This is a genomic window from Kineothrix sp. MSJ-39, assembly GCF_018917935.1.
In the GTDB taxonomy this organism is placed as follows: Bacteria; Bacillota; Clostridia; order Lachnospirales; family Lachnospiraceae; genus CAG-194.
Window position 1 is genome coordinate 115,344 of record NZ_JAHLPN010000001.1, and the last position, 115,343, is coordinate 230,686.

112 protein-coding genes, 1 other RNA gene and 1 other annotated feature (2 of these 114 cut by a window edge) are annotated in these 115,343 nt (G+C 45.1%); of the genes, 10 read left to right on the plus strand and 103 right to left on the minus strand.

What is annotated here, in order from left to right:
* The 7 genes from KQI22_RS00520 to KQI22_RS00550 form a co-directional block, all read right to left on the minus strand.
* On the minus strand, positions 1-140 hold the 5' end (the start) of the coding sequence (locus KQI22_RS00520; protein ID WP_216550134.1) for an ABC transporter ATP-binding protein. It extends 550 nt beyond the left edge of the window; only the first 140 of its 690 coding nucleotides appear in the window; the start codon lies at positions 138-140; its stop codon lies beyond the left edge, outside the window.
* A 1-nt stretch (position 141) separates the two neighbouring features.
* Positions 142-2,982, minus strand: coding sequence for an ABC transporter permease (locus KQI22_RS00525; RefSeq protein ID WP_216550135.1), 2,841 nt, complete (start codon positions 2,980-2,982; stop codon positions 142-144).
* Between the two features lie 30 nt (positions 2,983-3,012).
* The gene (locus tag KQI22_RS00530) at positions 3,013-5,352 is read right to left on the minus strand and encodes a hypothetical protein (protein ID WP_216550136.1); all 2,340 of its coding nucleotides are present in this window, start codon (positions 5,350-5,352) and stop codon (positions 3,013-3,015) included.
* Positions 5,343-6,350 carry an efflux RND transporter periplasmic adaptor subunit gene (locus KQI22_RS00535; RefSeq protein ID WP_216550137.1) on the minus strand — a complete coding sequence of 336 codons (1,008 nt, stop codon included), beginning with the start codon at positions 6,348-6,350 and terminating at the stop codon, positions 5,343-5,345. The genes KQI22_RS00530 and KQI22_RS00535 overlap by 10 nt, the downstream gene beginning before the upstream one ends.
* Positions 6,351-6,440: 90 nt before the next feature.
* Positions 6,441-7,709: a sensor histidine kinase gene (locus tag KQI22_RS00540; protein ID WP_216550138.1), complete on the minus strand. Its 1,269-nt coding sequence runs from the start codon at positions 7,707-7,709 to the stop codon at positions 6,441-6,443.
* Positions 7,706-8,386, minus strand: a complete 681-nt coding sequence (locus KQI22_RS00545) for a response regulator transcription factor (RefSeq protein WP_216550139.1) — start codon at positions 8,384-8,386, stop codon at positions 7,706-7,708. Before KQI22_RS00545 ends, KQI22_RS00540 begins: the two co-directional genes overlap by 4 nt.
* Positions 8,367-9,476: a hypothetical protein gene (locus tag KQI22_RS00550; RefSeq protein WP_216550140.1), complete on the minus strand. Its 1,110-nt coding sequence runs from the start codon at positions 9,474-9,476 to the stop codon at positions 8,367-8,369. Before KQI22_RS00550 ends, KQI22_RS00545 begins: the two co-directional genes overlap by 20 nt.
* A gap of 154 nt (positions 9,477-9,630) precedes the next feature.
* Here KQI22_RS00550 and KQI22_RS00555 point away from each other — a divergent pair, with 154 nt between their 5' ends.
* Complete coding sequence (locus KQI22_RS00555) at positions 9,631-10,680, plus strand: tyrosine-type recombinase/integrase (RefSeq protein WP_216550141.1); 1,050 nt, start codon at positions 9,631-9,633, stop codon at positions 10,678-10,680.
* Positions 10,681-10,688: 8 nt separating this feature from the next.
* Here the strand turns inward: KQI22_RS00555 and KQI22_RS00560 are convergent, their stop codons facing one another.
* Positions 10,689-11,126 carry a LysM peptidoglycan-binding domain-containing protein gene (locus KQI22_RS00560; RefSeq protein WP_216550142.1) on the minus strand — a complete coding sequence of 146 codons (438 nt, stop codon included), beginning with the start codon at positions 11,124-11,126 and terminating at the stop codon, positions 10,689-10,691.
* A 196-nt stretch (positions 11,127-11,322) separates the two neighbouring features.
* Between KQI22_RS00560 and lexA the strand changes: the two genes are divergently transcribed.
* The gene (gene lexA / locus KQI22_RS00565; protein ID WP_216550143.1) at positions 11,323-11,940 is read left to right on the plus strand and encodes a transcriptional repressor LexA; all 618 of its coding nucleotides are present in this window, start codon (positions 11,323-11,325) and stop codon (positions 11,938-11,940) included.
* Between the two features lie 50 nt (positions 11,941-11,990).
* Here lexA and rsfS read toward each other — a convergent pair whose 3' ends face one another.
* The 24 genes from rsfS to KQI22_RS00685 all read right to left on the minus strand — a co-directional run bounded on the left by rsfS (position 11,991) and on the right by KQI22_RS00685 (position 31,760).
* Positions 11,991-12,359 (minus strand): ribosome silencing factor, encoded by a 369-nt coding sequence (gene rsfS / locus KQI22_RS00570; protein WP_216550144.1) that lies wholly within the window; start codon positions 12,357-12,359, stop codon positions 11,991-11,993.
* Positions 12,349-12,960, minus strand: coding sequence for a bis(5'-nucleosyl)-tetraphosphatase (symmetrical) YqeK (gene yqeK, locus KQI22_RS00575; RefSeq protein WP_216550145.1), 612 nt, complete (start codon positions 12,958-12,960; stop codon positions 12,349-12,351). Before yqeK ends, rsfS begins: the two co-directional genes overlap by 11 nt.
* Before the next feature lie 38 nt (positions 12,961-12,998).
* Positions 12,999-13,634, minus strand: coding sequence for a nicotinate-nucleotide adenylyltransferase (gene nadD / locus KQI22_RS00580; RefSeq protein ID WP_253293447.1), 636 nt, complete (start codon positions 13,632-13,634; stop codon positions 12,999-13,001).
* Entirely contained in the window at positions 13,618-13,908 is a 291-nt protein-coding gene (gene yhbY / locus KQI22_RS00585; RefSeq protein ID WP_216550146.1) for a ribosome assembly RNA-binding protein YhbY, read from the minus strand. Before yhbY ends, nadD begins: the two co-directional genes overlap by 17 nt.
* Positions 13,909-13,921: 13 nt before the next feature.
* Positions 13,922-15,214: a GTPase ObgE gene (gene obgE, locus KQI22_RS00590; protein ID WP_216550348.1), complete on the minus strand. Its 1,293-nt coding sequence runs from the start codon at positions 15,212-15,214 to the stop codon at positions 13,922-13,924.
* Between the two features lie 93 nt (positions 15,215-15,307).
* Complete coding sequence (rpmA, locus tag KQI22_RS00595) at positions 15,308-15,592, minus strand: 50S ribosomal protein L27 (RefSeq protein WP_022004424.1); 285 nt, start codon at positions 15,590-15,592, stop codon at positions 15,308-15,310.
* Between the two features lie 3 nt (positions 15,593-15,595).
* Positions 15,596-15,922, minus strand: coding sequence for a ribosomal-processing cysteine protease Prp (locus KQI22_RS00600; protein WP_216550147.1), 327 nt, complete (start codon positions 15,920-15,922; stop codon positions 15,596-15,598).
* 16 nt (positions 15,923-15,938) lie between these two features.
* Positions 15,939-16,244 (minus strand): 50S ribosomal protein L21, encoded by a 306-nt coding sequence (gene rplU, locus KQI22_RS00605; RefSeq protein ID WP_022004422.1) that lies wholly within the window; start codon positions 16,242-16,244, stop codon positions 15,939-15,941.
* A 117-nt stretch (positions 16,245-16,361) separates the two neighbouring features.
* Positions 16,362-16,913 (minus strand): NUDIX hydrolase, encoded by a 552-nt coding sequence (locus KQI22_RS00610; protein WP_216550148.1) that lies wholly within the window; start codon positions 16,911-16,913, stop codon positions 16,362-16,364.
* On the minus strand, positions 16,913-18,121 hold the full coding sequence (locus KQI22_RS00615; protein WP_216550149.1) for a ribonuclease E/G: 1,209 nt from the start codon (positions 18,119-18,121) through the stop codon (positions 16,913-16,915). The genes KQI22_RS00610 and KQI22_RS00615 overlap by 1 nt, the downstream gene beginning before the upstream one ends.
* Positions 18,122-18,135: 14 nt before the next feature.
* Positions 18,136-18,828 (minus strand): TIGR03936 family radical SAM-associated protein, encoded by a 693-nt coding sequence (locus KQI22_RS00620; RefSeq protein WP_216550150.1) that lies wholly within the window; start codon positions 18,826-18,828, stop codon positions 18,136-18,138.
* Entirely contained in the window at positions 18,825-20,717 is a 1,893-nt protein-coding gene (locus KQI22_RS00625; RefSeq protein WP_216550151.1) for a TIGR03960 family B12-binding radical SAM protein, read from the minus strand. The genes KQI22_RS00620 and KQI22_RS00625 overlap by 4 nt, the downstream gene beginning before the upstream one ends.
* Positions 20,692-21,111, minus strand: coding sequence for a hypothetical protein (locus KQI22_RS00630; protein WP_216550152.1), 420 nt, complete (start codon positions 21,109-21,111; stop codon positions 20,692-20,694). The genes KQI22_RS00625 and KQI22_RS00630 overlap by 26 nt, the downstream gene beginning before the upstream one ends.
* A gap of 68 nt (positions 21,112-21,179) precedes the next feature.
* Positions 21,180-22,169, minus strand: a complete 990-nt coding sequence (gene hisI / locus KQI22_RS00635) for a phosphoribosyl-AMP cyclohydrolase (RefSeq protein WP_216550153.1) — start codon at positions 22,167-22,169, stop codon at positions 21,180-21,182.
* Positions 22,170-22,181: 12 nt separating this feature from the next.
* Positions 22,182-22,769, minus strand: a complete 588-nt coding sequence (hisB, locus tag KQI22_RS00640; RefSeq protein ID WP_216550154.1) for an imidazoleglycerol-phosphate dehydratase HisB — start codon at positions 22,767-22,769, stop codon at positions 22,182-22,184.
* Positions 22,770-22,821: 52 nt separating this feature from the next.
* Positions 22,822-24,111, minus strand: a complete 1,290-nt coding sequence (gene hisD / locus KQI22_RS00645; protein ID WP_216550155.1) for a histidinol dehydrogenase — start codon at positions 24,109-24,111, stop codon at positions 22,822-22,824.
* Positions 24,108-24,758 carry an ATP phosphoribosyltransferase gene (gene hisG / locus KQI22_RS00650; RefSeq protein ID WP_216550156.1) on the minus strand — a complete coding sequence of 217 codons (651 nt, stop codon included), beginning with the start codon at positions 24,756-24,758 and terminating at the stop codon, positions 24,108-24,110. Before hisG ends, hisD begins: the two co-directional genes overlap by 4 nt.
* Positions 24,755-26,053, minus strand: a complete 1,299-nt coding sequence (gene hisZ, locus KQI22_RS00655) for an ATP phosphoribosyltransferase regulatory subunit (protein WP_216550157.1) — start codon at positions 26,051-26,053, stop codon at positions 24,755-24,757. Before hisZ ends, hisG begins: the two co-directional genes overlap by 4 nt.
* Positions 26,054-26,155: 102 nt before the next feature.
* Positions 26,156-26,698, minus strand: a complete 543-nt coding sequence (locus KQI22_RS00660; RefSeq protein WP_216550349.1) for a Holliday junction resolvase RecU — start codon at positions 26,696-26,698, stop codon at positions 26,156-26,158.
* 67 nt (positions 26,699-26,765) lie between these two features.
* A complete protein-coding gene (locus KQI22_RS00665; protein ID WP_216550158.1) occupies positions 26,766-27,746 on the minus strand; it encodes an RluA family pseudouridine synthase in 981 nt (326 codons plus the stop codon).
* 15 nt (positions 27,747-27,761) lie between these two features.
* Positions 27,762-28,331 carry a hypothetical protein gene (locus KQI22_RS00670; protein ID WP_216550159.1) on the minus strand — a complete coding sequence of 190 codons (570 nt, stop codon included), beginning with the start codon at positions 28,329-28,331 and terminating at the stop codon, positions 27,762-27,764.
* Positions 28,332-29,105 carry an SDR family NAD(P)-dependent oxidoreductase gene (locus tag KQI22_RS00675; RefSeq protein WP_216550160.1) on the minus strand — a complete coding sequence of 258 codons (774 nt, stop codon included), beginning with the start codon at positions 29,103-29,105 and terminating at the stop codon, positions 28,332-28,334.
* A complete protein-coding gene (locus tag KQI22_RS00680; RefSeq protein ID WP_216550161.1) occupies positions 29,102-31,045 on the minus strand; it encodes a YgiQ family radical SAM protein in 1,944 nt (647 codons plus the stop codon). The genes KQI22_RS00675 and KQI22_RS00680 overlap by 4 nt, the downstream gene beginning before the upstream one ends.
* Positions 31,038-31,760, minus strand: coding sequence for a pseudouridine synthase (locus KQI22_RS00685; RefSeq protein WP_216550162.1), 723 nt, complete (start codon positions 31,758-31,760; stop codon positions 31,038-31,040). Before KQI22_RS00685 ends, KQI22_RS00680 begins: the two co-directional genes overlap by 8 nt.
* Before the next feature lie 82 nt (positions 31,761-31,842).
* Between KQI22_RS00685 and KQI22_RS00690 the strand changes: the two genes are divergently transcribed.
* The gene (locus KQI22_RS00690) at positions 31,843-32,778 is read left to right on the plus strand and encodes a nucleoside recognition domain-containing protein (RefSeq protein WP_216550163.1); all 936 of its coding nucleotides are present in this window, start codon (positions 31,843-31,845) and stop codon (positions 32,776-32,778) included.
* On the opposite strand, the gene KQI22_RS00695 is transcribed toward KQI22_RS00690, so the two are convergent.
* The 9 genes from KQI22_RS00695 to KQI22_RS00735 are packed head-to-tail and all read right to left on the minus strand — an operon-like array spanning position 32,779 to position 43,726.
* Positions 32,779-33,393, minus strand: coding sequence for a vacuolar family H+-ATPase subunit H (locus KQI22_RS00695; RefSeq protein ID WP_216550164.1), 615 nt, complete (start codon positions 33,391-33,393; stop codon positions 32,779-32,781).
* Between the two features lie 21 nt (positions 33,394-33,414).
* Complete coding sequence (coaD, locus tag KQI22_RS00700) at positions 33,415-33,906, minus strand: pantetheine-phosphate adenylyltransferase (RefSeq protein ID WP_216550165.1); 492 nt, start codon at positions 33,904-33,906, stop codon at positions 33,415-33,417.
* Positions 33,903-34,460 (minus strand): 16S rRNA (guanine(966)-N(2))-methyltransferase RsmD, encoded by a 558-nt coding sequence (gene rsmD, locus KQI22_RS00705; protein ID WP_216550166.1) that lies wholly within the window; start codon positions 34,458-34,460, stop codon positions 33,903-33,905. Before rsmD ends, coaD begins: the two co-directional genes overlap by 4 nt.
* Before the next feature lie 11 nt (positions 34,461-34,471).
* Positions 34,472-36,709: a DNA gyrase/topoisomerase IV subunit A gene (locus KQI22_RS00710; RefSeq protein ID WP_216550167.1), complete on the minus strand. Its 2,238-nt coding sequence runs from the start codon at positions 36,707-36,709 to the stop codon at positions 34,472-34,474.
* Between the two features lie 18 nt (positions 36,710-36,727).
* Positions 36,728-38,647 (minus strand): DNA gyrase/topoisomerase IV subunit B, encoded by a 1,920-nt coding sequence (locus KQI22_RS00715; RefSeq protein WP_216550168.1) that lies wholly within the window; start codon positions 38,645-38,647, stop codon positions 36,728-36,730.
* Positions 38,648-38,695: 48 nt separating this feature from the next.
* Positions 38,696-39,580, minus strand: a complete 885-nt coding sequence (locus tag KQI22_RS00720) for a DegV family protein (protein WP_216550169.1) — start codon at positions 39,578-39,580, stop codon at positions 38,696-38,698.
* A gap of 36 nt (positions 39,581-39,616) precedes the next feature.
* Positions 39,617-41,680 (minus strand): ATP-dependent DNA helicase RecG, encoded by a 2,064-nt coding sequence (recG, locus tag KQI22_RS00725; RefSeq protein ID WP_216550170.1) that lies wholly within the window; start codon positions 41,678-41,680, stop codon positions 39,617-39,619.
* Positions 41,681-41,689: 9 nt separating this feature from the next.
* Positions 41,690-43,354 (minus strand): DAK2 domain-containing protein, encoded by a 1,665-nt coding sequence (locus tag KQI22_RS00730; RefSeq protein WP_330623183.1) that lies wholly within the window; start codon positions 43,352-43,354, stop codon positions 41,690-41,692.
* Between the two features lie 15 nt (positions 43,355-43,369).
* Positions 43,370-43,726 (minus strand): Asp23/Gls24 family envelope stress response protein, encoded by a 357-nt coding sequence (locus KQI22_RS00735; RefSeq protein ID WP_022004396.1) that lies wholly within the window; start codon positions 43,724-43,726, stop codon positions 43,370-43,372.
* Between the two features lie 242 nt (positions 43,727-43,968).
* On the opposite strand from KQI22_RS00735, the gene rpmB reads away from it, so the two are divergent.
* Complete coding sequence (gene rpmB, locus KQI22_RS00740; RefSeq protein ID WP_022004395.1) at positions 43,969-44,154, plus strand: 50S ribosomal protein L28; 186 nt, start codon at positions 43,969-43,971, stop codon at positions 44,152-44,154.
* Between the two features lie 39 nt (positions 44,155-44,193).
* Here rpmB and KQI22_RS00745 read toward each other — a convergent pair whose 3' ends face one another.
* The 16 genes from KQI22_RS00745 to KQI22_RS00820 all read right to left on the minus strand — a co-directional run bounded on the left by KQI22_RS00745 (position 44,194) and on the right by KQI22_RS00820 (position 59,734).
* Entirely contained in the window at positions 44,194-44,676 is a 483-nt protein-coding gene (locus KQI22_RS00745; protein WP_216550171.1) for a molecular chaperone DnaJ, read from the minus strand.
* 38 nt (positions 44,677-44,714) lie between these two features.
* Positions 44,715-44,858 (minus strand): hypothetical protein, encoded by a 144-nt coding sequence (locus KQI22_RS00750; RefSeq protein WP_216550172.1) that lies wholly within the window; start codon positions 44,856-44,858, stop codon positions 44,715-44,717.
* A gap of 80 nt (positions 44,859-44,938) precedes the next feature.
* On the minus strand, positions 44,939-45,337 hold the full coding sequence (locus tag KQI22_RS00755) for a GerW family sporulation protein (protein ID WP_216550173.1): 399 nt from the start codon (positions 45,335-45,337) through the stop codon (positions 44,939-44,941).
* 2 nt (positions 45,338-45,339) lie between these two features.
* Positions 45,340-46,410: a hypothetical protein gene (locus tag KQI22_RS00760; RefSeq protein ID WP_216550174.1), complete on the minus strand. Its 1,071-nt coding sequence runs from the start codon at positions 46,408-46,410 to the stop codon at positions 45,340-45,342.
* Positions 46,410-46,742 carry a hypothetical protein gene (locus KQI22_RS00765; protein ID WP_216550175.1) on the minus strand — a complete coding sequence of 111 codons (333 nt, stop codon included), beginning with the start codon at positions 46,740-46,742 and terminating at the stop codon, positions 46,410-46,412. The genes KQI22_RS00760 and KQI22_RS00765 overlap by 1 nt, the downstream gene beginning before the upstream one ends.
* Positions 46,743-46,789: 47 nt before the next feature.
* Positions 46,790-47,242, minus strand: a complete 453-nt coding sequence (locus tag KQI22_RS00770) for an NUDIX hydrolase (RefSeq protein ID WP_022004389.1) — start codon at positions 47,240-47,242, stop codon at positions 46,790-46,792.
* A 90-nt stretch (positions 47,243-47,332) separates the two neighbouring features.
* Positions 47,333-47,692 (minus strand): response regulator, encoded by a 360-nt coding sequence (locus KQI22_RS00775; RefSeq protein ID WP_216550176.1) that lies wholly within the window; start codon positions 47,690-47,692, stop codon positions 47,333-47,335.
* 13 nt (positions 47,693-47,705) lie between these two features.
* Positions 47,706-48,593 (minus strand): chemotaxis protein CheX, encoded by an 888-nt coding sequence (locus tag KQI22_RS00780; protein ID WP_216550177.1) that lies wholly within the window; start codon positions 48,591-48,593, stop codon positions 47,706-47,708.
* Positions 48,594-48,735: 142 nt separating this feature from the next.
* Positions 48,736-50,214 carry a peptidoglycan D,D-transpeptidase FtsI family protein gene (locus tag KQI22_RS00785; RefSeq protein WP_216550178.1) on the minus strand — a complete coding sequence of 493 codons (1,479 nt, stop codon included), beginning with the start codon at positions 50,212-50,214 and terminating at the stop codon, positions 48,736-48,738.
* Entirely contained in the window at positions 50,162-51,523 is a 1,362-nt protein-coding gene (locus KQI22_RS00790) for an FtsW/RodA/SpoVE family cell cycle protein (protein ID WP_216550179.1), read from the minus strand. Before KQI22_RS00790 ends, KQI22_RS00785 begins: the two co-directional genes overlap by 53 nt.
* A 7-nt stretch (positions 51,524-51,530) precedes the next feature.
* The gene (locus KQI22_RS00795; protein ID WP_216550180.1) at positions 51,531-53,774 is read right to left on the minus strand and encodes a peptidase U32 family protein; all 2,244 of its coding nucleotides are present in this window, start codon (positions 53,772-53,774) and stop codon (positions 51,531-51,533) included.
* Positions 53,775-53,812: 38 nt separating this feature from the next.
* Positions 53,813-54,181 carry a cell division protein ZapA gene (locus KQI22_RS00800; RefSeq protein WP_022004383.1) on the minus strand — a complete coding sequence of 123 codons (369 nt, stop codon included), beginning with the start codon at positions 54,179-54,181 and terminating at the stop codon, positions 53,813-53,815.
* A gap of 71 nt (positions 54,182-54,252) precedes the next feature.
* On the minus strand, positions 54,253-55,131 hold the full coding sequence (locus KQI22_RS00805) for a hypothetical protein (RefSeq protein ID WP_216550181.1): 879 nt from the start codon (positions 55,129-55,131) through the stop codon (positions 54,253-54,255).
* A gap of 20 nt (positions 55,132-55,151) precedes the next feature.
* Positions 55,152-55,859: a LytR/AlgR family response regulator transcription factor gene (locus KQI22_RS00810; protein WP_216550182.1), complete on the minus strand. Its 708-nt coding sequence runs from the start codon at positions 55,857-55,859 to the stop codon at positions 55,152-55,154.
* Between the two features lie 102 nt (positions 55,860-55,961).
* Positions 55,962-57,596, minus strand: coding sequence for a CvpA family protein (locus KQI22_RS00815; protein WP_216550183.1), 1,635 nt, complete (start codon positions 57,594-57,596; stop codon positions 55,962-55,964).
* A 50-nt stretch (positions 57,597-57,646) separates the two neighbouring features.
* The gene (locus tag KQI22_RS00820) at positions 57,647-59,734 is read right to left on the minus strand and encodes an elongation factor G (RefSeq protein ID WP_216550184.1); all 2,088 of its coding nucleotides are present in this window, start codon (positions 59,732-59,734) and stop codon (positions 57,647-57,649) included.
* Positions 59,735-59,935: 201 nt separating this feature from the next.
* Between KQI22_RS00820 and KQI22_RS00825 the strand changes: the two genes are divergently transcribed.
* The gene (locus KQI22_RS00825) at positions 59,936-61,039 is read left to right on the plus strand and encodes a prephenate dehydrogenase (protein ID WP_216550185.1); all 1,104 of its coding nucleotides are present in this window, start codon (positions 59,936-59,938) and stop codon (positions 61,037-61,039) included.
* A gap of 26 nt (positions 61,040-61,065) precedes the next feature.
* Positions 61,066-62,337 carry a 3-phosphoshikimate 1-carboxyvinyltransferase gene (gene aroA, locus KQI22_RS00830; RefSeq protein WP_216550186.1) on the plus strand — a complete coding sequence of 424 codons (1,272 nt, stop codon included), beginning with the start codon at positions 61,066-61,068 and terminating at the stop codon, positions 62,335-62,337.
* Here aroA and KQI22_RS00835 read toward each other — a convergent pair.
* The 11 genes from KQI22_RS00835 to deoC all read right to left on the minus strand — a co-directional run bounded on the left by KQI22_RS00835 (position 62,326) and on the right by deoC (position 74,647).
* Positions 62,326-63,306, minus strand: coding sequence for an acyltransferase family protein (locus KQI22_RS00835; RefSeq protein ID WP_216550187.1), 981 nt, complete (start codon positions 63,304-63,306; stop codon positions 62,326-62,328). The two genes, aroA and KQI22_RS00835, sit on opposite strands and share 12 nt — an antisense overlap.
* A gap of 6 nt (positions 63,307-63,312) precedes the next feature.
* A complete protein-coding gene (locus tag KQI22_RS00840) occupies positions 63,313-63,852 on the minus strand; it encodes an SHOCT domain-containing protein (protein WP_216550188.1) in 540 nt (179 codons plus the stop codon).
* A 24-nt stretch (positions 63,853-63,876) separates the two neighbouring features.
* A complete protein-coding gene (locus tag KQI22_RS00845) occupies positions 63,877-64,221 on the minus strand; it encodes a PilZ domain-containing protein (RefSeq protein ID WP_216550189.1) in 345 nt (114 codons plus the stop codon).
* A gap of 109 nt (positions 64,222-64,330) precedes the next feature.
* Positions 64,331-65,365: a tRNA preQ1(34) S-adenosylmethionine ribosyltransferase-isomerase QueA gene (queA, locus tag KQI22_RS00850; protein ID WP_216550190.1), complete on the minus strand. Its 1,035-nt coding sequence runs from the start codon at positions 65,363-65,365 to the stop codon at positions 64,331-64,333.
* A gap of 32 nt (positions 65,366-65,397) precedes the next feature.
* The gene (gene pheT / locus KQI22_RS00855; RefSeq protein ID WP_022004372.1) at positions 65,398-67,818 is read right to left on the minus strand and encodes a phenylalanine--tRNA ligase subunit beta; all 2,421 of its coding nucleotides are present in this window, start codon (positions 67,816-67,818) and stop codon (positions 65,398-65,400) included.
* Positions 67,819-67,892: 74 nt separating this feature from the next.
* The gene (gene pheS / locus KQI22_RS00860; protein ID WP_022004371.1) at positions 67,893-68,912 is read right to left on the minus strand and encodes a phenylalanine--tRNA ligase subunit alpha; all 1,020 of its coding nucleotides are present in this window, start codon (positions 68,910-68,912) and stop codon (positions 67,893-67,895) included.
* A gap of 311 nt (positions 68,913-69,223) precedes the next feature.
* Positions 69,224-69,455: a binding site (T-box leader), on the minus strand.
* A 34-nt stretch (positions 69,456-69,489) separates the two neighbouring features.
* Positions 69,490-70,362, minus strand: coding sequence for a YihY/virulence factor BrkB family protein (locus KQI22_RS00865; protein ID WP_216550191.1), 873 nt, complete (start codon positions 70,360-70,362; stop codon positions 69,490-69,492).
* A complete protein-coding gene (locus KQI22_RS00870) occupies positions 70,359-72,335 on the minus strand; it encodes a SpoIID/LytB domain-containing protein (protein WP_216550192.1) in 1,977 nt (658 codons plus the stop codon). Before KQI22_RS00870 ends, KQI22_RS00865 begins: the two co-directional genes overlap by 4 nt.
* A gap of 65 nt (positions 72,336-72,400) precedes the next feature.
* A non-coding RNA gene (gene ssrS, locus KQI22_RS00875) (6S RNA) lies at positions 72,401-72,587 on the minus strand.
* A 32-nt stretch (positions 72,588-72,619) separates the two neighbouring features.
* Positions 72,620-73,693, minus strand: coding sequence for a DUF2974 domain-containing protein (locus tag KQI22_RS00880; RefSeq protein WP_216550193.1), 1,074 nt, complete (start codon positions 73,691-73,693; stop codon positions 72,620-72,622).
* Between the two features lie 300 nt (positions 73,694-73,993).
* Complete coding sequence (gene deoC / locus KQI22_RS00885) at positions 73,994-74,647, minus strand: deoxyribose-phosphate aldolase (protein WP_216550194.1); 654 nt, start codon at positions 74,645-74,647, stop codon at positions 73,994-73,996.
* A 250-nt stretch (positions 74,648-74,897) separates the two neighbouring features.
* Between deoC and KQI22_RS00890 the strand changes: the two genes are divergently transcribed.
* On the plus strand, positions 74,898-76,265 hold the full coding sequence (locus tag KQI22_RS00890) for a citrate/2-methylcitrate synthase (RefSeq protein WP_216550195.1): 1,368 nt from the start codon (positions 74,898-74,900) through the stop codon (positions 76,263-76,265).
* 90 nt (positions 76,266-76,355) lie between these two features.
* Here KQI22_RS00890 and thrC read toward each other — a convergent pair whose 3' ends face one another.
* Together thrC and KQI22_RS00900 are read right to left on the minus strand one after the other, a co-directional pair.
* Positions 76,356-77,843: a threonine synthase gene (gene thrC, locus KQI22_RS00895; protein WP_216550196.1), complete on the minus strand. Its 1,488-nt coding sequence runs from the start codon at positions 77,841-77,843 to the stop codon at positions 76,356-76,358.
* Between the two features lie 89 nt (positions 77,844-77,932).
* Positions 77,933-78,532: a cell wall hydrolase gene (locus KQI22_RS00900; RefSeq protein ID WP_216550197.1), complete on the minus strand. Its 600-nt coding sequence runs from the start codon at positions 78,530-78,532 to the stop codon at positions 77,933-77,935.
* 140 nt (positions 78,533-78,672) lie between these two features.
* On the opposite strand from KQI22_RS00900, the gene KQI22_RS00905 reads away from it, so the two are divergent.
* Positions 78,673-79,542, plus strand: a complete 870-nt coding sequence (locus KQI22_RS00905; protein WP_216550198.1) for a hypothetical protein — start codon at positions 78,673-78,675, stop codon at positions 79,540-79,542.
* Here the strand turns inward: KQI22_RS00905 and KQI22_RS00910 are convergent.
* The gene (locus KQI22_RS00910) at positions 79,514-80,665 is read right to left on the minus strand and encodes a GH25 family lysozyme (RefSeq protein WP_216550199.1); all 1,152 of its coding nucleotides are present in this window, start codon (positions 80,663-80,665) and stop codon (positions 79,514-79,516) included. The genes KQI22_RS00905 and KQI22_RS00910 overlap by 29 nt on opposite strands.
* Before the next feature lie 164 nt (positions 80,666-80,829).
* Here KQI22_RS00910 and KQI22_RS00915 point away from each other — a divergent pair, with 164 nt between their 5' ends.
* Positions 80,830-81,852 (plus strand): FAD:protein FMN transferase, encoded by a 1,023-nt coding sequence (locus KQI22_RS00915; RefSeq protein ID WP_216550200.1) that lies wholly within the window; start codon positions 80,830-80,832, stop codon positions 81,850-81,852.
* Here the strand turns inward: KQI22_RS00915 and KQI22_RS00920 are convergent.
* From KQI22_RS00920 to rsxC, 7 genes are all read right to left on the minus strand, one after another.
* On the minus strand, positions 81,849-83,240 hold the full coding sequence (locus KQI22_RS00920; protein ID WP_216550201.1) for an aminopeptidase: 1,392 nt from the start codon (positions 83,238-83,240) through the stop codon (positions 81,849-81,851). The genes KQI22_RS00915 and KQI22_RS00920 overlap by 4 nt on opposite strands.
* Positions 83,241-83,331: 91 nt before the next feature.
* Positions 83,332-84,129 carry an RnfABCDGE type electron transport complex subunit B gene (locus KQI22_RS00925; RefSeq protein WP_216550202.1) on the minus strand — a complete coding sequence of 266 codons (798 nt, stop codon included), beginning with the start codon at positions 84,127-84,129 and terminating at the stop codon, positions 83,332-83,334.
* 12 nt (positions 84,130-84,141) lie between these two features.
* Complete coding sequence (gene rsxA / locus KQI22_RS00930; protein WP_216550203.1) at positions 84,142-84,717, minus strand: electron transport complex subunit RsxA; 576 nt, start codon at positions 84,715-84,717, stop codon at positions 84,142-84,144.
* A complete protein-coding gene (rsxE, locus tag KQI22_RS00935) occupies positions 84,710-85,435 on the minus strand; it encodes an electron transport complex subunit RsxE (RefSeq protein WP_216550204.1) in 726 nt (241 codons plus the stop codon). Before rsxE ends, rsxA begins: the two co-directional genes overlap by 8 nt.
* Positions 85,428-86,054 (minus strand): RnfABCDGE type electron transport complex subunit G, encoded by a 627-nt coding sequence (locus KQI22_RS00940; RefSeq protein ID WP_216550205.1) that lies wholly within the window; start codon positions 86,052-86,054, stop codon positions 85,428-85,430. Before KQI22_RS00940 ends, rsxE begins: the two co-directional genes overlap by 8 nt.
* Positions 86,051-86,983 carry an RnfABCDGE type electron transport complex subunit D gene (locus KQI22_RS00945; protein WP_216550206.1) on the minus strand — a complete coding sequence of 311 codons (933 nt, stop codon included), beginning with the start codon at positions 86,981-86,983 and terminating at the stop codon, positions 86,051-86,053. Before KQI22_RS00945 ends, KQI22_RS00940 begins: the two co-directional genes overlap by 4 nt.
* Before the next feature lie 12 nt (positions 86,984-86,995).
* Positions 86,996-88,318, minus strand: coding sequence for an electron transport complex subunit RsxC (rsxC, locus tag KQI22_RS00950; RefSeq protein WP_216550351.1), 1,323 nt, complete (start codon positions 88,316-88,318; stop codon positions 86,996-86,998).
* Between the two features lie 165 nt (positions 88,319-88,483).
* Between rsxC and KQI22_RS00955 the strand changes: the two genes are divergently transcribed.
* Positions 88,484-89,593: a ribonuclease H-like domain-containing protein gene (locus tag KQI22_RS00955; protein WP_216550207.1), complete on the plus strand. Its 1,110-nt coding sequence runs from the start codon at positions 88,484-88,486 to the stop codon at positions 89,591-89,593.
* 15 nt (positions 89,594-89,608) lie between these two features.
* On the opposite strand, the gene KQI22_RS00960 is transcribed toward KQI22_RS00955, so the two are convergent.
* The 25 genes from KQI22_RS00960 to KQI22_RS01080 all read right to left on the minus strand — a co-directional run.
* Positions 89,609-90,388: a CheR family methyltransferase gene (locus KQI22_RS00960; RefSeq protein ID WP_216550208.1), complete on the minus strand. Its 780-nt coding sequence runs from the start codon at positions 90,386-90,388 to the stop codon at positions 89,609-89,611.
* 83 nt (positions 90,389-90,471) lie between these two features.
* Complete coding sequence (gene rpsA, locus KQI22_RS00965) at positions 90,472-91,620, minus strand: 30S ribosomal protein S1 (protein WP_216550209.1); 1,149 nt, start codon at positions 91,618-91,620, stop codon at positions 90,472-90,474.
* Positions 91,601-92,449 carry a 4-hydroxy-3-methylbut-2-enyl diphosphate reductase gene (gene ispH, locus KQI22_RS00970; protein WP_216550210.1) on the minus strand — a complete coding sequence of 283 codons (849 nt, stop codon included), beginning with the start codon at positions 92,447-92,449 and terminating at the stop codon, positions 91,601-91,603. The genes rpsA and ispH overlap by 20 nt, the downstream gene beginning before the upstream one ends.
* A 73-nt stretch (positions 92,450-92,522) precedes the next feature.
* On the minus strand, positions 92,523-93,185 hold the full coding sequence (gene cmk / locus KQI22_RS00975; RefSeq protein WP_216550211.1) for a (d)CMP kinase: 663 nt from the start codon (positions 93,183-93,185) through the stop codon (positions 92,523-92,525).
* Between the two features lie 15 nt (positions 93,186-93,200).
* The gene (locus KQI22_RS00980; RefSeq protein WP_216550212.1) at positions 93,201-94,481 is read right to left on the minus strand and encodes an NAD(P)/FAD-dependent oxidoreductase; all 1,281 of its coding nucleotides are present in this window, start codon (positions 94,479-94,481) and stop codon (positions 93,201-93,203) included.
* Positions 94,474-95,400 (minus strand): MurR/RpiR family transcriptional regulator, encoded by a 927-nt coding sequence (locus KQI22_RS00985; protein WP_216550213.1) that lies wholly within the window; start codon positions 95,398-95,400, stop codon positions 94,474-94,476. Before KQI22_RS00985 ends, KQI22_RS00980 begins: the two co-directional genes overlap by 8 nt.
* Positions 95,401-95,439: 39 nt before the next feature.
* The gene (locus tag KQI22_RS00990; RefSeq protein WP_216550214.1) at positions 95,440-95,991 is read right to left on the minus strand and encodes a TetR/AcrR family transcriptional regulator; all 552 of its coding nucleotides are present in this window, start codon (positions 95,989-95,991) and stop codon (positions 95,440-95,442) included.
* A 284-nt stretch (positions 95,992-96,275) separates the two neighbouring features.
* A complete protein-coding gene (eno, locus tag KQI22_RS00995; RefSeq protein ID WP_216550215.1) occupies positions 96,276-97,577 on the minus strand; it encodes a phosphopyruvate hydratase in 1,302 nt (433 codons plus the stop codon).
* A gap of 186 nt (positions 97,578-97,763) precedes the next feature.
* Positions 97,764-98,192, minus strand: a complete 429-nt coding sequence (locus KQI22_RS01000) for a flavodoxin (protein ID WP_022004468.1) — start codon at positions 98,190-98,192, stop codon at positions 97,764-97,766.
* A gap of 39 nt (positions 98,193-98,231) precedes the next feature.
* Positions 98,232-98,834, minus strand: a complete 603-nt coding sequence (locus KQI22_RS01005; RefSeq protein ID WP_216550216.1) for a DUF3793 family protein — start codon at positions 98,832-98,834, stop codon at positions 98,232-98,234.
* Positions 98,835-99,245: 411 nt separating this feature from the next.
* Entirely contained in the window at positions 99,246-99,755 is a 510-nt protein-coding gene (nrdG, locus tag KQI22_RS01010) for an anaerobic ribonucleoside-triphosphate reductase activating protein (RefSeq protein WP_216550217.1), read from the minus strand.
* Positions 99,755-101,929: an anaerobic ribonucleoside-triphosphate reductase gene (gene nrdD, locus KQI22_RS01015; protein ID WP_216550218.1), complete on the minus strand. Its 2,175-nt coding sequence runs from the start codon at positions 101,927-101,929 to the stop codon at positions 99,755-99,757. Before nrdD ends, nrdG begins: the two co-directional genes overlap by 1 nt.
* Positions 101,930-102,192: 263 nt before the next feature.
* Positions 102,193-103,185: a helix-turn-helix transcriptional regulator gene (locus tag KQI22_RS01020; RefSeq protein ID WP_216550219.1), complete on the minus strand. Its 993-nt coding sequence runs from the start codon at positions 103,183-103,185 to the stop codon at positions 102,193-102,195.
* A complete protein-coding gene (locus KQI22_RS01025) occupies positions 103,158-103,928 on the minus strand; it encodes an HAD-IA family hydrolase (protein WP_216550220.1) in 771 nt (256 codons plus the stop codon). The genes KQI22_RS01020 and KQI22_RS01025 overlap by 28 nt, the downstream gene beginning before the upstream one ends.
* 53 nt (positions 103,929-103,981) lie before the next feature.
* On the minus strand, positions 103,982-104,158 hold the full coding sequence (locus tag KQI22_RS01030; protein ID WP_216550221.1) for a hypothetical protein: 177 nt from the start codon (positions 104,156-104,158) through the stop codon (positions 103,982-103,984).
* 46 nt (positions 104,159-104,204) lie between these two features.
* Positions 104,205-104,678, minus strand: coding sequence for a ribonuclease HI (rnhA, locus tag KQI22_RS01035; protein ID WP_216550222.1), 474 nt, complete (start codon positions 104,676-104,678; stop codon positions 104,205-104,207).
* Positions 104,675-106,345, minus strand: a complete 1,671-nt coding sequence (locus KQI22_RS01040; RefSeq protein WP_216550223.1) for a MutS-related protein — start codon at positions 106,343-106,345, stop codon at positions 104,675-104,677. Before KQI22_RS01040 ends, rnhA begins: the two co-directional genes overlap by 4 nt.
* Before the next feature lie 11 nt (positions 106,346-106,356).
* Complete coding sequence (locus KQI22_RS01045; RefSeq protein WP_216550224.1) at positions 106,357-107,661, minus strand: amidohydrolase family protein; 1,305 nt, start codon at positions 107,659-107,661, stop codon at positions 106,357-106,359.
* Between the two features lie 25 nt (positions 107,662-107,686).
* The gene (cdd, locus tag KQI22_RS01050) at positions 107,687-108,103 is read right to left on the minus strand and encodes a cytidine deaminase (protein WP_216550225.1); all 417 of its coding nucleotides are present in this window, start codon (positions 108,101-108,103) and stop codon (positions 107,687-107,689) included.
* A 1-nt stretch (position 108,104) separates the two neighbouring features.
* Positions 108,105-108,935 carry a purine-nucleoside phosphorylase gene (locus KQI22_RS01055; RefSeq protein ID WP_216550226.1) on the minus strand — a complete coding sequence of 277 codons (831 nt, stop codon included), beginning with the start codon at positions 108,933-108,935 and terminating at the stop codon, positions 108,105-108,107.
* A complete protein-coding gene (locus tag KQI22_RS01060; protein WP_216550227.1) occupies positions 108,925-110,358 on the minus strand; it encodes a DUF512 domain-containing protein in 1,434 nt (477 codons plus the stop codon). Before KQI22_RS01060 ends, KQI22_RS01055 begins: the two co-directional genes overlap by 11 nt.
* A gap of 124 nt (positions 110,359-110,482) precedes the next feature.
* On the minus strand, positions 110,483-111,961 hold the full coding sequence (gene spoIVA / locus KQI22_RS01065; RefSeq protein WP_216550228.1) for a stage IV sporulation protein A: 1,479 nt from the start codon (positions 111,959-111,961) through the stop codon (positions 110,483-110,485).
* An 86-nt stretch (positions 111,962-112,047) separates the two neighbouring features.
* Positions 112,048-114,375: an ABC transporter permease gene (locus KQI22_RS01070; protein ID WP_216550229.1), complete on the minus strand. Its 2,328-nt coding sequence runs from the start codon at positions 114,373-114,375 to the stop codon at positions 112,048-112,050.
* Complete coding sequence (locus KQI22_RS01075; RefSeq protein ID WP_216550230.1) at positions 114,372-115,055, minus strand: ABC transporter ATP-binding protein; 684 nt, start codon at positions 115,053-115,055, stop codon at positions 114,372-114,374. The genes KQI22_RS01070 and KQI22_RS01075 overlap by 4 nt, the downstream gene beginning before the upstream one ends.
* A 94-nt stretch (positions 115,056-115,149) precedes the next feature.
* A protein-coding gene (locus KQI22_RS01080; RefSeq protein ID WP_216550231.1) for a sensor histidine kinase crosses the window boundary here: on the minus strand, positions 115,150-115,343 show its 3' end. Its footprint extends 844 nt past the window's final position; 194 of the gene's 1,038 nt are visible here — the last part of the coding sequence; its start codon lies beyond the right edge, outside the window; its stop codon occupies positions 115,150-115,152.

Consider the following 115,343-nt stretch of genomic DNA (forward strand, 5'->3'; position numbering starts at 1 on the left):
CCGGAACCGGAACGGCCGCGTAAGATTGTAAGACTCTTTCTGCCAATTTCCATCGATACGTGATTCAACGCATAAAATTCTTCTCCCGCCAGGTTTTTATATATTTTTTCAACATCCTTTGCCACTAATATAGGTTCCATATTATTCCTCCCCAAGCTTTAATGCCTGTGCAATCTGCATATGACCGATGATCCTTGAAATGATATACATACAAAGTGCAAATGCCAATACAAGGATCATGCCAAGCTGCAGCATATCCATGGAAGAAATTAAAATCTTAGCCGGTAAGGATTTTGCTGTCCCGGATGCATAGGTCACATCTATCAGCGGAATATAGAGCTTTGTTGCGATAAATCCTGTGAATGCGCCGCCTATCGCTGCAGGAAAGGTCGTAAATAATTGTTCCAGTAAAAGCATTTTTTTCAGTTCTTTTGTCGTAAGTCCCATTGCTCTGTAAACGCCAAAATTAAGTTCCCGTTCCTTCATGCCCATGATCTGGAAGATCAAAAAGCCAATAGAACAGATCAATAAGGATACCAAAAATCCGATCGTTAACAGTCCGTTCGTTTCCTGGAATACAGGATCATTTTTCATGCGGACAACGTCATTGTCTGCATCGACAAACTTTTCCAGGGAAATCGGCGTTGTTTCCAGAAAATCGTAAATATAAGCGTTATCTCCTGCATTTTTATACCATCTTTCATAAGGCTGTATCCCAATGACACTCGTGATCATATCGTAATTTGAAACGATCAGGTATTTATCCTGCAGTTGATAGCTGCCATCAGCCATCTGGACATAATCTTTATTGATAAAACCCGGAAAATAGTCAACAAATCCGACAATCACACCTTTTGCAAAGCCGGCATCTCGTCCGAGCACATCATAGATATCGTAGAGAATGCAGTCACCTTCCTGCAGACCAAACTGCTTCTGCATATTGGTAGAAACAAGAACCGCATATGGATCCGGTGCCATTTTATTCAGCTCGTTATACCAGTGGTTCTTTGTGACATCTGCCGGCATATAGGCTGTTTCTCCAAAGTCCTTTGTAGAAATACCAAGCAGCATTGTCTGCCCACGCTCCAAAGTAAGGGATGGTGTGGTCCGATTACCGTTTCCGGTAAAATCGGATGTTCCTTTCACAGTGATATCTTCCATACGATATATTTTTGCTTCTCCCTGTACAGAGTCTGCAAGCGGTTGATATTTTGTGGCATCAGGCTCTGTATAAACGATCGGCCCTGCAGTATCTCCTTTCGATAAAGCATATTTGATACCTGCAATATTACTGGAAAAGGTTTCCTTTATTATAATATCTGCGCCATCTTCATATCTTAGATTCTTCTCTTCATTGGCATTGATCGTCCGCGCTGTATTGGAATTGAAGATACCAAGTGCCACAGTCGCAACCAGAAAGATCATCAGGAAGCTCTGCTTATCCTTATTTCTGGTGCTCTGCAGAAAAGCAGCATATGCAGAAACGCTCCATTTCTTTCTTCCTGCCTTGTAAATAAGCGAGATGATAAAAGGGATTACTCTTGTCAGAAATAAACTGGCACTGAAGATAAATAAAGATGATCCCAGAAACAAGGTAGGTTCTACACTTTCTCCCATTCGGATCCGCTGTCTGATCTGTTCCAGCTGGTGGCTGAAATTATAGTAAACATATCCGGCGATCACAAATCCGATCACATCCAGATACATGCGTTTCCAGAACACTTTTTTCTTTTTATTTCTTCTCTTTTGCTCTACGATCGTTATTTTACATTTCGGAATGACAGGCAGTGTCATAACCAGAATACAGAACAGGAAAGCAAACAGCCACCAACCCCATACTCTGACGGTCAATGCGATCGGAAGACTCTTTCTCATGACAAATTCCATAAAGGAATTGGACAGACCGATCAGTTTTGCCAGCAGACAGGCATTGATCAGACCGATCACTGCAGCGGCGAAGGAAATAACAGCGGACTGCAGCAGGTAAATCCCTAATATCTGATAAGAATAAACACCTCTTGATTTCAATACTGCAATTTCATTCTGCTCCATAGAAAGCATTTTTGCCGAAACCATATAGATAAAAAGTAAAAGCAATAAAATTGTTGGAAGCTGTAAAATATACATCGTCGTTTCGACTTTATGACTGTCATGGATATACGTCTCAATGACGTCCAGGAAGGAAAAACTTAATGTATCGCTGCTGAGTTTCTTACATTGCTTATAGATTGCTCCGCTTTCCTCATATTTTAATTTTTCATAATCATATAAACGCCATGCTTTATAATCAATTCCTGCGTTTTCGCTATCTCCGAGCAGTGTGCAGATTTTATAGAAAACATCTTCTGATACAAAGCAGTATTTCGAGTAGCTGTCCGGCAAGTCACACCAGAATATATCTTCCGGGTCTTTTGCTTCAAAAACACCGGCAATTTCAAATGTAATACGTTCCTTTTTGCTGTTCACCAGCTTTTCAAAGGTCAGATGTTCCCCTAATACCAGCTTACTTTTCTGGAAGGCACTTTGGGAAACAAGTACTTTTATCGTATCTTCATCCTGATAAGATGCTGTCATGTTTTCGCCATCCACAAGCTTTATGTGATCTTCCATCCCCGGCAGATAAGTAAATCCCAGCTGAAACAGTTCGTGCGAAGAACTCTTTGTGTCAGAGGAATAGGTTTGTGGTGCGACGGAGCAGACACTGACATCTTTGACTATTTTTGCATCAATCTTTTCTAATTTCTTTTGCAGTTGTTTTTCTTTCTTTTCTACAATCGATGCAGGATCCTTTTTATAGTATTTCAGATTATCTGTATAAACTGCCTGCATTGGATATGATTCTGTTTCCAGACTGTTCGATTTGAGCCTGTCAGTCAGCATTTTTTGGAGTGCGCCATGCATATAAACAGGGCTTAAGGTCACGATCGATATAAATAAAATGCAGCCTGCAAATAAGCTTAGTACCATCCATTTTTTTTGCATTAGTTTTTCAAGCATAAAATGAAGCATATCTTATTCTCTCTCCCTTTCCAGTACAACGCAGTCTTCTGAAATGCCGTCCAGTACAACACTGACTCCTTCATGTGCTTTCGCAAGCGTTACATACTTTTTTGTTCTTTTTCCGTTCTCCAGGATATAGACATAATTGCCGTATTCATCTTCATATTTCATTTTTGCGGTGATCTGATAACAGTTTTTATATACCTTTGCGGTAGCAACAATATTGGAAATACTTCGATAGGCTGCTTCATCCAGCTCCTGATCCGGCATGATAAAGGTAATAAAGCCATCCGGGTTTAAGAGCCATGGTGGTGTGACATTCATAGCTTTGATAACCGTTCCGCTTACCGTTGCTTCTTTCCCGTTTACGACAGTCGTAAATTCTGCTTTTGCTCCAAATGGAATGGCATTTGCTTCATCATTGATGCAGAGTGTTGTCCGGCCATATGGTACAACTTCCACGATAGAATCAACGGGTGTTACGATTTTACCGATCTTTGTTTTATCAATATTGTATACATATCCATCGGAAGCAGCCCTGATCACTGCATTTTCTTCCTCTTTTTTCAGATTTGCAAGTTCTGTCTCTACATTCAGGCGTTCATATTTATATTTACTGTGTGTCAGCGCTTTCAATGTTTCGAAATAATCTGTCTGGGATTTTAAAACGCTTCTTTCCGCATCATCCGGTGATAAAGAAAGCATATTGCCGTTGGTCTGATTCTGCTGCTTATTGATCTGTGCGATCTCTTTTTCTTCATCCTGCGTCAGTGTCTTTAGCTTGTAGGTAAGCTTTGTGAGCTGTGATTTATGGGAATAAAGAGTCAGTTTTACAAGGACATCGCCCTTTTTTACATCCTGCATTTCTTTCACGCAGATTTCCGCAACTCTGGCTTTCTCCACATCCGGACTTGCCAGCTGGGAATAGGGATTACTTAAATACATTCCGCGGATTCTGTCTTTCCAGACAAAATCTGATTTTGTAAGCTGTACCTCATGGGAATCCTCTGTTTCAAAAAATACTTTTTTGGATAACAGGACATCGCCTTCGGAAACGCCCGATCTGATCTCTGTTTCATAAGATGTTTTCAGACCGGTTTCCACATATATTTTTTCTTCCTTTCCGTCGGTACATTTGATCACATAATATTTACCGTTTTCTCTGTAAAGGGTGTCATTTGGAGCAGCGCAGACATCCTTTGATACCTTTTCCTGAATATAGATGCTGATAAAGTCTCCGGTAGACAGGCTGTTCGCGAGTGCGGGAGGACAGGCAAATCGTACAGGCAGATCGATCAGATCACTGCCGGCTCCGGCCTGTTTTTTCACATTCCAGCTTTTTAGTGTGCTATCCTGCTTCACCTGTGTTAATGGGTATTCTTTGTCTCCGATTTTTGCGTATGCATAATAGGCACCTTTTAAATCTGATTCTGTAAGATCAGGGATCTGCAAATATTTCGTATCACTTTTTCCTACTATAACAAGTGGTGTATTGGCAGGAAGATAACGTGGATTGCTCGCATGATATTCTGTGTTAAAATAATAGGTAGATACAATAACGCCATCACATGGAGCTTTTAACTGAAAATTTTCTTTTTTCTCTTTCAGCTGTGCGAGCGTTTCCTGACAGCTTTTTCGCTCTGTCAGATAAAGCTGCGTATCCATATTCTGATTGATCACGCCCGATTCTTTCTGATGTATATAATCATTCAGATCTTCCTGTGTATATGCTTTTTGTTCTTTATATTGCTGCAGTTCTTCCTTTTTCTGCGACAGTATTTTTTCCTCATCTTTTATCGCTTTTTTATAAGCTGTAGCATCCGTTGAATTTTGGGAAATGCTCCGTTTCAACTGCTTTTGGCTGGTTTTCAGTTCCTCTTTATTTTGCCCGATGCTGTTTTGCAATGCATTTATATCATTCTGAATCTGCTCTATTTTTGTGGACGAAGCTGACTGTCCAACCTGATTGACATGAATATCTTTTTGACTGAGCTGATTATTTAAAGTATATATCTCATCAAGAGCAGTTAGTTTATTTGTATAAAGCTGTATCTGTTGGTCAAGATCCTCTGTTTCCATTTCCAGAAGGACATCTCCTTCTTTTACCGTATCTCCGATCTGTTTGAAATTGTTCTGCATAAGACCATCTACCTGGGAAGCCACACAAACAAGCTCCGGTGTTACATATGCATCATAAAATTTCTTTTCTCCCAGGCTTCCACGTCTGACAACTCCATATTCCTTTTGTGCGCTGACTGGTGTAACAAGCTCCGGCTGCGCCGTAGTATGACCGCAACCGGTCAGAAATAAAGACATGCAGCATATGAAAGCAGTTATTTTATTTAATCGCATATCAATTCTTCTCCTTCCTTTACACCATCTGTGATCACATAATATCCATTCAGATTTGGCCCTGTCTGCACCTGTTTGGCTTTTCTGGTACCATCTTTTTCATAATAAACGTAACTCGTTTCGCCGACATTTGTGACTGCCTGCTGATCTACATAACAGACATCAGTCAGCTCATGTGTGACATATGTGATCGTCCCGGATGTGATCACACCGGAATCAACGGAAGGAGTGTCCGGCACAAAAACAAGCTGATAAACGCCGCCGTCCTGATCAGCTGATTTTAATGTTACAAGGATCGATTGCTCCTCTGCGGCCATTTCATATTCTCCACCGATTTCAAGTCCCGCCATATCCGGTACAGAAGCCGTATATTCCATTTCCCCACCATTTAAGGAAATCATTTCCCTGCCTTCTTCTGAGGTCTGTGATAAATCGACATTTGTTACGCTTTTTACATAGCCATCCATATCTGCATAAATGGTCCGCTCATCGATCAGCACATTGTACTCTGCAATTTCCTGCTGGCAGACTTCAATCTCATTTTGCAGATCCGCAACAGCTCTTTCATACTCCGTCTTACTCATAGCATATTGGTCAAATAATCCTTTTTGCATGGAAAGCTGGATTTTGGCCTCTTCCAGGGCAAGTGATGCCTCCTGCTTTTGCATGAGCAGGTCTTCACAGTCTAATCTGGCTAATACCTGCCCCTTTTTCACCTGATCACCGGCGGTAACATAAAAGGCATCATATCCAATATCGGAAATCCGGAAACTTAAGGAGGATTTTTGCCCGGCTTTTGCTGAAAGCTTCATTGCCTTTTCCTCTTTCAGATCTCCACGCATGACTGTGGCGAAAATGGTTTCACTCTGTTTTTGTTTGTTCATGACAGGCATCTGATGATATACCTCAGCAGCCCCCCGGCCACTGCAGCCCGTAAAGGCGGCTGTCATACAGCCAAGTGTCAGGATCAGTGCCAGTTTTTTGTAATTTACTCTCATAAAACACCTTCTTATAAAAAAATAGAAATCTCTGCTTTCCATTAAGATAACAGAGATTTCTTTAATAAATCTTTAAAATATCAAGGAATTTTATGATTGTATATGAAAACTGATTTCAAATAGGGCACCACTATTGCATTTTGCCAGGGTCAGCTTCCCGTTCATGGATTCGATCAGCTGTCTTGCAATGGAAAGACCAAGTCCAAAATGCATTTTATCACTTCTGTCTTTGCTGCTTCGGTAAAACCGTTCAAATATGTGCGCAGCATCTTCCGCGCTTATACCTGCCCCATAATCACGAACCGCAAATATGACAGTTTTCTTATTTTTCAGAAGCTGAAGTAATATTCCATTCTCCGATTTCCCGTAAGCGATCGCATTACTGAGCAATATTTGCAAAACCTGCATAAGTCTGTCTTCGTCTACCAGAATTTCGCCATAATCAATATCCGCGATTTCAATGTTGAGATTCATGCCGGCATCCCGTACAAGCGGCTCCATTTTTTCATAACATTGAATCAGAATGGTATCCGGCTGCTTTTTGCTTAAATTGACCGAAAAGGAATTTGTGCTGCTGGATGCAACCAATAACAGATCCTGCACAAGTGTTGTCATTCTTTCGCATTCTTTTCCGATCACACTTCTGTATTTTTCGAGATGCTGCGGATCTACAATGCTGGCAGAATTGTTGGCCGTAATGACAGCTATCGGTGATTTCAGTTCATGGGAAGCAGCATGGAAAAATGCATTCTGCTCCTGCAGGTTATTTTTAATTGGCTGCATTGCCCTGCGTGACAGCATCTGACTGATCACATAGAGTATGATACAGCCAATAACAAATCCGATCAGCAGAATCAGGATATACAAAAGCACTGTTCGATACACAGCCGATAAATCCTTGCAAATATAACATTTTATCGTACCGTCAGCAGTAGCATGCTGGTAGGCAAAAAACGTCTTGCTTATCCGGTCATGTCTGTCATTTGGCAGTGTGATCGTCGTACTTTGCGTATAGGTTATTTCACCGTCAAGAAGTTTATCCCAAAGAGCCTGCCTTTGCGCCTGCCCTAAATACGTGCCCTGAAATAAAATGGGTGTATCATGATCCAGCACATATATGACATATTGGTTCTGTAATTCTTCTTTTCCTAAATAAGTATCATCAACCCACATTTCCTGCGAAATCTGTTCCAGATATCGATCTAAATTTGCTCTGAGTTCCGTTTTGGTATCGCGGATCAGGTTCTGATATAATAAAATACCGACCGCAAACAATACAATCAGCAAAAGGACAGCCGAAGCAAGCATATAGGATAATAAGAGTTTTGTCTGAATCTTTTTTAAACCACTTTCATTCATGTATTTTCCCCTATCAGCTTATATCCGACACCATGAACACTTTTTACCTGCAGGGAGCTGTTAACTGCTTTCAGTCTGCGTCTTACAAAATGGATATAAGTATCCACATTGGAACTTTCCACAAAATGAGATGCGCCCCACACATTTCCCATAATCTGATCTCTGGAAAGTGTCTGCCCGTAATTTCGGATCAGGTACTCCAGAAGATTGCACTCTTTCTTGCTCAGACTACAGCTCTGCCCGCCACAGTACAGCTTCAGTTCATTACAATCCAGACTGACATCCTCCGCATGTAAAACCGTAGCAGATTCCATTTTATGCGGCCGCCTCATAAGAGCTCTGATACGTGCCTTCAATTCTTCTACCGAATATGGTTTCGATAAATAATCATCCGCTCCCGCATCCAGTCCCTCTATTTTATCCGTAAGCTCCGATAAAGCAGTGACCAGAATAACCGGTGTTGTATTCCCGCTTTTCCGTAAGTCCGCCAAAATAGAAATACCATCTTTGCCGGGCAGCATCCGATCCAGTAATATCAGATCGTAAATACCGTTTTCTATATAATAGGATGCATCTGCCCCGGTTAAACAGATGTCCGTTTCATACCCCTCGGCATGTAACTGGATACTGACCGCATCACAGAGCTGCTTATCATCTTCAATCATGAGTATACGCATATAACTTCACCTGCCTGTTCTGATTATCCTGTACAACCAAATAAAAATCATGTTCCTCTGTCACAGACAGATCGAGTAAGGTCTGATTTTCACCGTTAAAACCGGTATTTCCTGTATTGGAAACCAAAAGCTCCCAAAGCTCTCCGGTCGGCGAATAGCTCATGATGCCACAACTGTCCGCGATATAGATCCTGTCCTGTTGATCAAGACAGGCAGGGCTTGTCACATCTGTAATTCTTTCATTCGGGATGAAATTCATATGACTGTAGTCATCCTGTCTGTCTATCTGATAGATCTTTCCTTTTGACAAATAATAAAAATAATCTCTGCCTGCAAGGAAATGACAAATGTTGTTATACTGATATACATTACATTCCCATGTGATCTGATCTACCGTGTCATTTTTTAAATATACATAGGAATGATCCTCTTCACTTTCCCATTCCATATCCGCATCCGGCTGTCGGTAAGAATAAGAATAGATTGCATTGGAAACTCTGGCAAATATTATATTATCCTCCACGCCGTAAATATCCAGAAAAGAACGATTCCGAAACTGCGGAGGACACATCAGTTGTTTGAATGTTTTTTCCTCCGGATATAAGCAATATAGCTTTGCAACTGCCTGACTCGGTCTTTTCCCTACCAGATATAATGTATCAGGGGTATAAATGACTGCATACGTAAGGGACTGTTCTTCGACTGATTTAGACATAGCTTCACGCCAGGAAACGAAAGAATCGTGAAAACGGCTCCGTATATTTTCCTCACCTTTTTTTCCGTGAATAAGCTGATAGCCGATTTCTTTTGATTTCACCATAAAATAGGGCTCTCCCTGATCCACAAAAAAGCCACAATATTCTGTACTCTTTCCATCCAGGGAAAGCAGCATATCTTCGCTGTAATATGGCGCATAAGCAGCATTCTGATTCTTTTCATCTGAGACTGCCTGCCCCAGGTCAGGCGTTTCATAGAACCGTTTCACAAGATATGTACAAAGAATACAAAGCAAGATGATTCCAATAAGCACGCCAAAGACAGCCATACGCTTTGCCGGATTCAATTTATGATTGGAAGAATGAAATTTCATGCAGTTTCCACGTTACCTTTCTTAACTCTTATAGTAGCATAAAGTATTTTATTGGCAATGTAAAGTATAACCCTGAATGGCTATGCACTTTACAAACTATTTTTCTCCGATTAAAATAGAAACAGAAAAAATAAAACATACGATGAAGGGAAAAATGAGCGAACACAGTTATCATGATCAAGTAAACAAAGAAAATATTGAAAAGATGCGGGCCGTCCTGCAGGAGCTTCCAAAGTTCTGCAAACAGTTTTTCCGTGGAATCGAAAATACGACTTCTACCCGGACCAGACTGGGCTACGCGCTGGATCTACGCATCTTTTTTGAATTTATCCAGCAGAATAACAATGCGATGAGAAGAACTCCGATCCAGGAGTATCCACTCAGCCTGCTCGATCAGCTTGGCAGGGAGGATATCGAAGAATATCTGGATTATCTGGAATTATATTATAAGGACGATAAAGAGTATCGCAATGATGAGCGCGGAAAATCCAGAAAGCTGGCTAGTCTACGCAGTATGTATCACTATTTTTATACAAGTGAACTGATTGAAAAAGACGTTGCTGCACTTGTCCCGATGCCTAAACTGCATGAAAAAGAAATTATCCGGTTAGATCCCGATGAAGTTGCTACCCTTTTAGAGCTGGTGGAAAACGGCGAGGAACTGACCGAAACAGAAAAGAAATATCATAAAGTCACAAAAACAAGGGATCTGGCACTTCTTACGCTTCTGCTTGGCACGGGGATCCGTGTTTCGGAATGTGTGGGACTGAATCTGAATGATGTGGATTTTAAAAACGGTGGAATCCGGATCGTGCGAAAAGGTGGTTATGAAGCGGTTGTATATTTTGGGGAAGAGGTAGAGGATGCACTTCTTGATTACTGGGAAGAACGGGCACATAAAACACCTGCACCGGGACATGAAGAAGCACTGTTTCTGTCTATGCAGAATAAGCGGATCAGCGTCCGTGCTGTGGAAAAGCTTGTTAAAAAATATGCATCGAAAGTAACCTCTCTAAAGAAGATCACGCCGCATAAGCTGCGCAGTACCTATGGCACGAACCTGTACCGCGAAACTGGTGATATCTATCTGGTGGCGGATGTACTCGGCCATAAGGATGTCAATACAACAAGGAAACATTATGCTGCCCAGCAGGAAGAGAACCGAAGGCGGGCAGCCAAAGCAGTAAAGCTCAGAGAGCCTTAACCGACAACTTATTTTATAAATTCATTGGAATAATATGGCACGATGATCCGGTCTCCGGCTTTGATCGTGTCATTTTTTAAGGAATTGATCGAACGCATTTCTTTCACACAGTCCTGAATAGCAGCGGCAGAACCATCTGTATAGGCTTCTGCGATCGTCCATAAGCTTTCGCCTTTGGCAATCTCTATGCTCTTATAATATTTATAAGTATGTGTCAAAGCTTCTTCCTTTGTGGTAGCCTGTGCACTGATCGCATTGATGGATACCGCAAGGAGAATCACCGCACAAAGCGTGAAAATGCTGTTTCTGATCAGACGCTTCATCTGCATGACCTGTTTGCGCCGCTGTGCTGCTCTTCTGCTAATGCTGCGTGCAGGTGCTGCCTTTGCAACATCCTCCTGCTGCATAAAATACATGATCTGAAGTTCTCTTCCTGTTGTTTCCATATTTGTTATCCTCCGATTTATCGAACATACGATACGAACACTCGTTCTTTTGATTGCATTATATCGAACAGACATTCTGTTGTCAAGCAAAAAATCGAACAAAAATTCGGAATATATGTTTGCTTTTGCACCTGTTATCTGTTATACTCAATTTAAACAGTAATGTCCGTGAACGATAACAGGGAGGATATAGAATATGGCAAACGGAAAGATCAGTAAGAAACAGTCGGAAATTCTGGAATATATAAAGGAACAGATTTTAGAGAAAGGATATCCGCCGGCTGTGCGTGAGATCTGTGAAGCAGTGCATCTGAAATCCACTTCTTCTGTACATGCGCATCTGGAAACGCTGGAGAAGAACGGTTATATCCGCCGTGATCCGACCAAGCCGCGTGCAATAGAGATCTGTGATGACAGCTTCCAGCTTGTCAGAAATGAAATGACAAGCATTCCGATCATCGGTACGGTTGCTGCAGGTCAGCCGATCCTTGCGACAGAGAATATTGAAGGATATTTTCCGGTTCCGGTCGATATGGTGCCAAATGCCGAGACTTTTATTTTAAAGGTAAAGGGCGACAGTATGATTAATGCAGGTATCTTCAGTGGGGATCAGATTTTTGTAGAGCGTACCAATGTAGCCAGAAACGGCGATATGGTTGTGGCTCTTGTAGATGACTCTGCAACGGTTAAGACTTTTTATAAGGAGCAGGGACATGTCCGTCTGCAGCCGGAGAATGACACAATGGATCCGATCATTGTAGATGATTGTGATATTCTTGGAAAGGTATTCGGTGTATTCCGGTTATATCGTTAAAATTACATTGTAAAAAAATCCCGGCAGTTCATAAACTGCCGGGATTCCTTTTATTCTGCACGCTTTAAATCATCTTCTGTGACTTCTTTTCCATCTCTCCAGATACGCTCCAGATCATAAAAATTTCTGCTTTCCTTATCAAAAACATGAATGATGATGTCTTTGAAATCAAGCAGGATCCAGTTCGCACTGTCATAGCCTTCGATCGGTCTTCTTTCATAGCCGAGTCTGCCTAAAAGTTCTTCCACATTGTCGGCAAGTGCCTGTACCTGATTGCGGTTTGTTCCGTTTGCAATGATAAAATAATCGGCTAATGGGGAAACTTCACTGATATCGATCACACGGATATCTTCTGCTTTTTTATCTTCCAGTGCATCGATTGCTGCAAGTGCCATCTTTTTTGATATACTATTCGTCATGGGTATCTCCTTTTTCTGTTTCGTTATCATGCTGCACACGTTCTTTATAATACGTGTATGTTTCCATTGTGATCTGATCGATCGTTGCGCCTTTTTTCTCTAAAAACGAAAGGGTGCTTTCCAAAATATGGAGCATACAGGCATCAAGATCTGTAAAAGCCAATTTTCTGGTTACTTCCATACCCGGCAGCTTTTTCCGGTTGATCTCAATGTAATCGGCAATATAAATAATCTGTTCCAGTGTTGTCATGGCAGGCTTGCCTGTTGTATGGTACAGGATCGCGGAAAGGATCTCCGGATCTTCTACCTGATACCGCTCCTTTGCAAGAAAACTGCCCAGTTTGGCATGCAGCAGATCGGGATTTTTCTGTTCTGCCGCATTGATTGCAAGCTTATATTTCTCGCATAAAGCCAGCTTCTTTTTATCTTCGATACATTTTGCATTATCATGCAGAAGCCCCGCCAGATAAGCTCTGTACGGATCTTCGTCAAAGCGCATTGCCATACAGGCTGCAGTATCAGCCACGGAAAGTGTATGGGTATATCGCTTTTTATCCAGTCTGTTCTTTAAATCTTTGCTGATCTTCTGAAATGTACTCATGTTTCTATCGTCCTTTGTCGTTGTTTGTTCTTCATACATTAATTTTCAGATGATGTTTCCTGCTGATATAAATGATTTTTCTGTATAAAACGTATGACCTGATCGGGCAGCATATAGCGGACGGATTTTCCCTCCTGGATCATCTGCCGGATCCTGGTAGAGGAGATATCCATTCTGTTTGCAGGCAGGATTCTGATATCTGCCTGATATTTGTCCGTTAAGTAGGCAATCTGCTTTTTGAGTCCTTCTTTGTCACAGTCGTCCCGCACTGCCACAAGAAGTGTGCAGTCTGCCATCAGACGATCCGGATGCTTCCATCGTTCAATTTCCAAAAGAGAATCCGCTCCCATGATAAAATAAAAATCCGTATCCGGCTGTTCTCTTTTGAGTTCTTCCACTGTTTCGTAGGAATAGGAATTTCCCTCCCGGTCGATCTCGATGGTAGACAATGCGAAATCAGGATTATCTTCGATCGCCATTCCGGTCATGGAAACACGTTTGTTTTTGGATAATACTTTTGTGGATTCCTTCAGCCATGGCGTTCCGCTCGGAACAAACAAGATCTCATCCAGTGAAAAAGTATCCAGTGCATTCTGGGCAAGCATCAGATGTCCGTAATGGATCGGATCAAATGTTCCACCCATAATACCAACTTTTTTATTTTGGCAGCTCAATTTTTTTATGCTCCTTTGATTCTTTGTACAGAACGATCTTCTTACCGATCACCTGTACGACCTGTGCATGTGTTCGTTCCGCAAGCATATGTGCGATCTCGTTCGGATCATCCATACAGTTTTTCAGAACGGTGATCTTGATCAGCTCTTTTTTGTTAAAGGCTTCTCCGATTGCTTCCGTTACTTCCGGTGTCAGACTTGATTTTCCAATCTGGAAGATCGCTTCCAGATTCATGGCAAGTCCTTTTAAATATGCTCTTTGTTTGCTTGTCATCTGTAGCTCCTCATTATTTATAATAGTCAAAAGAAAGTCCGTACATACGAACTGTGTCACCTTCCTGGATGCCAAGATCTTCCAGTTGTTTTAAAATACCGTTTGTCTTCATGAAATTCTGGAAGAACTGGAAGCCTTTTTCAGACTCCAGATTTGTATAGCCCAGCATCTTTTCAATCTTCGGTCCTTCTACCACGTATTCGTCTTCTGCTGCGTCGTAGGTTACGGTAAACGGATCATCGTCATACGCCTGTTCTTCTTCCGGGAAGTATTCCTGTTCAAATACAAACGGCTTATGTTCAAAATCCTTAAGCAGTCCGGAAACCGCCTGCAGAAGTGTATCCACATTTTTACCGCTGACAGCAGAAATCGGAATCACCTGAATGCCCTTTGGCTCAAATTCCTGTTTCAGCTTTGTGATCACTTCATTTTCATCCCCGTAGATCGCATCGATCTTATTGGCTGCGATGATCTGCGGCTTCTGGGCGATCTCTGCATTATAAGCAGAAAGCTCTTTGTTGATCGCATAAATATCTGCGATCGGATCACGTCCTTCTGTGGAAGCTGCATCTACCATGTGAATGATCACTTTTGTACGTTCGATATGACGCAGGAATTCATGACCAAGGCCGACGCCTTCCGATGCCCCTTCGATCAGTCCCGGAATATCTGCGATCACAAAACCGTCTGCACCATCATGCAGATCCACAACGCCGAGATTCGGATTCAGCGTCGTAAAATGATAGTTGGCGATCTTCGGGCGCGCATTGGTAACACGGGAAAGCAGGGTAGATTTTCCGACATTCGGGAAACCGACGAGTCCCACATCTGCGATCACCTTCAGCTCCAGAAACAGGTTCAGCTCTCTTGCCGGCTGACCGGGCTGTGCGTATTTCGGTGCCTGCATGGTGGAGGTGGCATAATGCTGGTTGCCATTTCCGCCTTTTCCACCCTTTAAGATCATATATTTTCTATTATCACCGGACATATCCGCAATGACTTTGCCGGTGGATTCTTCTTTGATAACGGTTCCTTCCGGAACTTTTAAAACAATATCTGCACCGTTTTTACCGCGGCAGTTTTTCTTACCGCCTTCTTCACCGTTCTGGGCACAGAATTTGTGTTTGTGTCTGTAATCAGTCAGTGTATTTAAGCCTTCATCCACTTCGAAATATACACTGCCGCCATCACCGCCGTCGCCGCCATCCGGGCCGCCGTCCGGCACATATTTTTCACGGCGGAAGCTGACATGTCCGTCTCCGCCTTTTCCACTTCTGATATAAATTTTTGCTCTGTCTGCAAACATATAGTATTCTCCATAAGTGATATAGAACCATGATTCCATATCCAACTACAAAGAGCCTCAAACTGACGTTTGAGGCTCCACGCAATTTCGTAATTAGTCTTCTACCGGATAAACGGAAGCCTGTTTTTTATCTCTTCCTTTTCTTTCGAATCTAACAACACCGTCTACTAATGCGTATAATGTATCATCTCCACCAAGTCCAACATTAACACCTGGATGAATCTTAGTACCACGCTGTCTGTATAAAATATTTCCAGCCTTTACAAACTGTCCGTCTGCTCTCTTAGCACCTAATCTCTTAGACTCAGAGTCACGACCGTTCTTAGTAGAACCTACTCCCTTTTTATGAGCGAAGAATTGAAGGTTTAAGTTTAACATGAGTTACACCTCCTTGTTTTTTAATCGTACATATTTCCTGTAACTTTTTTCCAGTTGTGATAAACCGAGAACCATGGAACTGATCAGAAGCTGTGACTTGTCAGAAGCATCTTCATCAAGCATGAGCTTCATATACCCCGACTCTTCATTTTCTTCATAGGAAAAGAAATCATCGGTAAAAGTCTCGATCGAATTAATCGTATTTGTCGTCAGCATGGAGATCGCGGCACAGACGATATCCGCTCCGCTCTTTGCATAGCCGGCGTGTCCGTTTAATTCAAACCCTTTGTATGTTCCGTTTTTGTTCTGGTATATGGTAACTGTTGTCATATCTAACCTGCATCAATTAAGCGTTGATCTTTTCAATCTTAACCTTAGTGTATGCTTGTCTATGACCGTTCTTCTTGTGATAACCTGTTTTTCTCTTGTACTTGTAAACGATGACTTTTTTGCCTTTACCCTGTTTAACGACTGTACCGGAAACAGATGCAGATGCAACATCAGCGCCAACCTTTAAAGCGTTATCACTTACTGCAAGAACCTGATCAAATGTAACAGCACTTCCTTCTTCTGCGTCGAGCTTTTCTACGAAAATTTCATCGCCTTCAGATACTTTGTACTGTTTTCCACCTGTTGCAATAATTGCGTACATAGGACACCTCCTGTAAATTTACTCGCTAGCTTCGGTGATGCATAGGCATACTTTTACCTCGCTATGCGGCATACGCATATTATAATAGCATTCGCGGGCTGCTGCGTCAAGCTTTTTTTATTTATTTATAAAGAAATAGGCGGCAAGCTGGCTTCTGGAAGAAAATTCTTCTGTCTGCAACATTTCACGAAGCTGATCCTTTGTATAAAAGGCAGCCCGGATCTGTTCATTGGCGGAAGTATGTCCGCCTGTGATCTCTCCTTCCGCTTCCACGATCGCGATGTTTGTCTTAACATCCGAAATCGCTACTGCCGCATAAGACGGCGGAAGGATCTGCACGATATTTTTAACGGAAAGACCGGTTTCTTCATAAAGCTCACGCCGGATGCAATCCTCCATGGATTCGCCTTCATTGAGCATGCCCGCACAGAGATTATAGACAGACCGGTTGATCCCCATACGGAATTCCTTTAACAGGAGCATTTTATCGCCCTGAAAGGCAATGATCGATACGCCGCTTGTACTTTTGCCAAGATCTGCCGCGTCATGCAGTTCTTTCCGGCTGATGATCTCGTAGACCTTGTTTTTGCCTGCCTTATTTTCATAGGTCAGCTCATAATTTTTCAGATATCTGCCATCATGTACCTTTTTTAGGGAAAGAAGTTTCATTATAAAGGTTCCTTTCTGTTATGCCTCAGTTTTTCTGCCAGAGAAGCGGATGTTTTCTTCCGGGTAAGTTCCACAAGCCCCAGCTTTGTCAGATCGACAAAAACGGTCTGGATCGGATCCTTCCGAAGCTGTTCTTTTAATACGGTAAGTAGTGTTTCCTGATCGGTTTTGCTTTCCATATTGATAAAATCAATGAGGATCATACCTGAAATATTACGCACGCGGAGCTGTCTGGCAGCTTCTATGGCAGCTTCTTTATTCGTCTGAAAATAAAAAGCTTCCCGTTCTTTCTTTTTGCCGGGGGCTTTGCCTGTATTGACATCGATGACCGTCAGTGCTTCTGTCGGATCGATGATCAGATAACCACCGCTTTTCAGCCATACACGTCTGCTGAGTGCGTTTTCGATCTGCCCTTTCAGTCCATACAGGGCAAACAGAGAAAGCTGTTTATCTTCATACAGTCTGATCGTAAGTCCCATGCTTTCCTGTATTTTGGCAGCGATTTCTGCCTGATCGGTAATAATCTCTGTATCCTCCAGATCATACTGATTACGGATCGCCTGTTCAAACAGATCCGCTTCTCTGTAGATACAGGAATAAACAGTTCGCTTATCTGCGGTCTGCAATACCTTGGAGGCTTTATGGAATAGATCATGCAGCTCCTGGAACAGTATCGTTTCCTCTGCAAGCGCAGCATTTGTCCGGACGATCAGACCGTAGCGGTCCAGAAAGACAGCCAGATCGCCGAACAACATTGGCATGATCTTATCAAGCATCTGCCAAAGAATCTGTTTTTGCTGTTCCATGATTTTTTTGGAATAATGGATTCCGTGGCTTTTCGGTACCAGCACAAAATAAGTACCTGCAAAGCTGATATCGCACGTCAGCACAGCATCCTTTGTCTTGATCGGCTCTTTTGCGATCTGCACCAGCACTTCATCTTCGCATTTCAGTTCATTGGCATCTCTGCGGTTTAAAATGGCAGACAGACGCAGATCTGCCAGTGGCAGAAATCCCATACAGCCTTTTTTATATTCCACAAAGGCAGCACTTAAATTTCCGGCTATATTTTTGACTTTTCCGATATAAATATCTCCGATCTTATCCTGATCGCATTTTTCCAAAGAGATCTGCGCAAGCTGTCCTTCTTCTAACAGAAACGCAGCATCATAGTCTTGGTAGGTTGTCAGCAGTAACTGATTTTTCAACTTCTCATCTCCTGTTACGCTGTAATCTGATCCAGTGGAATCAGGTTTCCGTCTGCATCTTCCGTATACGTATCTTCTCTTGTAATCACAAAAGCAAATTCCGACGGCTCCTGTCCCAGATAATGATAAATATGCTCCATGATAAAGCCCGGCTTTACATTACCGCTGCTGGAAGCATTAACAAGCATGTAGATCTCCTGCTTTTCTTTATCCCAGGACAATTCGTAAATTGCCTGCTTCAGATCAAATTCCACGGTATTTTTCTTTGTCTGTTTGACTGCAGGAAGTGTTTCCTGCCTGTAGTACTCTTCCAGATGGTCAAACAGCTCAAAGTCTGGCTCATACCCTTCGCGGAAACGGACTGTATAGCGGGCTGCAGCAACACTTGCCATGGCATTTCCGGCCGTTTCCGGCAGAATGGTCACGGAAAGGATATCCACACCCTCTACCATCTGCGCCTGTAATCGTTCTTTGATATCTTCTGCATCTGTGATGGAATCCATTCCGATGTCCATGTATTCGCCATTGGAATACATACCGACACCGAGCGGTGCGGCAAAGGACATGATCTGATGTGGGCTGAAGCCTGTGGAATATGTAATATCCAGCTCTGCCCTGCGGATCGCCTTTTGAAAATAACGCATCATATCCAGATGCCCGATGAAGATCATTGAGCTGTATTTTGAAAATTTAATTCTGACTTTCATTCTGATAAATTGCCTCCTGCCTTAGGCTCCCTGCAAACACCGACACCATATCTGGCTGCACCACAGCCCTGACATGCCATCCGGCAGTTTGGCGATACGGTCTCCTGATTCGCTTTTTCCCATTCACGCAGCAGGAAATCTTTTGTTACGCCGCAGGAAATGAAATCCCATGGAAAGATTTCGTCATCGCTTCTGTATCTGGTCGTATAGAAAGCAGGATCGATCCCTTCCTCCGCAAATGTTTCCAGCCAGATATCATTTTTGAAATATTCGCTCCAGGCATCAAATATACAGCCTTTTTTGTAAGCACCGTAAATGACACGGCAAAGCTTTCTGTCACCACGGGCAAAGACGCCTTCCAGTTCTGAAACATCTGCTTCATGCCAGTTGTATTTGATGCTCTTCTGGTTGAGCTGGCTCTTGACCGCATCCCTGACAATATGTGCCTTTTCCAGAAATTCATCTCTTGTATTCATCTGTGCCCACTGGAACGGCGTAAAAGGCTTAGGAATAAAGAAAGAGGTACTTGTAACGATCTGTACCTTTCCGTTCCGCTTCTCCTTCGGAACCGTCTCATAGTAAGCTTTAGCTATCTCATTGGACAATACAGCAATGCCTTCGATATCTTCTTTCGTTTCTGTGGGCAGGCCGAGCATAAAATAAAGCTTTACCTTGTTCCAGCCGCCCTGGAATGCTGTGGTCGCGCCGCCTAAGATATCATCGATCGTAAGCCCTTTGTTGATGACATCACGCATACGCTGTGTACCTGCTTCCGGTGCAAAAGTCAGGGAGCTCTTTTTCACATCCTGTACTTTGCTCATGACGTCCAGTGAAAACGCATCGATACGCAGGGAAGGCAGGGAAATATTGATCTTTTTTCTGTCGCATTCCTCGATCAAATAGTCGATAAGCTCCGGAAGCTTGGAGTAATCACTCGAGCTTAAAGAACTTAAGGAAATTTCCTCATGGCCTGTATTTTTCAGCATGGCAGAGGCATACTCTTTCAGCTCGTCCACATTACGCTCCCGCAGCGGTCTGTAAAGCTGTCCTGCCTGACAGAATCTGCAGCCGCGGATACAGCCGCGCATGATCTCCAGTACGACACGATCCTGTGTTACCTTGATAAAAGGCACAACAGGCGCCTGTGGATACACCGCAGCCTCTGCATCGAGATCTGTTACGATCTCTTTATCGATCTTAGCCGGTACATCATCGTAAATCGGTGTAAAGGCTGCGATCGTGCCATCCGCTTTATAGCTTGTCTCATAAAGCTGCGGGCAGTAAATGCCGGGAAGCCGGCCTGCTTCATGTAAAAACTGTGCCCTTGTCATATCAGATGCCTGATATGCCTTATACAGATCTAAAAGACGGCGGTACATGGTCTCGCCCTCTCCGATATAAAACAGATCAAAAAAATCTGCGATCGGTTCCGGATTGTACGTGCATGGTCCGCCTCCTATTACGATCGGATCTTCTTTTGTTCTGTCGCACGCCATGATCGGGATCTGAGAAAGATCTAAGATCTGCAGGATATTGGTATAACACATTTCGTACTGGATCGTGATCGCCAGAAAATCAAACTCCCTGATCGGATCCTGCGATTCTAAGGCAAAAAGCGGAATATGCTCCCTGCGCATGATCTCATCCAGATCTGTCCATGGGGAATACACTCGCTCGCACCATGTATCTTCATAGCGGTTGAACATATCATACAGGATCTGGATCCCGAGATGAGACATACCAATCTCATAAACATCCGGGAAGCACATGGCAACCCGGATGTCGATCTTTTCCTTCTCTTTCATGACTGAATTGACTTCTCCGCCCAGATAACGGGCAGGTTTTTCGATTTTTAACAGGATTTCATCCTTTAACATTCGTTTTCTCATAAGGTAAAGTATACGGTATCTGTCTGATAAAATCAAACATATTTTCCGAATAATCTGTTTCAATCTGTCCCTTGATCGTATTTATGTACTGCCGCGTTTTTGGTTCCGTGGTCTGCCCTAAGATCAGAAAGATAAACAGACAGGCAAGTGCGATCAGACATCTGAAGAAAAAAGAACCTGATAGCAGTTTGGGCGCATAGGGTTCTTCTTCCCGCACAGATGCTGCACTGTCTGTCTGTTTGGTAAAATCGATCCTGTCAGCAGGCTGCCCGTTTAAAATAGCATCCGCCTGATACAGTCTTTGTTTATTTTCTGCTGCACTCCTTCTCAGAAATGAGATGGTTTCCAGCTTTCGTTCCGTAGAAAAATGCTGTTTTCTTTCTTCTCGTTCCATACCTGCTCCGCTTATCCTTTTTAGCAGTATATGGACTTACCTTAGAAGAAAGAACCGAAACTGCCGTTTTACAGCTTCATGGGAATGAGATCTCTGTAAAAGCAGCTGTAATTGCCTGTATGACAGGCTGCACCAATCTGTTTTACTTTGGCAAGCAGTGTATCGTTGTCGCAGTCAATGGAAAGTGCTTTGACATATTGGAAATGACCGCTTGTCATGCCTTTGATCCAGAGCTCCTTACGGCTTCTGCTGTAATAGGTCATCTTGCCTGTCCGCAGTGTTGTCAGATACGCTTCTTCATTCATGTAAGCGACCATCAGGACATCCTTTGTCTGGTAGTCCTGCGCAACAACCGGGATCAGTCCGTCTGAAAGCAGCTTAAACTCTGAAAAAGCCATCGGTGCTTCAAAGGAATGTACAGAAATGCCTCTTTCCCGGCAAAGTGATTTGAGTGCTGTGATCACCTTGCAGTTTTCATTGACAATATTACCGGACAGACCGGATACATTTGGCTTTTCCATCATGGAAAGCAGCTTATCCAGTGAGATTTCCGGCAGAAAAACAATACATGGCAATGTGCTCGCACCGAGACAGTTTTTCAGGGCATGTTCATCAATGAGCACAAGCTCTGATGCATTTTCTTCCAGAATTGCCTTATTGATCACAATATTATCCGCACTGGCAATGGAAACCGCGATCCGGTTTCTGCCATAGGCGTCTGCCACCTGACGGAGCAGGTCGTGGCACTCTTTGCCGAAATTTAACACAACCTTTTCACAGCCTGCGGTAAACAGATCTGCGACATCTTCCGCACTGTTGATATGACCGCCGCCGTAAACCGGGATATTGACCACATCACAGATATCCTTGTATAAAAGAAGCGACTGGATATGGTTCTCTCCTGCGGAAACATCGAATAAAAGAAGCGCGTCCGCATCATCATCGCTGTACTGTTCTGCCAGTCTGACCGGATCATCAAAAATTATGGTGTGATCGGTAAAGCTTTTGACCGCCTTACCGTTATCTATAAACATACATGCTACAAATTTCTTATCCATAGTGATCTCCCGTTATAAAGAACCTTTTGTACTCAATACGCCACTGATCCGCTCATCCATGCTGACCGCCTGATCCAGTGCCTTGCCAAATGCCTTGAAAATGGCTTCGATCTTATGGTGATCATTCTGCCCTGCTAAAAGCCGGATATGCAGATTCATCTGGGCATTGCTTGCCAGAGCATAGAAAAATTCCGTGACAAGATGCGTTTCAAAATCGCCGACGCGTTCTGTCTGAAACTCTCCGTCAAAGGAAAAATACGCTCTGCCGCCAAGATCTACCGCACATAAGGCAAGTGCATCGTCCATAGGCAGGATAAAATAGCCGAAGCGCTTCATCCCTGCCTTGTCCCCGACTGCCTGACGGATCGCCTGTCCCAGCACAATGCCGACATCTTCTACCGTATGATGTCCGTCTACATGCAGATCACCTTTTGCCTGCACGGAAAGATCAAAAAAGCCGTGTTTGGAAAAGCCCTCCAGCATATGGTCAAAAAAGCCGATCCCTGTGCTGACATCGCTTTTGCCTGTCCCGTCCAGTTGTAAGGACAGCTTGATCTGTGTTTCCTTTGTATTTCGTTCTAATGTACCGATTCGTTCCATGCTCTGTTCCTTTCGTACTCAACTCATATAGGGGCATTATCTGTCTGACAGGTTACTCAAAACGCACTTTAATGGAATTTTCGTGTGCTGTCAGACCTTCCTTGCGGGCAAATAATTCAATATCCTTGTGAACTGCCTCAAGTGCCTCTCTGGAATAAGAGATAATGCTGGACTTCTTGATATAATCATCCACGGAAAGCGGTGAGAAAAATTTGGCTGTTCCGTTTGTCGGCAGTACATGATTCGGTCCTGCAAAATAATCGCCAAGCGGTTCAGAGGAATAGTTTCCAAGGAACATTGCTCCTGCATGGCGGATCTTTGTCATCGTTTCATATGGATTCTTTGTCAGGATCTCCATATGCTCAGATGCGATCTCGTTTGCTGCATCGATGGCATCCTCCATCGTATCTGCCACGAGAATATAACCATAGTTGTCCAGACTCTTCTGGATGATCTCTTTGCGGGCAAGCTGCTCTGTAAATTCCTTCGTCTGTCTGGAAACTTCTTTTGCCAGCTCTTCACTTGTTGTGATCAGGATCGCAGAAGCCAGCTCATCGTGCTCTGCCTGGGATAACAGATCCGCAGCCACATAACGTGGATTGGCTGTTTCATCTGCCAGTACAAGTATCTCACTCGGACCTGCAATGGAATCGATGCTGACATAGCCATAAACGGCCTTCTTTGCCAGAGCCACAAAAATATTCCCCGGTCCTACGATCTTGTCTACCTTCGGAACGGACTGCGTTCCGAACGCAAGTGCTGCGATCGCCTGTGCGCCGCCTGTTTTGTAGATTTCATCGACACCTGCGATCTTTGCCGCAACCAGTGTACCCGGATTGACTTTTCCGTCCGGTCCTGCAGGAGTTGTCATAACGATCTTTCCTACGCCTGCCACTTTTGCAGGGATCGTTGTCATCAGTGTAGAGCTTGGATAAACAGCTTTTCCGCCCGGTACATAAACACCGACACTGTCAAGCGGCGTGATACGCTGTCCTAAGATGCTGCCATCCGGCTTTGTATCGATCCAGCTCGTTCTGACCTGTTTCTGGTGATAGCTGACAATGTTAGCCGCAGCTTTCTTCATAACCTCGACAAATTCCGGCTCGATCAGGGAAAAGGCTTCTTCGATCTCTGCCTCTGTTACCTTGAAATCTGCTGCGGTAATGTTGTTTTTATCAAATTTATGTGCCAGCTCAAATAAAGCACTGTCACCGTTTTCCCTGACATCCGCAATGATGTCCGCGACTACCTTTTCATACTGTCCGTAGTTGTTCGGACTTCTTTTTAACAGATCATTTAATAATGTTTTTTTACTTTCCTGTGTCAGTTTTACTATTCTCATGAAAGACGCTCCTTTATCTGTGCGATCAGTTTACGAATCCGTTCTGCTTCCATCTTCATACTTACCTGGTTGACGATCATGCGGGCTGACAGCGGGCAGATCTCTTCCAGCACTTCCAGTCCGTTTTCACGCAGTGTAGATCCTGTTTCCACGATATCCACAATGACGTCGGAAAGACCGACGATTGGTCCAAGCTCCACGGAACCGTTTAATTTGATGATGTCAACAGTCTGATGCTTTTTGTTGTAAAAATAATCTTTTGCGATATTCGGATACTTAGAGGCAACACGGATCATTTCGTGATGCTGCAATAGTTCTTTGGCACTCTGCGGGCCACAGACACACATTCTGCACTTTCCAAAACCAAGATCCAGTACTTCATAAGCCCTGCGCTGTTCCTCCAGCAGGGTATCTTTTCCGACAACGCCGATATCTGCTGCACCGTATTCAACATAAGTCGGTACATCAGGGCCTTTTGCCAGGAAAAACTTCAGTTTCTGTTCTTCATTGACAAAGATCAGCTTCCTCGATTCCTTATCCTTCATTTCCTCACAGGTAATACCGATCTCCTCGAGAAGCTCCAGTGTTTTATTTGCAAGTCTGCCTTTGCCGAGCGCAAAGGTCAGATAACGTGTTTCTTCACTCATGCCTTCTTCCTCCATGTAAATGCTTTCAGATCTGCGTTGTCTACAGGTAACCCATCAGGGCTGTTATCTGCAAGATCATAAGTCAGAATCTTTTCCTCATTGGTCAGATGATACAGCCTGGATACCATATTGTGGTAGCCATAGGCAACATAATCATCAATCTTTTTACCTGCTGCAAACTGGACACATTCGACACAAAGTCCGTCCCTGCGCATCTTATCAGCCAGTTTACCGGCTTTTTTTGCCATTCCCTTATCATATAAGAGATAATCAATATATTTTTCTTCGTCAGGAGACAGCTTCTGACTGTCTAAGGCGATCATCAGATCATCCACCAGGATCATAAAGCCGATCGCCGGTGCTTCCTTTCCGAAATGAGAAAGCAGCTTATCATATCGTCCGCCGCGCAGCACCGTATCGCCTACACCGTATGTATACGCCTTGAAGATGATTCCTGTATAGTAATTATAATTGCTGACCATGCCAAGATCGAAGGAAATATATTTCTCATCGCCGAGCTCTTCGAGCGTTTCATACAGCTCCTGCAGTCTGCCGACCGCTTTTAAGCTCATTTCATTTTTTACGATCAGCTTTGCTTCCTGCAGACATTCATAAGAACCGAACAGTTCAACCACTTTCAGGAAGGATTCGGCTTTTTCTTTTTTGATGCCTGCTTCTAAAATATATTCTTCCACGCCGAAATAGTTTTTGTTGGAGATCAGCTCTCTGACCTGTTCTACCATTTCGTCCGATAAGCCTGCTTCTTCACACAGTCCTTTGAAAAATTCAATCTCACCGATGCAGATCTGGAATTCCTTCAGCCCTGCGGCTTTTAATGCGCTGACCGCCATATGGATCAGCTCTGCATCCGCACTTCTGTGTCCGTCGCCGATCAGCTCTACGCCGGTTTCTGTCATTTCTTTTAATTTACCCTGCAGATTGGAAGTATTGGTAAAGGCATTTCCGCAGTAAGAAAAACGAACCGGGATATCTTCTTCCATAAAATATTTTGCTGCACATCTTGCCATGGATGGGGTGAAATCCGGGCGGAGCACAAGTGTATTTCCCTCTTTGTCAAAAAATTTATACAGCTCGTTGCTTCTGGTCGTACCGATCTCACTGCCAAACACATCAAAAAATTCAAATACCGGTGTCTGGATATTTTTATAGCCGAAGGATGCAAAGGTATGCATCAGCTTATCCTGTACAGTCAGCTTTTTCAAAAGCTCTCTGCCATAAATATCACGCACTCCCTCAGGCGTATGTAACAATCTCTTTTCTGCATATTTATCCATGAGTCGTATCTGCCTCCTGTTATTTATGTACTTTAGTACGGTAACGTGATAATTCGCTACCACGTGAAACTATCGCTAGTATACATGGAAAAGTACGTCTTGTCAAACTTCTTCGTCTCTTTCCAGCAGATCCTTCTGCAGCATTTCCAGATATGGGACGAAAACACCGCTTTTTTTCGGAAGCCGGTAAGTCATATCGAGTTCTTCCAGACGAAAGCTTTTTCTGCCGCCTTCCTGTGCTCTGTTCCAGAATTCCAGCAGTCTGCGGAAGGTCAGATAATACAGCATATCCCGATGGGTATAATACAAAAGGAAAAAGGCGACACCCTTCTGCTTTTCAAAATCCCGCATAAACGCAACCTGATGCGCATGGATGTTCTGGAGCGAAAATGTGTCCACCGCACATTCCTTGGCATCGAAGCAGACGGGGATTCCCTGCACGCTTCCGATATAATCGACTGTGCTTTTCTGATCAAAATAGGCAAGTGTGATATGCCGTGATTCCTTGTCGATCTTCATCGGTGTGATCGGCGTCGGGATCTTCTGGATCAGGGCTAGTCCGTTTTCTCTGTATTTTTCATTTGTCCGGTTGATGAGTTCCTCTAAGGTAGAACCTCGGAGGCCCCTTGAATTCCATGTTGCCATGTCTGCTGTTCTTCTCTTTCCAAACAGATCGTATCGCCGGTCCGCAGACCGCGTCTCTGTCATATTTTCATTGCTTTTCTATCCGGGAAAAACCGTCAGGTGCAGGAGCTGTAAATACTTTGCCGCTCAAAGCCGCAAGCGGATCATTTCCCGGTAAAATCGGAAATTCCAGCCTGTAAGCATGTAATAACTGGCTTTTGACGCCATAGCGGTCATTCAGCTTTCTGTTGCCGTATTTATAATCTCCCAGGATCGGATGCCCGATCGATGCAAGATGGGCACGGATCTGATGCGTTTTCCCTGTGATCAGATGGATCTCTAAAAGGGAAAGCCCGCCTTGATACTGCCGGATCGGTACTATGCTTGTTTCGATATAGGAAGCGCCGGGAAAATCTGTCTGCCGCAGGGTTACTTTATTTGTTTTTTCATCCTTTGCCAGATAACCTGTCAGCGTGATCTTTTCGTTGACTGATCCGGTCACAATGCAGTGATAGAACTTACCGATACGCCGTTCTTTGATCATGGCATTCAGTCCCTTCAAGCTTTCATAGGTCTTGCCGCAGATCACAATACCGGATGTATTGCGGTCGAGCCGGTTGCAGATCGACGGCGTGCAGGTTGCCATCTGTTCCTGTGTCAGCTTTCCTTCCTGCAGCAGATAGGCAAGAAACATTTCGTTGACAGATACATCATCAGGTTCTGCCTTTTGTGACAGAAGTCCCGCCGGTTTGTTGTAAAGCAGGATATTGGCATCTTCATACAGGATACAGTCTTTTTGCAGTGCCTGTCCCTGCGTGAGTCCCTGCTTCTTTTCTGCCTGTGTATCTGCGCCGGAAAATTTCAGGAACGTTTCTTCTGCAAAAAAGATCCGTATTCTATCTCCCGGTTTTAAACATTCTGTTCCGTCGGCTTTTTTCCCGTTTAAGGTAATATTCTTTTTGCGCAGCATCTTATATACAAAAGAGGTACCTGCATTTGGCAGGATACGGCAGACGTATTTTACGCATTTCTGCCCCTGGTCTCTTTCGGAAACAACAAATTCTCTCATAAGCCGTTTCGCTTTCTATAATGTGATTTCATGGAGGATCGTTCTGACTGCCTGATCCTTTTCCGGTGTAGCGTCTTCCAGTTCTTTGATGGAAGACAGTCTGGTCTGATAGCTTTCCAGTTTATCAAAGATCTTTGTGTTGATCTGGTAGCCCTCTTTTTTGGCACATTCCGTAATGTGGTCTTCCAGTTTCTTCAGATCCTTGTAAGGCTTTGCCACATAACCGCAGACATTTCCGTTACGGATGACAACGGAAGGGACTTCATAGGTCTTTTCGTAGGTCGTAAAGATATTATCATAGCTGTTACAGAGCGGTGTTACCGCGTCCTTTACCGCCGAGTAGTCAGCATCTGAAATCCCATGTGCTTTCAGATACATGATCAGCGACACAAGCTGTTTGCTGGCAGGCAGCATACCTAATATAGCCACGATCGTCAAAAGGTTCAGACGGGATTTCGTCGTCATATAGCCTGCAATGTACAAAGATAACGGAATCGCAAAAAAGAGGATCGTTTTGATGATCTCCGTTTTCTTTTTATGACTGATATAGCCATAGTCCCCCTGTTTTATCTTTTGTCCGTTCATTTATTTCACTCCTCGCAGTAATCTGGCATAGATAAATAAGATCCATTTTTGCGGTACATATTTCACCAAAAGGCGTAACAGCTTCATGGACAAGCCGTAAACGGAAACGTCCTTTTTCCGCATGGCATCATGCAGTGCTTTTGCAACGACTTTCTCTTTTCTTGCCATAAAGTATTTCTTCAGGCCAAAAGGTGATCCGGTTTCTTCTGCAATGGAGAAAAAGGCAGTATCCACAGGCCCCGGACAGATGGCTGTCACAAAAATCTGTCTGCTGCGGAGTTCTTCTCTCAGTGCCCTGGTTAAAGAAAGTACATAAGCCTTGGAAGCTGCGTAGACAGCAAAATTAGGCTGTGGCAGAATGCCCGCAATGGAAGCAAACTGGATCAGATAGCTCCGTTTTGGCATATAAGGCAGAACCAGATACGTCATCTTCGTCAAGGCGCGGCAGTTCAGATCGACCATACCAAGCGTATCCGCTTCCGGGATCGTTTCAAACGGCCCTGTCTTGCCATAGCCTGCACAGTTGATCATAACACGTATTTTTGGCTGTTCTTTTGCCAAAAGCTCTGTAAGCGGCTCATAATCTGCGTCGTCCGTCAGATCCATACTGAAGGTTCTGACATCTACCGGCAGTTCTTTTGCGAGGGAAGCAAGGCGTTCGCTTCTTCTGGCGATCAGCCACACTTCATCCAGTCCCAGTACCTTTTCGGTAAGCTGTCTGGCAAATTCTTTTCCCATACCGGAAGATGCTCCGGTAATAATTGCTATATTCATCTTCTTTTCTTTCCTTCTTTCCCGGTTTTCTGATTCTTTCCGTTTCTATTTTTACTCTGGCAGGTTTCTTTTGTTTTTCCAGCTCTGGTATCCGGTTTTTGGCTACCGTTTTTCGGTTTATGCTGCCCATGTGCAGAGCCTGCCATCTTACGCGGTGGGATCAGTGCATGGGCATCAAAACCGATCAGATCTTCCCGGTGTGCCAGATGCAGGGCTTCCTTGACAAGCTCATAATTCTCCGGGTTTTTGTACTGGATGAGTGCGCGCTGCATCGCTTTTTCATGCGGATTGTGCACCACATAAACAGGGGACATATCACGCGGGTCTATCCCTGTGTAGTACATGACTGTCGACATTGTGGAAGGCGTCGGATAAAAATCCTGTACCTGCTGCGGCATATAACCGAGATCCCGGATATATTCGGCAAGTGCGACCGCCTCTTTTAAGGTCGAACCCGGATGCGAACTCATCAGATACGGTACGACATACTGATCCATATGGAACTGTTCGTTTTTCTGCTTATATTTCTTTAAAAACTGCTGAAATACCGCATTTTCCGGTTTTCCCATCCGCTTTAGCACCGCATCGCAGATATGCTCCGGTGCCACCTTCAGCTGACCGCTGATATGGTATTTGATCAGTTCATCAAAGAACGTTTCGTCTTTATCTGCCAAAAGGTAATCAAACCGGATGCCAGACCGGATAAATACCTTTTTCACGCCCGGCAGCTTCCGCAGCTTGCGGAGCAGTGCCACATAATCGGAATGATCTGCCTTCATATTGGCACAGGGCTTCGGAAACAGGCATTGTTTATTTTTGCAGACACCGCATTTTAACTGCTTTTCACACGATGGCTGTCTGAAATTAGCGGTCGGGCCGCCGACATCATGAATATACCCTTTAAAGTCTTTATCCTGTGTCATCTGCTCTGCTTCTTTCAGAATGGACGCATGGCTTCTTGTCTGGATGATCCTGCCCTGATGGAACGTCAGGGCACAGAAGCTGCAGCCGCCAAAGCAGCCACGGTTGCTGATCAGGGAAAACTGGATCTCTTTTGTCGCCGGAACGCCACCTAAGGCATCATAGCTTGGATGGGCACGCCTTGTGTAGGGCAGTGCATAAATATCATCCATTTCTTCCTGCGTAAGCGGCATTGCAGGCGGATTCTGCACCACATATACCTCATGCGGATAGACCTCCACCAGCATCTTCCCGGTAAACGGATCGGTGTTGTCATACTGGATCTTAAAACTCTGTGCGTACAGCTTTTTGTCTGCCTTCATTTCTTCGTATGTCGGCAGATAGATTTCATCGTAAAAGCTGTTTTTGTTGCGGGCTTTAAATACCGTCCCCCTGACATAAGTAATGTCGGACACATCCATACCGGATGCCAGTGCATCCGCGATCTCTACGATAGATTTTTCTCCCATGCCATAAGAGATCAGATCTGCACCGCTGTCCAGCAGCACGGAACGTTTAAACGAATTTGACCAGTAATCGTAGTGGGCAAGCCTGCGCAGGCTCGCTTCGATCCCGCCGATGATGATCGGTGTCTTTTTGTAGGAACGACGGATCAGATTGCCGTATACGATCGTGGCATGATCCGGTCTGTGGTACGGCTTTCCGCCCGGTGTGTAAGAGTCCGTCTGTCTGTGCTTTTTGGAAACATAGTAATGATTTACCATGGAATCCATATTTCCCGCGCTGACTAAAAAGCCGAGCCTTGGCTCTCCTAAAATGCGGATGCTGGCATCGTCCTTCCAGTCGGGCTGTGCAATAATACCGACAGAATAGCCATGTGCCTCCAGCACTCTTGAAATGATCGCCACGCCAAAGGATGGATGATCGACATAAGCATCTCCTGTTACATATATAAAATCAAGTTGTCTGATATGCGCCTTTTCCATGTCTTCTTTGGAAATCGGCAAAAAGTCATTCATTGTTATCCTCACCTGTCAGTTGTTTCAGTTCTTCTTTTGTCAGTGCTCTGTAGGATCCCTTTGCAAGCGACGGATCCAGCAAAACGCTTCCGATCGCAGTGCGCTTTAAATAAGTCACTTTCGCGCCCAGCTTTAACAGCATCCGTTTTATCTGATGGTAACGCCCTTCCTGCAAAATGATCGTCCCGCGGACAAGCTGTTTTTGGGGATCTGCCTCCGAAACGGTAAGCTGCGCAGGTAATGTAGGCTTCTCATCCCCGATATCGATGCCCTGCAGGACCTGCTCTTTGGCATCTTCTGTCAGCATCCCTTCCGCCTCAAAATAATAAGTCTTGTCCACATGGTGGCGCGGACTCATGAGCCGGTGGGAAAACGAGCCGTCATTTGTCACGATCAGAAAGCCTTCCGTATCTTTATCCAGTCTGCCGCAGAGGATCAGATGCTTTCTTTCCGCTTCCGGGAAATAATCAAGCACTGTCCTGCCGGCATCTTCCGTTGCACTGACACACCCCGCCGGTTTATGGAACATATAATAGACATTGCCAAGCTGCCCGATCTGCCTGCCCTGGTAACAGATGCTGTCCTGCTCTGTCACCTGAAAGCCCGGATCGGTTACGGGCAGATCATTGACCAGTACCTGTTTTTTCCGGATGTAATTTTTTACTTCACTTCTTGTACCGACACCGGCGTCTGCCAGCCATTTATCCAGTCTCATCTTTCTCATCCTGCTGCATAATTTTTATACACAAAAATACTATTTTAGTATACACTATTTTGTTTGATTTATGGAGTGGTTTATGAAAATTTCACAGAAAAACCTTCTGACCGTATGCTTTCTGTTTCTGCTGCTTGTCTGTATCCTTTGTAACAGCAAAAAAACAGCGGAATTTGCCTATATCGGACTAAATACCTGGTATCTGAACATGATCCCTTCATTGTTTCCGTTTATGGTACTTCTGAATCTGCTGATCTCCACCGGGCTTTCCTACTGGTTTATGAAGCCGTTTTCTTTTCTGTTGAAACCGTTCCATAATACGGAGGATGCCTGCTTTGTTCTGTTCTTCGGCTTTTTGTGTGGCTTTCCGCTGGGCGCGAAATGTGTTGTGGATCTGTACAGCCGCGGAAGGTTGTCTAAAGCTAACTCCGAATATCTGCTCAGCTTCACCAACAATATCGGGCCTGCCTATTTCTTTGGCTTTGTTCTCGGGCAGATCTATCCGACGCCATCTGTGGGCAAGTCTTTGCTTGTCATGTACGGTCTGCCGCTGTTCTACGGACTTTTCCTGCGTCATACGCGGTACCGCCGGATACTGGATCGGGAACTTATGACGCGCCGGTCTGAGCCGCCTGCCCTGATGCCTATACTGCAATGTCTGCCGGATGCGATCTCGTCTGCCCTGACACAGATCACGATGCTGGGCGGCTATATGATCGTATTTAACGCACTCCGTATCCTGCCCGAACTTTTATTTTTTAAAAATCCTTATCTGTATCTTGCCGGACAGAGCATTCTGGAAATCTCAGGCGGACTGTTATGTATCAAGACACTGGTAAAGCCGGCATTACTGACAATCGTTCTGGCGCATGCCTGCCTCGCCTTTGGCGGTCTGAGCTGTTTCTTCCAGACAACGGCACTTTTTCAGAATACACCGTTTTCCGGCAAAAAATATATGCTGCATAAGCTTCTGTTATGCAGCATATCTATGATCGTTTCTTATCTTCTGTTTCGGTAATTACATCGGCTGTGGGCCGTTATCTGCCGGATTTGCAGAGGCGGATGCATTGTCTGCCTCAACCTGTGCCATTTCGTCAACCGGATATAACTGTGCCCTGTTATTCTGGATGATCGTAATGCAGTCCTGCAGCTGTGTCATCAGCTTTTCGTAGTTGAAAGCAGCGATATCGATGGAATGGGATAAGATATCCTCTACATTGCCCAGATTATCGTCGGTATAGCTGATCGCAGCAGCTCTCATTTCATTGGCTTCCGTTGTTGCCTTATCTAAGATCTCCTGCGCACGCTGTGTGGCAAGCTCGACGATCTCCTGTGCCTGTGCATGTGCCTGCTGCATGATCTCATGCTCGCTGACCAGCTCATTTGTATGGATCGCAGCTTCATTGATCAGAGCTTCTGCCTTCTGTCTGGCATCGTTTAAGATCGCTTCTTTATTGCTGATGATCTTCTGATACCGTTTGATCTCATCCGGTGTCTTCATACGGAGATCACGAAGAAGCTCTTCGATCTCATCCTTGTTGACCTTGATCATATTATTGGATAAAGGAACGTATTTACAATTTTCAATATAGTCTTCGATCTCATCAATCAACTGTTCGATTTTTGTACTCATAACGATTCTCCTTATAGTCTTTTATCTGGTTACCTTATACTTGTCATAAATCTGTTTTGCGACAAAATCAGGCACGCAGGCTTCAATATTACCACCGAAGCTGGCAATCTCCTTCACACTCGAAGAACTGAGATACGCATATTCCAGTGAAGTGGTCAGAAACATCGTATCGAGTGTTTCACCGGATAATTTTCGGTTCGTCTGTGCAATCTGAAGCTCATATTCGAAATCTGTGATCGCCCGAAGTCCCCTGATCACAACATGAATATCTTTGGAACGTGCATAGTCGATCAAAAGTCCCTGAAAGCTCTCTACTTTCACGTTTTTCATGTCTTTTGTCGCTTCTTTCAATATATTAACACGTTCTTCTACAGAAAACAATGCAGTTTTATTTACATTATTTAGTACACTTACCGTTAATTCGTCAAATATTTCAGCAGATCTGCGGATGATATCCATATGTCCGTAGGTCATCGGGTCAAAGCTGCCCGGGTAAATTGCTTTGCTACTCATCTCTTGCTCCTCTGCACAAAGACATGTTTGTTTGTCTTGTATTTTTTCTCTTTGATCAGTTCGTAGCCCAGATCCTCCAGATAAGAGATATCCGTATCCAGAGACGCTTCAAAAATGATCAGGGTATCTTCATGGATCAGCTTCGACATCGTCAGATATTCCAGAACGCGTCGTTCGAGCTCTTTATCATATGGCGGATCCATAAAGACAATATCAAATTCATATTTGTATTCCAGTGACTGCAGGCTGACAAATACATCCTGCTTGTAAATGCCTGCTTTATCATTCAGCCCTGTATGCTTCAGGTTCTCCTCGATACAGGTCAGGGCATTTTTATCATTTTCCACAAAAACCGCATAATCCGCACCGCGGCTGAGTGCTTCGATACCGATCGCACCGCTTCCGGCAAACAGATCCAGAAACACACTGCCCGGCACTTCATTTTGTATCATATTAAACAACGTTTCTTTGATGCGGTCTGTTGTAGGCCTTGTATTGTCACCAAGTGGTGCCTTTAACAGAAGCCGTCTCGCGCTTCCTGCTATAACTCGCATACGATTCCTCCTTATATCCGGACTTTGACACCCTTTGTGTCACGCTTGCCCAGCTTTAATTTATTCAGTTCGATCGTCTTTTCCTTGTAGATGATGCTCCGGTCGGAAATTGCCTGTGTCAGATAGGCTTCTTCAAGCAGATCTCCTGCACCTAATTTCATACCCCTGACACCGATCGCATTTTTCTTTTTGTCCGGGATCTCTTCCAGTGCAAAACGCAGGAAATATCCCTCTTTGCTTTGCAGGATCATGTTACGCTGGTCTTTGATCACTTCGACCAGAAGCACACGGTCATCTTCCTGCAGCTTGGTAGCAGCCACGCTGCGCTTGCTGACATCAAACTCGCCGCCGTCCACGATCTTCAGCATTGCCTGCTCTGTGACGAAAGCGATCCGGTAGAGATTCAGCTCTGACTGGCTGGCAGCACAGATGATCCGTTCCTTTGCCGTATCATATCCGCTGACATTGTCGATCGGGATGCCTTTGTCTCGGAATTTTCCAAACGGCAGATCGGATACCTTGACGGTGTAAAGCTGCCCCATATCCGTGAAAATACAGATCTTACCGGTGTTTTTACAGGTAAAGACATATTTGTTTTCCGCAAGTGCGGCTTCTTTGTTCCGCTCAAAGGTCGGCAGATCGATCGTTTTGGCATAACCGAAGCGGTCCATTAAGAAGCAGACATCCATTTCGTCCATCTTCTTTTCCACATAAACGGTCTGCTCTGTATTTTCGATCACAGTCCTGCGTTTTCTGCCAAATTCTTTTTTCAGATCGTCAAGCTCTGATTCGATCACCATAGTCATAGAATCATGACTGGATAAAATATCTTCGTAGCGGTAAATATTTGCCATTGTTTCATCATGTTCTTTGATGAGTGCTTCGATCTCCAGTCCGATCAGCTTATACAGACGCATTTCCAAAATGGCATTTGCCTGTCGTTCGGTAAATTTGAGCTGTTCCGCCATAATGCGGGATTCTCTGGATTTAAACTGGATCCCTGTCGTGTCGCCTTCCACCAGACATTTCTTTGCCATTGCCCGGTCTTTGGAGCCGCGCAGGATCTCAATGATCAGATCGATGACGCTGCACGCCTTGATCAAACCTTCCTGTACTTCTCTCTTTTCCTTCTCCTTTTGCAGGAGATTGTTGTACTTTCTTGTATTGACCTCAAACTGGAAATCAATGACATGCTTCAGGATCGATTTCAGACCCATTGTTTCCGGTCTGCCGTCCGCAACTGCCAGCATATTGACACCAAAGGTGTCTTCCAGCTTCGTCTTTTTATATAACATACTGATGAAGTGATCCACATCTGCGTCTTTGCGCAGCTCGATCACAATACGGATCCCATCCTTGGAGGACTGGTTTGTAATATCCACAATGTCGTTTGTCTTTTTTGTCTCAGACAGGGCTGCCACATCGAGCAGGAATTTGGAAATGCCCATACCGATCATCGTATACGGGATCTCGGAGATCACGACATTGGTCTTACCGGCCTTTCCTTTTTCGATATCCACTTTACCGCGGAGTCTGAGCTTTCCGCTTCCGGTCTCATAAATGGAAACCAGATCATCTTTATTACATACTATGCCACCGGTCGGGAAATCGGGACCTTTCAGGTAATGCAGAAGCTCACGCGTGGAAATTTCTGTATTACGCATATAGGCTTTTGCCGCATCAATCACTTCTCCTAAATTATGCGGCGGAATGCTGGTCGCCATACCGACAGCGATACCTTCCGCACCGTTTACCAGAATATTCGGGATCTTGACCGGCAATACGACAGGCTCTTTTTCCGTTTCATCGAAGTTTGGCATGAAATCCACAACATCTTTATCCAGATCTTCCAGAAATGCGATCTGTGTGATCTTCTGGAGCCTGGCTTCCGTATAACGCATGGCAGCGGCGCCATCACCTTCGATCGAACCGAAGTTACCGTGGCCGTCTACCAGAGGAAGTCCTTTCTTGAAATCCTGTGCCATGACAACAAGTGCATCATAGATGGAGCTGTCACCGTGCGGATGATATTTACCCATCGTATCACCGACGATACGGGCGGATTTTCGATACGGCTTGTCATACCGGATCCCCAGCTCCTGCATATCGTACAGGGTTCTTCTCTGTACCGGTTTCAGACCGTCTCTGACATCCGGCAGAGCTCTTGCAATGATAACAGACATCGCATAATCGATATAGTTTTTTTCCATAACTTCCGAATATTCTGTCTGTATGATTTTTTCGCTCATGTAAGTCCTTCCTTTTGGTTAAAAGTCTAATAATGCTTCTTCCGCATGCTCATAAATAAATGCCTTACGCGGCACAACATCCGTTCCCATCAGTTTTTCCGTGACTCTGTCTGCCAGAAAACTGTCGTCTATTTCCACACGCTTTAAATAACGTGTTTCCGGATCCAGTGTTGTTTCCCAGAGCTGCTGGGCATCCATTTCACCCAGACCTTTGTAACGCTGCAGGGTAAAGCTGCTTTTATGTGTTTTTCTGTATTTGGCAAGTGCCTTGTCATCATACAGATATTCTTCTTTTCCTCTTGCCGGGATCACCTTGTAAAGCGGAGGCATGGCAATATATACATGTCCTTCCGTGATCAGCTCCGGCATAAAGCGGTAAAACAGTGTCAAAAGCAGCGTACAGATATGCGCACCGTCCACGTCCGCATCCGCCATGATGATGATCTTGTCATAGCGAAGCTTTGTAATATCAAAATCATTGCCGTAGCCTTCTGAAAAACCACAGCCGAATGCATTGATCATCGTCTTGATCTCCGCATTGGCAAGCGCCTTATCAATACTTGCTTTTTCTACATTTAAGATCTTACCGCGGATTGGCATGATCGCCTGATACAGACGGTTTCTTGCCATTTTTGCGGAACCGCCGGCGGAATCACCCTCTACGATAAAGATCTCGCATTTGGAGGCATCTCTTGACTCGCAGTTTGCCAGTTTTCCGTTGGAATCAAACGAAAACTTCTGCTTTGTCAGCATATTGGTTTTGGCTTTTTCCTCTGTTTTACGGATCTTGGCTGCTTTTTCCGCACAGCCGATGATACTTTTCAACGTTTCCAGATTCCGGTCAAAATATCTTGTGATTTCTTCTCCGACAACCTTGGAAACAACCTTTGCCGCATCCTGATTATCGAGCTTTGTTTTGGTCTGTCCTTCAAAACGCGGATCCGGATGTTTGATGGAAACAACCGCCGTCATTCCGTTACGGACATCAGGTCCTGTGAAATTTGCGTCTTTTTCCTTTAAAATATTAAGCTGGCGGGCATAGCTGTTGATGACCGTCGTAAAGATCGTCTTAAATCCGGTCAGATGCGTCCCGCCCTCTGCATTGAAAATATTATTACAAAAGCCCATGACGTTTTCATGGAACTCATTGACGTACTGGAAAGCCGCTTCTACCGTAATACCGTCGCTTTCTCCTTTGACATAGATGACATCATGCACGGTATCTTTTTTCTGGTTGATGCTTTTGACAAACCCGACAATACCTTCCGGTTCGTGATAGGTAATGCTCTCCACCTCACTGCCTCTCCGGTCTTCAAAACAGATCGTCAGGGCGGGATTCAGATAAGCCGTCTCATGCAGACGGTTTTTGACTTCTTCCGCTTTGAATACAGTATGGTCAAAGATCTCGTCATCCGGCATAAACTGAATGCTGGTTCCGGTATCTTTCGCCCTTCCGACAACCGGCAGAAGCCCGTTCTGCAGCTCTACTGTCGGGATACCGCGTTCATACGCATCCTCATAAATATGGCCGCCACGTCTGATCCGTACTTTCATCCAGACAGACAGGGCATTAACGACAGAGGAACCGACGCCATGCAGACCACCGCTTGTCTTATAGGCGGAATCATCAAATTTACCGCCTGCATGCAATGTCGTAAACACAAGACGCTCCGCACTGATCCCTTTTTCGTGCAGATCAACCGGAATACCTCGACCGTTGTCTTCTACGGTAACGGAACCGTCCTTTTCCAGATAAACATGTATCTCACTGCAATAACCGGCAAGGTGCTCATCGACTGCATTATCCACGATCTCGTAGATCAGATGGTTCAGTCCTTTCGTTGATACACTGCCGATATACATTCCCGGTCTGACACGGACTGCCTCCAGCCCTTCCAGTACCGTTATATTTTCCGCATTATATGTCTCTTTTGGCATACTTCATTCCTCTTTATTATTATAATCTCATGCATGCAGCAAAGCCTTTTACTGCACAGCAAGATCCTGCGTGCAGGCAAGTGCAAGCGCGCCCGGACCGATATGGCATGCCACACTCAAAGAAAGTGGTGCCATCTTAAGCCGGAAGCCCGGAAATGCTTCCATCACTTCCTGCTTCCAAAGCTCTGCTTCTTTTGCATCCTTTGTATAGGCGATATGCAGCGATACACGCTCCTTTGCGCCTTCATCAAAGCCGCCGAAACGGTTCTCGATATCGTTTTTGATCGCCTGCAGCATCATAGCCTTACCTGCAGACTTTGTTCTTGCTTTTGCAAATGCATCCAGCTTTTCGCCCTGGATCTGCAATACCGGTTTCAATTTTAAAAGCGTACCGAGTGCAGCAGCCGCAGGTGTGATCCTGCCGCCTTTTTTCAGGTAGAAAAGGGTATCTAACATAATGTAGATGCTGGAATTGAACTTGTCCTCTTCCAGGATCTTTTTGATCTGTGCCCCATCATAGCCCTTCTTTGCCAGCTCCATGGCATCGAGCACAGACTGGGTCTGTGTAACGGAAATGCGCTGATTGTTTACCACAAATACTTTGCCGGCAAATTCCGGCTCCTGCGCCAGCATGCAGGCTGTCTGGCAGCTTCCGGAAAGCCCGCTTGACATCGGGATATGAACCACCTCATCATATTCCGCCAGAAGCTTATGGAACATATGGATCAGGGAATCCGGTGACGGCTGTGAAGTCGATACGACCGCATCGTTTTCCAGAAACTCATAAAAATGCTCCTGGGTCAGGTTGATATCCTCAAAATATGTTGTGTCATTGATCATGAACGGCATCGGTAATACAGAAATACCAAGCACGGCAGCTTCCTTCTGCGTGATCCCGCTGTTGCTGTCCGTCATAATTGCAATCTTTTTCAATTTCATTTCCTCCCTATTTGAACCGCAGTCCGTACACTATAGTACATGCAAATACCCATGCGACTGATAGCTTTCCAATTTCCTTTTTAATGGTAAATGAGAATCCGAAAGAAGTAAAGAGTTACTTTTCAAAATTTTGGCAGTATCCGCCGCCGCATCCATCAAAAGGGCACTGTCCTGATAAATATCCGCAAAACGAAAAGCAAAAGCACCGCTCTGCTGGATCCCCATAAAATCACCTGGCCCGCGCAGCTTCAGATCGGCATTTGCAATTTCAAAGCCATCGTTGGATCTGTTTAAGATCGCCAGTCTTTCGTTCTGCTTCTTCTTTTCTGCCGTTTCCATAAAAATACAGTAGGACTGCAGATCGGATCTGCCGACTCTGCCCCGGATCTGATGCAGTGTCGCAAGCCCGAAGCGTTCTGCATTTTCGACCATCATGACTGTGGCATTCGGGACATTGATCCCTACCTCGATCACGGTCGTGGAAACCAGAATATCGATCTCTCCCGCCGCAAACCTTGTCATGATCTCATTTTTCAGCTTCGGACGCATTTTGCCGTGCAGATAGGCGATCCTTGTCTGCGGCGAAAAATATGCCTGTATTGTTTTGGAATAGTCCACGACATTTTCAAGCCCGTCCATCACACCGGGCTCTGCCATCGGACAGATGATGTAGACCTGATGTCCCGCATCGACTTCCTTTTGCATAAACTGATAAGCGGTCTGCCGGTAGCTCTGATTGACAACACAGTTTTTGATCGGCAGTCGTTTTGCCGGAAGCTCCTTGAGCTGCGTCACTTCCATATCGCCGTATAAAATGATCGCAAGGGAACGCGGGATGGGTGTTGCACTCATAACGATCGTATGTGCCATTCCGTTTCCCTTATCGGAAAGCGTTTCCCGCTGCTTGACACCGAATCTGTGCTGCTCATCCGTAATGACGAGTGCAAGATTTTGGAACGTTACTTTATCCTGAATGACCGCATGGGTTCCGATCACAACATTCAGACTGCCATCTGCGATCTTTTCATAAATTTCCCGTTTCTGCTTTGCCGTCTGGGAGCCTACCAGAAGGGCAGGACGAAAGGCAAGGCCATACTGCTCTGTCATATTGCACAGCATTTCATAATGCTGCACGGCAAGCACTTCCGTAGGTGCCATCATGGCAGCCTGATACCCATTGGAAACACACAGCAGCATCACAAGCACCGCAATGATCGTTTTGCCGCTTCCGACATCGCCCTGCAAAAGCTGGTTAATGCATACTCCCTGCAGCATTTCTTCTTTTAACCGGGCATATGCTTCTTTCTGGGAAGCGGTCAGTTCATAAGGAAGCTGCTCTAACAGCCGCCCCGGATCTGCCGTTTCGATCATCGGATAAGCATTTTTATGCTCTATTCCCGCCTGCTGCAGCTTCATGGAAAGCAGAAACAGCAGAAACTCCTCATAAGAGAACCTCTTTCTGGCAGCTGCAAGACTTTCCGTATTCTGCGGAAAATGGATCGTATATAAGGCTTCCTTTGCAGAACGGAACTGATATTTTTCCAAAAGATCCGGCGGAAGTGTTTCCGATAGATCCGGCAGATCAGTAAGCACCTGTCTGACATATTTGGAAATTGCCTGATTGGTCAGTCCCTTCGTCTTTGCATAAACAGGCAAAAGCTGCCCCAGTAGCTTCTGGTATTCATCCGGCTTGTAGAGCTTTGGATGGCTCATAAAAAGAGCGCCGCCCTTTTCCTGCACCGCTCCGTGAAAAACATATTGCGTTCCCGCTTTCAGCGTATTTTTCAAATAAGGCATGTTAAAAAATGAGATATGAAGAAGTGCCCCCTGCTCATCCTCTGCCTGCAGCTTCAGAATAGACAGATTCCTGACATGCACGGGAACGGGTGTGTTTTTTACCGTGGCTAAAATAGCAGGATCTGAGGTCTGCTGCTCTTTTGCCTCCTGCACAGACATAACCGGAGGCAGACTTTCATAAGACTTTGGGAAATGATAGAGAAGATCCTCTATCGTTTCTATATTCAGTTTATGAAAAAGGGCAGCGTTTTTTTCACCGATGCCCTTTAATTCCATAATAGACTTTGTTAAATCCATTTCTATTCCTTATTCGGCTGAGATCACGTAGTAATAGATCGGCTGACCGCCATACTGCAGTTCTACGTCGCAGTCAGGATATGCTTCTTCCAGAGCCTTCTGCAGTTCTTCTGCTTCAGATTCTTTGATATCCTCACCATAATATACGCTCAGAAGCTCTGCATCCGCTTCTTTCATCATTTCAGCCACCATTTCAAGTGTGGTATCTGCGATCTTGGAGCCGACTGCCAGGATCGTCTTGTCACCGATACCCATAATGTCGTTTTCTTTGATCGTCTTGCCGTCGATCTCTGTATCACGTACTGCATACGTTACCTGACCTGTGCTGACATTTTCCATTTCGGAACACATGTTTTTCAGGTTTTCCTCGCCTGACATATCAGGCATGAAATTGATGATCGCTGCAATACCCTGTGGGATATTCTTGCTTGGTACAACAATGATCTCTTTATCTTCTGTCAGATCGCGTGCCTGGTTGGCAGCCATGACAATGTTTTTATTGTTCGGGAATACATAAATTGTCTTTGCATTCACTTCATCGATCGCACCGAGAATGTCTTCTGTACTCGGATTCATCGTCTGTCCGCCTGCAATGACTTTATCCACACCAAGATCCTTGAAGATCTCATTTAAACCTTCTCCGATGGAAACACTGATAAAGCCGTATTCCTTCTGTGGCTGCGCCGGCTTTGCGGCTTCTTTCTTCTCAGCTTCCTTGAACAGCTTCTCTTCGTGCTCTAAACGCATATTGTCGATCTTCATATTGGAAAGTGCACCATACGTCAACGCCCGCTGGATCGCAAGACCCGGATCGTTGGTATGTACATGTACCTTAACGACATCGTCATCTGCAACAAGCACGATGGAATCACCGATAGACTCCAGATAAGATTTAAAATCCTGCTCCTGTTTTGTTGTAAATGTTTTATTGCCAAGCAGCACGATAAATTCTGTGCAGTATCCGAATTTGATATCGGATGTTTCTACATCGGAAGTATCGATATTGTTGCGTTTTACCGGTGTTTTGGTCATATCAATGCTCAGATCCAGCTCTTCACCGCGGAATGCCTTCTGGGCACCCTTCAGTACTTCTAAAAGCCCCTGTCCGCCGGAATCCACAACACCTGCCTGTTTCAGAACAGGGAGCATATCCGGTGTTTTATCCAGCACTTCCTGTGCATATACGATGATCGCGTCGATAAAAACATCCATATCCTCTGTGCCTGCATATTCAGCAGCCTTTTCGTAAGCACCCTTTGCTACGGTAAGGATCGTTCCTTCCTTTGGCTTCATAACTGCCTTATAAGCACTCTCTACTGCCTTTTCAAAAGCAGCGATCAGCACATCTACCGTGATCTCACCTTCTGTGGCACCGATCACCTTGCAAAGTCCGCGCAGAAGCTGTGACAGGATAACACCTGAGTTACCTCTCGCACCTCTGAGGGATCCGGAAGAGATTGCCTTGGAAAGCTCTTTTAAAGTTGCATTTTCATCCAGTGCAGCTACTTCCTTTGCAGCAGACATAATGGTCAGCGTCATATTGGTACCGGTATCGCCATCCGGGACTGGGAATACGTTCAATTCGTTGATATATTCCTTTTTCGACTCCAGATTTTTCGCACCTGCCAAGAACATTGCTTTAAACATCTTAGCATCTAATTGATTTCGTGACACGTTCTTATTCCTCCTCTAGTCAATTACTCTGACACCTTCCACAAATATATTGATCTTTTCAACCGGAAAGCCCGTAAATTCTTCTACTTTGTATTTGACATTGCTGATCAGATTATCTGAAACCGCCAGAATATTAACACCATATGCCACGATCAGATGAAAATCGATTGTCAGCCCTGCATTATCCACATGTACTGTAACACCTCTGGATAAGTCGTTTAATTTTAATAATTTAACCAGACCGTCTTTGACATTGACACTTGCCATTCCAACGACGCCGATACATTCGATTGCAACGCTTCCTGCGTAATTTGCAATTACATCACTATCTATAGAGATATTGCCAAGATGTGTATTCATCATTGTCTTCATGCATGTATCCTCCTTTTATATGCGTCTGCCCTTTCTATACCTGATGTAAGCTGTGCACAGAATAGACATCATAGTGATTATACCCTGTTTTTCGGAAAAAGGGAACCAGAAAATCAAATTTCCATGGAAAAACAGGAAAAAAAGATCAAAAAATGAACAATTTGTTGTTGCATTTAAAAAAACTTTCTGATAGAATAAGCTTGTTGTGAGTTTAGAATCTATTCAGTTTAGGAGGTGCTATCATGGCTAAGTGTGATGTTTGTGGCAAAGGTGCTCATTTTGGTAATAATGTAAGCCATTCTCATAGAAGATCTAACCACATTTGGAACTCAAACGTTAAAAATGTGAAATGTAATGTTAACGGTTCTACAAAGACAATGCATGTTTGTACATCTTGTTTAAGATCCGGTAAAGTAGAAAGAGCTTAATAATGAGTCAATAAAAAAGGAACCGTATGGTTCCTTTTTTTATGCTTTTCTCTGATAATTAATTACGTTCTTCAGTCTGTCATATTCTTTGTTGATCTGCTGCAGGATCCATTTATCGCCGCACGCATTGTCCGGGTGATAGATCTTGATCAGATCCTTATACCGCTTCTTGAGTGCCAGTGGATGTGTCACGCCGCGGAAAAACAGCATGTCCTCTTCTTCAATAAGTTCCGAAACCGGTTCCTTTTCCTGTTTTTCCTGATAAAACTGCCTGCTGTATTCAAAAGCACGCTTCTTTGCTTCAAAGCTCTTGCGGTCTGCATCCAGCTGTGCGAACCCCATTTCCAAGATCTTGAACTTCTTGTCAAAAAAGCTTTCCTGCTCCTTCAGCTTTTCCATCGTTTTATCCCGTTCCTTTTCAAAGGCGGAACGTTCTTCCTGCAGGCGATGTGCTTCTTCCAGTAACAGGTCTTTTGCAATCCTTATTTTGTTTTCATCCGATTCCTGCATAAGATCCGGCATGTCTTCTATTCCTCCGGTTTGATAAATCTGCTTCCCTGTCAGCATCCGCAGGAAAACAGATTATAGCCCAACAATAACAACAGCATGATCAAAATAACCGCTACCAGTGTATTCCCGATCAACAGATCGAGCAATATGCCAAGTGCCACCGCAAAACAACAGATGCCGAGTATCCTTTTCATACCAGATAACCACCGGCTTTTTATTATGGTATGCCATTTTCCGGCAAACGATACATTCTGCTGTTACATCATATCCGTTTTTACAGGCTATCCTGACCGAATGCGATCTCCTGCGCTTTTTCATCACTGACCATATCATCGGTATCTTCCTTTGGTGCAGTAAATTTATCTACCAGATCAGGGATCATATCGATGATCTTTGTCACTGCATCCTGGTTTCTGACATTGACAAGCTTTGTCTGTCCGTTTTTGATGACCAGAACAGCACTTGGTGACATTTTGCCTGTGATACCGCCAAAGCCTGAATTTTTCTGTTCACCGGCTGCAGCACCTGCACCAACACCGAATGTCACATCTACCAGCGGCAGAATAATGGTATCACCGATCTGTGTTGCCTGTCCTACAACGGTCTTTGTAGACAGGAAATTATCAACACCACTTAACAGGGAACTTACGACTTCTGAAAAATTATTATTCATAGCTATTTATCCTCCTTGCCTGATGGCTTCATTACTTCTTTTAAGTACTTGATCTCCGGGTTGAACAGTACAACCCAGCCTGCTTTTAACAATGCAAATACGGTAATATGTCCGCGGAACCAGACATCACAGTCAAAAACTGCCTGTTCCATTTCAGGTTCTATCATAACATAATTCCCGATAAATGGATATACCATACCAAGAAAGGCACAAATTTCACCGCAGCTTCCGGGATCTCCCGTTCCAAAATGGACACGCAGCCGTCCTTTCCTGGGACCGACACTCTTCCAGAGCTTTTTCAATGTGTTTTTTGCCAGCCTGAGTGCGGATTTTGTTTCTTCCTTTTTCAGTGTCTCTGCATAATAAGAAAGAACTGTTTTGATTCCTTCCCATTTCTGCCGCAGGGAGATTGTTTTGTGATACAGTCCACTGATCGTCTGCCAAAACTTCTTTGCCCATTCTTTTATTTTACAGATCCAGAGCTGTATTTTCTGCCAAAGCGACGGTTTTTCCTGCGAATCCGGTGTGTCTGTTGTAACTGTATCCATCGCATCTGTATCTATTGTATCTGCTTTCAGATCTGTGATCTCTTGCGATTTCTTTTCCATAGAATCAGCAGCAGCCGTTTCCGGTTTTATCCGCTCTGATTGCTCTGCTGACCGCTCATTTTCCTGCATTGCCGGTCTCTGCTGATCCTGCGTGTCAGATTCTATGATTTCGTTTGCTTTCCGCTTACTTCCGGTTTTCTTCTTTTCTTTTTGTCTTTTTTGCTTGCCTTTTTTATTTTTCTTTGCTTTCTTCTGCTTGGGCGGAGCAAAAAAATCAAATAGCTTGATACCAAGGAGCCGGATCACGCCGGTCTTTTTATCACCTTCATAAGAAAAGGAAACACGCAGCAGTGGAAATAAGTAACGCAGTTCTGCTTTTCCTGCAGGCTTTCCTTCCGCAAAGCTTCCCTGCACCCTGTAGCAGAACGGTGCAAACAAAAGAAGTGCCAGAAGAACAATGACCACTGCCAATAGAACAAGCAATGCGATTCCGATTATTTTTAAAATTGTAAGTAGTATAGACATCAATATCTCCGAAACAGTTCTTCTTTTTGCTTTTCAAATACCTGTTTTACTAATAAAGTATCCCATTTTTGAGACAATGACAAGTACAAATCGATCGACAACTGCAGCGCACTTTCTTTTCCTTTGGCAAGACCGACCAGATAGATCGTATCTCTCGGAAATGCCTTTTGCTTCAGGCAGGCACTGTCATAAATATCAAAGTTATCGGATCCGTTTGCCAGACAGATCAGATAGACATCTACCATACCTGCATGCATTCTGAGCTTGCGCAATATTTTGTTTTTGCTTTTTTCACATGCCTCGTCTGTTACCAGATCCTTATAAATATACATAGCGACTCCGATTTAAAAAAAGAAGGCAGTTACTGCCTTCCCTTTTCTTAAAAGTACTTTTTACTTCCCCATAGATTACTGTGCTTCAGATCCAGATATTCTGCATATGCGCGTTCCAGAATCTGTTTCTCATTTGCAAATTTCAGCAGATGATAAGCTTCGTGATACTTATAATATCCGGAATCTACAAAGAATTCTTCACGTTGTGGTTTGCTGTAATAGCTGTCTGCCATCATCAGATACCAGTGTACACTCTTGGACACCGTATCCTCTGGCACGGTAAAAGTATAATCACTCTTACCTACATATTTTATGATGGACGCTTTCGCCCCGGACTCTTCAAGAACTTCTCGAAGTGCAGTATCCTTATATTCTTCGCCCGGTTCCACAGTTCCTTTTGGTAAGACCCAGCCTTCATACTTATTCTTGATGTTCTTATAAAGGAGTAATATCTTACCTCTGAAAATAACCACACCGCCACAGCTTGTTGCTTCAATCATTGCAAACCCTCCTGTCTGGTGTGTCTCATATATGCATTCAGTATAAAACAGTTTGTACTTTCATGCAAGAAGGAATTGGGATCCGCCCCACTAATTTGACATTTTGTTGATCACATCTACGATTTCCTGCTGTTCAAAAGGCTTTGTCAAAAATTCGTTGGCACCTGCCTTGATGCATTCGATCATTTTGTTTTTCTGGCCTGCTGCAGTTACCATGACAACCTTGGATTCAGGATCCAGTGCTTTGATCATCTTTAATGCTTCCACACCGTCTACGATCGGCATTGTAATATCCAGTGTCACAACATCCGGCTTTAATGCCTGGAATTTCTGCACACCTTCCTGTCCGTTTACAGCTTCGTCTATGATTTCATGTCCATTGGATTCCAGAATATTGCGAAGCATTTTACGGGATGTACGTGAGTCATCTACGATTAAAATCTTTGCCATTTTAATAAGCCTCCTAATTTACAGAAATTGTTGAATCGATTGCTAAAATAAAGGAAATCTCCTGCTCTCCCACATGGATCGGGAATACGCAGAACTGATTGCCTGTGATCCTGCTTGCTTTTTCATAGAAAGCCGGTGGAAGCATGTCCATATCCACGCCTTCGTTGCCAAGCTCGGAAGCAAATAAACCATTGATGCAGTTTGTGAATTCACCGACAGCATCCAGTGCATCCAGATCAACTGACTCAAATTCTTCATCCGCAAAAGGATTGGCGATCGCCAGAAGGCTGTTTCCGGTACCGGCAAAGCCTGCATAAATATTATGATCGCCTGCAAGCTGCTGCATAGCGAAATTATCGATCTTTAATGTATCTGTCAGATATGCTTTGGACACATATGCGCTGGAATTGATGATACGCAGGAATGTACGGATTGCAATACCGCAGTGCTTGTCACAAAGCTCTGTATTGGATGGCAGGAATAACTTAACGGTACGATCTACGTCCCCACTTACGAGATCATCCATGTCGCTGTGCGTAAATCCCTGCTGATCCTGATAGTTCTTCAGAGCTTCATCGATCTGCTCTAATGTCATCAGACCTTTATCGATCAGGTTCTGTACGAAGATCATGTAAATATTACCCTGCTTCTTTAACAGGCTACCTACCTGTGCTTCTGTCAGATATCCCTTCTCCACGGCAATGTCACCGAATCTGCGATCCATGATCGCCTGTAAATTGTTTACCTCATCAGCCTGCTCTGTCGTCATCAGCTTTTCTGCAACTGCGATCAGTCCAAGCTTCACGCGAACCTTGCTCTCGCTTTCTATTACATCAGACAGTTGTTCTTTGGTAATTGTTCCGGTTTTTACCAGATAATTTCCAAAAATCTGATCAAACATATGTAATTCCTCCCATTTGATATATGTATTGTGCATTTTGTACAGGATTTTTGCAAAAATCCCTCATTGCACGTGCTTTCTCAATTAGTATACTATATTCTTCGTAAAAAAGATAGAATAAAATTCCTTTTTTTCAGTTTTTTTAGTCATTTGTTCCAAAATATGTGTCGAATATCCGCCTTGCAATAGGCACTGCATAATCACCGCCCGATCCGGCACTTTCGACAATGATCGTTACACAGATCTGCGGATCCTCTGCCGGTGCAAAGCCTGTAAACCATGCATGGGAATCCGATTTATTCTCGCTGAATTCCGCAGAACCCGTTTTACCGGCGGCTGTATAGGAAAGCCCTTTTAGTTTGGAAGCCGTACCGCTCTCTACAACCTCTTTCATCAGCCCTGTCATAAAGTAAGCCTCATCTTCCGTCATCATCACAGCTTCTGTCTGCGGAGAGGTCTTTTTCACGGTTGCGCCGGTCGCGCTTTCGATCCGGTCTACCACATAAGGGGTCATGGCTTTTCCTTTGTTGGCGATAGCTGCAGTGATCAGGTTCAATTCCAGCGGTGTCACGGTCGTCTGTCCCTGTCCGATGGCTGTCTGCATGACCGCATAGCTTGTATCGTATTCCGACAAAGTAAAACTGCTCTGTTTATAAACAAGCTCTGTTTTCAGATCAGAATTAAACAAAAGCTGTCTGCAGGTCTTCTGCAGGTCCGGGATAGAAAGCTGGACACCAATATTGGCAAAAGAGGAATTGCAGGATTTTGCAAAGCTCTTTGTAAAGTCAACCGAGCCGTGGCTCTGTCCGTGGTAACAGCGGATCTTATGCCCTTCATAGGAAAAACTGCCGTTACAGGAGAAGGAATAGCCGGATACATCTCCGCCATGTTCCCTGTAATATTCCAGTGCCGTGATCATTTTAAAGGTACTGCCGGGCGGATATAAGCCTTGTGTTGCACGGTTTAACAATACGCTGCTTTCGGAATCATTCACCAGATCATCCCAGATCTCAGAGATCTGGTTTGGATCAAAATCCGGTTTGGATACCATTGCCAGCACTTTTCCCGTGGAAGGCTCTGTCACAATAACCGCACCCTGGTAAACGCCAAGCGCTGTATAAGCAGTCTGCTGCAGCGCCGTATCCAGTGTCGTAATGACATTGTCCCCGTAGTTTTTTTCTTCATTGAGCTCATTCTGGATCTTATTGGTAATGGAAGCATGGGAGTTTAACATGTTCATGTTTTCCGTTGCTTCAATGCCTGTCCTGCCCTTTGTCGCATAACCGACCACATGGGCAAACATATTCTGATACGGATAATTACGGACTTCCGTGCCATCAGCCGCCTTTACCGTCTGGGCAAGCACCTCGCCGTCGGCAGAATAAATATTGCCGCGGATATTTCTTGTCGCAAGCAGCTCCTGCCGTGGATTATAGGCATTGTTGATCGCTTCTTCACTGTCCTTTACCATAAAATGGACAATATTTCCCATAACAGCCAGCATCAGCAGGCTGAAAAAGCAGGTCACGATCACAATTTCACGATTCCGTACTCTTTCTTTCTTTTTTCTATTCTTCTCCTGCTTCCTGCTCTGCAGTTCTTCGTCTTTCTTTCCGAACATTCCGTTTTCCTTCCTGTGACTGTATACAATAAAGTCCCTGTATGATGCTGAACATAATGATCGTCGTCAGCACGCTGCTACCGCCATAGCTGACAAGCGGCAGTGTGACACCGGTCAGCGGGATAAATCTTGTTCCGCCGCCGATCGTCAGAAATACCTGAAATATGTAGATCGTACTGAGCCCGACCGCGATATATCTGTAAAATTCTTCCTTCAGTTGCATGGCAATCTTCATAAATACGATAAAACAGCTGACACAGACGAGGATCAGACAAAGTCCGAATATAACGCCCATTTCCTCTGCCACTGCGGAAAAGATAAAATCCTGTTCCACATAAGGGATCGAGGTCGGATCTCCCTGATCGATACCAAGCCCGAACCAGCCGCCTGTTCCGATCGCAAATAAGGACTGTGTGATCTGATACCCGGAATCATTGATATTGCTCCACGGATGCAGAAAGGCGATCACTCTCGTCCTGACATGGGAAAACATATGATAGGCAACGACCGAAGCCCCTGCGCCGCCTAAGATCCCCGCAAACAAATAAAAATAATTCTTTGTTGCAACAAATACCATGATCAGATAGCCCGCAAAAAAGATGACCGCACTACCGAGATCCTTGGAAAATACCAAAATGATCACATGGGCTGCAGCGGCAACCGCTGAGATCACAACCTGTCCCAGGCTCTTTGACTCTGTCAGAAGTCCCGCAATGAAAAAGACAAAGAGGATCTTAACAAATTCCGAAGGCTGGAACGTAAAACCGTTGATCGTATAGGATATTTTGGAGCCGTGTGTCACACTGCCCAGTATGGCAACGACCAAAAGCGCGAAAACACCGACCATGCCATAGATCCAGGTCAGATGCTTCAAAAACTTCAGCTTTGACACCAGAAACGGTACAAACAATCCGATGATCAGTGATACTGTGACAATGATAAACTGACGGATCGATTTCTGATACGAAATACGCGTCAGCATGATAAAGCTGATCGTCAGAAGCATACACATATTGTTGATCACAAGTTTATCCGCCTCCGGATATGCCACGCGGAACAGCGCGATCGTCGCAAACAGCAGAATCTGCTGGAAGCCGTAAAAGATAATATAAGAAACATCCTCCGTTTCCAGACAGATCGCGGCAAAGCCCAGAAAATGCACCATAAACATGCAGATGATCTGGCGGATATAGACACCGCCGCGCTCATGTTCTTTTTTCGTCGCGACCGCCACAAAGCATTCCAGTGTATAAAGCATCATAAAAACTGTGATGACATATTTAGACAAATCAGAAATAACGTGTCCCATAGGTTACCTATTCCACACCTTTTAAAAAGTGTCCTTTCGTAAATTCGGTGATGACCGGCTGTACGCCGTTTTCTCCCCTGCATAACTTTGCATACATTTCAGAGATCTTTTGCATCTGCCCCGCAGTTTCTTCTGTAAACCGCAGCAAAACCGCCTCCATTGGCATACGCCGTATCTCCGGCATTTCTTTATGCAGAGAAAGCGGCAGTGCATTGTAGATCGTGTTTTCGCATCTGTCGCAATGCAGGCAGACACGCAGTTTTTTCTTCTGCCGGTCCACAAGCGAAAGCTCCGCCGGGGCTTTCGCCTTTGTCTGTTTCAGGCATCGTCCGTTGGTCTTCAGCAGGCAGTTTGCCGTTTCCATGACCGGAATATAGCCATACACCGGTAATATCCAGCGATGACTGCCATCTGCCAGTGCCTTTGCCTCCGATCTGTGCAGCTCATAGGACAGAATATGCTCTGTCACACCTATTTTATCATAAAACCCGGCAGTTTCCATCTGAAAAACATAGCAGCCACTATCCGTGATACAGGGCTTCTGCGCTGCTCTTTCCCGTAAAAATGTTACCATTTCCAGATTGCCTGCGCAATACCCGTCAAATGCCAGTTTTTCAATATCATTCCATTGTTGACTGATGCGGTCAAACGTCTGTTGCCGCGTTACAGCCGGAAATGTCAGGTATACAGCAATCTGTTTATCCCGAAAACGCTTTAGCATCTTTTCCGTTTCAGCCGGATCCGCCAGCTCCTGCAGGCAGTCATACGTCACATATACCCTGCCAAGCAGATCATCCGGTTCCAGTTTTTTAAGCTGATACGGATGTGCGATCTGTACCTGCAGCGGTCTTTGTTTTTCTGCAAGTGCCTGTTTACCGGATGCAGCTTTTGCAGATGGCTGGCTGCCGATCTCTTTGACTGCTTTGCCATCATCATATTTCTGCATGGTTCTTTTTCTGCCGGATAACAGCGCATCTTCCAGCCTGCTGACAGCCTGTCTGCGCAGTTCATTCAGCTCTTTATTGGGTAAAAACAGGGAATCCGCCATATCACAGGTAAATGTTTCGAGTACAAAAGGCGTATTTCCCAGCTTTTGCAGTTGTTTTTTCACATCTTCCTGCGTGGCAACTCTGTTCGTTGCTTCTTCCGCTGTTACGCCCGATACCGTTACGGAAACTGTATCCTTCGTCAGGGTCAGCAGCATGGGCTCACCGGGATAGGCAAAAAACTGTCCGCTTACAGGAAGTTTCTTCTCTTCAGGCTGTCTGACAGCGTCCGGCTGTGCCAGCTCTGCAGCCTCCGGCGAAAAGGTCTGATAACCGGCTTTTTTCAACGATAGCAGTTCTCTGCCGTTATGCTGCATATAATACCCCATCTGGCTGCTTCCACGGCTGAACCGATCCTGCAGCATACGGATATCCTGCAGATCTACCTTGTAAGCCTTCGGATCCTTTTCATACAGATCGATATATTTCCGATACATCGACGTAACAAAAGAAACATAGGCGGCAGTTTTCATCCTGCCTTCTATTTTAAAAGAATCAATTCCCGCTTCGATCAGTTTTGGCAGGATCGGCAGTGTACAAAGATCCTTCAGGCTGAGCTGATAAGGCTCCTCCTTTGCACTGATCATCCGTCCGTCCGCCTGAACCTGATATGGCAGTCTGCACGGACCTGCACAGCGGCCTCTGTTCCCGCTTCTCGGACCAAGCATGCTTGAATACAGACATTGCCCGGAATAACAATAACACATACTGCCATGGATAAAGGTTTCCAGTTCCAGTCCGGTTTCCGCTTTCAGTCGCTTCAGTTCCGCAAGCGACAGTTCCCGGGCAGGTACGATCCTTGTCACACCATAGTTTTTCAGATAATTTGCTGCGCCCGCACCTGTGATCGTCATCTGTGTACTGGCATGGATCTCCAGATCCGGAAAAATGCGCCGGAGCAGACTGACCGCACCCAGATCCTGCACGATCACGCCGTCCAGTCCTTCCTCATAATAAGGCTGCAAAAAAGACGGAAGATTCTTAAGCTCCGCTTCCTTTACAAGGGTGTTGACTGTCATATATACTTTTTTCTCATACAGATGCGCCATTCTGATCGCAGACAGCAGTTCTTCTTCGCTGAAGTTTTTCGCATAGGCACGCGCACCAAAGCTGCATCCGCCTACATAGATCGCATCCGCTCCCGCATAAATCGCTGCCATAAAGCAGTCCAGATCTCCTGCAGGCGCCAATAGTTCAACTGACATAATGCTTCTCCATAAAAAGAGCTGCCCGAAGGCAGCTCTTATTTTTTACTTTCTCTGCTACGGTCATCCTGCATGGACTTCATTGCTTTTTCAGTGCTTTCTAACTTGATCTGCGCAGAAACAAGCTCATGTTTTAAGTCATATAACTCTTTTTCCTTTGCTGCTAAATCTTCTTCCAACAGAGAGATCTGTTTTTTCGCTTTGAAATAATCATCCGCAATATTCAGCTCTAATAAAATCGCCTGTGTATCAACCGGCTGTCTCTTAAAGCCTTCCACTTTATTGTATTCACTGACTTTATTATTGATATAAAGGGCGATCTTCTGCAGATATTCTTCACTTTCATATCCGCTGAGTGTAAATACCCTGCCGCCGATCAAAACTTCTGTATCTGTTTTTTCTGCCATTGTATTTCCTCTTTCTTTGAAATCTCTCTGAACATTATACTCATATTTCCCTCATTTGACAAGTAACTCCCTTATCTCGTAAGATCAAGCGATATTCCTTCCGGTGTCTGCACAGATTTCAGCTGCAGCTTATACGTTTTTGCCAACTTTCGGATACAACGGTACTGCGGTGTTTTCTGCACCTTCGGCAGATTGCCCTGCGCCTTTTCCGCACACGGATATTCCAGATGCAGATGCCACATATCAAATTTTTCCGCACTGCGGAGAAGGATCGTCTTTCTTTCTTTTCCGCTTTTTCCCCCGGACTGTCCTGCGCCGGATAGTGCCAGCAAAAATACCTGCCGGTATAACAAAAGCATATCGGGATAAGCCATCTGGAAACAGGTCGGTCGGCAGATCTTATAGCGAAGCAGACAGCCCTTTTGCTCTGCTTCCTGCATACAAAGATCCATCAGGACAGACAGGGCAGGTGACGCCTCCATCGGAAGGCTGCGGAACCGGTCCAGTCCCGAAAACAGTTCCTCCGTTTCCGATTCATCCGGGTCCAGACTGCGCTCCAATTGATCCTGCAGCTTCTGCAATGGCCCCAGCATCTCGCAGATCGTTGCAGGCAGCTTTTCCATCCCCTGCCGGATCACAGACCATGCTTCATAAATAGCACTTCCATAGGCATTTCGCGATGCTTTTGCCGGGAAAGCCGGAAAATACGGTGCATCTTTTGGCACATTTTCATAAAACCGTTCGATCTGCCCAAGGATTTCTTTTTTCATTTTCTTTTTTTCATCATAATTCTCTGTCTCCGCAAAAAGTTGCAGCGTCTGCACATAATTGGCAAAATCATGCCTGATCTTCCGGAATGCATAAAAAAGAGCAATATAGGGCTGCATGGATGCTTCCATGCAGTCTATATCACTCTCTAAATTCTTTTCCCATTTATGTAAGAAAAACATAAATCCCCCTTACGCTCCTGCTAAATATGCAGCGCAATCGCTTCCTTTACCCCTTTGTAATGCCTGCGGCTTACCGGGATCACATCTCCACTGATCATCGTAATGCCATCTTCCCTGGAAAATGATTTGATCTTTTTGATGTTACATGCAAAGCTCTGATGGGAATTGATGATGTAATCCGGTAACTGATTGACCAGATCGCTCAATTTTGCGGCTGCTTCGATACAATCCCCTTTATCTGTATGGATGCAGCAATTTCTGTTGCTTGTTTCCAAATACAGGATATCCTCTACCTTGATCCGATGGATCTTTCCGCCGCATCCCGCAACGGTAATCGCCTTGACTTCCTGATGCTGTACGATATCCATCGCCTTTTCTACAGAGGAGAACAGCTTCTGTTCGTCGATCGGCTTGGAAAGAAAATAGACGGGATCTGCATCAAATACATTGCTGGCAAGCTGTGCATACCCGGATAACAGGATCACCTTGATCTGCGGATACTTGGAACGGATCTCCTTTGCTATCGCAATACCGTCATCCTCTCCGAGCGCGATATCTAAAATAATAATATTGGTATGTCCCTGATCGAGATCTTCCAGCCATTGGTGCAATTCCTCCGCAGAATAAACACATTGGCATTCTATTTTTCGTCTGTATTTTTTCTCAAGTGTTTCTTTTAAGTATTCTGTGATGGAACGATCATCATCACACACTACTATATGGAACATGATTTCACCTCATTGTTTTATGCATATTGCCCTATAAATACAATAATTCAATTATATCCATTGTAAAATTTATTCACTTTTTAGTCAACCGCTAAAGTGGAATTATTTAATTTTTGTCACATTTGACATAATATCTCCGTCCTGATAAAACATCGAGATGAAATCTCCTGCTTTATAGGCAATGATCTTTACAAGTTCACTGTTTGTCAGATCCGCATCATATACGGTCTTATCGCCTTCCAGTGTGAAATACACATGGGAATTGCCGTCAATCACTACAGGTACATAAGTTGCGATCTTTCCGGTGATCTCCAGATCATCCGCATTTTCGCTTGTTCGGATACCATTGGTGCTGAGCAGTGCATTATACGCCTTCTTGCATTCTTTTACCGTGTCTCCGATCGCTACCCACTGGTATTTCTGGATGTTGACCATGGCGTATTTCTTGACCAGACCTGCCGAATCCTTTAATGCCATAAAATAGGTCGGTTCCTCCGAAATATTTAAAAGGAGCGGGAATGTTGCCACATACCCCAGGTTCTGTACCTGTCCTTCCGCAGAAGACATGGCAGAATCTTCAATCGCACCTTCTATCCTGTAAAAACGCGTTTCCATCGTCCGCTGGTTCATCAGCACAAATCCGACATTCGACTGGTCGCCGCTGACACTGGTCACACCGGAATATACCCAGACATCATCATTCATGGCAATGTAATTATAGCCGTTTGTCGTCTGCAGACAGTCACGCTGTCCCAGAACGCTGTTCAGATAACCGTGCTGCAACATGCCATGATAATCGTAAAGCTGCATCAGAAGCTCTGCCTGATACACCTTATCTACCCAGGTCGGTACTTCATCTGCCTGATAATCCGTACATTCTCCCGTGACTGCATTACAGAGTACCACTCTGCCGACCGTCACGCCGCCAAACAGACCGATGTTGAACTTTTTGACCGGACAGATCCAGTACGGCGTACCTTCATCGTCAATCTCAAAGAAGATCTGATCTGCAAAAATATAAGTCGGATACCTGAAACGGAGATGCCTCTGTATATAACGGTTGAACATTTCCGATTCGGAATATCTGATCCCGTCGGTCAGCTTGACACATTCCGTATCCTGCGTTGTCATATCGATCTTGATATAAGCCGGAATACCGTTTTTCTGATTTGTCAGCCATTTGATCGGGCTTGCATATCTGAGTGGTGTCACACGGACCGGCTTTCCATTTACATTGATCTGTGTATAATCATCCGCCACTTCAAACTGTGATACCATGTCAACCATGCTGCCCATTTTACGGCTTCCCAGAATTGCTGCGGAATCTCTGTCCAGAAGCGGGATCGTATTGAAATCCACTTCCTTGATATCTTCTGTAAAATCACGTTCCTCTACCTGCATCAGTCCCTGATACTTCTTCGCATTGATGATCGGCGAAGAAAGGATCGAACCGATCAGAAAGATCAGCAAAAGTACGCCGCCCAGATAAAACAGATACTTGTAAGGCCCCATTGTTCCTTTTTGGATATCCAGCCCCTTTTTTCCGAAGGAAACATGCCCGCTTTTCCAGACGGAACGGAAGGATAATACGATTGCAAATACGAATACCATCAGGATCACAAACCACCAAAAGCCTGCTGAATGGATATTCAGCGCCGGCAGATTGATATAATAGTAAACAAACGCGATCACAAGTGTCAGTAAAATGGCGATCAGCCATCTTTTCCAGTTTTTCATACTTTTGCCTCTTTCTGCATAATTTTACTATCCACTATACAAAGCGTATCTTATTCTGTCAAGGAATCTACCTTATTCTTACGGTTTTCCACCTCTTTTGCCTGTACATCGGACGGTGCCTGCTCGTAACGGGCAAACTGGTAAGAGAAGCTGCCCTGTCCGCCTGTCAGGGAACGGAGCACGGTACAATAGCCGTACAGACTGCTCATCGGGATATCCGCGGTGATCGTCTGCCAGCCGCCCTGCAGTGGCTGCATGCCAAGCACACGTCCTCTTCGTTTGTTCAGATCGCCCATGATATCTCCCGTATAGCTGTCCGGAACAGTAACAGAAAGCGTTTCGATCGGCTCAAGCAGGATCGGCTCTGCCTTTAAGAAACCATCTTTAAATGCCTGCATGGCAGCTTTTTTAAATGCCATTTCGGAAGAATCTACCGGATGATAAGAACCATCATATAAAATGCCTTTCACGCCAACAACCGGATACGCTGCAAGCGGGCCCTTTACCGTTGCTTCCTGCAGTCCTTTTTCCACTGCCGGAAAATAATTCTTCGGTACTGCACCGCCGACTACTTCCTGTTCAAATACATAAGGACTTTCCAGATCGCCGGACGGCTCAAAACGCATTTTGACGTGTCCGTACTGGCCATGTCCGCCGGACTGCTTTTTATATTTGGCTTCCACATCCGATTTCTTGCGGATTGTTTCCCGGTAAGCTACTTTAGGCTCTGAAAGTGTGATCGCCACCTTATATTCATTGAGCAGCCTGCTCTGGGCGATCTCAAGCTGCATATCACCGATACCGTATAACAGCATCTGTCCGTTTTCCTTGTCATTGACGATCTTCAATGTCGGATCCTCATGTGTCATCTTGGAAAGTGCCTGTGCCGCCTTGTCGATCTCTGCCTTATTATCTACTTTATAGCGCATATAAGTATATGGAACAGAAAGCTCTGCCTTTGCGTACTGGATCGGCGTCACCTTTGTGGAAAGGCTGTCACCTGTGCGGGCACCTGCCAGCTTTGCCAGTGCGCCGATGTCCCCTGCATGCAGCTCCTTTACCTCGATCGGTTTATTGCCCTGCAGTACATACAGCTTGCCGATCTTTGCCTCAGAATCCTTATCTTTATCATATAACAGATCATCTGTTTTCAAAACGCCGGAGCATACCTTGATCAGCGAATATTTGCCGATGAACGGATCAACGATCGTTTTAAATATGTAAGCAGACTTTGCCTTTGCGAAATCATAATCTGCTTCATAGATCTCATTTGTTTTCAGATTGATGCCGGCAATTTCCCTGTTTTCGGGACTTGGCATATATTTGATGATGTCATCGAGCAGTGTATAAACGCCCTGGCACAAAATATTGGAACCCATCGAAACCGGTACGATACTGCCGTCTACAACGTTATTGCGCAGTGCTGCTCTGATCTCCGCATCGGAGAACACTTCTCCGGCAAAATAACGATCCATCATTTCCTCTGATGTCTCAGCAACGGCTTCCATCAGGCTTTCTCTGTATTTTTCAAGATACGGTCTGCTGTAATCCGGGATTTCGCATTCTTCTACTTCTTTTCCGACCCAGCGATATCCTGTTTCACTGACCACATTCACATAACCGACAAATTTTTCGTTTTCACGGATCGGGAAATGGAACGGTGCGATCTTTTTGCCGTAAAGCTGTGTCAGATCTTCCACAACCTCTTTAAAGGAAGCCTGATCCACATCCATATCGGATACATATACCATACGCGGCAGATGATATTTTTCACAGAGCTCCCACGCCTTCAGCGCACCAACCTCCATGCCTGCCTTTCCGGAAACAACAATGATCGCAGCATCCGCAGCGGAAACCGCTTCTTCCACCTCGCCTACAAAATCAAAATAGCCGGGTGTATCCAGCAGATTGATCTTACAGCCATCCCATTCGATCGCAATACAGGAGGCAGATATGGAAAAATGCCGTTTCTGTTCTTCTTTTCCGTAATCACTGACCGTATTACCATCCGTTACCTTCCCCATACGGGATGTGATACCGCCAAGATATGCCATTGCTTCGGCAAGTGATGTTTTGCCGCTGCCCCCATGCCCAAGCAAAACAATGTTACGAATTTTCTCTGTTGTGTATACATTCATAGCTGCTACCTCCGTTTTATGATCGATTTTGAATTTTCTAACAATTCAAACACTTGTAGGTATATTTTACTAAATATAAAACTGTTTTACAACATATTTTCGTTAAAATCACAAGAAATTTCTATATTTTCTATCCCATTGACATTCGCACTTTAAAGGGCTAAAATACTATTGAAATTTACAACGGAAAGGACATAAGCTATGTCAAAAAAAGCAGAAGTTACCTGTAGTTTTATCGGGCTTGGTCTGATCGGCGGTTCTATCGTCAAAGCACTGCGCCAGGCATATCCCGAGATGATCTTAAAAGCATATGACAAAGACCCGGGCGGACTATCCCTTGCCCGGAAAGACGGCGTTATTTCAGAGGCCTATGAAGCTCTGACCGATTCTTTTTTTGACTGCGATTATTTGTTTTTATGTGCACCTGTCAGCGAAAACGATCAGTTTCTCGGGCAGATCCGGCAAAGCCTGCATGCGGACACGATCCTGACCGATGTCGGATCTGTCAAGCAGACAACGCACGCTGCGATTGAAAAAGCAGGGCTCTCTTCCGTCTTTATCGGCGGACATCCCATGGCAGGCAGTGAAAAAACAGGCTATCAAAATGCCAGCGAACGTCTTTTGGAAAATGCCTATTATATTCTGACACCGACACAGGAAAGTCCTGTTACGGCAATTCAGGGTCTGCAGACGCTGATCAGCTCTATTGGTGCGATCCCGTTGATCATGGATTATCATACGCATGATTATGTGACAGCTGCGGTCAGTCATCTGCCGCATATCATTTCTGCCGGTCTTGTCAATCTGGTACACGATTCCGACAGTGCGGAAGGCGTGATGAAAATGATCGCTGCGGGCGGTTTCAAGGATATTACCCGTATCTCCTCTTCTTCGCCTGTGATGTGGCAGTCGATCTGTATGACCAATACCGAAAACATCCTTACGCTGCTTACTTCTTATATAGAAAGTCTGCAAAAGGTAAAAGCAGAGCTTCAGAACAAAGATGCCCAAAAGCTATATGATCTGTTTGATGACGCCAAAAATTACAGAGACAGCTTCTCCAATGAAGGGCGCGGTCCGATCAAAAAAACCAATGTCATTTTTGTGGATATCCCTGATGTACCCGGTTCTATCGCACAGACCGCCGCGATTCTTGCCGATCACGATCTCAGCATCAAAAACATCGGTATTATGCACTCCAGAGAGTTTCAGCAGGGGGCACTTAAAATTGAATTTTACGATGAACAGACAGCAAACGATGCTGTCCGTGTATTAAAAGATAACGGCTATCAGATTTTTGCGTAAGCTGATGGCGGAAAGGACAATATACAATGATTTTTCAGAAAGCAAACAGATTACAGGGAGAAATAACGGTTCCGGGCGATAAATCCATCAGCCACCGCGGCGTTATGTTCGGTGCTCTTTCCGAAGGAACAACAAGACTGACGCATTTCCTGCAGGGAGCGGATTGCCTCTCCACGATATCCTGTTTTGAAAAAATGGGGATTCCGATTGAAAACAACGGAAATGAAATTCTGGTACATGGCAAAGGACTGCATGGTCTGACTGCGCCGACACAAATACTTGACGCCGGAAACAGCGGTACGACAACCAGACTGATCTCCGGCATTTTGGCTGCGCAGGATTTTTCTGTAACACTGACCGGTGATGCTTCAATCTGTAAACGTCCCATGCGCCGCATTATGGAACCTCTCTCCCTGATGGGAGCAAATATCAAAAGCCGGAACGGAAATGACTGTGCGCCTCTCCTCATTACAGGAAGCCACCTACATGGGATCCACTATCAGTCCAAGGTAGCATCAGCACAGGTCAAATCTTCGATCCTGCTGGCGGGCTTATATGCGGATGGCACAACAAGTGTGACAGAACCGGCACTTTCCCGGAATCATTCCGAGCTGATGCTTGGTATGTTTGGTGCAAAAGTAGAAAGCAGAGATACGACTGCAACAATCTATCCGGAGCCCGCACTCCATGCCATCGACTTCAAAGTACCGGGAGATATTTCTTCCGCAGCTTATTTTATAGCTGCAGCCTCTATCGTGCCCGGCTCCGAGCTTTTGATCCGCAATGTGGGCATCAATCCGACCAGAGATGGTATTTTACGGATTGCTGAGCAGATGGGAGCAGACATCACTTTATTAAATCGCATAGACGAGGGCGAACCGACGGCAGATCTGCTCGTACGCTCTGCTACCCTGCATGGTACGGAAATCGGTGGGGATGTCATCCCGACACTGATCGATGAAATCCCGGTGCTGGCTGTCATGGCAGCTTATGCACAGGGCGAAACCGTGATCAAGGATGCGGCTGAACTGAAGGTAAAAGAATCCGACCGGATCGCGATCGTGACTGAGAATTTAAAGAAAATGGGAGCTGATATAACTCCTACGGACGATGGCATGATCATCCGCGGCGGCAGACCACTGCACGGCGGCAAATTAGATTCTCATCTGGATCATCGGATCGCCATGAGCTTTGCAATCGCTGCACTCATAGCTGACGGCGAAACCGAAATGAAGGACGCGGAATGCGTCAATATCTCTTATCCTGATTTCTATCAGGATCTGGCATCATGCATGTAAGATACCGATGATAACAAGCCATTCGATAACAGGCATCTGAAATAAATAAATGGGGTATGTCACTGCCCCGAGTTTTTGAAATACCACGGACAGCTTCTGTGGTATTTCTTTTTTGACTAAAAGAAGTCCAAACAGGCAGAGTGCAAATAATGCGATCACGACAAAATCACCTGCACTGCGTCTGCCAAAATTCGTATAGACCACGATAGCTGCCAGAATACCGTTTGCCAGACCGTAAACCAGTTTCTGAAGCAGTTTCTTTTTTTCCTCACTGATCCCGAAAGCAAGTTTTCTTTGGCTAACTTTTTCCCGCAACTGCCAGATAAGGCAGCCGATAAAAATACCCGCACTAAGCCCTGCCAGTGCACGCAGCACTGCATGGTAGGAATAGATCACATCGATCTTTCGGATCAGTCTGAAATAATAATGGTAGATAGAAAGCGATAAAACCGGACATATAAACAGACCGCCCCATCTGCCGGTCAGCATCAGCAGGCATAACAGTAGAATACTTCCCATAAACATAGCTGCCACATACCAGTTGGCACTGATCAGCACTTCGTTTCCAAGCGGTCCGCATTGCAGCATCAAGAATTCCGCCCATCCTGTTTTCAGATAGAAAATGATATCAGAAATTGACCAGCGATATTGCCATGTCCTTAAGAAAAGCATACAAAGCAGGCTTAAAAAATAGAATGGGTACAGACGCTTTAACCGGCTGCCAATGTACAGACCAAACTGATACAGCCTGTCAGACAGCTTCTGCCCTGCCATCCTCTTCAGATAAAACTGCCAGATGCCAAAGCCGCTTAAAAGGAAGAAAAATTCCACACCCAGATAACCGGCTCTGAAAAAAGGATATGAAGTTTTGGAAAAGAAATGTAAGCCAAGGACAACGATACAAAATACAAATCTCCATAACTCAACTGTATAATCGCGCCCCTGGCTTACTTTTTTATGTTCGCTCATATGTAATTAGATTCCTAATTTTGCACGTTCTCTCTGGTACTCTTCTTCTGTCAGAATGCCGTTTGCCTTTAATAGATCCAGCTTGCTGAGCTTCTCTGCTGCATTTGGATCTGCTGCAGCCGCTGCCGGAGCTGCAGCACTTGCGCCGCCTGCCATCTTCTCAGCCTTTGCCTTATCAACACCGGCTTTCAGACCGCCTTCATCAGGCATCTGTGGGAAGATCAGATAACGCTCCATACCGGCAGGTGTTTTGATGTGGATCATCGGAGCCGGCTTATTATTATAAGAACCCTGCTCTACACCTACCACACAACCGATATAATGATTAAAATTATCAATCTTTGCATTCATTCCGTTAGGCGATGTACTGATAACAGCGATACCGTTTACTCTGGCATTTGTAACATTTACACGGAAATCTTCCGTTTTCTTCACGATCAGACCTTCCTTATAAGTCCAGTCTTTTGCATAAATCCCCTGTTCTGCCCGGATACACTGGTTACAAACCTCACCGGCAGAATCTTTTCCACATATTAAACACTGCATACGTCAACTCTCCTTTGTCTTATTCTACTCCTGTGTAACAGAAGATGTTACTGTGTCATATACCTCAATTCTTGCAGCATCCATTTCAGGCATACCAATGAAAATACCGCCATAAGAATAGGTTGCATCCTCTTTTACAATACGGACAATCTCAATAAAAGCATGGAGCACTTCTTTTGTCCAGATCGTCAGAAACGCTTCATATACAGCCCCGATCTGCAATGGCTTATCGCACGTAAATCCGACACCGGTTCTGGAAACGTCGATAATATCAATGCTGACTTCTTCCGATGAAGCAGCATTATCCAGACGTTTGATGATGAGGCATGACTCTAATTCGATCCTTTTGTTTTTTCTTCTGTCTTCCAAAGAAATCTCCTTCCCGAAAATATATTCATTTCCTGCTCTACTTATATTTATATTACCAAATTCCTGTCGACAATGCAAGGCATTTCATTAAATGTGCACGTGCACATTCCTATGAAATGAACATAGCGTCTCCAAATGAGAAAAAACGGTATTTTTCTTTTACAGCTTCCTCATAGGCAGCCAGAACGTGCTCCCGTCCGGCGAGTGCGGATACCAGCATAATGAGGGTCGATTCCGGCAGATGAAAATTCGTGATCAGTCCATCCAGTACTTTAAACTGATACCCAGGATAAATGAAGATCTCGGTATTTCCGCTGCAGGCATGTAGTCTGCCATCTTCATCTGCCGCACTTTCAATCGTTCTGCAGCTTGTCGTACCGACACAGATCACACGTCCACCATTTGCTTTTGTTTCATTGATCATATCTGCCGCTTCTTTTGAGATCTGATAAAATTCAGAATGCATATGATGCTCCAGTACGTTGTCTTCTTTGACCGGCCGGAATGTTCCAAGTCCGACATGCAATGTGACATAAGCAAGTTTCACACCCATTTCTTCGATCCGGGCAAGCAGTTCTTTCGTAAAATGCAGTCCTGCTGTCGGCGCAGCAGCACTTCCCTCATACTTGGCATATACGGTCTGATATCTGTTTTTGTCCTGCAGCTTATGTGTGATGTATGGCGGCAGCGGCATTTCACCGAGCTGATCGAGGATTTCTTCAAAAATACCATCATATTCAAACCGGATCAGACGGTTTCCTTCTTCCAGCACATCCAGCACCTGTGCATGTAAAAGACCTTCTCCAAATACCAGCCTTGTTCCCGGTTTACATTTCTTACCCGGTCTTACGAGTGTTTCCCATTGATTATCTTCTTTCCTTTTCAAAAGGAGCACTTCGATCGCAGCACCTGTATCTTCCTTGACACCATACAGTCTCGCCGGAATAACCTTTGTATTGTTCAGTACAAGGCAGTCGCCCGGCTTTAAATAGTTTACGACCTCACGAAAAACATGATGTGAGGTCGCTCCTGTATGTTTGTCAAGGCAAAGCAGCCGTGAGCTTGCACGATCCGCAAGCGGATCCTGTGCAATAAGCTCTTTCGGCAGATCAAAATAAAAATCTGATTTTTTTAACTCTGTCATGACTCAATTCCTTTTTTGTTTTAAAATGTAAATTACTGACGCAGTTCAATGCCAAGCTGTTCAAGACCGTTCAGGATCTTCTTCAGGGCTGCATTGATATCTGCTTCTTCCAGTGTTCGGTCTTTTGCACGGAAGGACAGGGAGTAAGCAACTGACTTGTAGCCCTTCTTGACCTGTTCACCTTCATAAATATCAAACAGTTCATAATGCTCAAGAATCTTACCGCCGCGCTGTGCAAGCACGGACTCAATCTGTCCGACCAGAACATCATGCGGTACTACCATGGAAAGGTCTCTGCCAACTGCAGGGAATTTGGCAATGCCTTCATACTTTCTGTCGAAGGTTGTGAACGGTACGATCGCAGGCATATCCAGCACTGCTACATAAGCTCTTGTTCCGATGTTGTAGTTTTCCAGTACAAGAGGATGTACCTCTCCCAGGTAGCCAAGGACAACTCCGTCATATACGATGTTTGCCTGTCTGCCCGGATGCAGGAACGGCTTGCCTGCCTTCGGATCATATTCTTTCTTTCTTGTCATGCCGACTGCATCAAAGAATTCCTCTACAACACCCTTCATCGTAAAGAAATCACCGTCTCCGTACATACCGAGTGTCATCTGCATTCTTTCATCAGGAAGCTCTGTCAGAGGTAGCTCCTTTGCGATATAAACGTTTGCCATTTCAAACAGCTTTACGTCTTTATTTCTTCTGTTGTAATTTGTTGCAAGACTTGTCAGCATACCATTCAGGGATGTTGTTCTCATGATTGAAAAGTCTTCACCGAGCGGATTTGCGATCTTGATCGCTTTTCTCAGTTCGTCGTCTTCCGGTAACAATAATTTATCAAATACCTTCGGGCTTTCAAAAGAATAGCACATACCCTGTGAGAAACCGGAGAATACTGCGATCTCTCTTGCTTTTTCTTCGATACGGAGCTTATATGGCAGCTTACCTGTTGTTGCTTCACCGCTTGGCAAGGTCATCGGAATCTTATCATAGCCATAGAAACGGGCAACTTCTTCTGCAATATCAGCCTGTCCGAGCAGATCCTGACGGAAGGACGGACAGATCAGTTCGTTTGTCTTTTCATCATATGCCACTTCGATCTTCTTGAAAATCTCAAGCATTTCTTCACGACTTACATCCGTACCGAGCAGATTATTGTATTTCTCAGGCATAAATGGCAGGCGGACCAGCTCTTTTAACGGTGCCTTGACATCTACCATTCCGGATACGACATCACCGCAGCCAAGCTCCTGAATGAGCTGGCAGGCTCTGTTGATCGCATCTTCTGCATTTCTCGGATCCAGACCCTTTTCAAATTTACCGGATGCATCACTTCTGAGACCGATCCGCTTTGCGGATTTACGGATGTTTGGTCCGTTGAAGGTTGCGGCTTCAAATAAAACTGTTGTGACCTCATCTGTGATCTTGGAATTGTCACCACCCATAATACCTGCAATACCGATTTCCTTCTCTGCATCACAGATCATCAGGACATCATGATCCAGATTTCTGGTCTGACCGTCCAGTGTCACAAACTGATCACCGTCTTTTGCTCTCTTTACAACGATCTTTTTGCCGCTGACAGTAGATAAATCATATGCATGCATCGGTTGACCGTATTCTTCCATCACATAGTTTGTGATATCAACAAGGTTATTGATCGGCCGGATTCCGCTGCTTGCCAGTCTTCTCTGCATCCATTCCGGGCTTGGTCCGATCTTGATATTCGTGCAGACTCTTGCACAGTATCTCGGGCAGAGATCCTGATCCTGTACTTCTACAGAAATATAATCTTCTACCTTTTCATCATTTTCTTTTACGGTAACATCCGGTAATACAAACGGTTTGTCAAAGGTAGCTGCTGCTTCCCTTGCAATACCGATGACGCTGTAGCAGTCTACACGGTTTGAAGTCACTTCAAATTCAAATTTTGTATTATGCAGTCCGAGTGCTGCAACCGCATCTGCTCCGACCTCAGCATCTTCCGGGAAAATGTAAATACCATATTCCGGTGCTTCCGGATACATATCTCTGTCAGAGCCAAGCTCTTCGATAGAGCACATCATACCGTTTGACGGAACGCCTCTGAGCTTGCCTGCCTTGATCGTAATACCGTCTTCCGGAAGCGGGCCGCCGTCATGACCGCCTGCGACCTTACCGCCATCTAAAACAACCGGTACTTTATCTCCAACCTTAACATTCGGAGCACCTGTTACAATCTGGATCTCTTCTGTACCGATATTCACCTGACAGATGATCAGCTTATCTGCATCCGGGTGTTTCTCAATCTTTGTGATCTGTCCGATCACGATCTTTTCCAGATTTTTGTCCATTCTCTCATAGCCTTCACATTTGGTTCCTGAGAGTGTCATTTTATCCATAAATTCCTGATCTGTACATTCCAGATCCGGTACATATGCTTTTATCCATTCTAATGCTGCATTCATTTTTCTATTCCTTTCTTTTCCAGACATGGCATACAGCCGGGCTGCATGCACATTGATTTTCCTTTTTATTCAGATTAGAACTGCTTCAGGAAACGGATATCATTTTCATAAAGCAGACGCATATCGTCGATCTCATATTTCAGAAGTGTGATACGCTCCAGACCGACACCGAATGCAAAGCCTGTGTATTCTTCCGGATCGATATGGCTCATTTCCAGAACGTGCGGGTGAACCATACCACAGCCAAGGATCTCGATCCATCCTTCTCCCTTACAGAAACGACAGCCGCTTCCGCCGCATTTAAAGCAGGTAACGTCCATCTCGGCACTTGGCTCTGTAAATGGGAAATGATGCGGTCTGAATTTTACCTTGGTATCTTCGCCGAATAATTCTTTTGCGAATTCTGCAAGTGTTCCTTTCAGATCTGCAAATGTAATGTGTTTGTCAATAACAAGACCTTCCACCTGATGGAAGGAAGGAGAATGTGTCGCATCTACTTCATCTGCGCGGAATACACGTCCCGGAGCGATCATGCGGATCGGCATTTTACCGGTTTCCATCTCATGTACCTGTGTGGAGCTTGTCTGTGTACGCAGCAGCAGATCGCCGTTGATATAGAAAGTATCCTGTTCGTCCTTTGCCGGATGATCTGCCGGAATATTTAATGCTTCAAAGTTGTAATAATCTCTTTCTACTTCCGGGCCTTCGACTACTTCATATCCCATACCGATGAAAATACGTTCTACTTCGTCCAGCACGTTGAAGTTTGGATGTACATGACCAACCTTTGCCTTCTTGGCAGGCAGTGTAACGTCGATCGTTTCCTTCTGCATCTTTGCTTCTCTGACGAGTTCTTCCATTTTTTTCCTGGAGTCTTCCAGCACCTTTTCAATCTCGGCTCTTGTTTCATTGACAAGCTGTCCGACCTTTGGTCTGTCTTCCGGTGCCACATCCTTCATACCCTTCAGGATCTCTGTTAAAGCACCCTTCTTACCAAGCTGGCTGACACGTACTTCATTCAGCTGTTCCAGCGTACGGCTGTTTTCAATCTGTTTGATTGCCTCCGCTTTGATCTGCGCCAATTTTTCTTTCATTTCGTTTCTCCTTCTTATCTGTGGATCATTTCATTCTGTTGGGTGAATAGGCTGGCTCACGAATCCGTGCTACGCACTCTACATCCTGCTTCGCAGGATATTCTGACCATAATGCCATGAGACTTATTCCGCATCAGGCTCACGAATCCGTGCTGCGCACTCCACATCCTGCTCACATGTTATGTTTCGCAGGATATTCGTTCGCTAGTGGCGCAAGAAAAACAAATGCCAGCTTTGTCATGCATCAAAGATGCATGACAGCAGTCGCTTGTTTTTCTTTTGCGCTCACTAAAAAATGCCCCTGATATTATATCAGGGGCGAATCATATCCGCGGTACCACCCAAATTCTCTGCTTCTGTCTGCAGAGCACTCAATACGCGTAACGTGCGCTCACGTCTGTGCCTAGTTAGAAGTATTTCTGTTCAGCATAGCTGCTCCGGCGGGAAATTCGATCTGCATACATACACAAGGAGGCTTTCAGCCGGTGACCTCCTCTCTCTGCGAGAGCCATGCATCTCTACTAACACCTTCAACGCTTTTCATATAGGTTTATCATAGAGAATCTGCTCAAAAATGTCAACAGCTTTTTTTCTTTTTCCGGTGCTTTTGGTGTTTACTTTTAAACGCTCCATACAGGAAAGAAAATGCCGGCTGCAGAAAACGGTTGATGAAAGCACCCAGCAACATGATGTAAAAGCACATATACAGCCAGAGCATGATAATAATGACAGTTGTCAGACTTCCATAGGTACTGAATCCCGAAAAACGGTTTACATAAACAGAAAACACCCACGATGATATATACCAGCAGATACTGACCATAACAGCGCCCGGCACTTCTCGCAGAAAACGATTTTTTTCATTTGGCAGAAATGTATAGATTGCGCAGATCAGAAGTGCCATGCTGGCTACCACCACGATCCAGCGCCAGCCTACCAGCAAACGAAACATATATGTAATGTTCGGGAAAGATGCTGTCAGCAGGTCTACAATACGCTCACCGAATACAACAAGGATCAGCAGGATCAAAATCATGATCATCATGATCACGGTATATACACATGCGCGCAGCCGCAGGAAAATATAATTACGGCGTTCCTTTACCCCATTGACCGTGTTCAGTCCGCGGATCAGCGCCAGCATTCCTTTTGCCGCCGACCAGATCGTCGCCAGAATAGACAGTGAAAGTGCTGTACCGGTTTTCTCATATACTTCATCTATTATACTGACAGACAGCGGTTCCATGTTCTGAGGCAGTATTTTCGTCACAAACATCATCAGCGTTGCTTTCGTGATCGGCGTGTATGGAATCGCACTGATCAGTAAAAGAAGCATTGGGATCAGCGATAAAAACGTAAAAAATGCCGCCGATGATGCATAAGCACTGATATGATGTTCATTCATCTGGAGGGAAAACTCCTGCCAGATCCGATATATCTTTCTTCTCATTCATTTACCCCTTCTATGCTGCACTCATAGAAAAATTGCAGGATTTGTTTATAGTCATAGCCCGCCTGTGCCATTCTTCTTGCCGCATTCTGACTCATACCGATCCCATGTCCGAAACCGCCGCCATACAGTGTATAAGAGATCACAACCGGAGCCTCCTTTGCTTTTTCCGTGGATATCCCGTCATCAGTCTCATAAACCGGCTCGATCACAAAGAAAGAGCTTGGCAGCATACCATTGATGCTTCCATCTTTTCCGTAATCCGCACCCAGCGCGATCTTTGTATTTTCGCCTGCCAGCACATAACGGATATTCTGCTCGCCGCATACACGGTAGGTGTCTTCTGTTCCCTCGATCAGAAGCTCTGTCATCACGCCACCTGTTGTACGTTTTACAGCCGTAAGTCCTGTTACCATGCCAAGCTTTTCCGGCTTTTCATCCACATAACCATTGCCTTTTTTTCGCCGGATATTGCCCGGACTCTTTTCATAACGCACCTGCAGATTGGCAAGCAAAAGTTCTGTATCCAAAGCCGTATCATACCGCCATCTGTAATAGGTATCCTCTTGTTCAAAGCTGTCCGCATCCGCTGTTTTGATAAATGTGGCAAAGCTGTCCTCTTCTGCCAGCTTGCTGCCCTCTGCACTTTCCTGCGCATCAGAACTGTGTGCATCCGGATTCTGCGTATCCGACAGCATCTGCCCCTTTGCAATGTTTCTTGCCCGCAGATAACCGCCCGTTGCTGCCATTTCATCCCCATAGGTCAGATTCCATGCAGTCAGATCCGTTCCGTATCCGCAGGACGTCGAATAGAAATATGCGGTAACGGGCGTTCCACCTGAAAGCAGCATCTGTCCTTTTGTCTCATACACGGCTTCACTCGTTTCCGATGCTTCCGCAATGTTATTGTATACCTGAAATGCCGCACTATCATCTACATGCGCACCATAATTTTGCAGCCCCGCATGAAGCATATGCATATATGCATAGGTTCTGGCACAGACCGCCTGCGCCTTTAACGCCTCTGCAGGATAAGAAGCAGGCATTTCACTCGGTACCACAAACCGCAGATAGTCTTCCAATGCAAGTTCATTGATGAGCAGAAAGCCTTCGCCCGTCTTTTCTATCTCAAAGTTGCCCGGATAAACAGGTGTTTTCCCATTACGCAAGATCGAATCCACTGTTGTTTTGGCAGAAAGTGCCTGCGGTCTTGCATAGATCCTGTTTGCCGTTTCAAAGAGTGTACTGTCCGCCGCAATCTGAAGTGTTTCTCCCGGCTCCAAGGTCTGCACTTCTTTCAGTTCTCCAGTGCCATCCTCCGTGAGAAGATCCATCGCCGTATCACAATGAAGCGAAACCGTTTCATGCATCGCTCCTGCAAAATCATCTGTTTTTAAAAGTACACGGATTTGTTCCATCTCCTCCTGCTTTACCAGAAGTGCTGCTACAATCTTTCCTGTTTCATTTAGTACAAAATCAGAAAAGGCATAACCGATCGTCAGATCCGAAATTTGGCATACAGTGGGCGTTCCAAGCAGGCTGTAACATTGCATATCCCCGGTCGTCTGTTTGACTCCCAACTTTTCCAGTTCGATCGCATAAGTGCCATCCGCCTGTGTTTTTACACTGATCAGCTTATCATTCAGCTTTTGTTCATATACTGTAACGCCGCTGACCGTTCCGTCCGTCAGTGTGATATCCGCAATCTGTCCGCTGCCTGACAGCGTATAACCGCCAAGCGGAACACTCCTAGATGCATCCCCCGAAAGTATTGTCAGTGTTTTTCCGTCATTTTCTGTAATATAACATTTGGAAATCTCTTCTATAACAGGTTTGGGCTCTTCCGGGGCTGGCTGCGGCTCCAAGCCGCCTTTGTGCCTGATCACAGAGACCAGTACTACGATCAAAACGGCAAGACTGACCACAAGAAGTACAAGCTGCCTTTTGACATATGTATGTTTATTTACACGCATGTTTCTATCCTCATGGCTTTCTGATGATCCAAAGCAAAGAAAACAGCCCCGAAGGACTGTTTTCTTTTGTCCCCAAAATGCTTTTCCTATATTTTGACTCCTAGCATATGGCTAGGTGGGTTACCGCAGCTAACACTTCTGCCGTCCTCTGACCCGTAGGTAAGGCGTGACATCCATGCAGCAATATAGGAGTCCCGTTTAAAGTAACTGTAGGTTCAAAATAATAGGAATTAGTAAGCACCTCAGGTTATGAATAGTATACTCAAATTAAAGCTGTTTTACAACTATTTTTTCGTTGGAATTTTCAAAAGCATACGGAATGCCTGTGTCAGTATTTTTTTATTTTCCTTTTCTTCCTTATTCAGCCGCTTCATGATCGCCAGAATTTCTTTCAGATTCAGATCACTCAACGTCTTTGCACCGGTTTCTGTCAGCACGCAGAAAAAAGTCTCCACAAATTCTTCCTTTTCTTCTGCATTCATCGACAGGATAAATTCCCGCAGTGTATGATCAACCTTATAAGCTGATGCGGAAATGTCATCCACTTTCACAAAAGTATTTCTCTGCAGCTGCCAGGAAAACATATCGTGCTGGAAAATGCCAAGCTGTGTACTTGCCACCACTTCGTAACTTTCCTCATGCTCTAATAACATACCGATCACGGAGGACTGTGGTACGATCGTCTGTATCCGCTCACTGATCTTTCCCTGACTCATTTGGTCAATAATATCCTTTGTAAAACCGGGACCGTCAAAATTATGCACCTGCAGGATCCGTTTCTGGATCTCCGGGCTTGTAAAGGCAGCAGCATACACTGCAACGTTACCACCCTTGGAATGTCCGCCGATCCTGAATTTTCCACGTTTCTTTTTCGCGATCTTTTTCAGATAATCGAGTGCCTGCAGCTGGGAAGGGACCGGTGCTTTGAAGCTCATATTAAAATCTTCTTTCCAGCCAACAATCGTATCGTCCGTTCCGCGATAGGCAATATAATAGGATCCGTCTCCGAGATTGACCGTAATGGCTGAAAACTGTTTTTCTTCCTCTTCATCGATCTGATTCACATAATCAGACAGGATCATATCACGGTAACGCGGTGTTCTTGACAGCACATCCAGAAGCTGGAATATGCTGTCGGGCACCAGACGACCTGCTTTGATCTTTTCGTCCGCATGCAGCCTGTTGAACTGTTCGCCCGCTTCGCGGATCGTTGCCTTATCCTTTTTCAGATCGGTCTCGATCAGTTCAAAATCAATATAAGACACGGTACTGAGTATCAGGCTGTCCACTTCATTAAAAGGATCCTGCGTCAGGTCGAGATCCCCGCGCCAGTCAATATAGTCAAATATATTTGCCATTGCTTCTTCCTTCCTATCACATAGATCTATAAGAATATCGTTCTGATCAGCGGTTGTCAAATACCTCGCATAAATGCATACATTTTCCTTGTCACCATAAAGAAATCCGCAGCTCACATATCGGCTATGTGGCTGCGGACTCTCTAAAACATGTTTTAAGTGTACGTTGTATACGCGGTACAAGGTTTCATCACGGTCAGTTTTTACGAAACTCCTTGGAATACATATTAACCAAGCTACCGTAAGAACCTGTTACTTACACCAATGTTATCTGCATTATGGCAGACCATGTCATAAAAGTCAAGCTTTTTTCGTAAGCAGCGCCACGCCTGAACTGGAACCGATCCTGTCGCATCCCGCATCCAGAAATGCCTCAAAATCTTCTCTTGTACTGACACCGCCCGCAGCCTTGATCCGGACAGCTTCTCCGATATGCTCCTTGAACAGCTTCACATCACCGAGTGTTGCACCGCCAGTTCCGAAGCCCGTAGAAGTCTTGATATAATCTGCCCCCGCATTGGTCACAGCCTGACACATGGCGATCTTTTCTTCTTCCGTCAGATAACAGGTTTCCACGATCACCTTTAAGATCCTGTTGCCGCATTCCGCCTTCAGTGCTATGATTTCCTGTTCTACCTTATCATAATCACCGTTTTTCACATCGGAGATATTGATGACCATATCGATCTCCTGTGCACCATCCTCGATCGCCTGTCTGGTCTCTGCCAGCTTTGCTGCGGTCACACTGTAGCCAAGCGGAAAGCCGACTACGGTACAGATATTTAACTTGCTGCCGTATTTATCGTGCACTCTCTTGATATAACACGGCGGAATGCAGACAGAAGCTGTTCCATAAGTGACCGCCTCGTCGCAGAGCTTGTAAATATCCTCCAGTGTTGCATATGGTTTCAGTTGTGTATGATCAATATGACTTAAAATTTCTTTTGTTTCCATTTGATTGAACCTTCCTTTCTGTGAATGATTACAGTCTACCATAGTTTTCATGAATAATCATTGAAAAAATTGTGAATATTTTCTAAAAACCATAGAAATTTCCGTCAATTCATGCAATAATAAATTACAAATCTAATTTCAATAGGTTTATTCTATACTTCTTAACTTCCAATTAAGTATTGAATTATCTTCATACATTTTATCATGTACAGTTAAATGTCATAAAAAGAAACAAGAAAGGCGGTATTCTATGGAACATAACGTATTTTCAGACATCACACCGGATATTGTCAGACTGGCTGATCTCAGCAGGCAGGCAGGAATCATCGAACAGGAACTGTTTACCAAATATGAAGTCAAACGCGGACTGCGCGATTTAAACGGAAAAGGCGTTCTGGCAGGTCTGACGACCATTTCAGACGTACGTGCCAACAAGATCGTCAACGGAGAACAGATCCCTACACACGGCGAACTGTTTTACCGTGGTTATAATGTAAAGGATCTCGTCAAGGGCTTTACCGCAGACGGTCGTTTCGGTTTTGAAGAAGTGGCTTATCTGCTTTTGTTTGATGCCCTTCCTGATGCGGAGGAGCTTTCCAAATTTAAAGAGCTGCTTGGCTTTTACCGTTCCCTGCCGACCAGCTTTGTCCGTGACATCATCATGAAAGCCCCAAGCCGTGATATGATGAACACACTGGCAAGAAGTGTCCTGACGCTCTATTCTTACGATGACAGAGCGGATGATACCTCTCTGGAAAATGTACTGCGTCAGAGCCTGCAGCTCATTTCCCTGTTTCCGATGCTTGCGATCTACGGCTATCAGGCATATGCACACTACCATGACGGCAAAAGTCTTTATATCCATCCGCCGATCGCCGAGCTTTCCACCGCAGAAAACATTCTGCATATTTTAAGACCGGACAGCTCCTATACCCCACTGGAAGCAAAGATCCTGGATGTGGCACTTGTTCTGCATATGGAGCACGGCGGTGGTAATAACTCCACTTTCACCACACACGTTGTCACCAGTTCCCTGACAGATACGTATTCCGTTATCGCCGCTGCGATCGGTTCCTTAAAAGGTCCGAGACACGGTGGTGCCAATATCAAGGTTGTCCGTATGTTTGAGGATATGATGCATGAAGTGTCCGATTGGGAAAATGAAGATGAGGTCAGAGAATATCTTGCAAAATTATTACATAAGGAAGCCTTCGATCATGCAGGCCTGATCTACGGTCTTGGGCATGCGGTTTATTCCAAATCCGATCCAAGAGCTGTGATCTTCAAGTCTTATGTGGAAAAGCTGTCGCAGGAAAAAGGACTGGAAAAAGAATTTGCACTCTATTCTCTCGTAGAACGTCTGGCACCTCAGGTCATTGAAGAGGAACGACAGATGTATAAAGGTGTCAGCATCAACGTCGATTTCTACTCCGGTTTTGTTTATAAAATGCTTGGACTCCCGGAAGAACTGTACACACCGATCTTTGCCATGGCAAGAATTGTCGGCTGGTCAGCACACCGCATGGAGGAGCTTGCCAACAACGGTAAGATCATCCGTCCGGCTTACAAGCCGATCCACGACGATATGCCTTATGTACCGCTGGCAGACAGACCGTAATATATCGTAAAAAAAGACTTCTTTGTTCCGTAAATGCTTCGCATTTGGGATTCACAAAGAAGTCTTTTTTATTTTGAAATTCAATACGATTTACATACCAAGGAAGTTTTTCACAACATCCTTCATTTCATCCTTCTCACATACTGTCTTATGAAGGACTTCTGCTGAGCGGATCTCCTCGATCGCCTGTGGGATATCCACACCGGAAACCTTGCACAGTTCATCGATCAGCGCGAAATCGGAAAGCTTGTCGTATTTGCTGTCGATCGCATCCATAACGGAACGGGCAAATTTATAAGGGCTTGCTGTGCTGGCGATCACAGTCACTTTATCATCGCCTGTTTCCTTTACATATTTGTCATAAGCTGCAGCAGCCACACCTGTATGCGTATCGATCACATAACCGCAATCCTCGTATAAGGATTTGATCTTTGCAAAGCACTCTGCCTCTGTTGCATAGCCGCCTCTGAAATCTGCAAGTTTTTCTTTCATCGTTGCATCGATCTCATATTTTCCGTTCTGGGAAAGACTTGCCATGAGGGCTGCATTCTTTTCTGCATCCTCTCCCGCGATCTTGTAGATCAGTCTTTCCAGATTGGAGGAGATCAGAATATCCATGGACGGAGAACTTGTCAGGATAAACTCTCTGTTTCTGTCGTAAGTGCCTGTCTGGAAGAAATCAAATAATACTTTATTATCATTAGAAGCACAGATCAGCTTATCGATCGGAACACCCATGTTCTTTGCATAGTACGCTGCCAGAATATTACCAAAGTTACCTGTCGGTACCACAACATTCATCTTCTGACCATCTGTCAGTTTGCCCTGTCCGTATAAGGTTGCATAAGCATATACATAATACACGATCTGTGGCACAAGACGACCGATATTGATTGAGTTAGCAGATGAGAACTGATAGCCTTTTGCATCCATTTCTTTAGCCAGCTCTGTATCACCGAACAGCTTCTTCACACCTGTCTGGGCATCATCAAAATTGCCGTGGATACCAACAACATGTGTATTTTTACCCTTCTGTGTAACCATCTGTTTTTCCTGTACCGGGCTGACACCGTTCTTCGGATAGAATACGATGATCTTTGTGCCTTCTACATCAGCAAAGCCTGCAAGTGCAGCCTTACCTGTATCGCCGCTTGTCGCTGTCAGGATAACGATCTCGTTCTTTACCTGATTCTTCTTCGCGCTGCATGTCATAAGATGTGGCAGGATCGACAATGCCATATCCTTAAATGCGATTGTTGCACCGTGGAACAGCTCCAGATAATAAGCCCCATCCGCATAAGCAAGCGGTGCGATGACTTCTGTATCAAATTTCTTATCGTATGCTTTATTGATACAGCCTTTCAGTTCTTCTTCCGTAAAGTCTGTCAGATACAGCTTCATTACTTCATATGCAACTTCCTGATAGGTCATCCCGGACAGCTCTTTCATAGATACTTCCAGTGCAGGAATATGATCCGGTACAAATAATCCGCCATCTTCCGCAAGTCCTTTCAGGATCGCCTGCGATGCAGTTACGGGTGTCGTATGACTTCTTGTGCTTTTGTATAATACTTCCATGCCTCTACCTCAATATCATAAGATTGAAAGTGTCAAACCACTTTCTGCGCTATTATAGCATACTAATGAGGATACCGCAAGAACTGCACCTATTTATAAAACCGATGTCCGCCATGTTCTGTCAGAAAAGTCAGCTTATTTTCAAACCAGCCCAGTTTATCCGGTGTTGTTTTTCCCGCCGCCACAAAATACAGGGCACCGTTTGTCACATCGCCGTCTTGAAGAGCTGCCAGTACGGCTTCTTTTGTCTGCCCGGAAATGCTGACGCTGTTATATCTGCCGTCGCCCACCGGTGAAAACTGATACTGTCCGCCGGATGCCTGAAAGACAACGCCCGCGATCGTATTCGGAAATTTCGGGCTGCTGACCCGGTTTAAAATCACCTCTGCGACCATCTGTTTACCGGCCGCATCCTCGCCGCCGGCTTCTGCCTGTACGATCCTGCATAAAATGGCATATTCGTCTGCACTGAGAAAGGCGTTTTCATCCTTTTCCAGTACATGCGGCTGCAGCTTCGGTACATCCGAAGTAGATGTTACGATCTTTTTTTCGATCTGAAAAGCCTGTTCATAATTCTCTTTTGTCTGAAAGATCCGATCAGGCTTCAGCATCTGGCAGACCAGCAGCAAAAGTCCGATCCCAAAGAGCAGCATAAACAGCAGTCTGCCCTTTGTATATTTTTCATACATTTAAAAATCTCCTCTCTTCCTGTCAACATTTTTGTAACAGTTGTCATGTTTTGTTCACATCTCATTCATTAGTCTATACAAGCTCTTGCAAAAATATTTCAAAAATTGTAATTTCAGCCGTTCTTTGCTATAGTAAAATTATGAAAAAGTTAGCCGGTGTTTATGAAACAACTAAAAAAGACGGAAGCGTTTATTATCGCAGCTCCATAACCTATAAAGGACGTCATATCAGCCTTGGAAGCTATGAAAATGCGCAGTCCGCCCATCTTGCATACAGACAGGCTCTGTTTCTTTTAGAGCCGGATTCACCGGTGGATATCGATACACTGCCGCAGTTTTATCAAACCGAATCCGCTTCTTCCAAAAATGCGCAAAAAAATATCGCAAAAATCGACACGCTGCCCTTTGAAAAAGCAATTTGTCTGTTGAATTTCCGCGATAACCAGATTTACTTTTCTTCACCGATTTATTTAAAAAAGAGTTTTTTTTATTATTATCTGACACCAGAGATCACACTGCTGTTTGATAAGGAAGATCTGTTCTTTTACAGCTCGCACCGTATCATGAAACGCGGCGGGCATCTGTTCGTGGCAGAATACGGTATGCAGACTTCTGTCCTGTCCCGCTATGGGATCCGCAGCTATGCGGTAAAAGACCGGGATTACCGGTTTTTAAACGGGGATGCACACGACCTGCGCTATGCCAATATCGAGATCATCAATCCGTATTTCGGCGTTTTCCGAACCGGAACACTCGGAAGCTATACCTATCAGGTCAGGATCCATATCAACGGTGATCTGCAGGTCGGCACATATAAAGACGAAAAAACAGCAGCCATTGCCTATAACAAAGCTGCTGATTTCTGTCATCAATATGGAATTGTCAAAAACTTCCCGGTCAACTACATTGAGGGATTGTCTGCCAGAGAATATGCGGATATTTATTCCGCCATCACGCTGTCTGCGCGCTTTATGCAGTATTTTACTTCTGGGTATAATCCACAAAGCTGATATCAAGTCTGGCATCTTTTACGATACCGTCTATTTTCGCATCGGAATCATACTGCCACATTGTAAAGGTATACGGATAATCCGGTTTGTCCCCATCCTGTGACAGCCAGATATCATAATTTCCAAGCTGCGTCAGATCGATCTTACGCAGCAGCCAGTACTTATTCGCATTTACCACCGGCATCAGACCTGCTTCTGCGATCTTGGCGCAAAATGCATTGGTAATCGCCGTGATGTCTGTCTTCTTGACATTGTCCACTCTGGACGTATCATTTGTCACCGATCCCAGCCTGCATGCCACCGGGTAATCGATCCCGATCATGGCAACATTATCGATCACGGTCTGTGCTTCCTGTTGTGCCTCTTCCACGGAGATTGCCTGTGATTCAAAATAGACTCCTACATGCAGTCCCGCAGCCTTGGCATCCGCCATATAATCAAAACAGCTGTTGTCCAGTGATATATTCCCGCTCTGATAACCACGATAACCGATCCTGACCATCACATAATCAACACCTGCATTTTTCAGTGCCGTAAAATCGATCATACCGGCATTTTCATCCACATCCACACCCATAAAAGATGTTTTACTGCCGTTTGCATAATATTTCATCACAGGCTCTTCATACACAAAACCGGTATCTGCATACGTATTTTTTGCCAGATAGGCATTGATCATGATCCACTGCTCTGTGCCATCCGGTCTGATCACCTTTGTCTTTGTACCGCCCTCAGAAAGATCTTCCTCTTTCAGCTTCTGTTCTTCCTCCTTTTGCAGTTCCTGCGCATTTTTTTCATACAGGCTGCTCTTATCCGCCACAGTATCGGAAGAAACCGGCGTATCAGTCTTATACATATCCCAGAAATCAAGCTGATCCGAAGTCAGCGTCGATTCTCCAACGCCAAGCTCCTCCAGCAGCTGCTCATTTTTGGAAGCCGTATCGCTTGTCAGTACATCGTTTTGTGAAACGGTAGCAGCCATCTGCGGCGTCTTCGGACGGTTTGCCAGAACAACCGCACAAACGATCACTGTCACACCCAAAAGTGCCAGCACCGTATATAAGATCGTCTTACTTTGTTTCTTTTCATATGCATAATCTTCAAAATCATCTGTCAGTTTCATTGCGTATCCTTCATCTGCCTTTCGGACAGTCGTTATTCTTTATCCAGTCCAGTTTATCACACCACTCTCTATTATACAAAACAATTTTCTCATGCTATAATGTGGGAAATGACATCTGAGCAGGATGTTTGTTACAAACAATTTTATCACAGAGAGGATTTCCCATGCAGTATTTATTTCATAAAAAAAGAACACGTTTCACACTCTTATCCATATCCCTTCTGTTTCTGCTGCTTCTGTCAGGCTGTGGCAGAAAACAGGAATATACGCAGTCCGGCTTTTATTTTGATACGGTGATCAGTCTGTCCGTATATGACAAGGATGCAGATCATGCAAAAGAAGCACTGGACGGTGCACTACAGCTTTGCGAGACTTATGATGATCTGCTGAACGAATCGAAAGAAGGCAGTGACATTTACCGGATCAATCATGCACAGGGAGACTACACAAGTGTCTCCGCCGAAACCGTTTCCCTGCTGTATACCGCGCTGCAGTACTGCGCGGTCACAGACGGTCATCTGGATATTACGATCGCACCGGTGAAAGCACTCTGGACATTCGACCCGGATTCCGGAAATGCCTATGTGCCCGCTTCTTCCACGATCGGACAGGCACTGACCCATGTCAACTATCATATGGTGGAGATCGATGGCAATAAGGTGCGGCTCTCCGATCCTAATGCTGGGATCGATCTTGGGTTTATCGCAAAAGGCTATATCGCCGACCAGTTGAAAGCCTATCTTTTATCCCAGCATATTGAAAGCGGCATTATCAATCTAGGTGGGAATGTCCTGACGATCGGCCAGAAGCCGGACGGATCAGCCTTTACCGTTGGCATTCAGGAACCTTTCGCCGAACAGGGAAAAAGTATCACGACCGTTTCCGCGGCAGACAGCAAAGACGATACTTTTGCCTCCGTTGTCACAACCGGTATTTATGAACGTTACTTTGAAATGAATGGGGAGATTTATCATCATATTCTGGACGCAAAAACAGGTTATCCTATACAGAATAACCTGTCCAGTGTCACTATATTAACGGATTCTTCCGTGCAGGCAGATGCTTTGAGCACAACCTGTATGATCCTCGGTCTTGATGATGCAAAAGAGCTGATCTCCTCCCTAAACGGGGAAGCCCAGGCAATCTTCATCACAAAGGACGGCGAGATCATCGATAGCCGAAACTAGGCTTTCAAAAATGCCTTGTAACCGCATTTTGCTTCATAAAGATCTGCTTTGGAAGTTGCTTCATGCGGTGCATGCATATTCAGTACCGGAACACCACAGTCGATCACATTCATGCCATACAGAGATAAGATATAAGCGATCGTTCCGCCGCCGCCTAAATCTACCTTACCAAGCTCTGCTGTCTGGAAGGTAACCCCTGCATCATCCATTACCTTGCGGATAAAGCCAAGATATTCTGCATTCGCATCATTGGAACCGGATTTTCCTCTGGCACCGGTAAATTTGTTAAATACCATGCCATGTCCCAGATAAGCCACATTTTTCTTATCAAAGCTTGCTGCATAAGTCGGATCGAATGCGGAGCTGACATCTGAGGAAAGCATTCTGGAATTTGCCAGACATCTTCTGAGTATCAGATCGTTGTAAGATCCGGCAGTAAGTGCCAAAAGCTCTGCAACCGCATTTTCAAAAAATTTGGACTGCATACCTGTCGCACCGACACTTCCGATCTCTTCCTTATCCACTAATATACAACAGCCTGTTCGGCTAAGATCCTGCACCTCCAGTATTGCTTCCAAAGAGCTGAATGCACAGACTCTGTCATCCTGTCCGTAGCCAAGCACCATGCTTCTGTCAAGACCTGCTTCTCTTGCTTCTCCCGCCGGAACAATTTCAAGCTCTGCGGAAAGGAAATCCTTTTCTTCGATCCCATACTGTTCTTTCAGAAGCTTCAGGGTAAATGCCTGTACCTTTTCCTTTTTCTCATCGTCCTTTACATCCTGCAGCGGGCGGTTTCCGATGATAATATCCAGTGCTTCTCCCTCGATCACCTTGGAAGCCTTCTTTTCCAGCTGTTCAGCAGCCAGATGCACCAGAAGATCGGATATGAAAAAGACCGGATCGTCTTCCTTTTCACCAATATTGATGATGACTTTTTCTCCGTTTTTCTTAACAACTACGCCATGTATGGCAAGTGGGATCGTCACCCACTGATATTTTTTGATACCGCCGTAATAATGCGTATCCAGGAATGCAAAATCTCCGTCCTCGTATAATGGATTCTGCTTTACATCCAGTCTCGGAGAATCAATGTGTGCCCCTAAAATGTTCATGCCGTTTTCGATTGGCTCACTGCCGATCTGGAACAGGATCACTGCCTTTTCCATATTGACTGCATATACTTTATCACCCGGCTTACAAGTCTTTCCCTCTTTGATCAGTTCGGAAAGCTCTTTATATCCTGCTTCTTTTGCGCGTTCCACGATCTGTTTTACACATTCCCGCTCTGTTTTTCCGTGATTTAAAAATGCACGATATGCCTTGCTTAAAGCATCGACTTCTTCCAGTTGTGTTTTCGTGTATTTTTCCCATGCATTTTCTGTTTTCATAATAACTCCTTTCTCCTGCCATCTGCCATTTCACTATCAGTATACCCAAATCTGAAATAACTTGCTGAGAAAATTTCCTATTATATTATTTTTAATGTTTTACGATCGATTTCTTCGGGCACTTCTCCATACAGATACCGCAGCCCTTACATTTATCCTGATCGATCGTTGATAAAAAGCTGTCGATCGTCACTGCCTCATTCGGACAGTTCTTCGCACATAATGTACAGCCGATACAGCCCACGCTGCAGCCCTTCATGACAACCGGGCCTTTGTCCTTGGAATGGCAGGCAACCACATAGGTGGCATCATATGGGATCAGATCGATCAGATGCTTCGGACAGGCAGCCACACATTTTCCGCATGCCTTACAAGCCTCTTTATCGACTACCGCAACACCGTTTACCACATGGATCGCATCAAACGGGCAAGCCTTGACACAGCTTCCGTAGCCGAGGCAGCCATAGTTACAGGTTTTCGGACCTCCGTTCGGTACAAAGGAAAGCATATTACAGTCCTGTGCGCCTGTGTATTCGTAGTCTACCTTTGTCTTATCGCAGTCGCCCTGACAATGAACAAATGCGACCATACGCCTGGATTCTCCGACCGAAACACCCATGATCTCACCGATCTTTTTGCCGACCGGTTCGCCGCCGACCGGGCAGGCATTTACCGGCGCTTCGCCCTTTGCGATCGCAGCAGCAAGTCCGGAACAGCCCGGATAGCCGCAGCCACCACAGTTATTACCGGGAAGGGCAGCCAGTACCGCTTCTTCCCTTTCATCTACATCTACTTTAAATTTAATACCGGCAATTCCGAGAAACAGGCCGATCAGAAGACCTACCACACCAATAATGCCGGTTGCGATCAAAATTCCTACAAAGCTCATAGAAAACACCTCCTATAATAAGCCTGAAAAACCGCAGAAGGCAATTGCCATAAGTCCTGCAGTGATCAGAACGATCGGCATTCCCTGAAATGGCTTCGGAATATCATTGTATTCCATTTTTTCACGAATACCTGCAAGTATCACAATGGAGATCGTAAAACCGGCTGCTGTCGCAAAACCGTTTACAACACTGGTCAGAATGGAATATGATTTCTGCACGTTGGTAAGTGCCACACCAAGTACCGCACAGTTTGTTGTGATCAGCGGCAGATATACACCAAGAGATTCATACAGACTTACCATATATTTCTTTAAGAACATTTCCACAAACTGTACCAGAGCCGCAATGACCAAAATAAACACGATCGTCTTTAAATACGTGATGTTAAGCGGTGTCAGCACAAACTGATAGATCACTGCAGCCACAAAAGAAGCCAGTGTGATAACAAAGATGACCGCTGTTCCCATGCCTGCTGCGGTCTTTACCTTTTTGGAAACACCAAGGAACGGACAAAGACCTAAAAACTGACTCAGGACAACGTTGTTGACAAGTGCCGATCCAATGGCAATGATAAGTAAATTAGTCATTTGTCTTTTCCTCCTTTTCTACTGCTTTTGTATCATAGAAAGCCGGCTCTTTGCAGCTCTCAGCGCAGGATGCACAGTCATGTCCGCATCCGCTGCCGACCTTGCTCATATCCTTGCCCTTCTTTTCGCCGTTTATCTTGACCTGATTCTGGATCGCGGTCAGCATGGCAAGGACAAAGAAAGCACCCGGTGCCATAATGAAGATGCTCACCGGTACATAACCGGAAGGCATAACCGTCACACCAAAGATCTGTCCGGCGCCGAGGATCTCACGCACTGCACCGATCATCGTCAGGGCAATGGTAAAACCAAGTCCCATACCAATCCCATCAAATAATGACGGCAGAACCGGATTTTTGGAAGCATATGCCTCTGCACGTCCTAAAATGATACAGTTTACTACGATCAGCGGAATATAAATACCAAGCGCATCATATAGGGACGGTAAAAAGCCCTCCAATAAAAGCTCCATTACCGTTACAAATGATGCAATGATCACAATAAATGCCGGAATACGGACTTTATCCGGTATTACTTTACGGAGCAGGGATATAAATGCGTTGCTCAAGGCTAACACTACCATCGTGGTAAGTCCCATGCCCAGTCCGTTCTTTGCGGATGTTGTGACCGCCAGTGTCGGACACATACCAAGTGTCAGAACAAAGGTGGGATTTTCTTTTACGATTCCGTTATATAATCGTTCTGCGATCTTATTCATTTGCCGCACCTCCTTCTGTCACATTTAATTTTTCCTGAAAACAGAGAAGTCCTGCATTCACACCGTTGACAACCGCATTGGTCGTGATCGTTGCACCGGAGATCGCATCGATCTGGTCATCAGATCCTGCTCCGGTCTTTGTATAGCTGAATTTCTCTACCTGCCTGCCTGCAAACTGCGGAACAAGCACCTCTCCCGCACGCATACCGAGACCTGCTGTTTCGGAAATGCTCAGAAGAGAGATCCCGTTTAAAGTACCGTCCGCTGCAACACCCATGGTAAACTGGATATCACCGCCATAGCCTTCATGGTCTGTCACGGTAATGACATAGCCAAGCACACTGCCATCACCGGAAAGTGCCTGTGCCACACCGTCAATGGAAGCATCAAATCCATTCTCTTTGACAAAGGCAGTCAGCGCGTCCGGGGCATATGTTTCCTCCGTCAGTTCCGTGAAATCTTCTGCCGCTTCAAATACATTCTGATAAGCCTCGTTTTTGGCTTTCTGTTCCTGCTGCGCGATCGGCTCTTTTGTTACTTCATACACAAGTCCGAGTGCAGCACCGCTGATCAGCGTGATCAGAAATAAGATCAGTGCATCTTTCATCATCTGCTTCATGCCTTTTCACCTCCTCTTCCGAACGGTTTTGGAAATGATATTTTTTCGATCAGAGGGACAAGCAGATTGCCTAAAATGATCGCGTAGGATACACCCTCTGCACTGGCACCGAATACCCGGAACAGCCCGGTCAGAATACCAAGCAATACGCCGTATAGGTACTGCCCCTTCTTTGTAATAGGACGCGTTACATAGTCGGTCGCCATAAAGAAGGCACCGAGCATCAGACCACCGCCTGCCAGATTGCCTGCAATATAATCGAAATCGATCCCTCTGCCTGAAAACAGACATAAGAAGATCACAAACGTCACAATATATGTACCGGGGATCCGCAGATCGATGATACCCATTAAAAGCAGGAAACACGCACCTGCCACAATGGCGATCATGCTTGTTTCACCGATCGTACCGGCTGTTTTACCGATCACCATATTATAAATGTTCACGCTCTCGCCTGCTTTTAAACTGGCAAGCGGGGTTGCGCCGGAATATGTATCCGTATCAAAATTTGTCATGATAGAGGTAAAGGAGATCAGCAAAAAGCATCTGGCTGCAAGCGCCGGATTCATGAAATTCTGTCCCAGACCTCCAAACAGCATCTTGACAACAACAATGGCAAACAGGCCACCGATCACGCCGATCCACCATGGTGCACGCGGCGGCAGATTCAGTGCCAGTAAAAGACCTGTCACAACAGCGGACAGATCCGTAACCGTATTTTCTTTTTTACAGATCAGATCAAAGATCCATTCTCCGAGCACAGTCGATGCGATCGTTACCAGGATCAGCACAAGTGCATGCAGTCCGAAATTCCAGATGCCGAAGATTGTTGTCGGCAAAAGTGCAATGATAACGCAGAGCATGATCATCTGTGTCGATACAGGCATACGAATGTGCGGATTGGATGAAACTTTTCTCAATTCATTCATACTTGCATCCTCCTATTTCTTTTTCCTGTCAGCCAGGATCATCTTACGCATGGATTTGATCTCCTGGGTAAGCGGCCGTTTTGCAGGACAGATAAAGCTGCAGCAGCCACATTCGCAGCATTCCATACCGTTCATTTTCACAAAGCCCTCTTTGTCTCCGTGCTCTGCGGCTTTTGCCAATCTGCTTGGCACCACTCTGCCCGGGCAGACCTCCACACACATGCCACAGCTGATACAAGGGCCTGTCTTTGCTGCAGATACATCATCCTTTGTCAGACAAAGAAGTGCGGATGCTGTTTTCGTTGTCGGTACATCCAGATCAAAAATACCGAAGCCCATCATCGGACCACCGGAAATGATCTTTGCCGGTTCCTGCTTAAATCCGCCCGCTTCTTCGATCAGTTCGTGATAATTCGTACCGATGCGGACACGGAAATTACACGGATCAGCGATCGCATCTCCCGTTACGGTCACGATGCGGTACATCAGCGGTTTATTTTCCAGAACCGCTGCACCGATCGCGCAGACCGTATCTACGTTATTTACGATACATCCCACATCCGATGGCAGCATATCACAGTTGATTGCACGCCCTGTAGACGCATAGATCAGCTGGCGTTCTGAACCCTGCGGATATTTGGTCTTTAATGCTTTGACAAGGATCCTGTCATCATCCTTTGTCAGTTCTTTCATCTTCTCGATACAATCCGGCTTGTTATTCTCGATCGCAATAACGCCCTTTGCATTGTCAAACAGCGCAAGCTCACAGCGCAGACCGTCGATCACCTTTTGCGGCTCTTCGATCATACGTCTGTAGTCCGATGTCAGGTATGGCTCACACTCCGCACCGTTTACGATCACATAATCGATCTTATCAGGCTCCTTCGGTGAAAGCTTGACATGCGTCGGGAAGCCTGCGCCGCCCATACCGACAACACCTGCCTTCTGCACTTTCTGTATGATCTCTTCTTTGGTATGCTCGGCAAGAGGCTTACATACGCCGTAGTCCACTTCCTCATACTGCCCATCATTTTCGATCACAACAGACATCACATTGTCTCCGACCACCGTCCGATGCGGCTCGATCGCCTTGACCGTTCCGGACACCGTTGCATAGATCGGTGCAGAAACAAAACCGCCTGCCTCCGCGATCAACTGACCGGTCAGGACATGATCTCCTTTCTTTACAACCGGCTTTGCAGGTGCTCCGATATGCTGTGAAAGCGGGTATACCAGATCCCCTTTTGGTAAGATATCACGGATTGGCTTATCCTTGCTCAGATCCTTTCCGTCATAAGGATGGATGCCACCGTTAAAGGTTAATTTACCTCCCATAAACTGCCCTTCTTTCTGCTTCCGGCTTTCCGCCAGAAGATAATTTACTATCATTAACTATACTATTTTTTAGGACAAATTGCTACATGTTTTCTGTTTTTTATGCTATACTTTATGCGATGTGTATGAACAGATACAGATGTGCACACAAGAAAGGAAATATATATGAAAACAGTCAGTTCTTTGCTTTCCCCAAGGCTCTGTTCTTATCCTCTCTCCCTGATCGGACATTTAGAGGATATTTTATTTGTCGATATAGAAACAACCGGTTTTACCGCACGCAGCTCCTGTCTTTACCTGATCGGTGCTATTTATTTTGAAAAAGACCAGATCCATCTGATGCAGTTTTTTGCCGAGAAAAAAGAGGAAGAAGTCGATGTGCTGAAAGCGTTCCTTGCCCTGTGCCAGAATCATTCCATTCTGGTGCATTATAATGGTAATAATTTCGACATTCCGTATATGAAACAGAAATGTGCGCAGTACCATCTGCGGGAACCGTTTTCCCATATGACAGGTGTGGATATTTACAAGCGGATCATGCCATACAAAAAGCTGCTTGGACTCGAAAATGTCAAACAAAAGACTGTAGAACAGTTTATGGGGATCAAGCGTGACGACCAGTATAATGGCGGAGAACTGATCCAGATTTACGAGGACTATGTCAAATCGCCCCTTCCATCCGATCTTGATCTTCTGCTGTTACACAATGCAGACGATATGAAGGGCATGTTTTCCATTCTTCCCGTACTGACATATTCGGATATGTTCACCCATCCTTTCAAGGTAGTGAAGGTGCAGTCCAATAAATATGAAGATATGAATGGAGACACCCGGACAGAAGTGCTGATGAAGATCCGTTTTCCGTTCCTGTTTCCGAAACAGGTCACTTTTACGGGAAACGGCTGCAGATTCCGGGCAGAAGAAAATGAAGGCTACCTGAAGGTGCCTGTTGTATATGGCAGCATGAAATACTTCTACAGCAACTATAAAGATTACTATTATCTGCCTGCAGAAGACACTGCCATGCATAAATCGGTAGCTTCCTTTGTTGACCCGCAGTTCCGCGAGCCAGCCAAGGCAAGTACCTGCTATACCAGAAAAGAAGGGGCTTTCCTGCCGCAGTGGGATATCATATTCAGCCCTGTTTTTAAGGCGGAATATGGTGATAAGATCTGTTACTTCGAGCTGACGGAAGCGATCAAACGCTCTCCCACCGAATTTGGTAAATATGCATATCACATACTGGATATGCTCGTACATGGATTCGCTAAATAATCCCGAATTTTATACTTATTTATTCTTTCCATAGAAAAATGAATTCATCCGATAATATCCCATATCTTTATACTGGATGATCTGCTCGGTACTGCCAATAAACAGACACCCCTCCGGCGCAAGCGATTTACTGAACCTTGCAAATACTTCTTCTTTCGCTTCTTCCGTAAAGTAGATCAGCACATTTCTGCATACGATCAGATGACACTGCGCCGGATACTCATCTTTCAGCAGATTATGCTGTCTGAATTCCACACAGTCCTTGATCTCCTGCGCGATCTGATAGGAAGCTCCCACCTTTGTAAAAAAACGTCTTTTCAGATCATCAGGAACAGATGCAATGCTCTTTTCCGCATACAGCCCAACCTTTGCCTTCGCGATCACCTGCTTATCAATATCCGTCGCCAGAATATGGATATGGGAAAGCGGCATATGTCTGGAAAGTGCCATGACAAGCGAATATGGCTCATCCCCAGTAGAACAGGCAGCACTCCATATCTTCAGATCTTTTCCAAACCGCTTAATCAAAGCAGGAATAACTTCCTTATCCAAAAGTTCCCACTGATCCGGATTGCGGTAAAACTCGGATACGTTGATCGTCAGATAATTGACAAATTCTTCAAACCGCACCTGATCTGCCTGCAGACATTTGACATAATTTTCATAACCGACGATCCCGTTTTTAGAGATCAGCGTGTCGATCCTGCGCTTCATCTGCTTTTCCTTATACGCATTCAGATCTATTTTTGTCAGCTTATATACTTCTTTTTTAAAGTATTCGTAATCATATACCATTGTTTTACTCCCCAAAAGAAAAAACAGGCTGCATGTGAAAACATACAGCCCATAAGTATTTTATGCCATTCTGTTTTACAGAACTATTCTTCTTTTTCTGCCTCTGCTGCAATTACTGCATCGATGTCTACAGATACAACGTCTGCATCTTCAGCCTCTTCTGCTTTTTCTTCCGGCTGAGGAGCTGTTAAAGCTTTGATGCTTAAGCTGATCTTCTTATCTTCTGCATTGAAATCAACAACCTTAGCTGTTACTTCCTGACCAACCTGTAATACATCTGAAGGCTTCTCGATATGATCTTTAGAGATCTGAGAAACATGTAACAGAGCATCTACACCAGGCTCCAGTTCTACGAAAGCACCAAAGTCTGTCATTCTTGCAACTTTACCTGTTACAACATTGCCTACAGCATATTTGCTTTCAGCATCTTTCCAAGGGTTTGTATCATCGAATTTCAGACTGAGCGCGATCTTTGTACCATCGATATCTTTGATCAGTGCTTTTACCTGATCGCCAACCTTGAATACCTTCTTCGGATTTTCAACATGTCCCCATGACATTTCTGAGATATGAAGAAGTCCGTCTGCTCCGCCAAGATCAATGAATACACCGAAATCTGTTACATTCTTAACAGTTCCTTCTACAACATCACCAACATGGATCTTTGCAAAGAGCTCTTTCTGTGCTTCCAGCTTCTTAGCAACCATAAGCTGCTTGCGGTCACCGATGTAACGACGTCTCTTTGGATTGTACTCGCTGATCACGAATTCGATTTCCTGACCTGCATATTTTGTCAGGTCTTTCTCATATACATTGGAAACAAGGCTTGCAGGAATGAAGATTCTGACTTCATCAACAACAACGCTTAAACCGCCGTCCAGTACCTGTGTTACTTTTGCCTTTAATACTTCCTTATTATTGTATGCTTCTTCGATTCTCTTATTACCCTTTTCAAGAGCCAGTCTCTTGTAGGAAAGGATGACCTGTCCTTCACCATCATTTACTTTAACAACCTTAACTTCCATCTTGTCGCCAGGCTTCAGTACTGTTGTCAGGTCAACATTTGGCTCGTTTGTGTATTCGCTTCTTGAAAGAATACCGTCTGACTTGTATCCGATATTTAAGATCGCTTCATCAGCTTTTACATCGATTACTGTACCCTCGACTACCTCTCCGTTATGAATTGTTTTAAATGATTCTTCTAACATTTGTTCAAAAGTTAATTCTGACATAATTTTGAACCTCCTCAATTATATTATTCGGGGTAGACGCCCCAGCGGTAATTCCCACCAGTTTCGCTGATTTAGGTATTTCTAAATGCAAGTCGTCCAGTGTTTGTATAAAATAAGTGCGCTCACATTCCTTTTGACAGATCTCGTAAAGCTTGCGGGTATTGGAACTGTGAGTACCGCCTATCACTATCATTATATCAACACGCTGTGCAATTTCGCGGGCTTCCTTCTGCCGGACTTCCGTCGCATTGCAAATCGTGTTCACAACAATTACATCATAACCTTTTTTCTGAAAAATTTCAACTAAATCTTGAAATTTATTGTAGTTAAATGTCGTTTGCGACACAATACAAAGTTTTTCTTCCGGATTTGCTTTAAAATTCTCCGCTTCCTCTATGGATTCGATGACTACAGGCTCCGTCAAGCTCCAGCCGCAGATGCCTTCCACTTCCGGATGATTCCGGTTTCCGATGATAATGATCCGCCGTCCGTCTGCACTTTCTTTTTCTACGATCCGGTGTATCTTTTTCACAAACGGACAGGTAGCATCCACGCAGTGCAGTCCCTTTTCCGTAATCGCATCGTTGATCCTGCGTTCCACTCCGTGGGAGCGGATCACAACCGTTCCTTCCGTCAGTGCATCAAGCTCTGCTTCGTTTTCGAGCACAGTCACACCTTTCTGTTCCAGATCCCGTACCACTTCTTCATTGTGGATGATCGGCCCGTATGTGTAGATCTTACCGCCTGCTGCAGTCTGTTCATAAACAGTATCTACCGCCCGCTTCACGCCAAAGCAGAAGCCGGCAGATTTTGCAAGTATTACTTCCATATTAAACGCTTACCGATATGTCCTTTCTTTTCTATTCCGATCTTGGCCGGATCCATTTGTATCCTGCCAAAGATCAATCCTTATGGATCAGATTGCAGATCGCATCCACAACCTGCTCGATCGTCATATCCGAAGAATCCAGAAGCTGCGCATCCTCCGCCTGTTTCAGCGGTGCGTGTTCTCTTGTCATATCCCTGTGATCGCGCTCTTTGATCTCTGCCTCGATCTGATCTAAGTCACAGCTTTCGCCTTTTGCAACAAGCTCCTTATATCTTCTTTGGGCACGGACTCTGGCTGATGCTGTCAGATATACTTTGACATCCGCGTGTGGCAGCACACAGGTACCGATATCTCTGCCGTCCATGATCACATCATTTTCATCGGCAAGTTTCTGCTGCAGATGCAGAAGTCTTGCACGTACCTGTGGATTCGCACTGCTGACAGACGCCATCGCACTGACCTGCGGGGTACGGATCAGACCGTTGACATTTTCTCCGTTTAACAGAACAATCTGTTCCCCGTCAACATACTGAATGGAAATATCAGCCGTTTCACTTGCCTTTGCGATTGCTTCCGCATCCTTTGTATCCACGTTGCTTCTGATCATATGAAGTGCCATGGCACGATACATCGCGCCCGTGTCCACATAAATAAATCCTTTGTTTTTTGCGACCTGTCTTGCGATCGTGCTTTTGCCCGCTCCCGCAGGCCCGTCGATTGCTACCTGATAACTCATAGTTTTCTCCCTTTCTTACACTTCTGTTATATTCTGATTTCCTGCAATATAGGCAGTTGACCATGCGATCTGCAGATTAAATCCACCTGTAAGCGCATCTACATCCATACATTCTCCTGCCAGATACAGATTTTTTACCCGTTTTGATTCCATCGTGGATGGATTGATCTCTTTGACGGAAATACCGCCCTGTGTGATGATCGCTTCTTTAAAATCCGCTGTGCCCGTGATCGTCAGCGGAACTGCCTTCAATATCTGCACCATTTTCAGCCTCTGTTCCCTTGTCAGGGCATCTCCTTTTTCATAAGGTGAGATCTCTGCCAGTGCCAGAACCTCGGGAAGAAGCCTTGCAGGCAATAATCCTGCCAGTGCATTTCCGATCTGCTTATGCAGATTTTCGGAAAGATCCCGCAGGATCCGCTTGTCCAGCTGTTCCGGTGAAAGTGCCGGTTTCAGATCAATATATAGCTGCATCGGCTGTTTTTGGAGTTTCTTTACGATCTGGCTGCTGGCACTTAAGATCAATGGGCCGCTCACGCCGTAATGGGTAAACAGCATTTCACCAAAGCCCTGATACAGCTTTTTCTTCCCATTGCAGATCGTGACTTCCACGTTTTTGAGTGCAAGCCCCATCAGCTCGTGGCACCATGTTTCCTGTGTTTTTAAAGGTACAAGTGCCGGATACAGCTCTGTCACCTTATGTCCCGCAGCCTGTGCCATGGAAAGCCCGCTTCCGTTTGCACCGGTCAGCGGATAGGAAACACCGCCTGTTGCCAGGATCACGCGATCTGCTTTTTCCTTTTTGCCATCCGATAGGATAATGCCCAGGCACTTTTTCGTCGGTTCCTTTTTCGGATTGATGAGCTCCTGATTTGGCAGATCTTCCGTCCACAGTGTTTTTACCGGACTGCCCAGACAGATCTTCACCGAAAGACGTCTAAGCTCATATTCCAGTGCCCGGATGATATCCGAAGAATGATCACTCTGCGGAAATACCCGGTTTCCACGCTCCACCTTCAATCTGACACCGAGCTGTTCAAAAAATGCCATACAGTCCTGTGCATTAAAATCATAAAAGGCACTGTATAAAAACTTGGGATTGGAGATCACATTTGCCAAAAGTTCCTCCGGCGGCGCATCATTTGTGACATTGCATCTGCCTTTGCCTGTGATAAAAAGCTTTTTGCCCAGTTTTTCGTTTTGTTCATATAAGGTAACTTCCTGCCCGTTTCTTGCTGCAAAGACAGCCGCCATCATACCGGCAGCACCGCCACCTATCACAATCGTTTTATTCATAAGAATCCTTTACAAGTGCATTATCCTGCACCGGTTTGTTATCTATAAAGTCAATTTCATCATTCAGATAAACCTGATAATTTGCCCATACTTCCTCTAAATCCTTCAGATTCTTGCTTGCCTGCTCCGGTGCTTTGACACAAAGTGCCACAACCAGCGCATTGATCACACTGAGCGGCGCAACGAGAGAATCGACAATAGAAACCATGTCGCTTCTTGCCAGCAGATTACAGGAGGAATACAGATTCATCGGAGAATGCACGCTGTCCGTAATCGTAATGACTTTTGCATTCCGGTCATTTGCAAACTCCATTGCTTTGAGTGTACGCATGGAATACCGCGGGAAACTGATGCCGATCACGACATCCTCATCGCTGACGCGGATCATCTGCTCAAACAGTTCTGTCGTGGAAGTTGTTTTCAGCTGCATGACATCGCCGCGGATCATAGAAAGATAAAAGCTCAGGAAGCTCGCAAGCGGCTCACAGCTCCGCAGACCTATCACATATACATGCTTTGCCTCTAAAATACTGCTGACCGCAGTCTCAAACGCTGCTGGATCCAGATTGTGGATCGTATCTTCCATTTTTTCGATATCCGCCTGGATCACAGACGTTAAGATCTCAGACTGGGAACTGTTTCCGTATTTGGCTCCCATGCGCTGCAGGCTGTTCCATTTTCCCTTTACCCATTCTTCCAGTGCTTTCTGGAATTCCGGATAACCGTCATATCCAAGTCCCGCTGCAAACCGGACTACCGTGGACTCACTGATCCCGATCTCTTTTCCAAGCGTCGCCGCCGTCATAAATACAGCCGTATCATAGTGATCCATAATATAGGAAGCGATCTTTTTATGGCTTTTGCTCATCTGTGCAAAATTCTGATTCATCCTTGTCACGATATCGTTTCTGTCTTCCATGCTCTGTTCCTTCCCAATTCATATTCCGATGCGGTGTCATCAAACATTCTTTTCATAGCTTTCCAGAAGCAGTCTCTTTGTTTCCGCTTCCGGCAGATCATAATCTCCCGTGATCGTCATACAGGCTGCGCCATGGATAAAGATCCACATTTTCATAAACAGTTCTCCCGGATCCTTCGCGCCCGCCTCCTGTGCTCTTGCGATCTCCGCTTTAAACTTGCCGTCCTGTCCGTTCAAAAGCTCATACAGGCTCTGTCCGTATCTTTCCTTGGATAAAAACAAAGTCCGAAACAGTGCAGGCTCCTTCAGCGCAAAGCTGATATAGGCCAGTCCAAAATTCACAAACGGCTTTTCTGCCGGTCTGTCCTTCATAAACGCCTGATAAAAATCTGTATAATAAGCGATCGCCATTGCAAACGCTTCCTCATGCAGCTCATTCATATTTTCATAAATGCGGAAAATAGGCTGTGTCGAACAACCTGTCTTATCTGCCAGTCTTCTGGCTGTCAGCCCGTCCATGCCTTCTTCGCGCATGATCGCAAACGCCGCATTTTTTACCATTTCTTTCGTCACACTGATCTTTCTTGCCATACCAGACACCTCTCATCTTCCTGTAAACCCAATCTGCCCAAACAAATCTGTGCTCCGCTCTCCCTGTCAGAACACATAAATAACATCTTATATTATAACACTTGTTATTGTAGATGATATTTTGAGGGTTGTCAATGGAGAAAGGTTGGAAAACCTTGTTTTAAGCATAAAAAAGAACAGCCCCACATGCACAGGGCTGTTCTCTGCCTCCGCCATCTCCAGAGGAGATCGTAACCGGCTGAGGCTTTGTAAATAAAATGAAGTATGAAAAAATATGTGGTAGCTTAGTTCTTTACGTTGAAGGCTTTCATGCCCGGATATACGGCACTTTCTCCAAGTTCTTCCTCGATACGCAGAAGCTGGTTGTATTTTGCAACACGCTCAGATCTGGATGGTGCACCTGTCTTGATCTGGCAGGTGTTGAGTGCAACGGCAAGATCGGCAATCGTCGTATCTGCTGTCTCACCGCTTCTGTGAGAGCTGATCGCTGTATAACCTGCTTTGTGTGCCATCTTGATCGCTTCGAGTGTTTCTGATACGGAACCGATCTGGTTGAGTTTGATCAGGATCGCATTACCTGCACCCAGTTCAATACCCTTTGCCAGTCTTTCCGTATTCGTTACAAATAAATCATCACCAACAAGCTGTACCTTGTCACCAAGACGCTTTGTCAGCTTCTGCCAGCCTTCCCAGTCTTCTTCATCCAGACCGTCTTCGATAGAAATGATCGGGTATTTTTCACAAAGGCTTGCCCAGTGCTCGATCAGTTCATCTGCTGTATATTCACTGCCTGCCTTTGGCAGTTTGTAATAACCTTTTCCTTTTTCGCTCTTCCACTCAGAAGATGCTGCATCCATAGCAATCTTGAAATCTTTACCCGGTTCATAGCCTGCTTTCTTAACAGCTTCCAGAATCGTTTCAATTGCTTCTTCATCGGATTTCAGAGCCGGTGCAAAACCACCCTCATCACCTACAGAAGTAGCCAGTCCACGTTCCTTTAAGATAGAAGCAAGTGCATGGAACACTTCCGCACACCAGCGCAGACATTCTTTGAAGGATGGTGCGCCAACAGGCATGATCATGAACTCCTGTACATCCAGGCCGGAAGATAATGCATGGCATCCGCCGTTTACAATGTTCATCATCGGAACAGGGAGTCTGTTTCCAGAAATACCGCCTAAAAATTTGTAAAGCGGAAGCTCCAGAGCGGTTGCTGCAGCTCTTGCAGATGCAATGGATACTGCCAGAATGGCATTTGCGCCAAGGTTTGTCTTACCCTTTGTACCATCAGCTTTGATCATAGCTGCATCTACTGCATAAATATCAGATGCATCCATACCATGCAGTACATCATTGATCGTTGTGTTTATATTGTTGACAGCTTTTGTAACACCTTTTCCAAGATATCTGCTCTTATCGCCGTCGCGAAGCTCCAGTGCTTCAAATTCTCCTGTAGATGCGCCGGATGGAGCGGTTCCTCTTGCAACTGTGCCATCAGCCAGATGGATTTCAGCTTCTACGGTAGGATTTCCTCTGGAATCCAGGATTTCTCTTCCGATTACTTTTTCAATACTTAAATTTTTCACTTCTTTTTCCTCCTTTAAGGACTGCGGAAATCCTCCCGGAAGCCGGTGACGCTTCCGGTTTCGTATTCAGCAGTGATACAAATTGAGGGTTCCACATGATTTATTCTATGTTAGTTAATTCTAACCGATATGATAATATACAAACTGCCTATTAACAATAAGGCTAATTTATAGGATATCCTTTCTCTAAGAGGCGAGCTGCTTACCAAGTTCTCTACACTCTTCCAAAGCTTCTTCGTCCGGTGTTTCATTACAAATCAGTCCTTCCCCGCCTACGATCTCGGCGCCGGCACTCTGCATACGTTCTGTCCAATCACGCATCCACTGTCCGTCTCCCCAGCCGTAGGATCCAAATAATGCGATCTTCTTTCCTTTTGCAAATGTTTCAACAGCCATCACAAACGGCTCCATTTCACTTTCTTCCAGCACTTCCGCGCCCATTGCAGGACAGCCGAGTGCAAATGCAGCTTCATCTTTCAATGCATCTGCCGGAATTTCACTGACAAATACAAGCTCCGGTGTTTTTCCTGCTGCTGTGATACCTTCTGCAACTGCCTGTGCCATTGCCTGTGTGTTGCCGCTCTGTGTCCAGAATACTACGTAAATCTTATCCATTTTATTTCCTTTCCGGGTCAAGCCCTGTCAAACTTTAGATTAACTACAAACACTTATGATTTCTTTCATCCCGATCCCGCAGGATAAGAGATGAATGAGGCTTTCTTTTGCATATTCGAATCGGTCAAACAATGCTTTCTTTGCTTCCGGATCTTTATAAACTTTCCAGTAGCCTGTATATAAGCTGTTTTTTCCCTGCTGTGACACAAATCCTTCCACGTCTTCCGGCGGATATCCGAGGATCAGTCCCAGCTCGTGCGGAAAATCCTTCTTTTCCAGCATATATTTCTGATACCGTCTGCGACAGGTATCTAAAATACAATCCGGTGCCACATGGTCATATCCAAATCTGGCAAGAAGCTCTGCCACTTCTTTCTGATGTAGATAGCTTATAAGCTGTTTCTCCTGATATAACAGGAAAAGCACTCTGCCATCCAGAAATCCCATCTGATAAACGGATATGCCGCTGTTTTCCAAAATGTCATACATCGCTTTGTAATCATCCAGCCTGATGCTGAACAGATTGGAAATCTTCAATCCGGTGATCAGCGGTGCACATTGCATTGCCAGCTCAACTTCTACCTGATTGGTACTTTCTTCCATCGACATCTGCTTCAGAATTTTCCAGGTATCCCGACTCAAATCACAGCCTCCTTTCTTATTGGTTAGTTATTCCTAACCTACTAAAATGATATAGAATGATTTACGTTTCGTCAAGGGGTTTGAACTGATAATATTTTTCACTTATAAAAGGGAAATTATACACAAAGGATGGGGTGTGAATGAATAAAAATAATAGACAGAAAACAGGATCCATCTATAAACGCAATCACGTTTGCCTACCCTGCGATTTGCAAAAAGCACATATTGCACGTGCTCCAGCCACCAAAAAGCGTGGTGGTCTCTCCGCACGGCAAGTGCTTTGCAAATCTCGGTCGGCTACACTATCGATTGCTTATTATAGATGGATCCTGTTTTTTTATTCTCTTATGTTTTCTTATTTTTATTTAGATTGTTTAGATTGAATTGTTACTAAAATTACATTATAAATTTTTATGCATAATTCCCGCAGTGTAAAACCGGGGTTTTGTGATCTGTCTGCTGGAGGGATTTCTGCACATCGATCACGCGCTGGTTGCTGCTTCCCTTCCAGAGCAGCTTGGTATCGCGCAGTTCTTCCACGTATTCACCGTCTACCAGTACATTGACGTATTTCATGACCGGATCATGCATCACATTTTCCCAGACATCACCGGTGTAAAGCCAGATCGTCTTATCCGGGAATTTTTCGTGGATCTCTGTCATCAGTGCACGGACTCCCACGCGGTTTGCTGAATGCAGCGGATCTCCACCGGAAAATGTAATTCCTGAAATATACGGTTTGGAAAGCTGATCAAAGATCTCTTCTTTTGCCGCATCATCAAATTCCAGTCCGCCGTTCGGATCCCAGGTCACAGGATTCTGACAGCCTTTGCAGCAATGGCTGCAGCCTGCCACCCATAATACAACACGCAGACCATCGCCATTCAGCATATCATCTTTGGTAATATTATGATATCTCATTACATACTCTTCCTTTCTGCGATCTCTGCCATTTTTGCATCAGATAATCTGGTATCTCCATGTACACGGGAATATGCCAGATAACCGTTCATACGGTCGATCTTCGTCAGATTCCGACTGCCGCATTTCGGGCATACGTCCATTTCCAGTTCCTGATGTCCACAGTCATCACAGTAAGCAAGTGACATATTGACGCCTTCATAAAAGCCCATATCCATCGCACGGTGGATCAGGGATTTGATCGCTTCCAGATTATAATCGATCGGATATTTGACATACTGGATCTTACCACCGTTGCAAAGCTCCCAGAAACGATATTCCTTGTCCTGCTTTTCGATCGGTGTGATATTTTCCGTTACATGGCAGTGGAAGCTGTTGGATACATATTCCCTGTCGGAAACACCTTCCACAATACCGTATTTGGCACGGAACTGTTTTACCTGCAGACCGCAGAGGTTTTCAGCCGGTGTTCCGTAGATCGCATACAGATTGCCATCTTCTTTCTTGAACTCATTTACTTTGTCATTGATATGCTCCAGTACTTCCAGTGCAAATTCTCCGTCTTCCACAAGAGATTTGCCGTTGTACAGCTCCTGCAGCTCGTTAAATGCCGTAATACCGAAGGATGCTGTTGCACTCTTTAAGATCGGTTTGATCTTATCATGCAGCTGCAGATGTCCGCCTAAAAAGCCGCCTTCACAATATGCCAGCGGATTGGTGGAGGCACGCATCTCGCCCAGGTATGCATAGGTTCTGATATGCAGGTTACGGATCAGATTCAGATAATAATCCAATACTTCATAGAAATCTTTGTTTTCCTGTCTGGATTTTGCAAGGATCATCGGTAAGTGCAGGGAAACCGCACCAATGTTAAAACGGCCCACAAATACCGGCTCATCCTGATCGTCTGCCGGATACATACCGCCTCTTTCGTACCATGGAGAAAGGAATGCACGACAGCCCATCGGAGAAATAACCTTGCCATACTGCTTATACATGCTTGCAATATAGCCCTTGCCGGTCAGAGACAGCCAGTCCGGATACATCGTCTTGGCAGAACACTTGACGCCCGCTTCAAACACATCTTCCAGTGGCTTGCCCGGTCCATGCAGGTTTTCATCGTATAAAAATACGATCTTCGGGAATAATACAGGCTTCTTACATTCTTTCTTGCCCTGTCCGCGTCTTCTGACATTCAAAAGTGAGATCGTTGCAAGTTTGGCAAATCTGCCTGTTCCAATACCTGCTGTTACCGTGATGAACGGATAATCGCCACGGCTTGAAGCTACGGTATTGAATTTATATTCCCAGCCCTGGAAGCCCTGTTCAAATTCACGCACAACGTCTGCGTAGGCTTCTGACTCTGCTGTTTCCCGGTCGATGCCGAGACGTACATATTTATCAATATCTCTCTGGTAGGATTTTTCCGCATACGGCTCTAAGATCTTATCTACCTCAGGCACGGTAAAACCGCCGTACTGCTGGGAAGCTGCGGAAAGCACGATATCACCGATGACATCAAATGCCACATCGAGTGTCTTTGGCTCGTTATACCAGATATTACCCATTTCAAAGCCGCCCTTTAAGACGCTTGCCACATCAAACAGACAGCAGTTCATCGTATCACGTCTTGCTGACATATCATGTACATAAATATAACCGTCACGACATGCCTGGATCTCTTCCGTTGTCATGAAGAACTTCTGATACAGCTCTTTATTGAACTGGTTAAAGATCAGACTTCTCTTTGTGGATACCAGTGCGGAGTCTGTATTGGCATTTTCTTTATCTCCCACATACATGATGGACTGGCTCTTTTTATATACATCATCCATCATCTTAACGAAATCCTGCTTATAATTACGGTAATCGCGGTAAGACTTGGCGACGATCGGCTTTACATCTTCCAGCGCGCTCTCTACAATATTATGCATGATCGGGATCGGAATCTCATCCGTCTCCAGCTCATCCACTTTATTCACAACATACTGGCAGATATGCTTCTTTTCATCCTCTGTAAACTTTGTCAGTGCACGATATGCAGACTTTCCGACTGCATCAATGACCTTCTGGACGTTAAATCTTTCCAGACTGCCATCCTTTTTGATGACCTTTACATCCTTCTGCGGATGATAAAGCTTCCCATAATCAACCTCGTCTCTGCTCTGTTCCATTACCTCGTTTGTCATTGTAAAACTCAACCTCTCTTTAAAAAACAAGCGGCCAGCTCCGGCCGTCCATCTACATAATATAGCATTTTTATGTATCCACAAAAACTATATCTTGTGGTGTACAGTTACTAAGTATAAAAGAAACCACTCTGCCTGTCAACGAATCCCTTTGAATAATAATGCACAAAATTAAAGACATTATTTTAGTAGGATTACCACTTGTCAGATCGAATGGTTTCTGCTATTCCTTTCTGCCTGCCAATCTATTATTTCTGATATAAATACAGAATATCCCGCAGATACGCTTCGTATGCATCCTGCACATAAGCAGGCGCAACGATCTCCACCGCTGTTCCGAGTCCTGTCAGCCAGCCATAGAACTGCTGGGACAGCGACAGGCGTACACGCATGGTGTAACTGCCGTCCGCCAGTTTTCTGACACTGACATCCTGACCAAACCGGTCAAAAAGAACACCTGCGATCGCCGGCTCATAACGCAGCGTTACAATTTCCTCCGTTCCCGCAAACATACCGAATTTTTCTTCCGTATAAACAGCCGGATTGACCTTGGCTGCCACCTCTGTTCCTTCCCTGTCAAGCTCCGAAACAGACAGGGCCTGTATCTTATCCACACGGTAATGCTTCATGATTTGCGCTTTCGCATCATAAGCGACCAGATAATAGTTTTCATCCCGCCAGATCAGAAAATAAGGGCTGACTTCATAAAAAGCTCCATTGTGTCTGCATTTCTTTTTGCCATCCGCCGTCCATTCCAGATACTGGAACCTGACCTGTCTGTTTTTCTGCATTGACTCATGCAGTCGATCGATCGTTTCATAAATCGTTTCATTGTCGTTTTTATTCCGGTCAGATACATAAACCTGTCTGTTGAGCTGCTTCGCTTCAAACGGACTAGTCAGCGTTTCCAGTTTTCTGATCAGATCTCTCGATTTTGTTACCGTGATCAGACGGGAAGCCTGCACCGCATCTGTCAATAGCTTCAGTTCCGGCAGTTCAAAACTGCGGTTTTTCAGATAATAGCCGCCGTTTCCTCTCGCACGGACACAGACGATCTCGTAGCCAAGCTCTTTCAGCGCACTGATATCCGCATACACGCTTTTCCGTTCTGCAGGGATTCCGTAGCCATCCAGCTTATCTATGATCTGCTGCGTTTTCAGCAGATGCTTTTCGTCCGAATTTTCCTGCAGGATCTTCAATATATAAAGTGCTTTTAATCTCTGTCCGTTTCCCTTTGCCATAAAATTTCCTCCAGCTCAGAAAGATGATCGATCACATAGGTACTTGTACCTTTTTTACGCTCTGTTTTCTCCGGATCATACAGACAACAGTCTACGCCTGCGTTTTTAGCAAGCTGCATATCGGAGGTCATGGAATCACCGATCACAAGGATCCTGTCTTTGGGCACATCCACACCTTCTGCCCGGATCTTTTCCATACAAAGCGCAAAGAAACGGATATCCGGTTTATTATAGCCAAGCTCCTCTGAAATAAAGATCTGCCGCATGACCTTATCAAAGCCTGCCAGCTTCAGCTTATTTGTCTGCGTCCATGTCACACCGTTTGTAATAATATACTGATAAAATCCTTCATCTTTCAGTTTCTGGCACAGCGTCAGGGAATCTTCCTGATAAAAGTAGACGCTGCCCAGTCCATGCTGGTATTTTGCCCGGAAATCTTCAATATCAATCCCTGCAAGCGTTTCATAGGCTATCCCTTTCTCCGCAAACCGCTTACCCGGCGCAAACAGCGCAAATAACTGGGTAAAACGGTTACGCAGTACTTTAAGCCTTGTCACTTCTCCCTTTTCCAGCTTTTTCCAAAGAGCCAGATTGATCTCGGAATAAGTCTGGTAGATTTCCTCATCGATCGTGATATCATAGGCTGCAAATGCCTGAAACAGGGCTTCCCGTTCGGAAGCCAGAAAATTTAATAAAGTACCGTCTACATCCCATAGCAGGATGTCATATTTTTTCTGCCGCATAGTTATTCCTCGCTACAAAACTTAAGGTGCTCTGTAAAGAGCACCTCTCTCATTTAAACCTCTGCTGTATCTGTTTTTTCCTCCGCAGCCTCCTGCGTCTCTTCTTTGGTATCTTTTGTCTTCCAGCATTTGATTCCTACGAACATACCCGCTGCTGCGACACATACGATGATTGCCATCAGTACAATATAAGAAAAAAACGAATTCAAAAACAAGATCAGATTATTCAAAATAACTACCTCCTATGAGTGCCAGTTTATGGACATATCTTACCACTTATTCATAAACATCGTCAAGTAAGTTTGTGCCGTCCGCCGCAGTTGTTGCCAGCTTATCACAGCGTTCATTTTCCGGATGTCCCGCATGTCCCTTGACCCAGATAAAATGTACCTGATGCTGCGCCTTGGCATCTAAAAGCCGTTTCCACAGATCCACGTTTTTTACTGCTTTTTTCTGGGAATTTTTCCAGTTGTTTTTCAGCCAGCCATCGATCCAGTGATCGTTAAATGCCTTTACCAGATACTGTGAATCGGAATACAGATCCACTTCACAGGGACGGTTCAGCGCTTCCAGTCCGATAATGGCAGCCATCAACTCCATTCTGTTATTGGTAGTCTTTTTATAGCCTGCACTGTATTCACGTTCATGCAGCGTTCCGCTCTGATCGATGTACTGCAGGACCGTTCCGTATCCGCCCGGTCCATCCGGGTTTCCGCGTGCAGCACCGTCTGTATAAATCGTTACTTTCATTTGCTCCATTCTCCCTGTTCTATAAAATCGGATGCCCGCTTTTCGGCTCTTTGTATCAATGCTTCTTCATAACCGAGCATCTGCAGAAGTCTGATCGCATTTCTGCTGGTCGCCCTGCCCTGACAGAGCTGATAAGGGAAGCTGATCTCATTATTTTCGATCCGTTCCTCAAAATGATAATTTTCATATGCATCTTCCAAAAGCTTCGTCAGCTCAATATCATGTGTGGCTGCAAAGCTGAATATATGATCTTCTGTCAGGCTCTTCAAGATCTCTGTCGATGCAGCGATCCGCTCTACCGTATTGGTACCGCGCAGTACCTCATCCACAAAGCACATGACAGGATGCTTCTTTTCCTTTCCCGCATCGATGATACGCTTTAAGGATTTGATCTCCACCATAAAATAGCTGCTGTTTGTTGCCAGATCATCCCGCAGCGCCATGGAGGTATACACGGCATAAAAATCCGTCTGATAACTGTCAGCCGGAACTGTATAGATCGTCTGTGCCAGGATCTGGGAAAGTGCCACTGTCTTTAAGAAGGTAGACTTACCGGATGCATTGGAACCGGTCAGCAGCATCCCCTTTGTAAGCGTTACGGAATTGGCAACCGGATCCTTGATCAGTGGATGATACAGCTTTCTTGCACATAAGCCCTTCTGTCCGAATTCTGGAATTGCGTAATCAGGCAGGCTGCTCCGGTAAGCACCGATCGAGATCATTGCTTCCATATATCCCATGATCTCGATTATCCGGATCATGTCCTGCTTATATTTTTTTGCTTCTCCGAGCATCGTATTAAATTTGATCAGATTGACATGCAGTCCCATCCGCAGATAGTCCATCACCACATCAATCGGATTTCCCGACATACTGTTCTGCTGCATCAGCACAGAAGAAAAGCGGCGGAATTTTTTGAATTTTGCCCGTCCTGCAGTGATCTGCTCCATCCAAGGCTTTAATATCTCGATCGGATGTGTAGAAAACTCCTCCGATACTTTTAAAATACGGATAAAATAAGCAAAGGTCGTGATATACGGATCGATTTCCTTTTTCTGTTTAAAATATGTGACCATATTGATACATAACAGTATACAAAGAGCTAACAGACCATAGCCAGGATTGAAAAAACATAAAAGCACTGCCAGTGCCATCAGTCCCAGCATCAGATAATGTATCCGGTTACTCCCCTGCTCTACATCATCGAGGTAGGCGATATAATCATAAATGGAGTATTTGCCTGTTCTGCCGATTTTGGCAAATAGCATCTGCATCGTCACTCTGTCATCCGGATGCAGCATAAAATACCGGATCAGCTTTTCACGCTCCCTGAGTGTATCCTCATCAAATACCGGGCAGCGCAGTATCGTATAAAGAGATTCTTCTCCTGCTGCAGACAGCGTAAAATCCATGCTCTGAAACACCCTGTCCAGATCCAGATCGTTCCAGGTGATGGCATCGATCGCATCTTCCATCTTTTTATTTTGAAAATGTCCGGCGATCGTTTTCAGCCTGCCTTCCTGGTATTTTTTCGTGGAAGGCTTTCCGTAATTTTCTGTCAGGCTTTTTTTCAGATTGCGCCATAATTTCTTTTCTTCCAGACTGCATCTGATCAGATAGATCACAAATAAGACCAGAAGTGCTGCTGCGAGTATCAGATATTCCATAGTGTCTCCATTTATTCCTGTCTCAGTCTGTCTGCGATTTCGTTAGCCTTTGCATACAGTTTTTCAGGATCTTCCCCGATAAAGAACTTTCCGTCCTCATACAGGATCTTTCCATCGATCATTGTCATCTTTACATTCTGCTTACTGCCGCTGTAAACAATATTTTTTGCAATATTGTTGATCGGCTGCATATTCGGCTGGTGCATATCGATCATGATCAGATCCGCATATTTTCCCGGTGCCAGCACATCGCTGTCCGTCAGTCCCATTGCCTTTGCACCGTTTACCGTTGCCATCTTCAAAACTTCAATGGCATCCGTACTTGCCGCATCCATATCCCGGTATTTGGCAAGTCCCGTTACAAGGAACATTTCCCGGAACATATCCAGACAGTTATTGGAGCCTGCACCGTCTGTTCCGATCGCAACCGGAATACCTTCCTTTAAAAAGCGGCTGACCGGTGCGATACCGCTTGCCAGCTTCAGATTGGAAGCCGGATTTGTCACTGCTGTCAGCTTCTTTTCTTTAAAGATCTCAATGTCCTTATCGTCCATATAAACACAGTGATATCCACCGCCGCCGTAATCAAACAGCCCCAGATCATTTAACAGCTGTGTTGGCGTCATGCCGTATCGTTCTTTACATTCCTCTACCTCACGCTTTGTTTCGGCAAGATGGGTAAAGAACGGTGCCTTATGTCTTTTGACGATCTCAGCGACCTGCATAAGCAGTTCCTTCGGGCAGGTATATTCCGCATGGATGCCCAGCATATAAGAAGAAAGGCTGTTCACCCCATTCAGCTTCAGGAAACGTTCTTCCATGACCTCCGGTGTAGGGCCGAACATGTTCAGTCCGCTGACCTGTACATTACGCATCCCACATTCTGTATAGGCATTGATGATCGTTTCCGGTGTCAAATACATATCAAATACAGCCGTAATACCGCTTGTCAGATATTCCAGTACAGACATTTTTGTCAGCTCGTATACATCTTCCCCCGTCATTTTGGCTTCTACCGGAAAGATCCGTTTTTCCAGCCAGCCCTGCAGCGGCTCATCGTCTGCGATTGAACGGAACAATACCATCGCAGAATGGGCATGGGCATCTTTAAAGCCTGGCATTAACAGATTGCCCTCACAGTCGATTTCCCGATCCCACAGAATTGTCTGCAGCCCGCTCTTTTCATAAACGGTTTCGATTTCTTCATCCGGTCCGACATAGACGATTTTCTGTCCGCTGACCCAGAGTTGTCCTTCTATTACCTGCACAGGTTCTTCCATGGTCAGGATCCTTGCATTATAAAATCTGATATTCATTCTTCTCTGTTTCTCACTTTCCTTGTCATTGTAAATTTGCTCTGCCGAATCCCTCCGGCAAAAGCTCTTTTAAAGTATATACCTTATATTCTGTCTCACTTTTTGCCACGATAATCTCAAAATCAGGCTCACAGAATTCCATCATAACCTGCCTGCAGACACCACATGGCGCTGCATAATCATGCTCGCCTTCTTTGCCGCCCGTGATTGCGATCGCAGCAAAATCCAGTTGCCCTTCGCTAACTGCCTTGAAGATTGCTGTCCGTTCCGCACAGTTACTCGGCCCATACGCTGCATTTTCAATATTACAGCCTCTGTAGATCTGTCCATCCTTTGTCAGAAGTGCAGCCCCGACCTGAAAATGCGAATACGGCGAATAGGAAAAAGTCCGTGCGGTTAACGCCTGTGCAATTAACTGTCTGATTTTTTCTGTTTCTAACATATTACACCTCACCAAACCGGATCACACTCTCCGTTACCAGCTTTTTGAATTTCGGTGCTGCTTCATTTGCCGCTTCCTGTACTTCCTTGTGGGAAAGCGGTACTTTGGAAATACCCGCAGCCGGATTGCAGACACAGGAAATGCCGCATACACGCATGCCAAAGTGAACTGCGGCGATCGCTTCCACAGCAGTGGACATACCGACTGCATCCGCTCCCAGAATACCTGCCATCTTTACCTCAGCAGGTGTTTCATAAGAAGGGCCTGTAAACTGGATATAAACACCCTCCTGCAAGAGGATCTGCTGTTCTTCTGCCACGCTGCGGATCACATCGGAAAGCACCGGATCATATACATGGCTCATATCCGGAAATCTGACGCCCGGCTCCAGATTCGGTCCGATCAGCGGATTCGGTACAAAAGTCGCGATGTGATCTGTGATCAACATCAGATCTCCTGCATGAAATGCCGGATTGATCCCGCCGGATGCATTGGTCAGAAACAGGATCTTCGCGCCCAGAAGCTGCATCAGCCGTGTTGGCAGCACAACATCCGAGATCGGATACCCTTCATAATAATGGACACGTCCTTTCATACAGACAACCGGAACAGATCCGACATAGCCAAAGATAAATTTGCCTGCATGTCCCGGAACTGTCGATACCGGGAAGCCTTCGATCTCCTTGTAGTCGATCTCCGCTTCTACCCTGATGCCATCTGCATAATCCCCCAGACCGGAACCAAGTACGATCGCTACCTGTGGCACAAAATCTGTCTTTTCCCTGACAGAGCAAAGACATTTCTGTAATTTTTCTGATACCTCATTCCTCATAGCCTTCCTCCTGTTCTTCATAAGCCTTTACATATACATAGTTTTCATTATTTCGTTTCATCGTTTCATGGAATAACATGGCACGCAGCAGATCTTCTCCGCCCGTATCCGCCACGATCACATGCATGGAAAGTGCCTGCTCCACATCTGTGATCGTCAGATCATCGAGGAATACTTCTTCTCCTGTCCGCAGCATATTGGATGGGATCAGCAGATAGCTGCCCAGCTCTCTTCCGTTTTCCCGTTCTTCCTGTAATTGTGCGATCAGATCCTGCGCTGTGATCAGCCCGGAAACCGTGATCGTTTCCCCAAAGAAATCATTGCGGATCTGCTTCACATAGATCTGAAGTCCCGGAAATGCCTCCATTGTCTGTGCTGCAATCTTGGAAAGCATCGGTGCTGCCAGTTTTCCCGTCGCGATCGTGATCGTCTGCGAAAGAGACTTCTTCAGCTGCTCATAACCATCTTCCGCAATCTGTCTGTGCAGTGCTTCTTCAAACTCCGTCCATAAAAGGCGCATCATACCAACACCGTTTTCCAGCTGGATATAGCCATCGTAGCGTTCCTCCTCCGGGAAATCACGCTCCGCTAAAATATACCATTCATCACTGGCGTGGATAAAATGCAGTCCGTATTTTTCATAAAAGCCCTGCTGATAACTTTCGATCAGGTCGATGACAGCTCCCGCCTCTTCCTTTGTATACAGATCCAGCTTCGGCAGATCATCACGATACTTTGTTATTCCCGCCGGAACTGCGGAAACGCTGCGCATAAAAGGCAGATATTTACTTAAATCCTCGATCGTACGACGCAGATGCTCCCCGTCATTGATATTCTTACAGCAGACGATCTGTCCGTTCATTTCCACGTGTCCTTCATACAGCTTGTCAATGAACTTCAGCTTGTCCCCTGCGAACCGGTTATGGAGCAGCTTACAGCGCAGCTCCGGTTCCGTAGACTGGACAGAAATATTGATCGGTGCAAGCTGCATCTTGATGATCCTGTCAATGTCCTTTTCCGTCATATTGGTCATCGTGATATAATTGCCCTGTAAGAAAGAAAGACGGGAATCGTCATCCTTAAAATACAGCGTATCACGCATGCCCGGCGGCATCTGGTCGATAAAGCAGAACAGACATTTATTGCTGCAGCTTTTGTACTCACTCATCAGGTCATTTTCAAATTCCAGCCCCAGATCATCATCATAGTCTTTTTCTATTTCAAGCTCCCATTCCTCGCCATAGGGCTTGCGGATCAGTACAACCACATATTCATCTTTGATCATATAGCGGTAATCAAAGACATCCTCGATCGGTTCGTCATTGATGGAAAGCAGTACATCTCCTGGCTCGATCTCCATTTCTTCGGCAATAGAGCCCGGCTGTACTTTACTGATTATATGTTCACATTTGTTTTTCTTCATTCTGACTGTCTTTCATATTGCTTATTTTCCTGTTGCAGATATTAACTGCTATGCGCTGATTATAACAAGAAACAGGGTATGATTCAAGTGTGAGGCACTTCCTTCATACCCTGCGCATCCCGTGTTAAATAATAATACAAACCAGTCCGCCATTTGTGTCATTGACGATCTTCTGCATGCTGTCCTGTAATTTCAGCTGGCTTTCTTCTCCAATCATAGCAATTTTGGTCGTGATACCGTCCTGTACCATCTGCTCGACCGTTTTGCCGAAAATATTCGTATCCCAGATACCGTCGGATGCTTCATTCTGCCCGATATACCCGATCAAGTCTTCTGCCTGCTCCTTTGTCCCGACGATCGGTGCGATCTCCGTTTCGATATTTGCCCGGATCATATGGATCGATGGGCTCTTTGCCTTGATCTTGACACCATATTTGCTGCCATGATGGATGACCTCCGGTGCTTCCAGCTCAATCTCGCTGCGTTCCGGTGTTACCACACCATATCCCTTCTGTCTTACCTGATCGATCGCCTGCAATACTTTCTTATATTCCTTCTGCATCTTAGAAGTTTCTTCGAGATAATCCAAAAGCTCGTATTCGCTTTCTACCGGCTGTCCGAGCAAGTCACTCAGCATTTCATAATAGTAGCTTTCATCAATATCCAGATAGCATTTGACACTGCCATCTGCCAGATTGATCCCATCCATCCTCGTCTTCTTCACATAAGTGTCGGAAAGCATGATCGGATGCTCCATGATATCCCGCATGTAGGAATAAGCCGGCATAAACTGGCGGATCTCCTGCAGCACACTTTCTTTCAGCGGATGCTCTGCAGGCAGCATTTCCACCCACTTTGGCATATAAAACTCCATCGAGCTGATTGGAAATTCCAGCAGGATATTTTCCATGATCCGGTCGATATCCTCTTTTTTGAGTTGTGCGCAGTTAACCGGAAGAACCGTTACCTGATACTTTAAGGACAATGCCTCTGCATACTGCTTTGTTTCTTCCGCAAGCGGTCTTTCGCTGTTTAACAATACCAGAAACGGCTTGTGAAGCTCTGAAAGCTGTTTCAGTGTTTTTTCCAGCGCCGGTTCATAATTTGCCGGCGGGATATCGGAAAAGCTGCCGTCCGTCGTGATCACGATCCCGATCGTGGAATGATCATGAATGACCTTATATGTACCAAGCTCCGCCGCCTGTGTAAACGGGATCTCATAGTCATACCACGGCGTTTTTACCATACGCTCCGCATCTTCTTCCATATGACCGACCGCACCCTCCACCATATAACCGACACAGTCGATCAGCCTTGTTTTTACCGTCACATCGCCGATCATGATCTGCGCTGCCTCACTTGGGATAAACTTTGGCTCTGTCGTGGTGATCGTCTTACCGGTTCCGCTCTGCGGCAGTTCATCCACCGCCTGTTTTTTACTGTATTCCTCTGTCATATGCGGCAGAACGCACACATCCATAAATCGTTTGATAAAGGTGGATTTTCCGGTTCTGACCGGTCCGACCACACCAATATAGATTTCTCCGTTTGTTCTTGCCTGCATATCTTTGTATACATCAAATTCCGAATTTTCTGTTTTCATATTCTCTGCCCCCGCTTTTGTTTGTATCATGTATATGGGGGCAGGTTCCAAAATATGAATGGATTTCTGAAAATAAACCTGATCAGTTACAGTTCATTTATCGTAGCTGTGATCGCCATGTTTCTCATACGTTTCGCCGGAGCGTGAATAGCCGCAGCGGAGGAAGCAAAGATGATCAGAAGAATCAGGATGATTTCTGCTACGGGGATATGCCATATCTCGCCAAAGTACGGGGTAATAAACGCTTCAAATATCATCTTATTCAGAAGCAGACCCAGTATACATCCGATTATGCAGCCTGAGATCGCATAGGTAAAAACCTCCGCCACGATCATCCTTGTAAGCTGCCGCCCATCCATTCCGACAGCACGCATCGCTCCATACTGCTTTGTTCTTGCTGACACGCTCATGGATGTACTGTTAATGATATTCAGCGCAGCCATTAAGACAATGATCGCAAGGAATGCATAGACAACGAATCGAAAAGCCCAAAATTCCGCTTTATTTTCTTTGTTGGTATCACAGTAATCGGCCAGACTGTTCGCTTCGCCCATTATATTTCGTATGGATGCAGCAATTCTGTCTTTATCTGCGTTATTTGCAATCTTGACATTCAACAGCGCATAGCCGGATCCGCCTATCAGCCGCTCAAAAGTTTCCTCGGTACAGATCAGCGTAATATCATCTTCAAACAGTCCTTCCGATACAATCCCCGCGATTTCCAGTTCGCTTCCGTTGACTTGTACTTTATCGCCAACCTCCAACGGATTTCTGGCATCGTAAATCGTTAATACATAATCGGAATCCCCGGATAGCTTTGAGACATCTCCGCTTACTTTGTTTTCCCCGGCGCATTGAAGCATATACTCCTCATAGGAAACCAGCGTGATTTTACTTACATCTTTGTCCGTAACAGCAGGAACATCAATCGCCGCCATGTTCCCATAGACAGTATCTATACCGTCTATTTTGCGCAACTGTACCGCAAGGTTTTTATCTACGGAATTTGTTTCATCGTCGCTTGTAATAGTGAAATCCGGCGCCCAGGACCTTGTAGACGGCATAAGGATCTTTGCAAAGTCAAGGCCTGCGGAAAATCCGAAAAACAGGATAATACTAAGCGCAAAGGAACCTGTCATAAGAATCAGATTTTTCCTTGCAGATATGGCGTGGTTCATACCAAGGGCTACCTCAATTTTGAAAAAACTGCCTAGCCTCATACGACAGCTTTTTGCGGTGTTTTGTGCATTCCCGGATACCACTGTTGCCGGAGATACTTTAGCGGCGCGTTTTGCGGGAGAATGCGCTGCAAGGAGCACAGTCAAAATACCCACCACTATGCCAAGCACAATTCCCGATATGCTGACATAAAAAAGCGGAATTTCCGTAAGTTCTCCCTGAATCCCATATTTCAGCCAGAAGCATAGCCCCCATGTTGTTACAATACCAAGCGCAACACCGATTGGGATTGCGGTTTTACACCAGTTCAGGGCTTCCAGCCGTACATAGCGGATCACTTGCTGTTTACTCATTCCAATGCAGCGCATCATGCCAAAAAACTGTGTCCGCTGGGCAACATTGCTGTTCATGCTGCTTGAGATCATAAAAACGCCGGCCAGCACGATCAGTACAAACACAATAGCGGCAAGTGGATAAAGTGCTCGTGCATAGCCGTTGCTGCTATATCCTGTAATTGCAAGGAGCGCGGTGTTTTCGTCTACCGCTTCGTCTACCAGTCCGTAGTCCCTTTTGATCTCATTGATGCGTTTGGTTGTTCCTCTGTCAGAGGAAAAGCGGACATAATAAACAGGTGATTCCTCTATGCCGTTTATGGAACAGATTTCAGATAATGCAGTCCTGTTCATATATACTGTAAAGGCGTCGTATATCTTATTGAACTCTGCATCATGTGAACCAAATCCGGAAATCGTGTATTCCATATTGCCGGATGGCGTCGTTAAGGTAATACGGTCTCCGATATTGACCCCAAGCGTATTTTTTGCGTTCATGGTTATCATAATTTCTGTATCGCTTTGAGGATAAGTACCTTCTTCCAGACAGTCCCATATATCCGTGATCCAGGATTCATCAACTCCGTACAGGGCGGCTTTTTGATCGCCGATATAATACGCCCCGTCAGCATTCTGGTTGATCGTCACGCACCGTGATACTGTTTTGACATCAGAGCGTGCGCTTATCTGCGCCGCAATATCTTCTGATACATTTTGGAGGGAGATATGCCAATATCCATGATTGCTGATCACATTTGTTTTTTCCATATCGATAATCGCCCCTACCATGCTGAATACCGTTGTCACAAGAAACACAGCGATCACAATGCACATAAGGGTCATACGGTTTTGCCGCCTACGCACTTTTGCCGAAATCGGGATCAGGCTTAAATAGCTTTTCATTCGTGGCACCTCCCCAGATCAGTAAGCTGTCCGTCCGATACGGACAATACGCGATCGGCTGATTGTGCTATACTGCGGTTGTGTGTGATCATGACGATCGTCTGCTCATATTTTCCGGAAGCTTCTTTCAGCAGTGCAATGACTTCCCTGCTGTTCTGAGAATCCAGATTTCCGGTCGGTTCATCTGCCAGAATCAGTGACGGTCTTGTAATGAGTGCTCTTCCGATCGCCACTCTCTGCTGTTGTCCGCCGGAAAGCTGGCTTGGCAGATGATTCCGCCTCTTTTCCAGATTCAGCACTGTAAGCAGTTCCTCCAGATATTGCCGATCCGGTTTCCGATAATCCAGCAAAAGTGGAAACAAGATATTCTGTTCCACGGTAAGTTCGGGGATCAGGTTAAACGCCTGAAAGATAAATCCGATATTTCTGCGCCGGAATATCGTCAGGTTCTGCTCCTTCATGGCAAAAATATCTTTTCCGTCGATCATGACCTTTCCGGAAGTCGGCACATCAAGTGCGCCGATCATATTCAGAAGCGTACTTTTGCCGGAGCCCGATTCCCCGACGATCGCTACATACTCTCCCTTCGGAACCGAAAAGCTGACATTTTTCAGTGCATTTACAGCGGCTTCTCCACTGCCATAGGTTTTACAGATATTTTGAACCTCTAATAAATTCATTGTGCAAACACCTCTTTCTTCCTGTTTTTCTATACAGGTTATCCCTGTGTCTGAAAGAATAGCATGTGAAGATTACTGCAAGATTACAAAAATCCTACAATTTTGTAGGAATCAGAAAATAAAGCGTAAAGACAGCACCTCTTCCCGGTTCACTGTCCACTTCGATCGTTCCGTTATGCGCCTCGACGATCGCCTTTGCCAGCGGCAGACCAAGTCCGATCCCCTGCGTATCCTTGGAAAAACGACTGCGGTAAAAGCGTTTGAAAATATGATGCAGATCCTCCGGAT

Coding starts and splice junctions, on each gene's coding strand:
- KQI22_RS00525 (WP_216550135.1), bottom strand. CDS start 2,982: ATGCAAAAAAAATGGATGGTACTAAGCTTATTTGCAGGCTGCATTTTA.
- KQI22_RS00530 (WP_216550136.1), bottom strand. CDS start 5,352: ATGCGATTAAATAAAATAACTGCTTTCATATGCTGCATGTCTTTATTT.
- KQI22_RS00535 (WP_216550137.1), bottom strand. CDS start 6,350: ATGAGAGTAAATTACAAAAAACTGGCACTGATCCTGACACTTGGCTGT.
- KQI22_RS00540 (WP_216550138.1), bottom strand. CDS start 7,709: ATGAATGAAAGTGGTTTAAAAAAGATTCAGACAAAACTCTTATTATCC.
- KQI22_RS00545 (WP_216550139.1), bottom strand. CDS start 8,386: ATGCGTATACTCATGATTGAAGATGATAAGCAGCTCTGTGATGCGGTC.
- KQI22_RS00550 (WP_216550140.1), bottom strand. CDS start 9,476: ATGAAATTTCATTCTTCCAATCATAAATTGAATCCGGCAAAGCGTATG.
- KQI22_RS00555 (WP_216550141.1), top strand. CDS start 9,631: ATGAGCGAACACAGTTATCATGATCAAGTAAACAAAGAAAATATTGAA.
- KQI22_RS00560 (WP_216550142.1), bottom strand. CDS start 11,126: ATGGAAACAACAGGAAGAGAACTTCAGATCATGTATTTTATGCAGCAG.
- lexA (WP_216550143.1), top strand. CDS start 11,323: ATGGCAAACGGAAAGATCAGTAAGAAACAGTCGGAAATTCTGGAATAT.
- rsfS (WP_216550144.1), bottom strand. CDS start 12,359: ATGACGAATAGTATATCAAAAAAGATGGCACTTGCAGCAATCGATGCA.
- yqeK (WP_216550145.1), bottom strand. CDS start 12,960: ATGAGTACATTTCAGAAGATCAGCAAAGATTTAAAGAACAGACTGGAT.
- yhbY (WP_216550146.1), bottom strand. CDS start 13,908: ATGACAAGCAAACAAAGAGCATATTTAAAAGGACTTGCCATGAATCTG.
- obgE (WP_216550348.1), bottom strand. CDS start 15,214: ATGTTTGCAGACAGAGCAAAAATTTATATCAGAAGTGGAAAAGGCGGA.
- rpmA (WP_022004424.1), bottom strand. CDS start 15,592: ATGTTAAACTTAAACCTTCAATTCTTCGCTCATAAAAAGGGAGTAGGT.
- KQI22_RS00600 (WP_216550147.1), bottom strand. CDS start 15,922: ATGACAACAGTTACCATATACCAGAACAAAAACGGAACATACAAAGGG.
- rplU (WP_022004422.1), bottom strand. CDS start 16,244: ATGTACGCAATTATTGCAACAGGTGGAAAACAGTACAAAGTATCTGAA.
- KQI22_RS00610 (WP_216550148.1), bottom strand. CDS start 16,913: ATGAAACTTCTTTCCCTAAAAAAGGTACATGATGGCAGATATCTGAAA.
- KQI22_RS00620 (WP_216550150.1), bottom strand. CDS start 18,828: ATGAAAGTCAGAATTAAATTTTCAAAATACAGCTCAATGATCTTCATC.
- KQI22_RS00625 (WP_216550151.1), bottom strand. CDS start 20,717: ATGAGAAAACGAATGTTAAAGGATGAAATCCTGTTAAAAATCGAAAAA.
- KQI22_RS00630 (WP_216550152.1), bottom strand. CDS start 21,111: ATGGAACGAGAAGAAAGAAAACAGCATTTTTCTACGGAACGAAAGCTG.
- hisI (WP_216550153.1), bottom strand. CDS start 22,169: ATGGATAAGAAATTTGTAGCATGTATGTTTATAGATAACGGTAAGGCG.
- hisB (WP_216550154.1), bottom strand. CDS start 22,769: ATGGAACGAATCGGTACATTAGAACGAAATACAAAGGAAACACAGATC.
- hisD (WP_216550155.1), bottom strand. CDS start 24,111: ATGAGAATAGTAAAACTGACACAGGAAAGTAAAAAAACATTATTAAAT.
- hisG (WP_216550156.1), bottom strand. CDS start 24,758: ATGAGTGAAGAAACACGTTATCTGACCTTTGCGCTCGGCAAAGGCAGA.
- hisZ (WP_216550157.1), bottom strand. CDS start 26,053: ATGGATAAATATGCAGAAAAGAGATTGTTACATACGCCTGAGGGAGTG.
- KQI22_RS00660 (WP_216550349.1), bottom strand. CDS start 26,698: ATGGCAACATGGAATTCAAGGGGCCTCCGAGGTTCTACCTTAGAGGAA.
- KQI22_RS00665 (WP_216550158.1), bottom strand. CDS start 27,746: ATGAGAGAATTTGTTGTTTCCGAAAGAGACCAGGGGCAGAAATGCGTA.
- KQI22_RS00670 (WP_216550159.1), bottom strand. CDS start 28,331: ATGAACGGACAAAAGATAAAACAGGGGGACTATGGCTATATCAGTCAT.
- KQI22_RS00675 (WP_216550160.1), bottom strand. CDS start 29,105: ATGAATATAGCAATTATTACCGGAGCATCTTCCGGTATGGGAAAAGAA.
- KQI22_RS00680 (WP_216550161.1), bottom strand. CDS start 31,045: ATGAATGACTTTTTGCCGATTTCCAAAGAAGACATGGAAAAGGCGCAT.
- KQI22_RS00685 (WP_216550162.1), bottom strand. CDS start 31,760: ATGAGACTGGATAAATGGCTGGCAGACGCCGGTGTCGGTACAAGAAGT.
- KQI22_RS00690 (WP_216550163.1), top strand. CDS start 31,843: ATGAAAATTTCACAGAAAAACCTTCTGACCGTATGCTTTCTGTTTCTG.
- KQI22_RS00695 (WP_216550164.1), bottom strand. CDS start 33,393: ATGAGTACAAAAATCGAACAGTTGATTGATGAGATCGAAGACTATATT.
- coaD (WP_216550165.1), bottom strand. CDS start 33,906: ATGAGTAGCAAAGCAATTTACCCGGGCAGCTTTGACCCGATGACCTAC.
- rsmD (WP_216550166.1), bottom strand. CDS start 34,460: ATGCGAGTTATAGCAGGAAGCGCGAGACGGCTTCTGTTAAAGGCACCA.
- KQI22_RS00710 (WP_216550167.1), bottom strand. CDS start 36,709: ATGAGCGAAAAAATCATACAGACAGAATATTCGGAAGTTATGGAAAAA.
- KQI22_RS00715 (WP_216550168.1), bottom strand. CDS start 38,647: ATGCCAAAAGAGACATATAATGCGGAAAATATAACGGTACTGGAAGGG.
- recG (WP_216550170.1), bottom strand. CDS start 41,680: ATGGATTTAACAAAGTCTATTATGGAATTAAAGGGCATCGGTGAAAAA.
- KQI22_RS00735 (WP_022004396.1), bottom strand. CDS start 43,726: ATGAAGACAATGATGAATACACATCTTGGCAATATCTCTATAGATAGT.
- rpmB (WP_022004395.1), top strand. CDS start 43,969: ATGGCTAAGTGTGATGTTTGTGGCAAAGGTGCTCATTTTGGTAATAAT.
- KQI22_RS00745 (WP_216550171.1), bottom strand. CDS start 44,676: ATGCCGGATCTTATGCAGGAATCGGATGAAAACAAAATAAGGATTGCA.
- KQI22_RS00750 (WP_216550172.1), bottom strand. CDS start 44,858: ATGAAAAGGATACTCGGCATCTGTTGTTTTGCGGTGGCACTTGGCATA.
- KQI22_RS00755 (WP_216550173.1), bottom strand. CDS start 45,337: ATGAATAATAATTTTTCAGAAGTCGTAAGTTCCCTGTTAAGTGGTGTT.
- KQI22_RS00760 (WP_216550174.1), bottom strand. CDS start 46,410: ATGTCTATACTACTTACAATTTTAAAAATAATCGGAATCGCATTGCTT.
- KQI22_RS00765 (WP_216550175.1), bottom strand. CDS start 46,742: ATGTATATTTATAAGGATCTGGTAACAGACGAGGCATGTGAAAAAAGC.
- KQI22_RS00770 (WP_022004389.1), bottom strand. CDS start 47,242: ATGATTGAAGCAACAAGCTGTGGCGGTGTGGTTATTTTCAGAGGTAAG.
- KQI22_RS00775 (WP_216550176.1), bottom strand. CDS start 47,692: ATGGCAAAGATTTTAATCGTAGATGACTCACGTACATCCCGTAAAATG.
- KQI22_RS00780 (WP_216550177.1), bottom strand. CDS start 48,593: ATGTTTGATCAGATTTTTGGAAATTATCTGGTAAAAACCGGAACAATT.
- KQI22_RS00785 (WP_216550178.1), bottom strand. CDS start 50,214: ATGTTCGGAAAGAAAGACGAAGAACTGCAGAGCAGGAAGCAGGAGAAG.
- KQI22_RS00790 (WP_216550179.1), bottom strand. CDS start 51,523: ATGGGACACGTTATTTCTGATTTGTCTAAATATGTCATCACAGTTTTT.
- KQI22_RS00795 (WP_216550180.1), bottom strand. CDS start 53,774: ATGTCAGTTGAACTATTGGCGCCTGCAGGAGATCTGGACTGCTTTATG.
- KQI22_RS00800 (WP_022004383.1), bottom strand. CDS start 54,181: ATGGCAGAAAAAACAGATACAGAAGTTTTGATCGGCGGCAGGGTATTT.
- KQI22_RS00805 (WP_216550181.1), bottom strand. CDS start 55,131: ATGTTTTTCTTACATAAATGGGAAAAGAATTTAGAGAGTGATATAGAC.
- KQI22_RS00810 (WP_216550182.1), bottom strand. CDS start 55,859: ATGTTCCATATAGTAGTGTGTGATGATGATCGTTCCATCACAGAATAC.
- KQI22_RS00815 (WP_216550183.1), bottom strand. CDS start 57,596: ATGAAAAACTGGAAAAGATGGCTGATCGCCATTTTACTGACACTTGTG.
- KQI22_RS00820 (WP_216550184.1), bottom strand. CDS start 59,734: ATGAATGTATACACAACAGAGAAAATTCGTAACATTGTTTTGCTTGGG.
- KQI22_RS00825 (WP_216550185.1), top strand. CDS start 59,936: ATGTCAAAAAAAGCAGAAGTTACCTGTAGTTTTATCGGGCTTGGTCTG.
- aroA (WP_216550186.1), top strand. CDS start 61,066: ATGATTTTTCAGAAAGCAAACAGATTACAGGGAGAAATAACGGTTCCG.
- KQI22_RS00835 (WP_216550187.1), bottom strand. CDS start 63,306: ATGAGCGAACATAAAAAAGTAAGCCAGGGGCGCGATTATACAGTTGAG.
- KQI22_RS00840 (WP_216550188.1), bottom strand. CDS start 63,852: ATGCAGTGTTTAATATGTGGAAAAGATTCTGCCGGTGAGGTTTGTAAC.
- queA (WP_216550190.1), bottom strand. CDS start 65,365: ATGACAGAGTTAAAAAAATCAGATTTTTATTTTGATCTGCCGAAAGAG.
- pheT (WP_022004372.1), bottom strand. CDS start 67,818: ATGAATGCAGCATTAGAATGGATAAAAGCATATGTACCGGATCTGGAA.
- pheS (WP_022004371.1), bottom strand. CDS start 68,912: ATGAAAGAAAAATTGGCGCAGATCAAAGCGGAGGCAATCAAACAGATT.
- KQI22_RS00865 (WP_216550191.1), bottom strand. CDS start 70,362: ATGAGAAGAAAGATATATCGGATCTGGCAGGAGTTTTCCCTCCAGATG.
- KQI22_RS00870 (WP_216550192.1), bottom strand. CDS start 72,335: ATGCGTGTAAATAAACATACATATGTCAAAAGGCAGCTTGTACTTCTT.
- KQI22_RS00880 (WP_216550193.1), bottom strand. CDS start 73,693: ATGGCAAATATATTTGACTATATTGACTGGCGCGGGGATCTCGACCTG.
- deoC (WP_216550194.1), bottom strand. CDS start 74,647: ATGGAAACAAAAGAAATTTTAAGTCATATTGATCATACACAACTGAAA.
- KQI22_RS00890 (WP_216550195.1), top strand. CDS start 74,898: ATGGAACATAACGTATTTTCAGACATCACACCGGATATTGTCAGACTG.
- thrC (WP_216550196.1), bottom strand. CDS start 77,843: ATGGAAGTATTATACAAAAGCACAAGAAGTCATACGACACCCGTAACT.
- KQI22_RS00900 (WP_216550197.1), bottom strand. CDS start 78,532: ATGTATGAAAAATATACAAAGGGCAGACTGCTGTTTATGCTGCTCTTT.
- KQI22_RS00905 (WP_216550198.1), top strand. CDS start 78,673: ATGAAAAAGTTAGCCGGTGTTTATGAAACAACTAAAAAAGACGGAAGC.
- KQI22_RS00910 (WP_216550199.1), bottom strand. CDS start 80,665: ATGAAACTGACAGATGATTTTGAAGATTATGCATATGAAAAGAAACAA.
- KQI22_RS00915 (WP_216550200.1), top strand. CDS start 80,830: ATGCAGTATTTATTTCATAAAAAAAGAACACGTTTCACACTCTTATCC.
- KQI22_RS00920 (WP_216550201.1), bottom strand. CDS start 83,240: ATGAAAACAGAAAATGCATGGGAAAAATACACGAAAACACAACTGGAA.
- KQI22_RS00925 (WP_216550202.1), bottom strand. CDS start 84,129: ATGAGCTTTGTAGGAATTTTGATCGCAACCGGCATTATTGGTGTGGTA.
- rsxA (WP_216550203.1), bottom strand. CDS start 84,717: ATGACTAATTTACTTATCATTGCCATTGGATCGGCACTTGTCAACAAC.
- rsxE (WP_216550204.1), bottom strand. CDS start 85,435: ATGAATAAGATCGCAGAACGATTATATAACGGAATCGTAAAAGAAAAT.
- KQI22_RS00940 (WP_216550205.1), bottom strand. CDS start 86,054: ATGAAGCAGATGATGAAAGATGCACTGATCTTATTTCTGATCACGCTG.
- KQI22_RS00945 (WP_216550206.1), bottom strand. CDS start 86,983: ATGAATGAATTGAGAAAAGTTTCATCCAATCCGCACATTCGTATGCCT.
- rsxC (WP_216550351.1), bottom strand. CDS start 88,318: ATGGGAGGTAAATTAACCTTTAACGGTGGCATCCATCCTTATGACGGA.
- KQI22_RS00955 (WP_216550207.1), top strand. CDS start 88,484: ATGAAAACAGTCAGTTCTTTGCTTTCCCCAAGGCTCTGTTCTTATCCT.
- KQI22_RS00960 (WP_216550208.1), bottom strand. CDS start 90,388: ATGGTATATGATTACGAATACTTTAAAAAAGAAGTATATAAGCTGACA.
- rpsA (WP_216550209.1), bottom strand. CDS start 91,620: ATGTCAGAATTAACTTTTGAACAAATGTTAGAAGAATCATTTAAAACA.
- ispH (WP_216550210.1), bottom strand. CDS start 92,449: ATGGAAGTAATACTTGCAAAATCTGCCGGCTTCTGCTTTGGCGTGAAG.
- cmk (WP_216550211.1), bottom strand. CDS start 93,185: ATGAGTTATCAGGTAGCAATCGACGGGCCTGCGGGAGCGGGCAAAAGC.
- KQI22_RS00980 (WP_216550212.1), bottom strand. CDS start 94,481: ATGAATAAAACGATTGTGATAGGTGGCGGTGCTGCCGGTATGATGGCG.
- KQI22_RS00985 (WP_216550213.1), bottom strand. CDS start 95,400: ATGGAAGACAGAAACGATATCGTGACAAGGATGAATCAGAATTTTGCA.
- KQI22_RS00990 (WP_216550214.1), bottom strand. CDS start 95,991: ATGGCAAGAAAGATCAGTGTGACGAAAGAAATGGTAAAAAATGCGGCG.
- KQI22_RS01000 (WP_022004468.1), bottom strand. CDS start 98,192: ATGGATAAGATTTACGTAGTATTCTGGACACAGAGCGGCAACACACAG.
- nrdG (WP_216550217.1), bottom strand. CDS start 99,755: ATGAGATATCATAATATTACCAAAGATGATATGCTGAATGGCGATGGT.
- nrdD (WP_216550218.1), bottom strand. CDS start 101,929: ATGGAACAGAGCAGAGACGAGGTTGATTATGGGAAGCTTTATCATCCG.
- KQI22_RS01020 (WP_216550219.1), bottom strand. CDS start 103,185: ATGGCAAAGGGAAACGGACAGAGATTAAAAGCACTTTATATATTGAAG.
- KQI22_RS01025 (WP_216550220.1), bottom strand. CDS start 103,928: ATGCGGCAGAAAAAATATGACATCCTGCTATGGGATGTAGACGGTACT.
- rnhA (WP_216550222.1), bottom strand. CDS start 104,678: ATGAAAGTAACGATTTATACAGACGGTGCTGCACGCGGAAACCCGGAT.
- KQI22_RS01040 (WP_216550223.1), bottom strand. CDS start 106,345: ATGGAATATCTGATACTCGCAGCAGCACTTCTGGTCTTATTTGTGATC.
- KQI22_RS01045 (WP_216550224.1), bottom strand. CDS start 107,661: ATGAATATCAGATTTTATAATGCAAGGATCCTGACCATGGAAGAACCT.
- cdd (WP_216550225.1), bottom strand. CDS start 108,103: ATGTTAGAAACAGAAAAAATCAGACAGTTAATTGCACAGGCGTTAACC.
- KQI22_RS01055 (WP_216550226.1), bottom strand. CDS start 108,935: ATGAGGAATGAGGTATCAGAAAAATTACAGAAATGTCTTTGCTCTGTC.
- KQI22_RS01060 (WP_216550227.1), bottom strand. CDS start 110,358: ATGAAGAAAAACAAATGTGAACATATAATCAGTAAAGTACAGCCGGGC.
- spoIVA (WP_216550228.1), bottom strand. CDS start 111,961: ATGAAAACAGAAAATTCGGAATTTGATGTATACAAAGATATGCAGGCA.
- KQI22_RS01070 (WP_216550229.1), bottom strand. CDS start 114,375: ATGAAAAGCTATTTAAGCCTGATCCCGATTTCGGCAAAAGTGCGTAGG.
- KQI22_RS01075 (WP_216550230.1), bottom strand. CDS start 115,055: ATGAATTTATTAGAGGTTCAAAATATCTGTAAAACCTATGGCAGTGGA.